At 61.3% G+C, this 115,343-nt stretch carries 97 protein-coding genes and 1 pseudogene (1 of these 98 running past the window's edge); 47 read left to right on the top strand and 51 right to left on the bottom strand.

Annotation, left to right across the window (positions count from 1 at the left end):
* The 4 genes from F3089_RS12060 to F3089_RS12045 all read right to left on the bottom strand — a co-directional run.
* A protein-coding gene (locus F3089_RS12060; protein WP_151441045.1) for a TRAP transporter large permease subunit crosses the window boundary here: on the bottom strand, positions 1-742 show its beginning. The gene continues 1,304 nt to the left of window position 1, outside the view; the window shows 742 of its 2,046 coding nt (coding positions 1-742); the start codon lies at positions 740-742; the stop codon falls past the left edge of the window.
* Positions 743-772: 30 nt separating this feature from the next.
* A complete protein-coding gene (locus F3089_RS12055; RefSeq protein WP_225741746.1) occupies positions 773-1,801 on the bottom strand; it encodes a putative solute-binding protein in 1,029 nt (342 codons plus the stop codon).
* A gap of 51 nt (positions 1,802-1,852) precedes the next feature.
* Positions 1,853-2,899 (bottom strand): hypothetical protein, encoded by a 1,047-nt coding sequence (locus tag F3089_RS12050; RefSeq protein WP_151441043.1) that lies wholly within the window; start codon positions 2,897-2,899, stop codon positions 1,853-1,855.
* A 253-nt stretch (positions 2,900-3,152) separates the two neighbouring features.
* Positions 3,153-3,779 carry a TetR/AcrR family transcriptional regulator gene (locus F3089_RS12045; RefSeq protein WP_151441042.1) on the bottom strand — a complete coding sequence of 209 codons (627 nt, stop codon included), beginning with the start codon at positions 3,777-3,779 and terminating at the stop codon, positions 3,153-3,155.
* Between the two features lie 112 nt (positions 3,780-3,891).
* Between F3089_RS12045 and F3089_RS12040 the strand changes: the two genes are divergently transcribed.
* The 6 genes from F3089_RS12040 (at position 3,892) to F3089_RS12015 (ending at position 12,974) form a co-directional block, all read left to right on the top strand.
* The gene (locus F3089_RS12040) at positions 3,892-5,685 is read left to right on the top strand and encodes an acyclic terpene utilization AtuA family protein (RefSeq protein WP_151441041.1); all 1,794 of its coding nucleotides are present in this window, start codon (positions 3,892-3,894) and stop codon (positions 5,683-5,685) included.
* Positions 5,686-6,050: 365 nt separating this feature from the next.
* Positions 6,051-6,923, top strand: a complete 873-nt coding sequence (locus tag F3089_RS12035; protein WP_151441040.1) for an SDR family oxidoreductase — start codon at positions 6,051-6,053, stop codon at positions 6,921-6,923.
* A gap of 5 nt (positions 6,924-6,928) precedes the next feature.
* Positions 6,929-8,545 (top strand): acyl-CoA carboxylase subunit beta, encoded by a 1,617-nt coding sequence (locus F3089_RS12030; protein ID WP_151441039.1) that lies wholly within the window; start codon positions 6,929-6,931, stop codon positions 8,543-8,545.
* A gap of 190 nt (positions 8,546-8,735) precedes the next feature.
* Complete coding sequence (gene atuD / locus F3089_RS12025; protein WP_151441038.1) at positions 8,736-9,902, top strand: citronellyl-CoA dehydrogenase; 1,167 nt, start codon at positions 8,736-8,738, stop codon at positions 9,900-9,902.
* A complete protein-coding gene (locus tag F3089_RS12020) occupies positions 9,902-10,714 on the top strand; it encodes an enoyl-CoA hydratase/isomerase family protein (protein WP_151441037.1) in 813 nt (270 codons plus the stop codon). The genes atuD and F3089_RS12020 overlap by 1 nt, the downstream gene beginning before the upstream one ends.
* A gap of 271 nt (positions 10,715-10,985) precedes the next feature.
* Positions 10,986-12,974: an acetyl/propionyl/methylcrotonyl-CoA carboxylase subunit alpha gene (locus F3089_RS12015; RefSeq protein WP_151441036.1), complete on the top strand. Its 1,989-nt coding sequence runs from the start codon at positions 10,986-10,988 to the stop codon at positions 12,972-12,974.
* 19 nt (positions 12,975-12,993) lie between these two features.
* Here the strand turns inward: F3089_RS12015 and F3089_RS12010 are convergent, their stop codons facing one another.
* The 4 genes from F3089_RS12010 to F3089_RS11995 are packed head-to-tail and all read right to left on the bottom strand — an operon-like array spanning position 12,994 to position 17,227.
* Positions 12,994-13,614 carry a tetratricopeptide repeat protein gene (locus F3089_RS12010; protein WP_151441035.1) on the bottom strand — a complete coding sequence of 207 codons (621 nt, stop codon included), beginning with the start codon at positions 13,612-13,614 and terminating at the stop codon, positions 12,994-12,996.
* The gene (locus tag F3089_RS12005) at positions 13,611-14,393 is read right to left on the bottom strand and encodes an SDR family oxidoreductase (RefSeq protein WP_151441034.1); all 783 of its coding nucleotides are present in this window, start codon (positions 14,391-14,393) and stop codon (positions 13,611-13,613) included. Before F3089_RS12005 ends, F3089_RS12010 begins: the two co-directional genes overlap by 4 nt.
* Complete coding sequence (locus tag F3089_RS12000; RefSeq protein ID WP_151441033.1) at positions 14,380-16,545, bottom strand: AMP-binding protein; 2,166 nt, start codon at positions 16,543-16,545, stop codon at positions 14,380-14,382. Before F3089_RS12000 ends, F3089_RS12005 begins: the two co-directional genes overlap by 14 nt.
* Positions 16,529-17,227 (bottom strand): thermostable hemolysin, encoded by a 699-nt coding sequence (locus F3089_RS11995; protein ID WP_192497366.1) that lies wholly within the window; start codon positions 17,225-17,227, stop codon positions 16,529-16,531. Before F3089_RS11995 ends, F3089_RS12000 begins: the two co-directional genes overlap by 17 nt.
* A 198-nt stretch (positions 17,228-17,425) precedes the next feature.
* Between F3089_RS11995 and F3089_RS11990 the strand changes: the two genes are divergently transcribed.
* The 8 genes from F3089_RS11990 to F3089_RS11955 all read left to right on the top strand — a co-directional run bounded on the left by F3089_RS11990 (position 17,426) and on the right by F3089_RS11955 (position 27,014).
* Positions 17,426-17,827, top strand: coding sequence for a GtrA family protein (locus F3089_RS11990; RefSeq protein ID WP_151441031.1), 402 nt, complete (start codon positions 17,426-17,428; stop codon positions 17,825-17,827).
* On the top strand, positions 17,811-18,833 hold the full coding sequence (locus tag F3089_RS11985) for a glycosyltransferase family 2 protein (protein ID WP_151441030.1): 1,023 nt from the start codon (positions 17,811-17,813) through the stop codon (positions 18,831-18,833). Before F3089_RS11990 ends, F3089_RS11985 begins: the two co-directional genes overlap by 17 nt.
* Complete coding sequence (locus F3089_RS11980) at positions 18,817-20,346, top strand: ArnT family glycosyltransferase (RefSeq protein ID WP_151441029.1); 1,530 nt, start codon at positions 18,817-18,819, stop codon at positions 20,344-20,346. The genes F3089_RS11985 and F3089_RS11980 overlap by 17 nt, the downstream gene beginning before the upstream one ends.
* Before the next feature lie 60 nt (positions 20,347-20,406).
* Positions 20,407-21,087, top strand: coding sequence for a response regulator transcription factor (locus F3089_RS11975; RefSeq protein ID WP_151441028.1), 681 nt, complete (start codon positions 20,407-20,409; stop codon positions 21,085-21,087).
* Positions 21,087-22,532 carry a sensor histidine kinase gene (locus F3089_RS11970; protein ID WP_151441027.1) on the top strand — a complete coding sequence of 482 codons (1,446 nt, stop codon included), beginning with the start codon at positions 21,087-21,089 and terminating at the stop codon, positions 22,530-22,532. The genes F3089_RS11975 and F3089_RS11970 overlap by 1 nt, the downstream gene beginning before the upstream one ends.
* Before the next feature lie 268 nt (positions 22,533-22,800).
* Positions 22,801-23,634, top strand: coding sequence for an SDR family oxidoreductase (locus F3089_RS11965; RefSeq protein ID WP_151441026.1), 834 nt, complete (start codon positions 22,801-22,803; stop codon positions 23,632-23,634).
* A gap of 152 nt (positions 23,635-23,786) precedes the next feature.
* Positions 23,787-25,610 (top strand): long-chain-acyl-CoA synthetase, encoded by a 1,824-nt coding sequence (locus tag F3089_RS11960; RefSeq protein ID WP_151441025.1) that lies wholly within the window; start codon positions 23,787-23,789, stop codon positions 25,608-25,610.
* A gap of 12 nt (positions 25,611-25,622) precedes the next feature.
* Complete coding sequence (locus F3089_RS11955; protein ID WP_151441024.1) at positions 25,623-27,014, top strand: amidase; 1,392 nt, start codon at positions 25,623-25,625, stop codon at positions 27,012-27,014.
* Here the strand turns inward: F3089_RS11955 and F3089_RS11950 are convergent.
* Positions 27,011-27,988, bottom strand: a complete 978-nt coding sequence (locus F3089_RS11950) for an NADPH:quinone oxidoreductase family protein (RefSeq protein WP_151441023.1) — start codon at positions 27,986-27,988, stop codon at positions 27,011-27,013. The genes F3089_RS11955 and F3089_RS11950 overlap by 4 nt on opposite strands.
* Positions 27,989-28,331: 343 nt before the next feature.
* Between F3089_RS11950 and F3089_RS11945 the strand changes: the two are divergent.
* The 8 genes and pseudogenes from F3089_RS11945 to F3089_RS11910 all read left to right on the top strand — a co-directional run bounded on the left by F3089_RS11945 (position 28,332) and on the right by F3089_RS11910 (position 36,628).
* Positions 28,332-29,438: pseudogene (locus F3089_RS11945) on the top strand (PQQ-dependent sugar dehydrogenase).
* Between the two features lie 63 nt (positions 29,439-29,501).
* Positions 29,502-30,161 (top strand): fumarylacetoacetate hydrolase family protein, encoded by a 660-nt coding sequence (locus F3089_RS11940; protein WP_192497368.1) that lies wholly within the window; start codon positions 29,502-29,504, stop codon positions 30,159-30,161.
* Between the two features lie 18 nt (positions 30,162-30,179).
* Entirely contained in the window at positions 30,180-31,499 is a 1,320-nt protein-coding gene (locus F3089_RS11935) for an ABC1 kinase family protein (RefSeq protein ID WP_151441021.1), read from the top strand.
* Positions 31,500-31,774: 275 nt separating this feature from the next.
* A complete protein-coding gene (locus F3089_RS11930; RefSeq protein WP_151441020.1) occupies positions 31,775-32,173 on the top strand; it encodes a GtrA family protein in 399 nt (132 codons plus the stop codon).
* A complete protein-coding gene (locus tag F3089_RS11925; protein WP_151441019.1) occupies positions 32,166-33,188 on the top strand; it encodes a glycosyltransferase family 2 protein in 1,023 nt (340 codons plus the stop codon). The genes F3089_RS11930 and F3089_RS11925 overlap by 8 nt, the downstream gene beginning before the upstream one ends.
* Positions 33,172-34,626 (top strand): ArnT family glycosyltransferase, encoded by a 1,455-nt coding sequence (locus F3089_RS11920; protein ID WP_151441018.1) that lies wholly within the window; start codon positions 33,172-33,174, stop codon positions 34,624-34,626. The genes F3089_RS11925 and F3089_RS11920 overlap by 17 nt, the downstream gene beginning before the upstream one ends.
* Positions 34,623-35,360: a response regulator transcription factor gene (locus tag F3089_RS11915; protein WP_151441017.1), complete on the top strand. Its 738-nt coding sequence runs from the start codon at positions 34,623-34,625 to the stop codon at positions 35,358-35,360. Before F3089_RS11920 ends, F3089_RS11915 begins: the two co-directional genes overlap by 4 nt.
* Positions 35,357-36,628 (top strand): sensor histidine kinase, encoded by a 1,272-nt coding sequence (locus tag F3089_RS11910; RefSeq protein ID WP_151441016.1) that lies wholly within the window; start codon positions 35,357-35,359, stop codon positions 36,626-36,628. The genes F3089_RS11915 and F3089_RS11910 overlap by 4 nt, the downstream gene beginning before the upstream one ends.
* Before the next feature lie 309 nt (positions 36,629-36,937).
* Here F3089_RS11910 and F3089_RS11905 read toward each other — a convergent pair whose 3' ends face one another.
* On the bottom strand, positions 36,938-38,347 hold the full coding sequence (locus tag F3089_RS11905) for a D-2-hydroxyglutarate dehydrogenase (RefSeq protein WP_151441015.1): 1,410 nt from the start codon (positions 38,345-38,347) through the stop codon (positions 36,938-36,940).
* A 162-nt stretch (positions 38,348-38,509) separates the two neighbouring features.
* Here F3089_RS11905 and serA point away from each other — a divergent pair, with 162 nt between their 5' ends.
* From serA to F3089_RS11890, 3 genes are all read left to right on the top strand, one after another.
* Positions 38,510-39,739: a phosphoglycerate dehydrogenase gene (gene serA / locus F3089_RS11900; protein ID WP_151441014.1), complete on the top strand. Its 1,230-nt coding sequence runs from the start codon at positions 38,510-38,512 to the stop codon at positions 39,737-39,739.
* A 20-nt stretch (positions 39,740-39,759) separates the two neighbouring features.
* The gene (locus tag F3089_RS11895; protein WP_151441013.1) at positions 39,760-40,041 is read left to right on the top strand and encodes a sll1863 family stress response protein; all 282 of its coding nucleotides are present in this window, start codon (positions 39,760-39,762) and stop codon (positions 40,039-40,041) included.
* A gap of 156 nt (positions 40,042-40,197) precedes the next feature.
* A complete protein-coding gene (locus F3089_RS11890; protein ID WP_151441012.1) occupies positions 40,198-41,976 on the top strand; it encodes an SLC13 family permease in 1,779 nt (592 codons plus the stop codon).
* 4 nt (positions 41,977-41,980) lie between these two features.
* Here the strand turns inward: F3089_RS11890 and F3089_RS11885 are convergent, their stop codons facing one another.
* Positions 41,981-42,637, bottom strand: coding sequence for a YiaD family glycine zipper/OmpA-like lipoprotein (locus F3089_RS11885; RefSeq protein ID WP_151441011.1), 657 nt, complete (start codon positions 42,635-42,637; stop codon positions 41,981-41,983).
* Positions 42,634-43,662 (bottom strand): alpha/beta hydrolase, encoded by a 1,029-nt coding sequence (locus F3089_RS11880; RefSeq protein WP_151441010.1) that lies wholly within the window; start codon positions 43,660-43,662, stop codon positions 42,634-42,636. The genes F3089_RS11885 and F3089_RS11880 overlap by 4 nt, the downstream gene beginning before the upstream one ends.
* A gap of 172 nt (positions 43,663-43,834) precedes the next feature.
* Here F3089_RS11880 and F3089_RS16175 point away from each other — a divergent pair, with 172 nt between their 5' ends.
* The 3 genes from F3089_RS16175 to F3089_RS11865 are packed head-to-tail and all read left to right on the top strand — an operon-like array spanning position 43,835 to position 47,120.
* Positions 43,835-45,049 (top strand): methyl-accepting chemotaxis protein, encoded by a 1,215-nt coding sequence (locus F3089_RS16175; RefSeq protein ID WP_151441009.1) that lies wholly within the window; start codon positions 43,835-43,837, stop codon positions 45,047-45,049.
* A gap of 22 nt (positions 45,050-45,071) precedes the next feature.
* Positions 45,072-45,386 (top strand): STAS domain-containing protein, encoded by a 315-nt coding sequence (locus tag F3089_RS11870; protein WP_151441008.1) that lies wholly within the window; start codon positions 45,072-45,074, stop codon positions 45,384-45,386.
* A 3-nt stretch (positions 45,387-45,389) separates the two neighbouring features.
* A complete protein-coding gene (locus F3089_RS11865; RefSeq protein ID WP_151441007.1) occupies positions 45,390-47,120 on the top strand; it encodes an ATP-binding SpoIIE family protein phosphatase in 1,731 nt (576 codons plus the stop codon).
* On the opposite strand, the gene F3089_RS11860 is transcribed toward F3089_RS11865, so the two are convergent.
* From F3089_RS11860 to F3089_RS11845, 4 genes are read right to left on the bottom strand one after another with little or no spacing between them, the layout of a single operon-like run.
* Positions 47,101-49,941, bottom strand: a complete 2,841-nt coding sequence (locus F3089_RS11860; RefSeq protein ID WP_151441006.1) for an ATP-binding protein — start codon at positions 49,939-49,941, stop codon at positions 47,101-47,103. The two genes, F3089_RS11865 and F3089_RS11860, sit on opposite strands and share 20 nt — an antisense overlap.
* Complete coding sequence (locus F3089_RS11855) at positions 49,938-50,846, bottom strand: alpha/beta hydrolase (protein WP_151441005.1); 909 nt, start codon at positions 50,844-50,846, stop codon at positions 49,938-49,940. The genes F3089_RS11860 and F3089_RS11855 overlap by 4 nt, the downstream gene beginning before the upstream one ends.
* Before the next feature lie 25 nt (positions 50,847-50,871).
* On the bottom strand, positions 50,872-52,167 hold the full coding sequence (locus F3089_RS11850) for a TRAP transporter large permease (protein ID WP_151441056.1): 1,296 nt from the start codon (positions 52,165-52,167) through the stop codon (positions 50,872-50,874).
* A gap of 28 nt (positions 52,168-52,195) precedes the next feature.
* Positions 52,196-53,113, bottom strand: coding sequence for a TRAP transporter small permease (locus F3089_RS11845; protein ID WP_151441004.1), 918 nt, complete (start codon positions 53,111-53,113; stop codon positions 52,196-52,198).
* Positions 53,114-53,279: 166 nt separating this feature from the next.
* Here F3089_RS11845 and F3089_RS11840 point away from each other — a divergent pair, with 166 nt between their 5' ends.
* From F3089_RS11840 to F3089_RS11825, 4 genes are all read left to right on the top strand, one after another.
* Entirely contained in the window at positions 53,280-54,407 is a 1,128-nt protein-coding gene (locus F3089_RS11840) for a TRAP transporter substrate-binding protein (RefSeq protein ID WP_151441003.1), read from the top strand.
* Between the two features lie 124 nt (positions 54,408-54,531).
* Positions 54,532-55,611, top strand: coding sequence for an FAD:protein FMN transferase (locus F3089_RS11835; protein ID WP_151441002.1), 1,080 nt, complete (start codon positions 54,532-54,534; stop codon positions 55,609-55,611).
* Positions 55,612-55,623: 12 nt separating this feature from the next.
* The gene (mgtE, locus tag F3089_RS11830) at positions 55,624-56,979 is read left to right on the top strand and encodes a magnesium transporter (protein WP_151441001.1); all 1,356 of its coding nucleotides are present in this window, start codon (positions 55,624-55,626) and stop codon (positions 56,977-56,979) included.
* Positions 56,980-56,989: 10 nt separating this feature from the next.
* Positions 56,990-58,153, top strand: a complete 1,164-nt coding sequence (locus F3089_RS11825) for a GNAT family N-acetyltransferase (RefSeq protein ID WP_151441000.1) — start codon at positions 56,990-56,992, stop codon at positions 58,151-58,153.
* A gap of 145 nt (positions 58,154-58,298) precedes the next feature.
* Here the strand turns inward: F3089_RS11825 and F3089_RS11820 are convergent, their stop codons facing one another.
* Positions 58,299-58,493: a YgaP family membrane protein gene (locus tag F3089_RS11820; protein WP_151440999.1), complete on the bottom strand. Its 195-nt coding sequence runs from the start codon at positions 58,491-58,493 to the stop codon at positions 58,299-58,301.
* Between the two features lie 211 nt (positions 58,494-58,704).
* Here F3089_RS11820 and F3089_RS11815 point away from each other — a divergent pair, with 211 nt between their 5' ends.
* Positions 58,705-59,571, top strand: coding sequence for an MBL fold metallo-hydrolase (locus tag F3089_RS11815; protein ID WP_151440998.1), 867 nt, complete (start codon positions 58,705-58,707; stop codon positions 59,569-59,571).
* Between the two features lie 132 nt (positions 59,572-59,703).
* On the opposite strand, the gene cydC is transcribed toward F3089_RS11815, so the two are convergent.
* The 9 genes from cydC to F3089_RS11770 form a co-directional block, all read right to left on the bottom strand.
* Positions 59,704-61,371: a thiol reductant ABC exporter subunit CydC gene (cydC, locus tag F3089_RS11810; RefSeq protein ID WP_151440997.1), complete on the bottom strand. Its 1,668-nt coding sequence runs from the start codon at positions 61,369-61,371 to the stop codon at positions 59,704-59,706.
* Entirely contained in the window at positions 61,364-63,037 is a 1,674-nt protein-coding gene (gene cydD / locus F3089_RS11805; protein ID WP_151440996.1) for a thiol reductant ABC exporter subunit CydD, read from the bottom strand. Before cydD ends, cydC begins: the two co-directional genes overlap by 8 nt.
* Positions 63,021-64,022: a cytochrome d ubiquinol oxidase subunit II gene (cydB, locus tag F3089_RS11800; RefSeq protein WP_151440995.1), complete on the bottom strand. Its 1,002-nt coding sequence runs from the start codon at positions 64,020-64,022 to the stop codon at positions 63,021-63,023. The genes cydD and cydB overlap by 17 nt, the downstream gene beginning before the upstream one ends.
* Positions 64,022-65,434: a cytochrome ubiquinol oxidase subunit I gene (locus F3089_RS11795; RefSeq protein ID WP_151440994.1), complete on the bottom strand. Its 1,413-nt coding sequence runs from the start codon at positions 65,432-65,434 to the stop codon at positions 64,022-64,024. Before F3089_RS11795 ends, cydB begins: the two co-directional genes overlap by 1 nt.
* A 74-nt stretch (positions 65,435-65,508) precedes the next feature.
* Positions 65,509-67,239 (bottom strand): SulP family inorganic anion transporter, encoded by a 1,731-nt coding sequence (locus F3089_RS11790; protein ID WP_151440993.1) that lies wholly within the window; start codon positions 67,237-67,239, stop codon positions 65,509-65,511.
* The gene (locus F3089_RS11785) at positions 67,236-68,525 is read right to left on the bottom strand and encodes an NAD(P)/FAD-dependent oxidoreductase (RefSeq protein ID WP_151440992.1); all 1,290 of its coding nucleotides are present in this window, start codon (positions 68,523-68,525) and stop codon (positions 67,236-67,238) included. The genes F3089_RS11790 and F3089_RS11785 overlap by 4 nt, the downstream gene beginning before the upstream one ends.
* A gap of 23 nt (positions 68,526-68,548) precedes the next feature.
* Positions 68,549-68,989 (bottom strand): protein tyrosine phosphatase family protein, encoded by a 441-nt coding sequence (locus tag F3089_RS11780; protein ID WP_151440991.1) that lies wholly within the window; start codon positions 68,987-68,989, stop codon positions 68,549-68,551.
* Positions 68,990-69,004: 15 nt separating this feature from the next.
* Positions 69,005-69,916, bottom strand: a complete 912-nt coding sequence (locus F3089_RS11775) for an MBL fold metallo-hydrolase (protein ID WP_151440990.1) — start codon at positions 69,914-69,916, stop codon at positions 69,005-69,007.
* A gap of 147 nt (positions 69,917-70,063) precedes the next feature.
* Positions 70,064-70,690 carry a peroxiredoxin gene (locus F3089_RS11770; protein ID WP_151440989.1) on the bottom strand — a complete coding sequence of 209 codons (627 nt, stop codon included), beginning with the start codon at positions 70,688-70,690 and terminating at the stop codon, positions 70,064-70,066.
* A 208-nt stretch (positions 70,691-70,898) separates the two neighbouring features.
* On the opposite strand from F3089_RS11770, the gene F3089_RS11765 reads away from it, so the two are divergent.
* Entirely contained in the window at positions 70,899-71,945 is a 1,047-nt protein-coding gene (locus tag F3089_RS11765) for a PA0069 family radical SAM protein (RefSeq protein ID WP_151440988.1), read from the top strand.
* Here the strand turns inward: F3089_RS11765 and F3089_RS11760 are convergent.
* Together F3089_RS11760 and F3089_RS11755 are read right to left on the bottom strand one after the other, a co-directional pair.
* The gene (locus F3089_RS11760) at positions 71,942-73,252 is read right to left on the bottom strand and encodes an ATP-grasp domain-containing protein (protein ID WP_151440987.1); all 1,311 of its coding nucleotides are present in this window, start codon (positions 73,250-73,252) and stop codon (positions 71,942-71,944) included. The genes F3089_RS11765 and F3089_RS11760 overlap by 4 nt on opposite strands.
* A gap of 84 nt (positions 73,253-73,336) precedes the next feature.
* Positions 73,337-75,268 carry a hypothetical protein gene (locus F3089_RS11755; RefSeq protein ID WP_225741745.1) on the bottom strand — a complete coding sequence of 644 codons (1,932 nt, stop codon included), beginning with the start codon at positions 75,266-75,268 and terminating at the stop codon, positions 73,337-73,339.
* A 164-nt stretch (positions 75,269-75,432) separates the two neighbouring features.
* Here F3089_RS11755 and F3089_RS11750 point away from each other — a divergent pair, with 164 nt between their 5' ends.
* From F3089_RS11750 to F3089_RS11740, 3 genes are all read left to right on the top strand, one after another.
* A complete protein-coding gene (locus tag F3089_RS11750; protein ID WP_151440985.1) occupies positions 75,433-77,772 on the top strand; it encodes a helicase-related protein in 2,340 nt (779 codons plus the stop codon).
* Positions 77,773-77,833: 61 nt separating this feature from the next.
* Positions 77,834-78,790: a D-alanyl-D-alanine endopeptidase gene (gene pbpG / locus F3089_RS11745; RefSeq protein WP_225741744.1), complete on the top strand. Its 957-nt coding sequence runs from the start codon at positions 77,834-77,836 to the stop codon at positions 78,788-78,790.
* Positions 78,787-79,242: a CopD family protein gene (locus F3089_RS11740; RefSeq protein ID WP_151440984.1), complete on the top strand. Its 456-nt coding sequence runs from the start codon at positions 78,787-78,789 to the stop codon at positions 79,240-79,242. The genes pbpG and F3089_RS11740 overlap by 4 nt, the downstream gene beginning before the upstream one ends.
* Here F3089_RS11740 and F3089_RS11735 read toward each other — a convergent pair.
* The 11 genes from F3089_RS11735 to F3089_RS11685 form a co-directional block, all read right to left on the bottom strand.
* Complete coding sequence (locus F3089_RS11735; protein ID WP_151440983.1) at positions 79,233-79,766, bottom strand: class I SAM-dependent methyltransferase; 534 nt, start codon at positions 79,764-79,766, stop codon at positions 79,233-79,235. The genes F3089_RS11740 and F3089_RS11735 overlap by 10 nt on opposite strands.
* A 37-nt stretch (positions 79,767-79,803) precedes the next feature.
* A complete protein-coding gene (locus tag F3089_RS11730; protein WP_151440982.1) occupies positions 79,804-81,141 on the bottom strand; it encodes an MFS transporter in 1,338 nt (445 codons plus the stop codon).
* Between the two features lie 90 nt (positions 81,142-81,231).
* Positions 81,232-82,764 (bottom strand): GTPase family protein, encoded by a 1,533-nt coding sequence (locus F3089_RS11725; protein WP_151440981.1) that lies wholly within the window; start codon positions 82,762-82,764, stop codon positions 81,232-81,234.
* Positions 82,761-83,978 carry a GTPase family protein gene (locus F3089_RS11720; protein WP_151440980.1) on the bottom strand — a complete coding sequence of 406 codons (1,218 nt, stop codon included), beginning with the start codon at positions 83,976-83,978 and terminating at the stop codon, positions 82,761-82,763. Before F3089_RS11720 ends, F3089_RS11725 begins: the two co-directional genes overlap by 4 nt.
* Before the next feature lie 43 nt (positions 83,979-84,021).
* A complete protein-coding gene (mnhG, locus tag F3089_RS11715) occupies positions 84,022-84,402 on the bottom strand; it encodes a monovalent cation/H(+) antiporter subunit G (RefSeq protein ID WP_151440979.1) in 381 nt (126 codons plus the stop codon).
* Positions 84,399-84,668, bottom strand: a complete 270-nt coding sequence (locus F3089_RS11710; protein ID WP_095618394.1) for a monovalent cation/H+ antiporter complex subunit F — start codon at positions 84,666-84,668, stop codon at positions 84,399-84,401. The genes mnhG and F3089_RS11710 overlap by 4 nt, the downstream gene beginning before the upstream one ends.
* A gap of 27 nt (positions 84,669-84,695) precedes the next feature.
* A complete protein-coding gene (locus F3089_RS11705; RefSeq protein WP_095618395.1) occupies positions 84,696-85,169 on the bottom strand; it encodes a Na+/H+ antiporter subunit E in 474 nt (157 codons plus the stop codon).
* Entirely contained in the window at positions 85,166-86,668 is a 1,503-nt protein-coding gene (locus tag F3089_RS11700) for a Na+/H+ antiporter subunit D (protein ID WP_151440978.1), read from the bottom strand. The genes F3089_RS11705 and F3089_RS11700 overlap by 4 nt, the downstream gene beginning before the upstream one ends.
* Positions 86,668-87,015: a Na+/H+ antiporter subunit C gene (locus F3089_RS11695; protein ID WP_077530485.1), complete on the bottom strand. Its 348-nt coding sequence runs from the start codon at positions 87,013-87,015 to the stop codon at positions 86,668-86,670. The genes F3089_RS11700 and F3089_RS11695 overlap by 1 nt, the downstream gene beginning before the upstream one ends.
* A gap of 15 nt (positions 87,016-87,030) precedes the next feature.
* Positions 87,031-87,468, bottom strand: a complete 438-nt coding sequence (locus F3089_RS11690; RefSeq protein ID WP_151440977.1) for a Na+/H+ antiporter subunit B — start codon at positions 87,466-87,468, stop codon at positions 87,031-87,033.
* The gene (locus F3089_RS11685) at positions 87,465-89,765 is read right to left on the bottom strand and encodes a putative monovalent cation/H+ antiporter subunit A (protein WP_192497365.1); all 2,301 of its coding nucleotides are present in this window, start codon (positions 89,763-89,765) and stop codon (positions 87,465-87,467) included. Before F3089_RS11685 ends, F3089_RS11690 begins: the two co-directional genes overlap by 4 nt.
* 162 nt (positions 89,766-89,927) lie before the next feature.
* On the opposite strand from F3089_RS11685, the gene F3089_RS11680 reads away from it, so the two are divergent.
* Positions 89,928-90,587: a hypothetical protein gene (locus tag F3089_RS11680; protein ID WP_151440976.1), complete on the top strand. Its 660-nt coding sequence runs from the start codon at positions 89,928-89,930 to the stop codon at positions 90,585-90,587.
* Between the two features lie 4 nt (positions 90,588-90,591).
* On the opposite strand, the gene F3089_RS11675 is transcribed toward F3089_RS11680, so the two are convergent.
* On the bottom strand, positions 90,592-91,212 hold the full coding sequence (locus F3089_RS11675) for a YigZ family protein (protein ID WP_151440975.1): 621 nt from the start codon (positions 91,210-91,212) through the stop codon (positions 90,592-90,594).
* 48 nt (positions 91,213-91,260) lie between these two features.
* On the opposite strand from F3089_RS11675, the gene F3089_RS11670 reads away from it, so the two are divergent.
* Positions 91,261-92,319 (top strand): AI-2E family transporter, encoded by a 1,059-nt coding sequence (locus F3089_RS11670; protein ID WP_151440974.1) that lies wholly within the window; start codon positions 91,261-91,263, stop codon positions 92,317-92,319.
* Here F3089_RS11670 and F3089_RS11665 read toward each other — a convergent pair.
* The 5 genes from F3089_RS11665 to tkt all read right to left on the bottom strand — a co-directional run bounded on the left by F3089_RS11665 (position 92,307) and on the right by tkt (position 99,557).
* A complete protein-coding gene (locus tag F3089_RS11665; RefSeq protein WP_151440973.1) occupies positions 92,307-94,130 on the bottom strand; it encodes a sensor domain-containing diguanylate cyclase in 1,824 nt (607 codons plus the stop codon). The genes F3089_RS11670 and F3089_RS11665 overlap by 13 nt on opposite strands.
* Positions 94,131-94,194: 64 nt before the next feature.
* Positions 94,195-95,259, bottom strand: coding sequence for a class II fructose-bisphosphate aldolase (gene fba / locus F3089_RS11660; RefSeq protein ID WP_151440972.1), 1,065 nt, complete (start codon positions 95,257-95,259; stop codon positions 94,195-94,197).
* Between the two features lie 37 nt (positions 95,260-95,296).
* Complete coding sequence (locus F3089_RS11655; protein WP_151440971.1) at positions 95,297-96,457, bottom strand: phosphoglycerate kinase; 1,161 nt, start codon at positions 96,455-96,457, stop codon at positions 95,297-95,299.
* 56 nt (positions 96,458-96,513) lie between these two features.
* Positions 96,514-97,536, bottom strand: a complete 1,023-nt coding sequence (locus tag F3089_RS11650) for a type I glyceraldehyde-3-phosphate dehydrogenase (RefSeq protein WP_151440970.1) — start codon at positions 97,534-97,536, stop codon at positions 96,514-96,516.
* A gap of 14 nt (positions 97,537-97,550) precedes the next feature.
* Positions 97,551-99,557 carry a transketolase gene (gene tkt / locus F3089_RS11645; RefSeq protein WP_151440969.1) on the bottom strand — a complete coding sequence of 669 codons (2,007 nt, stop codon included), beginning with the start codon at positions 99,555-99,557 and terminating at the stop codon, positions 97,551-97,553.
* Positions 99,558-99,740: 183 nt separating this feature from the next.
* Between tkt and F3089_RS11640 the strand changes: the two genes are divergently transcribed.
* The 7 genes from F3089_RS11640 (at position 99,741) to F3089_RS11610 (ending at position 107,921) form a co-directional block, all read left to right on the top strand.
* Positions 99,741-100,733, top strand: coding sequence for a metalloregulator ArsR/SmtB family transcription factor (locus tag F3089_RS11640; RefSeq protein ID WP_151440968.1), 993 nt, complete (start codon positions 99,741-99,743; stop codon positions 100,731-100,733).
* Positions 100,734-100,787: 54 nt separating this feature from the next.
* Positions 100,788-101,975, top strand: coding sequence for a methionine adenosyltransferase (gene metK, locus F3089_RS11635; RefSeq protein WP_151440967.1), 1,188 nt, complete (start codon positions 100,788-100,790; stop codon positions 101,973-101,975).
* 78 nt (positions 101,976-102,053) lie between these two features.
* Positions 102,054-103,436, top strand: coding sequence for an adenosylhomocysteinase (ahcY, locus tag F3089_RS11630; protein ID WP_151440966.1), 1,383 nt, complete (start codon positions 102,054-102,056; stop codon positions 103,434-103,436).
* 104 nt (positions 103,437-103,540) lie between these two features.
* On the top strand, positions 103,541-104,422 hold the full coding sequence (gene metF / locus F3089_RS11625; protein WP_151440965.1) for a methylenetetrahydrofolate reductase [NAD(P)H]: 882 nt from the start codon (positions 103,541-103,543) through the stop codon (positions 104,420-104,422).
* Between the two features lie 163 nt (positions 104,423-104,585).
* Positions 104,586-105,938 (top strand): adenosylmethionine--8-amino-7-oxononanoate transaminase, encoded by a 1,353-nt coding sequence (locus F3089_RS11620; protein ID WP_286202763.1) that lies wholly within the window; start codon positions 104,586-104,588, stop codon positions 105,936-105,938.
* 7 nt (positions 105,939-105,945) lie between these two features.
* The gene (locus F3089_RS11615) at positions 105,946-106,695 is read left to right on the top strand and encodes a 16S rRNA (uracil(1498)-N(3))-methyltransferase (RefSeq protein ID WP_151440964.1); all 750 of its coding nucleotides are present in this window, start codon (positions 105,946-105,948) and stop codon (positions 106,693-106,695) included.
* Positions 106,692-107,921, top strand: a complete 1,230-nt coding sequence (locus tag F3089_RS11610; protein ID WP_151440963.1) for a DUF445 domain-containing protein — start codon at positions 106,692-106,694, stop codon at positions 107,919-107,921. The genes F3089_RS11615 and F3089_RS11610 overlap by 4 nt, the downstream gene beginning before the upstream one ends.
* 17 nt (positions 107,922-107,938) lie before the next feature.
* Here the strand turns inward: F3089_RS11610 and F3089_RS11605 are convergent, their stop codons facing one another.
* The 5 genes from F3089_RS11605 to F3089_RS11590 form a co-directional block, all read right to left on the bottom strand.
* Positions 107,939-110,695, bottom strand: coding sequence for an insulinase family protein (locus tag F3089_RS11605; protein ID WP_151440962.1), 2,757 nt, complete (start codon positions 110,693-110,695; stop codon positions 107,939-107,941).
* Positions 110,696-110,753: 58 nt separating this feature from the next.
* Positions 110,754-111,113 (bottom strand): hypothetical protein, encoded by a 360-nt coding sequence (locus F3089_RS11600; protein ID WP_151440961.1) that lies wholly within the window; start codon positions 111,111-111,113, stop codon positions 110,754-110,756.
* The gene (locus F3089_RS11595; RefSeq protein WP_151440960.1) at positions 111,076-113,145 is read right to left on the bottom strand and encodes an alpha/beta hydrolase family protein; all 2,070 of its coding nucleotides are present in this window, start codon (positions 113,143-113,145) and stop codon (positions 111,076-111,078) included. The genes F3089_RS11600 and F3089_RS11595 overlap by 38 nt, the downstream gene beginning before the upstream one ends.
* A 147-nt stretch (positions 113,146-113,292) precedes the next feature.
* Positions 113,293-113,442: a hypothetical protein gene (locus F3089_RS15900; protein ID WP_192497364.1), complete on the bottom strand. Its 150-nt coding sequence runs from the start codon at positions 113,440-113,442 to the stop codon at positions 113,293-113,295.
* A gap of 122 nt (positions 113,443-113,564) precedes the next feature.
* Complete coding sequence (locus F3089_RS11590) at positions 113,565-114,314, bottom strand: response regulator transcription factor (RefSeq protein WP_151440959.1); 750 nt, start codon at positions 114,312-114,314, stop codon at positions 113,565-113,567.
* A 92-nt stretch (positions 114,315-114,406) separates the two neighbouring features.
* On the opposite strand from F3089_RS11590, the gene F3089_RS15895 reads away from it, so the two are divergent.
* Positions 114,407-114,583, top strand: coding sequence for a hypothetical protein (locus F3089_RS15895; protein WP_192497363.1), 177 nt, complete (start codon positions 114,407-114,409; stop codon positions 114,581-114,583).
* A gap of 79 nt (positions 114,584-114,662) precedes the next feature.
* On the opposite strand, the gene F3089_RS11580 is transcribed toward F3089_RS15895, so the two are convergent.
* On the bottom strand, positions 114,663-115,343 hold a 681-nt coding region (locus F3089_RS11580; protein ID WP_225741743.1), incomplete at its 5' end, for an ATP-grasp domain-containing protein.

The following is a 115,343-nucleotide window of genomic DNA, read 5'->3' as shown; positions in this document are numbered from 1 at the left end:
GATCCGCCGGCATGCTGAACAGACGCACCAGGTTGATCGCCGCCAGGACGCTGAACATCGTCATCCAGGCCTTCTGGAGCATCTGGAGGCTTCCGGTGTCCGGCGTATCGACAAGATCGCCGAAGTAGTTGTAAAGGGAGTAGACCATCAGCAGGTTGACCACCAGCTGGCCGGCTTCCGCCAGCACCCAGTCCACCCGGCTGATCGGGGGGCGGATACTGATGTGATGGTTCGCAAAGGCAGCCGTCGCAGCACCGAAGCCGAGGAGCATGATGAACAGATAGGTGGAGAGGGAGCGATTGTCCGTCAACCACCTGGACATGCCCCGCTCAACCGTCTTGTAGGCCACCAGCACCGGCGTGATCCGCTCCTGCATGGCCTCGTACTGTTCATGCCGATTCTCACAGCGCTCAATGTTGCTCTTGATCGAACGCCGCAACTGCTCCTCGCTGGGGCCGCCACCACCCAGACCGAAGGGGTCGTCCTCCTTGGCCGACAACTCTTCCTGAACCCGCTTATCGATGTCGACATCCGTCTCGCAGCTGGGCGCCTCGGCGCCCGGGTCAAGCGAGTAGTACCCCGGCCAGATCTGCTCGCCCATGGCCAGCATGCGGGAGTGCATATTGCTGCCCAACCCCATGAGGAGCAGGGCGACCAGCAGCAGGAGAACGATCGCGCCGTGGAGACGGCGCGCATGGCTGGGGGCGCGGGCGCTGCCCCAGGAGGAGGACGGTTCCGACATGACTACCTCAATACGTCAGGAATAAAGGTGTTACTCACGATCCGATGCTGTGCACTCCGATGCTTCCGGATTGATCCGGCAACGCACCTTGCGCAGCAGTGTCAGCATCTCGCCGTTGTACACCTCCGGCACCTCATTACCGTCCCCGTCCACGCCGTCACGCAGCTCGATGCGGTTCTGCCGGAACATTTCCTGATAGTCCGCGATGTCGGCATCCGGAATCTCAATCCAGGTCTCGTCCGGGATGTCCTTTTCATATTCCTTGACGGACTTGAGGGCGGTGTTGAAGTGGTCAAACGCCACTTCGCGTGAGGTCTGAGCCTCTTCGTCCGTCAGTACGCCGTCACGCACCACGATCTGCATGGTCAGCTGACCCAGCGGGTAATCAATCACGCCGCCCTTATCGCCGATCCCCCGATACAGCTCCAGTGACTCATAGGCCCAGCCCGGCGCATAAGCTGCGTCCACGGAGCGGTTGTTGAATTTGCCACCGAAGTCAGTGATCGAGGATGGCTCCACGCTGGCATTCACATAATTCACCATGTGAACCGCGTCCGGGTGATGGTTGAGCGTGGCGATGCGCTTGCCCGCCAGATCCTCGACAGTGTTCATGTCACGATCGGTCACGAACAGGTAAGCGGCACCCAGCGGAAAAATCCCCGCAACCTCGTAGCCACCCTGTTTCATGTACTCACTGGCTGACGGCTTGTTGATGGCGGAAAGGACGGTCTCGAGGTGCTTATAGGACGGAATCGCGCCCACCGCACTCAGGGTGCCGGTGAAATCGTTGTACCGGCGGATCCGGATGTCGGTCGCCGCCAGCGCATCGCAATCACCCGCGGAAAACGAGGACATGGCCACACCCTCGTCGGTGTACGGCTCCAGATTGAACTTGATGCCTTTCTCGCGCATATCCAGCGCATAATCCTCGATCAGGGCGTACTGGTCGCCACTGGAACCGATCAGGTCGAACACGCACATGTTGATTTCTTTTTCCTGGGCCTGCGCGAAAGTTGCCAGGCCAAGACAGACGGCTGCCGTCAGACTGCGGAGTCGCATGGATATCTCCTGTTGGATGTTGTTGTCAGTTGAGTCCCACTGCGGGCCTGCTCAGAGCAGGCCCTCGGTATCAATGTTGCTGTCCTCGTCCGGTTCGTTACCGGTTTCTCCGAAACGATTGACCGGGGTGCGATAGCCGTGTTCCCGGGTCCAGAGACGATCGGACACCGCCCATGCAATCTGCATGGCCACACGGTCCGTCAGCTGATACCGCTCCCAAACTTCGAAGTCCTCGGAGGTTTCATCAAGATAGCCCAATGTTTCGGCAATGGTCTTATCCCGACCGACGTTCTCGGCAATCTGAAGCTCAAACGCAGCAGGAATCCGGAGCCCTTTCTCGACACCGAGCTTGCGGTTGCGCTCAAGAACTTCCCAGGCACTGGCACTGACCTCGTCCGGCTTCAAATCCGGGAGCAGTACCCAGATCGTCGCCCTCAGGCCTTCCGGAATACCGGCCCACTTCTCGTTGTCGACGCAGTAGGTGGAACGCTCAACCTGAGCGGCCAGACGGCGGGACACATCGGCACGACCGCCCGCCTTGCCGTCGTTCAGGACCGCCTGGGCGCCGGAGACGAGGCCGAGCAGGAAGGTGATTTCGTCCTGGTCGGTATAGAGGTTCGGGCATTCAGCATCCGGCTTGGGCTCGTAACTGAACCCCGTCAGCATCCGCTTGAAAGCACGCTCGCGGCGCTCCGCCGTAATACCGTACTTGCGCTGCATCGCTTCGCGGGCGTCACGCAGCTCGTTCAGGTTGCCCTCATAGTCGGCCCGCAGGTAACGCAGCTCTTCTTCCTGTGCGTCCTGCTCCATGCAGATGCCCGCCAGAACAGACAGCAGGGTACCGGTCTTGGCCGGCTCCATGGTTACCCGGGAAAAGGAGTAGAGAAGCGGGTCTACCGACTCGCCGAGCGCACAGGCTTTGCCAACGTCGGTCATGGCCAGCACGTAAGGCGTGTTCTCGGCTTCGGCATAACCGGTCATCACGTCACCGGTTATCTTGTGGAGGGGGTTAACGGAACACCCGGCCAGCATTACCAGAGCGACAAGCACACCAGTGATACGAGCCAGGGAGATGCCGTTATTGGTTTTGTTCGGCATGATCACTCTCCATCTGTTACGCAGCAGCCCGGAAGCGGGCACCGACTTGTTGGACAATCCACTCAAGCGCCCGCCACAGCGCGGGTTAAAGCTTGATGATCGTCAAGGCCGTCATGAAACGGCAGTCTCGGGGAGGATGCAACGGCCGAAATGGCAGGCCTGTGATGTCGTTACAGCGAGTAACCGCCGGTAACAACGGTCTGGCCTGAGTCCACAAGGCTACGGACAGCGCAGAATTTTGGGAAAAGAGGCTTCAGGCAGGAGGGATTTTCAGCATGCTCATCACATGATCCGCCAGATTCTCAATGGTCATATCCCCCTCGGGCCGGTACCAGGTAATGGTCCAGCTGAGTGCGCCAGTGAGGAACCGGCGCAGTATGAACGGCTCCGCCTCGATCAGCCCATCGCTTTTGGCACGGGTCAGCGTGTCCAGCCAGATGCCCTCGTAGACCTCCCGGAGTTCCAGGATCTCCGCCTGACTGGCTTCGGACAGGCTCCGCCACTCATAGACCAGCACCGCCATGGCCTCGCCCGTCTCGCCATTGATCGACTCCAGCTCACACTGCACCAGCGTCCGCACCGCCTCGCCCGTATCGGCTACCGCCTCAAGCCGTGAACGCATCCGACCCGTGTTGACCAGAATCGCCTCCCTCATGACCGCCTTCAGGATCTCCTCCTTGGTACGGAAATGATGAAAGATGCTCCCGGACTGGATACCGACCGCGGAGGCCAGATCCCGCACCGTGGTGCGTTCATACCCCTTGTCCCGGAACAGGTGGGCAGCCTGGCGGAGGAGGCGGCCTCTTGGGGACTCCGGGTCGGTGAAGCTCGGGGGATCGGACGGGGCGGCCATTTCCTGGGACAAAGCAGAAGTCTCCATGTGGATAGTGCGACTGATTCTAGCAGGAACACAGTCTACCACAGTTTACAAACCAAGCGCTTGCTAGGTATATTCATTCGAACCAATGGCAAGCACACAGAGGACCATCACCATGAGCGCCCCCCAGTCACTGCGCATCGGCTGCGCCGCCGCCTTCTGGGGCGACACCCAGACCGCCGCGCGCCAGCTCGTGGAAAAGGGCAACCTGGACTACCTGGTCTTCGACTACCTGGCCGAAATCACCATGTCCATCATGGCCGGCCAGAAAATGAAGGACCCCAGCCAGGGCTATGCCCGGGACTTTGTCGATACCGTCATGGGGCCGCTTCTTGGGGAGGTCAGCAACCAGGGCCTTAAAGTCATCAGCAATGCTGGTGGCGTGAACCCCACCGCCTGCCGCGATGCCCTCCAGGCCCTGGTGGATGAACAGGGCCTGGACCTGAAGATCGCGCTGGTGCTGGGCGACGACCTGATGCCACAGAAAAGCGAACTCTCGAAGGCCGGCATTACCGAAATCGACACCGGCACCCCCCTGCCCGGCATGATGGTCAGCCTCAACGCCTACCTCGGTGCCCCGGGCATTGTGCAGGCGCTGGAACAGGGCGCGGACATCGTCATCACCGGCCGCGTCGCCGACAGCGCCGTCGTCCTGGCGCCCCTGATGCACGAATTCGGCTGGAGCTTCGACGATTACGACCGTCTCGCCCAGGGCAGCCTCGCCGGCCACCTCATCGAATGCGGCGTCCACGCCACCGGCGGCAACTTCACCGACTGGGAACGCGTCGCCGAGGGCTTCGACAACATGGGCTTCCCCATCGCCGAGGTGGGTCCGGACGGCAGCTTCACCCTGACCAAGCCCCCGGAAACCGGCGGCGAAGTCAGTTTCGGCACCGCGGCGGAACAACTCGTCTACGAAATCGACGACCCGCGTGCCTACTACCTGCCGGACGTCATCTGCGACTTCACCAACGTCACCATCGAGGAAATCGGCCCTGACCATGTCCGCATCAGCGGCGCCCGCGGCCTGCCCCCGACCCACACCTACAAGGTCGCCGGCACCTGGCCCGACGGCCACAAGTGCACCGTCACCTTCCTGCTCGCCGGAATGGATGCCGCCAGCAAAGCCGAAGCGGTTGCCAGCGCGATACTGCGCAAGTCCGAACGCCTGATCCAGGAACAGGGCTACGCCCCCTACAGCGACACCAGCGTGGAACTGCTCGGCACCGAAACCACCTACGGCCCCCAGGGCCGACACGGCGACACCCGCGAAGTGGTCATCAAGATCAGCGCCACCCACCCGGACAAGAAAGCCCTGGTCATCTTCTCCCGCGAAATCGCCCAGGCCGGCACCGGCATGACCCCGGGCCTGACCGGCATCGTCGGCGGCCGCCCCACGGTATGGCCCAAGATCCGGCTGTACTCCTGCCTGGTGCCGAAGGACATGGTTTCTGTTTCCGCGGATCTGGGCGGGGAAACAACCGACGTGACCGCTCCAACGGAGGGCGGCTACGCCAATGCCCATAAACCGGAAGAGGCGCCGATTCCCAAAACCTCAGGGCAGGCGGATACTGAAGTACGTCTGGTTGATCTGGCCTGGGGTCGAAGTGGCGACAAGGGCGATCACTGCAACATCGGCGTGGTCGCCCGCCGCGAAGACTACCTCCCATGGATCGCCGCTGCCCTGACGCCGGAGCGCGTGGCCGAGTGGATGGGGCATACACTGGATCCGGAGAAAGGCGAAGTGCTCCGTTGGCATATGCCGGGGATCCATGGACTGAATTTTCTGCTGAAGCACAGCCTTGGGGGCGGTGGCGTTGCCAGCCTGCGGATTGATCCGCAGGGGAAAGCGTTTGCCCAGCAGTTACTGGAGATTCCTGTGGCTGTGCCTTCGGGCTTGCTGCCTTGATCCGTTGAGGCGTGTGGGCTGTGCGTGGGCGCCACAGTGAGGAGTGCTTTCCGGGGCCGCTGTGAACCCATCCATGGGCGCTGGCGCGATGGCATCCCTGCCATCGAGCCTCCCGGAAAGCACTCCCCACTGCGGCGCTGAGAGATTAGCGGTAACGCAACCGAGGTAAACAGGATTATTTTTCAGAGTAGCGTTACCCAAACAACTTGAAGCACCGATGCGGGGGGACCCTTTCGGGGAGGCTCGGCGGCAGGACGCCGACGCGCCAGCGCCCATGGATGGGTTCACAGCGGTCCCTGAAAGGGTTCCCCCGTAGCGGTGCTACGAAAGAACCAACATGCTGGTGACAAGGAATAAAACACCCCATGAGCTATCAGTCGGTATTCAAAGAAAGCCTGTTCAAAAACCAGACCATCATCGTCACCGGCGGCGGCTCCGGCATCGGCCGTTGCACCGCCCACGAACTGGCCTCACTGGGCGCCAACGTCATCCTCATCGGCCGCAAGCTCGAAAAGGTCCAGACCGTCGCCGATGAAATCAGGGAGGACGGCGGCACCGCCCACCCCTACTCCTGCGACATCCGCGACGAGGATGCCGTCAAACCGGTAATCGAAAGCATCCTCCAGGATCACGGCCCCATCCACGGCCTGGTCAACAACGCCGGCGGCCAGTTCCCCTCGCCGCTGGCCGGCATCAACCAGAAAGGCTGGGAAACCGTCGTGCGCACCAACCTCACCGGCGGCTTCCTCGTCTCCCGCGAAGTCTACAACCAGAGCATGACGAAGACCGGCGGCGCCATCGTCAACATCGTCGCCGACATGTGGGGCGGCATGCCGGGCATGGGCCACTCCGGGGCCGCCCGCGCCGGCATGGTGAACTTCACCCAGACCGCCGCCGTGGAATGGGGTGCCTCCGGGGTACGCGTGAACGCCGTGGCCCCGGGCTGGATCGCCTCCAGCGGCATGGACAGCTACCCGGACAGCATGAAGTCCTGGATCCGTGGCCTGCGCGAGGCCGTGCCCTGCAAGCGCATCGGCACCGAAGCCGAAGTCAGCAGCGCCATCTGCTTCCTGCTCTCCCCCGGCTCCCGCTTCATCTCAGGCGACACGCTGCGCATCGACGGCGGCGCCTCCCAGGGCGGAAGTGTCTGGCCCCTGCCCAAAGCGAAGAACAACGAAGCCTTCAACGGCTTCCACCGGGCCGTTACGCCCCGGGTACTCCAGGACGACGAGGACTGAACGCCATGCAGGTGATTGAATCCACCATCGATCCCAACAGCCCGGAGTTCGCCGAAAACGCCGAGGCCATGCAGACAGAGATCGAGACCTTCCGTGCTGTCGAGCGGCTGGTGCGCGACAAGGCGGAAGAAGCCAGGGAGAAGTTCAACCAGAAGAACAAGCTCCTGCCCCGGGACCGCATCAACCTGCTTCTGGATCGCGGCAGCCCCTTCCTCGAAATCTGCCCGCTGGCCGGCTACAAGATGCACGATGACAAGGACGGCTCCATGGCCGGCGGCGGCATGATCTGCGGCATCGGGTACGTGGGCGGCGCCCGCGTGATGGTTTCCGCCAGCAACAGCGCCATCAAGGGCGGCACCATCACGCCGGCAGGCCTCGATAAGACCCTGCGGGCCCAGGAAATCGCCATGGAGAACAACCTGCCGGTGATTTCGCTGTCGGAAAGCGGCGGCGCCAACCTCAACTACGCCACGGACATCTTCGTGCCCGGCGCCCGGGGCTTCGCCAACCAGGCCCGCATGTCCGCCGCCGGCATACCGCAGATCACCGTGGTCCACGGCAACGCCACCGCCGGCGGCGCCTACCAACCGGGGCTGTCCGACTACGTCATCGTCGTGCGCAACCAGTCCAAGATGTTCCTGGCCGGCCCGCCCCTGCTCAAGGCCGCCACCGGTGAGATCGCCACGGACGAAGAGCTTGGCGGTGCCGAAATGCACAGCGAGGTCGCCGGAACCGCCGAATACCTGGCCGAAAACGACGGCGACGGCGTGCGCCAGGCCCGCGAAATCATGGCCACCCTCGACTGGAACAAGACCCTGCCGGCACGGGCGCCACAGACCTGGGAAGAGCCGCTTTACAGCCCGGATGAACTACCCGGCGTCATCCCGGCGGACAGCCGCAGGCCCTACGACGTACGCGAAATCCTCGCCCGCATCGCCGACGGCTCACGCTTCCTCGACTTCAAGAACGATTTCGACAGCCAGACCGTCTGCGGCTGGATCGAGGTCTACGGCCGCTCCGTGGGCATCATCGGCAACAACGGCCCCATCACCCCACGCGGCGCCGCCAAGGCCGCCCAGTTCATCCAGCTCTGCGACCAGTCGCAGACGCCGCTCCTGTTCCTGCACAACACCACCGGTTTCATGGTCGGCACCGACTCCGAGCAGAACGGCATCATCAAACACGGCTCCAAGATGATCCAGGCCGTCACCAACGCCCGCGTTCCCCGCATCGCCGTGGTCGTCGGCGGCTCCTACGGCGCCGGCAACTATGCGATGTGCGGCCGCGGCCTCGACCCGAGATTCATCTTCGCCTGGCCCAACAGCCGCACCGCCGTCATGGGCGGCGCCCAGGCCGGCAAGGTCATGCGCATCGTGGCCGAAGAAAAACAGCGCAAGAACGGTGTCGAACCCGACCCACAGCAACTGGATGTACTCGAACAGTCCACGGCGAAAAAGCTCAACGACGGCTCCCATTCGCTCTTCGGCACCGCCCGGCTCTGGGACGACGGGCTGATTGATCCGCGAGATACACGCAGAGTCGTGGGCGAAGCCCTGGCAATATGCCAGGAAGGTGATGAGCGGAAGCCCCAATCGAATAGTTTTGGCGTGGCGCGCCTGTAGGAGTCATGGCGGCGTCACCCACGAAACTGGATGGCTCTGGAGTGGGGGAGTCTTTCCGGGAGGCTCGATGACAGGGATGTCATCGCGCCAGCGCCCATGGATGGGTTCACAGCGGTCCCGGAAAGACTCCCCCACTTCAGAGCCCGGTACACAACAACCAGTCTAGAGACAAGACAGAGGCCAGAACCCAATGCAATTCACCGAAGAACACCAGGCCCTCAGAAAAACCGTCCGCGATTTCGTCGAAAACGAAATCAACCCCAACTGCGACGAATGGGAACGCGACGGCCGCTACCCCATCCACGAGATCTTCAAGAAACTCGGCGACCTGGGTCTCCTCGGCATCCAGAAACCCGAGGAATACGGCGGCATGGGCCTCGACTACAGCTACAACCTCGTCGCCGCCGAAGAATTCGGCATCGCCGCCGCTGGTGGTGTGCCCCTGTCCATCGGCGTCCAGACCGACATGTGTACTCCGGCACTGGCCCGTTTCGGTTCTGCCGAGCAGAAAGAGGAATTCCTGCGGCCATCCATAACCGGGGAAAAGGTCGGCTGCATCGGCGTCAGCGAAGTCGGCGCGGGCTCGGACGTCGCGGGCCTGAAGACCAATGCGAAATCCGACGGCGACGACTACATCATCAACGGCCACAAGATGTGGATCACCAACTCGCCCAGCGCCGACTTCATCTGCCTGCTGGCCAACACCAGCGACGACAAGCCCCACAAGAACAAGAGCCTGATCATCGTCCCCATGGACACCCCCGGCATCAGCGTCGCGCCGCACCTGGACAAGCTCGGCATGCGCTCCTCCGAGACCGCCCAGGTCTTTTTCGACGATGTGCGCGTGCCCAAGCGCAACCGCATCGGCGCCGAAGGCACCGGCTTCATGATGCAGATGCTGCAGTTCCAGGAGGAACGCCTCTGGGGCGCTGCCAACGTCATCAAGGCACTGGAAGGCTGCGTGGATAAAACCATCGACTACTGCCGCGAGCGCGAGACCTTCGGCCAGCCGCTGATCAACAACCAGGCCATCCACTTCCGCATGGCCGAGCTGCAGACGGAGATCGAGGCGCTGCGTGCCCTCACCTACCAGGCCTGCGAACTGCACGTGGCCCAGAAGGACGTCACCCAGCTCGCCTCCATGGCCAAGCTCAAGGCCGGGCGTCTGGGCCGCGAGGTGACCGATGCCTGCCTGCAGTACTGGGGCGGCAATGGCTACATGTGGGACAACCCGGTCTCGCGGGCCTATCGCGACGTTCGCCTGGTCTCGGTGGGCGGCGGTGCCGACGAGATCATGCTCGGCATCATCTGCAAACTCATGGGCACGCTGCCCGGCAAGCAGAAAGGAGACTCGTGATGGCCACGCTCCCCGAGTGCGAGACGCTGAAACTGGAACGGTCCGGCAGCATCCTGCATCTCACCCTCAACCGGCCGGACAGCCGCAATGCCATGAGCCTGGCCATGGTCCACGAGCTGCGCTCGGTGTTTGCCGCCATTCGCGACGACACAGGGGTGCGGGCCGTGGTCCTGCGCGGCACCGGCGGGCACTTCTGTGCCGGGGGTGATGTGAAGGACATGGCCTCGGCGCGTGGGCAGAAGGCGGAGGATGGCAGTGATCCGATCTTTGAGCTGAACCGGGCCTTTGGGCATCTGTTAAGCGAAACGGAGTCGGCGCCGCAGACGACGGTCGCGGTACTGGAGGGCGCCGTCATGGGCGGCGGTTTCGGGCTGGCCTGTGTGTCGGATGTTGCGCTGTGCCTGGAGAGTGCGAAGTTCGGGCTGCCGGAGACGACCCTGGGGATTACGCCGGCGCAGATCGCGCCTTTTGTGGTGCGGCGGATCGGGCTGACGCGGGCTCGGCGGCTGGCTTTGACGGGGCACCGGTTTGATGGGAGTGAGGCGTTCTGGCTGGGCGTGGTGCATGACTTTGCCAAGTCCGGTGAGGAGCTGGAGCAGAAGCTGGGGCAGGTGCTGGAGCGGATCCGGAATTGTGCGCCCGGGGCTTCGCGGATGACGAAAGAGCTGTTGCTGTCGGTGGAGAGTGAGCCGCTTGATGGGCTTCTGGATAAGGCGGCGAAGGATTTTGCGGCGGCTGTTCGTGGGGACGAGGGGCAGGAAGGGACCATGGCGTTTATGCAGAAGCGGAAGCCTTCGTGGGCTGAGGAATAGCGTCGTCTCCAGATGGTTGAGTTGGTTGCAGGTGTCGGCACGGGGGAGGTCTTTCAGGGACCGCTGTGAACCCATCCATGGGCGCTGGCGCGATGACATCCTGTCATCGAGCCTCCCTGAAAGACCTCCCCCGCACCGACACCCCGAAAACCATTGGAAAACGCTACGAGAAATACTGTAGGAGCGAGCTTGCTCGCGATTGTTTCCAGGATCGCGAGCAAGCTCGCTCCTACAGAACAACAATTAGATCACCTTTATGGGTGCAGGTCGGATGTTCAACAAACTATTGATAGCAAACCGCGGCGAGATCGCGGTGCGGGTGAACCGGACGGCCCAGGCGCTGGGGTATCGGACGGTCGCGGTGTTCAGTGATGCGGACCGGGACGCGCCGCATGTGCGGATGGCGGATGAAGCGGTTCGCGTGGGGCCGGCACCGGCGGGGGAATCGTACCTGAACATTGAAGCCATCCTGGAGGCGGCACGCCTGACCGGGGCGGATGCGGTGCACCCGGGGTATGGATTTCTCTCGGAGAACGCGGCGTTCGTTTCGGCCTGCGCGGAACACGGGATCACCTTCATCGGACCGCCAGCGCATGCCATGGAGTTGATGGGCAGCAAACGGCGATCCAAGGAGGCGATGGCCGAGGCGGGCGTACCGACGGTGCCGGGCTTCCAGAGCGCGGAGACGGATCCGTCGCCCTGGCAGAAGGCTGCCGATGGGATCGGGTACCCGGTGATGATCAAGGCATCCGCCGGTGGTGGCGGACGGGGCATGCGGTTGGTGCATGAGCCCGACAAACTGGCGGATGAGCTGGCCAGGGCGCGCTCGGAAGCGGAGTCGGCCTTCGGCGACGGGGAGCTGATACTGGAGAAGGCGATCGTTCGGCCGCGGCACATTGAGATCCAGGTGTTTGCGGACCGGCAGGGCAATGCGATTCATCTGGGGGAGCGCGACTGTTCGGTGCAGCGCCGACATCAGAAGGTGGTGGAGGAGGCGCCCTCGCCTTTTGTTGACGAGGCCATGCGGCAGGCCATGGGGGATGCGGCGGTTAAGGCGGCGCAGGCCTGTGGTTATGTCGGGGCCGGGACGGTGGAGTTCATTGTTGATGAGTCCGGGGCCTTTTACTTTCTGGAGATGAACACGCGCCTGCAGGTGGAGCACCCCGTTACCGAGATGGTGACGGGGCTGGATCTGGTGGCGTTGCAGCTTCGTGTCGCGGCCGGGGAGCCGTTGCCGCTCACTCAGGATGAGGTGCGGATCTGCGGGCATGCGATTGAGGTGCGGCTTTACGCGGAGGATCCCGCGCAGAACTACATGCCGCAGACGGGGCCGGTTCATTGCTGGATTCCCCCTGCGGGCGACGGCATCCGGGTGGATCACGGGATTTCAGCGGGGATGCGCGTGACGCCCCATTACGACCCCATGCTCGCCAAGGTGGTTGCCAGTGGCGCGGATCGTGGCACGGCACGCCGGAGGCTGATTCGGGCGCTGGAAGACACGGTGCTTCTGGGGGTCACTCATAACGCCTGGTTCCTGTCCCGGGTTCTGGCCCACGAAACCTTCGCCGCCGGCGAGGCCACCACGGCCTTCCTGGACAAGGAGTTCAAGGACGACCACAGCCTGCAGCCAATCCAGGCAAACTCAATGGAGCTGGCTGTTGCCGCGCTGGTGCTTTACCGGAACGAGATCAGGTCCGAGTACGCGGACCGGGGCGGCTGGAGCAACAGCCTGCCGAGTGCCTGCCCAATGCTGCTCAATGACGGCCACACCGGAACCTGGGTTCGGCTCAGGGACTCTGGATCGGAAGCTCGCATCACGGTGGGCGATCAGGAGCACAGCCTGGTCGCCGAAGATCACCGGGATGGAGAGTTGATCCTCAGTGCGGATGGCGTGCGCCGGGCCTGCCAGTATCAGCTCGTGGATCACACCCTGTACTGCCATCTATCGGGGCGCACGCTGGCACTGCAGGACGAGACTCATGCGCCGGTACGCCGCGCAGACGAACAGGGCAGCGGCGAAGTCCGCGCCACCATGGATGGCGCGGTCATTGAGGTCGCGGTGGCCGAGGGGGACACCGTCCGGGCGGGTCAGACCCTGGCGGTGCTCGAAGCCATGAAAATGGAGCACCCCCTGAAGGCGGACCGTGACGGAAGCGTCTCAGACATCCGTGTCAGTGCGGGTGACCAGGTTCGCAACCGACAGGTCCTGATGGCCGTCTCCGCCGGGGACTCGCCCCATCCAGGAGCAGATTCACCATGACAGGCACGGCCACCATCGGTCAGAGCGTCTCCAGCAGTGCCCTGATTTCCTGGCGGCGCCCCTTATCGGCCAGCGGGCGGGTGGGGCGATCAGGCGCGTCGAGGGCCCGTTCCAGATAGGTTCTGGCCCGCTTCTCCTTGCCCTGCTCAACCAGGAAGTCGCCAAAGAAATAGTTGGGGTCGATGCCATTCGGGTTGATCGACAGTGCCTCGCGAAGGTGCTCGCGAGCCAGCTCATCATCCCCGAAACTCAGCGGCCAGCCCGGCACCTGATAGTAGAGACTCCCCAGAGAGGTATGGGCAGAGCCCTCCAGGGCCTTCGGATCAATCTCAAGTGCTTTCTCAAGCACTTCCCGTGCGTCACTGACCAGCCCCAGCGCACTGAATCCACCGGAGGCACCGGCCCAGGTACTCAACACAATGCCCCGCCAGACGAGAGGTTCGGCGCGATCCGGATAGCCTTCAACAAGCGAATCTGTCTCAGCTGCGAGCCCTTCAAAGGCATCCGCACGCTTATTTTCATCCAGGCCATACTGGATCGCTGCCCAGCGATGCTGAATATCCAGCAATTGATCCGACATGGACGCGGCCGAAGCCGGCAGTGTCAGAAGTGCCATAAGCACAGCAAAGCAAACCCTCATGATGAGACCCCCGTTCCCATATACCGCCGGATCACTGGCAACTGCTTTTTCAGTGCCCGGTCCACGACTTTCGGAAGCACGCCATTGATCACGGCGAACAGTTTTTCCGGCCAGCCCAGCAGACGCCTTGACCGGTCCTGGCGCATGGCTGCAAGAATCTGGTCGGCGACGGTCGCTGGCTGGTCCATGGTGTTGCCAAGCGCCTGGTTCATTGCATTGACCGACTCCGGATTCATCGCGGTGATGGTCGCCCGGGGCGCCACATGGAGAACCTGCACGGGCGTGTCCGCCAGCTCCCGACGCAGGGCCTCGGTGAAACCACGCAGACCGAATTTGGTGGCGCAGTAGGCCGTATAGCCGGGATAACCGATACTGCCGAAGGTGGAACCGACAAACACCAGATCCCCCTTGCCCGCCGAGACGAAGCGTTCAGCAAAGTGGCGACCGACGAGCATCGCGGACCGCAGATTGACCGCGATCTGGGCATCCAGATCCTCGACGGACAGCGACGCCAGTGCGGCAAACTGGTTCTGTCCCGCACAATGGATCACGCCATCAATATCCGGCCGCTCCTGACTCAGCGACTCGAGCTGGGCGTCGAGGTCATCGGCTGCAAGATCCAGCCGAGCCGTTGTTACGCCCTGGGACAGTGACAGCTGCTCCGGGCGGCGGGAGGCAACGATGACCTGTGCGCCGGCCGCCGTCAGGGGAGCGATCAGTGCCTGACCAATCCCCCCGGAGCCACCAAGCAGCAGGAAGACACGATCATGCAGCTTCATGGCTGGAACCTCCCTGGGACCGACCCGGCATCACCGGGATGCTGTGAAGCATATCGCCGTAAAGCCGGTAGACCATCCGGGCGGATTCGATGATGGCCTGCTGGTCGGCCTCATCGGTGATCCGATCCATCAGGTTCCGGTAGAATTCGAAGTGATCCTGATCCAGCTCGCCGTGGGAATACAGGTAACTGAATGCCTCGTCCGGCAGGTCCAGTTGCTGCTGGATGGCCTTGCCCATCGGGGTTGCCAGCTCGATGGACGTTCCTTCCAGCACCTGGACCATGCCGAAGAACGCCATGGGATTGCCCCGCTGAACCCGGTCGTAAAGATAGGCGACCATCAACTCAACCGGGGTATCCGGCTGGCCGTGGCGCACCTTTTCCTTATCCACGCCACAGGCCGCCAGATCATTCAGTATCCACTCCTGGTGGCCGTATTCCTCCTCGATATACTCCACGAGCGCCTCCCGGACGAATTCCAGCCGCTCTGGAAGACGGGCGCCACAGGCCATCATCAGGGGCACTGTATGTTTGACGTGGTGGTAGGCCTGGGTCAGGAACCAGGTGTAACCCGCCAGGCCAAGCCGCCCCTCCTTGATGGCCTGCAGTGCCGGCGCCTGGTGAAGATGGGCACGAGCCGCTTCAGTCTCTGATTGCAATTGGTTGAAAAAGGCCATGGTGTTTTCTCCTGCTGTTTCGCTTTGGTTGGGTTCGATGTCGAAGGAACGGGCTGTCGCCCGCAGATGCGGCAGATCGGACTCAATGCGGTCACGGATCAGCCGCCCGTTTGCTGTGAGATAACCCGAGGCAGCCGACAGGGGGCTGGCCAGCCGATAAGCCCGGGCAATACGCGCGTAATCCGGCAGCGTCCTGTTCAGCCTCGCGATTGCGCACCGGAGCTGTTCGTCCGTTCTTTCCGTTGATGCGACCACCAGGGCACTGAGGTGTGCTTCGCCATCACCGAAGACAAACGCCTGGCCCATGCCAGCCCCCTGAATCAGCTCACTCTCGATCCATTCCGGGCTGACGTTGCGGCCAAAGCTGGTGATCAGACGATTGCGGGCCCGCCCGCGGACATAGAGAAAGCCGGTCTCGTCCAGTGCCCCGATGTCACCCGTGTCGAGCCACTCATCGAGCGGTTCCGCGCTGCCGAGATAACCGAGAAATCCGTTACCGCGCACCCGGATGTGGCCATCGCTGTCGACCCTTACGGCGACATGGGACAGGGGGCGCCCCACGGCGCCCGCGCGGTTCTGTCCCGGCGAGTTCAATGCCACCACCGAACCGCACTCAGAAAGCCCGTAGCCCTCATAGAGCGGGAGACCGATGCGATACGCACGCGTGAGCAGCTCCGGCGCCACCCGTGCGCCACCAACCGCCAGAAACCGGAATGACGATGGCGAGAGATCTCCACGCTCGACCGCCGAAACCAGTGCCTGGGCCAGCTCCGGAACGAGGATCAGCGAATGGGGACGGCTCTGCTGCAATGCCTCGACCAGCGTCGCCAAATCCAACCCGCTACTACCCGACAGGCCCAGTTCCGCGAGTGGCTTTACTTCTACACAGCCTCCCAAAAGCAGGGGCACATAGACGCCAGCGATGTTCTCCAGCAGTGTTGCCAGCGGCAACACGCAGACGTGATGCTCAAGGCCAACACCCTCAAGCCGGTCCCGCAGGGCGACCGCCGTCGCCGTCATCTGCTCCAGGGACAGGCAGACCCCCTTGGGCGTGCCCGTGCTACCGGAGGTATAGGTGATCTTGCGTGTGCCTTCCGGCATCGGTTGGGCTTCGGCGTTGGGCGGCAGTGACTGGAACGAGACACCATGGCCGATGGGCGTTCCCGCCCGGCCCAGCAGCCCGTCCAGACCCGATTGCGCCATCAGGTGTGTCGCCTGGCTGTCGGAGAAAAACGGGGGCACGGGCACACAGGCAATACCGGCCAGAAGACACGCCAGATCGGCGAGGACCCAGGCAACCGTGTTGTCCCCGCACAGCCCGACCCGGCGCACCCCGAGGTCCACCAGTTCATTGGCAAGCCCGGTCGCGGCCTCGAGCAGTTCCCCGTACCGCCAGCGTTCGTCCGGCCCAACCAGCGCCAACCGGTCGGAGTGACGGAGCGCCTGCTGTCTAAGCAGCTCAGGCAATAACGCCATAGTTCCCTCCCCCGCTGCCGCTTTCCGGCGCCGCATCCGCAATCGTCCTCATCAGGCCAACACGTTCCATGGCCTGATGGCCCTGCTCCACGCTCAGGGCCATCACCTCGGGATTGTGATCGTAGTACTGTCCCCAGCATTTGCCCTGATCCGCCAGGCGCGAGGGGTCGGCCGCGCCCATGGGGTGCACTTCAATACCCAGTCGCTCGAAGCCGTTACGCAGGTGGGGCGTCCCCGTGCAGACCACCCATTCGCTGCCGAGGCCAAGCAGGTATTTCGACAGCGCCGGAAACAGGTAGCGGCCGGCACCGGCTTCGGCACCCGCCAGATGGGCGATCTCCGTCAGGTGGCGACGATCCGGCCGGGTTCCGGGAATAAGCTGTTCAACCGGCTGGTCCAGGTAATCCTCAAGGAAGAGTCGCTCGCCCTCTGCGCACCGGATACCCACAGCGGCAATCAGCTCGCCCCGGCCTGACACCAGTGCCAACAGGTCGGGAATCCGCAACTTCGGCTGTGCCTGATAGGCCAGCCAGAAACGCTGGCGGATGAAATCGATGGTCCGGGTCGCAGCCTCCGACCCCGCGGCCACACTGCACAGTGTCCAACCATTACCAGCCACTACCGGGGTCAGGCTCGACCGCTCAGTACTCAGGCTGACAGGCATCATCAAAGGACGTTTCATGGTCACTCCCCTACCGCTAATGGGCTCATCGCTCTGCTGGGACGATTTCCACATTAGGCGGCGGGGCTTAAAGGAAACTTAAGGCGGGGACAGGGAAACCTTAAGACCCACTTAAGATTTCTCAAAAGGCCTCTTAAGTCTCCCTTAATCCGTCAATGGGAGCATGCAGAGCATTGATCAACGGTTAAGGAGAGTTGAGTGGGTCAGGCCGGTCCGAAACGGAAGCTCAGTACAGATCTGTCCCGCTTCCTGGCAGTCGGAGCGATTGCGACAGCAACTCACTGGCTGGTTATGGCAGTCATGGTCAGCCAGGGGAGAAACCCGACAGTGTCGACGGCGGTGGGGGCAGCCATTGGCCTCCATATCAATTATATCGGCCAGCACCGGTTCGCGTTCCGTTCAACCGTTCGTCATGGCACTGCCTTCCCACGCTACCTGGCCAGCGCCGTGCTTGGATGGATCGTCAACCTGACGGTCTTCATGGCCGCAGCCGAGCTGGTGGGGCAGGTGGCGGTCGCGCAGCTCATGGCGACATCGGCTGCCACCATTATTAACTTCATCGTTGCGAGGGGAATGGTTTTCAATGCAGGACCGATATAAGCACATCACCAGACCCGTGTTTAGCATCGTGATTCCAGTCCATAACGAATCCGAGGTTATTCCGGAGCTGCTCGGACGGCTGGCCGAGACCTGCCGACAGCTGGGGGAACCGGTAGAGTGGCTGTTCATCGATGATGGTAGCCGGGACGACTCGTCATCCATGTTAAGAAGCGCCCGCATAACCTATCCAATGATCCGTGTGATCGAGCTCTCCCGCAATTTCGGGAAGGAAGCCGCTGCGTCCGCGGGCCTGGCCCGGGCATTGGGCGAGGCGGTCATCCTTATGGATGCCGATCTGCAGGATCCGCCAGAGTTGATCCCGCGGATGGTGGAGCAGTGGCGTGCCGGTTATGACATGGTCCTGATGAAACGTGATTCGCGTGCCGGCGAAAGCTGGCTGAAACGCCTGTCCGCCTCCTGCTTCTACCGGTTACTGAATCGCATCAGTGATGCTGAACTGCCCGTCGATACCGGCGATTTCCGACTGATGAGCCGACGGGTGGTCGATGCGTTCAATGAACTGCCCGAGCGCAACCGTTACCTGAAGGGAATGATTGCCTGGGTCGGGATGCCGACCACCACTCTGACGTTTAACCGGGATGCTCGCGCCGCTGGAAACACAAAATGGAATTACCTGAAGCTGGCGCAACTCGCTATGGAAGGGATCACTTCATTTTCGGTAAAACCGCTGCGACTGGCGCTGATACTCGGCTTGTTGGCGGCGGCCACGGGCGGCGCCTTCGGGGCCTGGGTCGTCCTGAAGGCCCTGCTGTTCGGCGTCGCCACGCCGGGGTACGCCTCAATCATCACTGTCATTACTTTCCTGTCCGGCATCCAATTACTGTGCGTTGGCCTGCTCGGCGAATATGTGGGGCGAATCTACATCGAGACCAAACAGCGCCCCGTGTACCTGGTTGCCCATGATTCGGCCGAACAGGACCAGGCCACCAGTGCGCGGCCTGAAAGCCAGCCGAGGAGAACCGTTAATCATGCAGTTTCATCTTAAGTTCCTGCTGTCGCTGCTCGGACTGGTTCTGTTGTCACGGCTCGGCCTGTCCGCCCTGGTCCCGTTCATGGACACAACGGAACCACGGTATGCGGAAATCGCTCGCCTGATGGCCGTTTCCGGGGATTGGATCACACCCTGGTTTCGGGAAGGGGTTCCTTTCTGGGGCAAGCCTCCGCTCTCCTTCTGGGCTCAGGCACTGTCTTTCCGGTGGCTGGGTATCAGTGAATTCGCCGGTCGGCTCCCCTCCTGGCTTGCGAATCTTGCCATTGTGATTCTTGTCATGCGAACCCGCGCCGCCTTCCTGCCGGACTCGGGATCTGCGCTGTTTTCACACGAGACGGTGTGGGCAGCCCTCATTTACTCAACCATGCTGCTTGGGTTTCTCAGTGCCGGCACCGTCATGACAGACTCATTTCTGGCGCTGGGCACAACACTGGCCCTCGGCAGCGTGCTCATCCGGTTGCAGGGTGGAAATGCGACCTGGGGATGGCTCCTCTTTGTGGGGCTCGCCATCGGGCTACTTGCCAAAGGTCCGCTGACGCTGGTGCTAACCGGCCTGCCCGTCGCCGCGTGGGTGATCGTCCATCAACAGTGGCGGGCACTGCGCCAGAATTTTCCCTGGATCCGCGGAACCGGCCTGATGCTGGCGCTCACGGTTCCCTGGTACGTGCTTGCCGAGATCAAGACACCCGGTTTTCTTGATTACTTCATCGTCGGCGAGCACTTCAAGCGGTTCCTGATCAGTGACTGGAATGGGGACCTCTATGGCAATGCCCACGAGTTCCCCCGCGGCACCATCTGGCTCCATCTGATACTGGCGAGCTTTCCGTGGGGATTGATCGGGGCCGTGGCCTGCATCCGCCGTTATCACCGCGGTTCGCGGTTGCTGCACCACTGGCAGGGTACACATAAGGGCATCACCGGGCTGGTTCTCATGAGCGCTTTGACGCCGGCCGTATTCTTCTCCCTTTCCGGGAACATTCTGTGGACCTATGTGCTGCCGGGGCTCCCCTTTCTTGGCATCATACTGTCCGCACTGATTCCACTGAATCGGATATCTGATCACAGAAGGGCAAGCCTCGCTCCCGCGTTGATGGTTCCATTGCTCGGTATCGGTCTTGGTCTCTGGTCCACAGCCAACCCTGAGCATCTGGAAACCGAAAAGACGCTTGTCCGCGAGATACGAAACCATCCCCAATGGGAACTAGAGGATCTGGTGTATACAGGCGAGATCCCTTTCTCTGCGCGGTTTTACAGCAGCGCCAGGGTTCACAGTATGCCGCGTTCCACGCTTCTTTCCAGGCTGGATTCAGTCGCGCAGCCCACCCCCCAATTGGTCTCTGTTGAGCGTGATGACGAGGCATTGATCAAAAAGCTGGAATCAATGGCAGAACCCGTTACACAGTCAAAAGAGTACATTGTATTCCCGGTGGGTAGGGCCAGCGGCGAAACCCGGCAGGCTGGCGACCCCGTGGGATGCAGGTCATGGTCAGAATCAAGCTGTTCATGATCCAAGCGCTTGGTAGAATCAAAAACAATTCCCGCAGACCTGTGATCCTATAGGACGCCTATGCGAATCCTTCTGGTTGAGGACGATCATCCACTGGCCACCACGATGGTCGACATGCTGCGCGAAGACCAGCACACCGTTGACTGGCTCGACGATGGACGCCAAGCCTGCCAGGCACTGCTCGATGAGCATTTTGACCTGACAATACTGGACCTGACGCTACCGCGCATGGATGGGCTGGATATCGTTCAGAAGGTCCGTTCCAGTGGTATCAACACCCCGATCATCATTCTGACGGCCCGGAGCCAGCTGGATGACAAGCTTCAGGGGTTGGATACCGGGGCCGACGACTACCTGACGAAACCCTTCGCCATGGCTGAGCTGAAGGCCCGTATCAGGGCCATTCAGCGGCGCGGTTCGGGTGCGGCGCCCTCCAGGAACCTCCAGGTAGGCGCCCTGGTGCTGGATACGGAGGACGCCACGCTGAGTACCGACTCGCACCAGAGCCGTCTGCCTCGCAGTGAATACCAGATCCTGCTGTATCTCATGAAGAACCCCGGACGCGTCGCATCCCGTCAGCGGCTGGAGGAACAACTGTACGGATGGGACCAGGGGGTGGAGAGCAACACACTGGAGGTTCACATCTACCACCTAAGACGGCGGATCGGTAAAGAGGCAATAAAGACCGTTCGCGGCGTTGGCTACCTGCTCAATCCAGAGGCTCTGGAGCTCCCTTCCTGATGTCACTGACCCGAACGCTGACAATGGCCATTTCCGCCGTTGTGCTGTTGCTTGCCACCAGCGCAACGCTCTGGGCCTACCTGGAAAGCAACCACGAGCTCAATGAGATCTTCGACGCCGAGCTCGCCCAGAGCACCCGCATCGTCCAGGGCCTTCTGCGTCATCTTTCTGAAACCCAATCGCCCGAACAGCTCTCACACACCCTGGAACAGACCCTTCAACTTCCCACCTCAACAATGCTGGGAATCGAAATGGAGGGGGATTATGACGAGATACTCCCGGGGGGACTCGGTCACAAGTACGAGAAAAAGATTGCTTTCGAGGTCTGGAACGCCAAAGGCGACCCCATGCTCGACACACTGCACGCCGAGCGCCAGGAGGAGCTGGAAGCCGGCTATGACTGGGTCGATTCCGGGGGTTACCAGTGGCGAACCTTCACACTGAAAGACCCCGCAACGGGCCACTGGATCAGAACGGCCCAGAGGGCGGATGTGCGATCCGAACTGAGCGGCGAACTGGCCTGGGGTAACGTCGTCCCCATCATCGCGGCGCTGCCGTTATTGCTCCTGACATCGCTCGTCGTCATCCACCTGAGCTTCCGGCCACTGCGCAACATCGAGCGCCCAATACGCCATATGGCCCCTGAACACCTGCATGTGCTGGATGAGCGCCATGCGCCCAGGGAAGTGCAGGGGCTCGTGGAGGCGGTGAACACGCTTCTCAATCGTCTCGACAAGGCATTCGAGCGGGAGCGGCAGTTCTCCTCCGATGCCGCCCATGAACTCCGGACACCGCTCGCCGCACTGAGGCTGAACCTTGAACGGCTGGAATCCCGTCACCCCGGGGAAGGCGCCGGGCTGATGTCGTCCGTCGACCGGATGAGTCATCTCGTGGACCAGATACTGCTGCTGAGTCGGCTTGATGCGGACGCCACAAGCCACAGCACCATGGAGTCCACTGAGCTTCCCTCTCTCATTCGCAACACAGTCGCCGAGATCATGCCAATCGCCCTGGACAATGCCATCGACCTCAGCTTCGAAACCAGCACTGAGTCCCTGAACATCGACTGCCACCCCTCACTCATCACGACGATGCTCCGCTCGCTGCTCGCCAACGCCATCCAGTACAGTCCAGCCAATACCGAGGTCATCCTGACCCTTGAGGCCAGCACTGATAAAGCGACCGTTATGGTGACCGACCAGGGACCGGGCATTCCTCCCGGGGAGCGCGAGAGAGCCGTCAGCCGATTCACGCGACTGGATCAGCGACAGGGAACCGGCGCCGGGCTGGGTCTTGCCATTGCCAAGCGGATCGCTGAACTGCATCAGGGAACGCTCTCCCTGAACTCCCCCAACGCAGACACCGCTGGGTGTCATGTGATTGTGACGCTGCCATTGAAGCCAAGCGATAACGCCTCCAGCGAGGCTCCGTTCCAGGTCACCTGACAGAACCCCCTCGAATTCTGCGATATGCCTGGACCTGGGATCGGCACGGGAGGGGATTGGTCATCACCCTCACCGGGTTGTGTCACTGGGGCCAATATCAGCTTGGCTTATCAGCCTTATGTTGTGAGCGAACAGCTTCAGACACCGGCTCCAGAATGGACGATCTCGGCATTGAAGTCACCGAGGCTGAAGGAGACACTGTCCGTAACCGACAGGCTCTCAAGTCTGTCTCTGCCCAGGGGTCGCCCAATCCAGGAGAAGAATTACAATGACGAGCACGCTTTACGGAAAAACCGTCTTCATCACCGGCGGCAGCCGCGGCATCGGCCGCGCCATTGCCCTGGCCTGCGCCCGCCAGGGCGCCAATATCGTCATCGCGGCGAAGTCCGATGAACCGCACCCCAAGCTGCCCGGCACCATCCACACGGTGGCCCAGGAAGTGGAAGAGACAGGCAGCAAGGCACTGGCATTGAAGCTGGACGTGCAGGACGAGAACCAGGTCAAAGAGGTCATGCAGAAAGCCGCCGACCATTTCGGCGGCATCGACTGCCTGGTCAACAACGCCGGCGCTATCCGCCTCCAGGGCGTGGCCGACCTGCCGGTCAAACGCTACGACCTGATGCAGTCGATCAACGCCCGCGCGGTCTTCGTCTGCTCCCAGGCCGCCCTGCCCTGGCTGCGCGAATCCGACCACGGGCACATCCTGAACCTGGCGCCCCCCATCAGCCTGAACCCGAAGTGGTTCGCCAGTAACGCGCCCTACACGGTGAGCAAGTACGGCATGTCCATGCTTACCATCGGCATGGCGGAAGAGTTCCGCAAGATGCCCATCGCGGTGAACGCGCTCTGGCCACGGACCCTGATCGCCACCGCCGCGATCGAGTTCGAGGTGGGCGGCCCGGACCTGATGGCGAAGGGCCGCAAGCCCGAGATCATGGGCGACGCGGCCGCCGCCATCCTCCAGCGCCCGCCCTCGCACACCACCGGGCAGTGCCTGATCGATGACGATGTGCTGGCGGAAGAGGGTGTAAGCGATCTGGAGCACTATCGCTATGACCCGAACGGGCCGGAGCTGATGAAGGACTTTTTCCTCGACGATTGAGACTTCGTACTAAGAGGGGGAGCGGGGAGTCCTTCACGGGAAACGCTGTAAATACATCCCTGTACGCTGCTCTTCCGCCATCCATGGCTCCAGAGCTTCCCGTGAAGGACTCCCCGCTCCCCCTCCTCCAAACGCCTCGATATAGGATCACCATGACCACGGATCAGATCAAAGCAACTGACGTCATCCGCAAAGTCCCCGGCCTCATCCGCAAGGCTCCCTACATGGCCCGGGGCCTCTACTACTATTCAATGAGCGACGACGAAAAGGCCCAGAGCATCGGCACCTTCGTCGAACGCAACGCACGCCGCCACAGCGAAAACGCTGCCATCCACTACGGCGAGCAGACCCTCACCTGGCACCAGTTCAACCAATGGGCCAACCAGTACGCCCACTGGTTCCGCAGCCAGGGCCTGAAACGCGGTGACACCATTGGCGTTCTGCTTGAGAACCGCCCGGAACTCCTGGCGGTCGTCACCGGCGCGGGCAAGATGGGCATTGCCTGTGCCATGCTCAATACCTCGCAGAAAGGTGACGTCCTCGTACACAGCATTGGTCTGGTCGAGCCGGAAAAGGTTGTGGTGGGCGAGGAACTCCTGGACACGTTTGAAGCCATACGGGACCGCGTCACGCCGGAGGGTGACAACACCCTGCTGTACCTTGCCGACCGGGATACCCGCAGCGACTTCGGCGACGCCCCAGAGGGCTATACCAATCTCGCCGAGGCCATCAGTACCGTCGATACACTGGATCCCGCGCCCAAGGACCCACCCCGGCTCGGCGACACCGCCGTCTACATCTACACCTCCGGCACCACCGGCCTGCCCAAGGCAGCCCCGAGCAGCCACCGCAAGTTCTTCAAGGCCAGCGGCAGCTTCGGGCTCATGGCCCTGAACATGACGCCGGACGACGTGCTCTACTGCAGCCTGCCCTTCTACCACGGCACGGCACTGCTGGTATGCTGGGGCTCCGTGCTCTCCGGGGCCTCATCACTGGTCATGAAACGCCGGTTCAGTGCCAGCCGCTTCTGGGATGACGTGCGCTACTACGGCGCCACCACTTTCGGTTACGTGGGCGAACTCTGCCGCTACCTGCTGAACCAGCCAGCCACCTCCCAGGATCGCAACCATCCACTGCGTAAGATGATCGGTAATGGGCTCCGTCCCTCCATCTGGAACGAGTTCAAGGAGCGCTTCGGTATCGAACAGGTGGCGGAGTTCTACGCCTCCAGCGAAGGCAACATCGGGTTCACCAACGTCTTCAACCTCGACTGCACCGTGGGCATGTCCACGGCACCCTACAAGCTCGTGAAGGTGAAGGAAGGCACCAAGGAACCCATCCGGGACAACCAGAGCAAGCTGCAGGAAGTCGCAAAAGGCGAGCCCGGCCTGCTGATCGGCGAGATCAACCAGAAGTGGAACTTCGAGGGCTACACCCGCAGGGAGGATACCGAGAAGTCCATCATTCGGGACGCCTTCAAAAAGGGCGATGCCTGGTTCAACACCGGCGATATGATGCGCGACATCGGCTGGCGCCATCTCCAGTTCGTCGACCGCATGGGCGACACCTTCCGCTGGAAGGGCGAAAACGTCTCCACTAACGAAGTGGAGAACATCATCGACGGCTTCGGGGGCTTTGAGGACATTGTCGTCTACGGCGTGGCCATCCCGGGCCATGACGGCAAGGCGGGCATGGCCACCCTGGTGCCGCGCGACCAGGCGCCGGATCTGGATGCCCTGCACCGCTATCTGAAAGACAACCTTCCGCCCTACGCGGTGCCTGTCTTCCTGCGGCTGACCGAAGCCATCGAGACCACCGGCACTTTCAAGTACAAGAAAAACGACCTCCAGAAGCAGGCCTGGCACCCGGGCGACGAAGGCGATCAGGTGTTCGCGCTACTGCCGGGCGGCAACGGTTACCAGGAACTGGACAAGGCCACCGTGGCAGCCATCGACCGCGGCGAGATCGCCTTCTGAGGGAGAGTATCGATGACAGATCCAACGCCGAAGATCCATGCCTTCCAGGACGATGCCCTGGGCAACGATGATGCGGTAGCGCTGAAGGAACGACTCAAACGAGGCACGGTTTCCAAGCAGGACGTGACCCGGGCCGCCATCGAACGCCTGCGCCAGCTGGATCCACAGCTTAACGCTCTGGTGGCGGAATGCTTCCACGAGCCACGGCAAAGTACCCCGGGTCGAAACGGCAGCCTGTCCGGCATCCCGTCACTGCTCAAGGACAACACCGACCTCAAGGGGATTCCCAGCCGCCATGGCTCCGCCGCCATCCAGCCGCACCCGGCCAGGCACGACGGCGCCTACGCAAAGGAATTCCTGGCTGCGGGCCTGACTCTGCTTGGCAAGACGGCTCTCCCCGAGTTCGGTTTCAACGCCACCACCGAACCGGCCCACGACGAGCCGACCCGCAACCCCTGGAACCCGGCATTCTCAACCGGCGGTTCCTCAGGTGGTTCCGCGGCCATGGTCGCGGCTGGCGCCGTCCCCATGGCCCATGCCAACGATGGCGGTGGTTCCATCCGCATTCCCGCTGCCTGCTGCGGCCTGGTCGGGCTCAAGCCCACACGCGGGCGCCATGCTGTCAGTGAAACCGCCCGCCCACTACCGATCAATGTGGTCAGCGAAGGCGTGGTCACCCGCACGGTCCGTGACACTGCTCTATTTCATGCCGAAATGGAACGCGTGCACCGCAACCGCAAACTACCGCCCATCGGCCATGTCCAGGGGCCGGGCCAGAAGCGGTGCCGCGTGGGCCTGATGCCGGACTCCATCAACGGCACCCCGACCGACGAGGCCACCCGGCGCGCCGTGGAGGACACCGCCCACCAGCTGGAGCTCAACGGCCACCGGATCGAGCCCGTGGCCCCACCGGTGGATCCCTCGTTCCCGGAGGACTTCAAGCACTACTGGGGCATGCTCTCATTCCTGGCTACCAGCGGGGGGCGATTCGCCTTCGGCAAGGGCTTCGACGCAGACCAGGTGGACGGGCTGAGCCGTGGGCTCTACCAGCGCTTCCGCCGCAACATGCACCGCCTTCCGGCCATCATCACGCGGCTCAAGCGCACCCGGAGTCAGTACGCCCGCTTCTTCGAGGACTACGACATCCTGCTCTCACCGGTGCTCGGCCACACCACGCCAGAGCTCGGCTGGCTGCACCCGGACGTGCCCTACGACACCCTGATGGAGCGCCTTTCCGCCTACGTAAGCTTCACGCCCTACTGCAACACCGCCGGCGGGCCGGCCCTGTCCATGCCCATGGGCTGGACCGAAGCCGGCCTGCCCATCGGCGTCCACCTGGCCGCCGGGCACGGGCAGGAGCGGTTGCTGCTGGAGCTGGGGTATGAACTGGAGATGGCGGGTTAATCCGCCACCTTCAACACAATCTTCCCGGTAGCACGGCGCTCACTAAGGCCGTTCAGGGCGTTAACGTAATCCTCAAAGGGATGCACCTCACTGACACGCGGCCGGATCCTGCCCTGACCATAGAGCTTCAGCAGTTCCATGATGTTCTGCATGTTGGTCTCGGGCTCTTTCATGGTGAAGTTGCCCCAGAACACGCCCACCACGGAACAGCCCTTGAGCAGGGGCAGGTTGGCCGGGATCTGCGGAATATCACCAGCGGCAAAGCCCACGATCAGGTGGCGACCGTTCCAGGCCATGCAGCGCAGTGCCTGCTCGGTGAAGTCGCCGCCGACAGGATCATAGACCACGTCCACGCCCTGGCGCGCACGGCTCTTCACGGCATCCTTGAGGTTCTCCTCGGTGTAGTTGATCAGCTCATCCGCACCGGCCTCCTTCGCCACATCCAGCTTGGCCTGGCTCGAAGCCGCTGCAATCACGTGCGCGCCCATGGCCTTGCCCAGTTCCACCGTGGCCAGACCAACACCGCCACTGGCGCCCAGCACCAGCAGCTTTTCGCCCTCCTGAATGTTCGCGCGCTGCTTCAGGGCGTGGTAGGAGGTGCCGTAGACCATGGAGAAAGACGCCGCCTCCTCATCACTCATACCCTCGGGAATCGGGATCAACTGCCCTTCCGGCGCCACAATCTCCTCCGCGAAGGCGCCGTAACCGGTCAGCCCCATAACCCGGTCTCCGGGCTTGAAGCGGGTCACTTTCTCACCCACCTCCAGCACCTCGCCGGCCATCTCACCGCCCGGCGCAAACGGCATCTGCGGCTTGAGCTGGTACTTGCCCTCGATGATCAGTGTATCCGGAAAGTTCAGCCCGGCCGCCTTGACCCGGACCTTGACCCCACTACCCTTAACCTCGGGTGAATCCAGTTCGCCGATCTGGAGTTTATCGGCGGGGCCGTATTCGTGGCACAGAATGGCACGCATTACTCAATCTCCGTGTAGTCGTTCAATCTTGTAATCTGGAAGCCACGTGACGCTTGAAGGGCGGGAGCGGGGAACGCTTCACGGGAAGCTCTGGAGCCATGGATGGCGGAAGAGCAGCCTACAGGGATGTACTCGTGGCGATTCCCGTGAAGCGTTCCCCGCTCCCGCCCATGCAACCAGCTGACAATCAACGTAATCCCCTGGGTGACATCAATCAAATAAATATCGATCATCCACAAGCATCAACAACCCTTATAAATGACCACTCCCCCTGCCCCAAATCCGCCCAAGTCACGTACAGTCAGTACGGAGCCAGTCAAAGACTGACCCATACGGAGGCCCCATGAACCCCAGCAAGCTGCTTATCCTGGCCCTCGCCCTCACGTCGGCCCCATGCACCGCCCAGAGCTTCGAATCCGAGCACCACGACTTCCAGGTCGAGACCGTTGCCGAAGGGCTGGAACACCCCTGGAGCATCGCCTTCCTGCCCAACGGTGACGCCCTGGTCACCGAGCGCGCCGGGCGCCTGCGCCTGATCGAAGACGGTACCCTCCGGGAGGACGCCATCGGCAACGTACCCGAGGTTGCCGCCCGGGGCCAGGGTGGCCTTCTGGATGTGGTACTCCACCCGGACTTCGAGGAGAACAAGGAACTGGTCATCAGCTACGCCCACCGCAACAATGAGGGCATGACCACCCGCGTGATGCATGCCACCCTCAGGGATCACCGCCTGACAGACCGCGATGTGATTTTCACCGCCGAGCCCCGGTCCGGCACCTCACGCCACTTCGCTGGCCGCATGGTCTTCGACGACCATAACAACCTGTACATCGCCGTGGGTGATCGCGGGCAGAAGCAGCGGGCACAGAAGACCGATGACGATGCCGGCGGCGTCCACCGCATCACCCTTGAAGGCGACCCCGCGCCGGACAACCCCTTCCTGGACGACCCGGATGTGAACGACACTTTCTATACCTATGGCAACCGCAACATCCAGGGCATGACACGCCATCCGGACACCGGCGCCATCTGGAGCCACGAACACGGCCCCAAGGGCGGTGATGAGATCAACATCATTGAAGCCGGCACCAATTACGGCTAGCCCGAGATCACCTACGGCATTGATTACGACGGCAGCATCATTTCCGAGAAAACCCACAAGGAAGACATGGCCCAGCCCCTGCACTACTGGGATCCCTCCATCGCGCCCTCGGGCATGGCCTTCTACACCGGCGAGCTGTTCCCCGAATGGCAGGGAGACCTCTTTATAGGGGCACTGGTCATGGAGAAGCTGGTGCGTGTGAGGCTGGATGGTGAAGGGATTGTCCAGGAAGAAGACCTGCTGACCGACTGGGGCGAGCGGATCCGCGCCGTGGCCCAGGGCCCGGATGGCGCGCTGTGGCTGCTGACCGACGCACCGGATGGCCGTGTGGTACGCCTTACTCCATGAAGCGACCATAGAAGGTGCTATAGTCCGCGGTCAGTCGAACCAGGATTGGAGATAGCGATTATGATGCCTCGGGCGCGCTTTCAGGACGGCAACTGCAATGACACCCCCATCACCAAGGTGGTTTGCGTGGGCCGCAACTACGCCGAGCATGCGGCGGAACTCGACAACCCCGTGCCCACGCAGCCGCTGCTGTTCATCAAGCCGCCCTCGGCGGTAACGGAACTGGAAGCCGGTATACCGCTTGCCGCGGTGGACGAGCCGGTACACTATGAGGCCGAGCTCGCGCTTCTGCTCGGCTCACGCCTGAGCCACGCCACCGAGGAAGACGTTGAAGGCGCCATCTCCGGGCTCGGCCTCGCCCTGGACCTGACCCTCCGCGAAACCCAGAGCCAACTCAAAAAGAACGGCCACCCCTGGGAAATCGCCAAGGCCTTTGACGGCGCCTGCCCGCTCTCAGCATTTGTGCCGAGGGAGCAGTTTCCCGCCACCCGGCGCTTCCACTTCAGCCTGCACATCAATGGCGAGGCCCGCCAGCATGGGGACACGGCCGACATGCTGAAACCCATTCCGGCCCTGGTGTCGTATATGAGTAAGCACTTTACGCTGGAACCCGGGGATGTTGTGCTGACGGGAACACCAGCCGGCGTGGGGAAACTCGCGCCCGGTGATGCGCTGTCCCTCACCCTGGAAGACCGGCTGAGCATTGAAACCACTGTATCCTGAGCGGAGTCACGCCACTTCATGAGCCGCAAACCGGTAACAACCCGTACCGGGCGCTTCTTCCGACTGGCCGGAATGACCGGCTCCGTCGCTTCCAGCTACGCCGCCCGCAAGGCCCGTGGCTTGTTCAGCGAAGAGAGCGAGGAGAGCCGCCGCGACTACTACTCCCGCATGGCGGAAGAGATCGTCGATACCCTGGGCGAACTCAAGGGCGCCGTTATGAAGGTCGGCCAGATCGCCTCCCAGACCCAGGATTTCCTCCCCCGGGAACTCACCGACGCCCTGCAGCGCCTCCAGAAAGAAGCGCCAACCATGGAGTTCGCAATCATTCGCGACCAGATCGAGCAGGAACTCGGCGAAACGCTGGAGAGTCTGTTTGCCTGCGTGGACGAAACCCCCTACGCTGCTGCCTCCATAGGCCAGGTCCATGCCGGGAAGCTGCACGACGGTCGCGAGGTGGTCATCAAGGTCCAGTACCCCGGCGTCGACCGTTCCTGCGACTCAGACCTGCGCCAGCTGCGCACCGCCCTGCGCCTGGGCGGTCTGCTGAAAATGCCCAAGGAAAGCGTCGACGACCTCTTCAACGAAATCCGCGACCGACTGCACGAGGAACTCGACTACGAGCACGAAGCCCGCAACATCCAGTGTTTCGCGGACCAACACCGGGGCGACGACGGCATCCTGATCCCCGAGGTCATTCCCGAGCGCAGCTCACGCCGCGTGCTTACCATGGAGAAGGTCGAAGGCGATCACATCAGCGAGGTCACGCGCGAACGCTACGACCAGGACACCATCAACCGCATCGGCCACCGCATCTTCCGCACCATGGCCGACGGCCTGTTCCGCCACCGCTGCATCCACGGCGACCCCCATGCCGGCAACTTCGCCTACCGGCCCGACGGCACCGTGGTGCTCTACGACTTCGGCTGCGTCAAAAGCCTGCGGCCCTCAACAGTCGCGGCCTACCGCAACTGCATTATCGACGCCCTGAATGAAGACTACGCCGCGCTGGACCAGCACCTCATCCACCTCGGCGCCCGCGTGGAAGACCACCCGCCGGTGGATCCCGAGTACTACGCCATGTGGCGCAACATCTTCCACCAGCCCCTGGACCCGGCCAACCAGCCCTACGACTACGGCCAGTCCGACATCCACCAACAGGTCGCCGCCAACACTCGCACCGTCTTCCAGTACCTGGACGCCTTCAAGCCCCCGGTCGAAAGCATCCTCATCGACCGCATGATCGCCGGCCACTACTGGATGATGAAACGCCTGGGCGTGAAGACCGATTTCAGGCCGCTGCTGGACGAGTACCTTAATAGCGGTGAGGAACAGGGATAGACGTCAGCCTCCAGATAGTTGACCAATTTCCCATGAAATATATCCAGGCGGTCCCTTTATCCACCGGTCCGTGCGGTAAGAGATGCTGCACGCACACACATTTGACGTACAACCGTTGATGCTGCCCGAACCGATTGATCGCCTGTACTGCACACGACGGTGTCGCTACTTACCGGTTAATGACATCCTCTGAATTCAGATACTTACGCAGTCTTTATTTTTCCCTGACTTTTTCTGAACACCCATTTTATACCTCCCCCAGTAAGCTTGTGGTTATGAAAACACAAGCGCTTTCTCTGGCCACAATCTGTCTTCGCGTAACGCGTTTTCTCCTTTGCGGGGGGCTGTCAACGCTTGTGCATTGGGCGTTTATGGGGTTGCTGATCCAGCAAGGGGCCAACGCGTTGTGGGCTACCGCTGTCGGCGGCGGAGCTGGCGCTCTGGTCAACTATGGCCTGCAGCGGCGAATCACCTTCCGTTATACCGGCCCCCATGGCCGGGCGTTTCAGCTGTACCTGATCTCCTGTCCGGCAAGCTGGTTTGCCAATCTATGCATTTTTGCCTGGCTCCATCAGTCACTGGCGCTTGACGTCATGTCATCACAAATCCTGACAACCGCGGTGGTTGCTGGCCTGAATTACCTCATGTTCGAGAGGGTCGTTTTCAATGATTAGAGTCCATCCCGCGCAAACCCATTCCTCAGCGTTGCTATCCATCATCATTCCTTTCTGTAATGAGCGCGAGATGCTGCCGCTGCTGCTTGAACGCCTCCACCCTGTTGCCGCTCAACTGGCTATGAACTGTGAACTGGTATTCGTCGATGATGGCAGTACCGATGGCAGTGCGGAGTTTCTGCTTGAGCGTGTCCATCAGGATGAACGCGTCCGTCTGGTCCGTTTAAGCCGGAACTTCGGCAAAGAAGCGGCCCTTACTGCGGGTATAGACCATGCTGATGGCAACGCCGTGGTGATCATTGATGCTGACCTTCAGGACCCGCCTGAGTTGATCCCGACAATGGTTGAGCACTGGCGGGATGGTGTTGATGTTGTCCTGATGCAGCGCCGCTCACGTGAGGGAGAAGGCTGGTTCAAGCGGTTCAGCGCCTACATGTTCTACCGGTTTCTGAGTCGAGTCTGTCGCCAATCCATTCCCGTGGATACAGGTGACTTCCGGCTCATGAGCCGCCGCGCGGTTAGCGCACTGCGCAGGCTGGGCGAGCGGAACCGGTACATGAAGGGACTGTTTGCCTGGGTTGGCATGCCGACTGTCGTTCTTCCCTACGACCGCGATCCCAGGGCGGCTGGCACGACCAAGTGGAACTATTTCGGGCTGCTGAGTCTGGCGCTCGAAGGCGTGACTTCGTTCTCAACAGCGCCCCTTCGCTGGGCAACCGGTGCCGGCGTTATTGCCGCAACACTGGGGGCGCTTTTCGGCGTCTGGATCGTTGCCAAAGCTGCGCTTTTCGGTGAGACCACCAGTGGCTACCCATCGCTGGTTGCAATCATCACCTTCCTGGGCGGCATCCAGTTGTTAGCGATCGGTATTGTGGGTGAGTACGTGGGGAAAACCTATATGGAATCAAAGCAGAGGCCTGTGTACCTCGAACAAGAGGTGGTCGAGAGCACTCCCGAGCCACAGCGTGCAAGCCAACCGACTCAGGAGCGTCGCGAGTATGCTCAACTGGGCTAAGAGCGCGGGGTTCTGGTTTGGACTTCTGACCGTGATTCTGGTGAGTCGCTGGTTGAGCATGGTCGTGTTTCCCTTTGCTGATACAACCGAGCCGCGCTATGCGGAAATTGCTCGCCTCATGGCTGAGACAGGTGACTGGATCACGCCGTGGTTCAAGGCAGGCGTACCCTTCTGGGGTAAGCCGCCTCTATCCTTCTGGGCTCAAGCCGGCGCAATCAAACTGCTTGGTCTTAACGAGTTTGCGGTCCGGTTTCCGTCGTGGCTGAGTATCGCCGCCGTGGTCTGGTTGACATGGCATTATGCCCTGACCGCGCATGGCGCAATAGTGAGCCGGTGGTCGGCACTCATTCTGTCCACCATGGCGCTTACCTATATCAGTGCGGGCGCGGTGATGACAGACCCGTTCCTCACACTGGGAACCACGTTGAGCCTGGTCAGTTTTGGCATGGTTATCGCACATCAGGCCGCCGTCTGGCGCTGGCTGTTTTTCGTTGGGCTCGTGATCGGGCTGCTGTCCAAGGGGCCGCTGGCTCTGGTCCTGGTCGCGGTGCCAGTGTCGCTAACGATCATCACTCATCGGCCCTGGTATTCGTACCTGCCTGATCTCCCATGGGTCAGGGGAACGATAATCACGCTCGGACTGAGCTTACCCTGGTACATTGCCGCAGAGATCAAGACACCAGGTTTCCTCGACTATTTCATCATTGGCGAGCACATCAAGCGATTTCTTGATCCAGGCTGGACGGGCGATTTGTACGGCAATGCCCATGTCCACCCGAAAGGCATGATCTGGGTATTCTGGACGTGGGCCTCATTTCCATGGGGCATACTTGCAGTTGGGGGACTGCTGGTTGGCGTTATTCGGGGCTACCATCGCAGGCTTTTAAGCCACCTGAAGCATGAGCACCATACGTGGTTCATTACACTGGCGGCGCTGACTCCCATGCTGTTCTTCTCGCTCGCCAGTAATACTCTCTGGACGTATGCTTTGCCCTCGCTTCCCTTTTCTGCAATTCTCATCGCCAGAGGCGTCGCGGACTGGGTAAAGGAGCGCAGCCACTTCCACAAGGTTGCCCTATCATTAGGCGCCGTCGCGCCCCTGATCCTCACTGCATTTGCGATCAGCATGGCGATGAACGAAACGGCGTTGAAAACAGAGCGCCCAATCGTTGATCACTATGAGACAGTCCAAAAGCCAGGGGACAGCCACCTTTTTTACCTTGAGGAACCGCCATTTTCGGCTCGGTTCTACTCCCAAGGAGAGGTGCGTGAAATCACACCTGATGACCTACTACGCCTATACCGTCATGACCACTTTCAGCGTTACTTTGTTACTGCTCCCAAGGACAGACAAAAAGCGGTTATGGAGAGACTGCCCGACGCCACGAAAGTGGTGGACGAAGACCGGCGATACGTACTAATACGGCTAACCCAATGACGCTCAAATCCAACGGTTTTTCAGAAACGAGACGCCGCTTGCGAGTCCTTTTTGTCGAGGATCAGGTCGATCTGGTCGAGAACCTGTTCGAGTTCCTGGGAGAAACGGACTACGCGCTCGACTTTGCACCCGACGGTCTGACCGCTCTCCACCTTCTGGCCACTAACGACTATGACGTGATCGTGCTGGATCTTATGTTGCCAGGAGTTTCAGGCTTCGACGTCTGCCAGCGAATCCGCCAGGACCTGCAATGCGCCACCCCGATCATTCTGATGACCGCGAGGGGTGGGATAGCCGACAAGGAGCAGGGGTTTTCCTCGGGTGCTGACGACTACCTGGTCAAGCCCTTCGACCTGCGCGAGCTTCAGCTTCGCATTGACGCGCTGTACCGCCGATATCAGCCGAGAAGGCCCGGCACCACCGCAGGCAATGTCCATTTCGATCCCGGCACGCTGCAGGTGGAAATGAATGGCCACAAGGCAGAGTTATCCGGCATATCGGCTCAACTGTTTGAATTACTCATCCGTGCCTACCCAAATTTTCTCTCCCATGAGGAGCTCACCGAATCCATCTGGGGCGACAGCGACGGCGATGAAGGGCAAACGCTTCGCACCCACATTTATTCATTGCGGCGCATCCTGGAAAAGTCTCTTGGTTATGGCCTGGTGAAAACCATTTATGGCCGCGGTTACCGGCTTGATCCTCCGGATGATGAGGAGGCATTCCAGAAGTGAAACCTTCCCTCTCAAGACGCCTCTTCTTTTATCTGTTTGGCGTCAGTCTGGTGACGACACTTCTTTCAGGCCTTTTCATCGAGCTTTTCTATAACAATATGGAAAATGCGATTCTGAGTAATGAATTGGCCAAAGAGCAGGCGTTTTTTCTGGACCAGATTGAAGGGGCCACACCCCAGAGCTGGTCAACCGCGAGACTTCGCGCCTTTTATCTGCCAGATGGACACAGTGACAAAGCTCTGCCCGAGTATCTGCGGGACAAACCAGCCCCCTACTCCGGAGAGATTGGACTTACCCATGCTACTTACCTGGTACGCGTGCAGAGCGTTGAAGATCCCCCAGGCCGTCTTTTCCTTTCTCAGGACATCTCCATCATGGAGAGTCACGAACGCCTGACCCAACTGGTTCTGATCGGCATCCTCCTGGTTATGGTTGCGGTCGGGTTCTTGCTTTCGCGCCTCAGTGCCAGGCACTTGGTCAACCCACTGCGCAACCTTACTGCCGAAATTCAGGCCACTGAGCCCGCAAAAGCCATGCGGCGGCTGAACACCCACTATAGTGACCGGGAATTCGCCGATATTGCCAATGCCTTCAACCGGTTCCTGGACGCCATTGAGCATTACGTCGAGCGTGAGAAATCGTTTGTAAAACTCGCCAGCCATGAGTTCCGCACCCCCCTTGCCGTAATGACCGGAGCGCTGGATATCCTTGAGCAACGCAAAACACTGTCGGATGCCGACCGCCGAACCCTGGCCAGGATCCGGGGTGCCACTGACGACATGCACTCGGATGTGGACATCCTGCTCAAGCTCTCCCGAGGGCATGTGGATGCCGACGAACCCTGCAGACTCAACCTTCAGCACAGCATTGAAGAGGCCCTGGAAGAGCTGGAGAGCAGCCAGAATGACTATCACGCGCGGCTTCGGTTCGTTCCGGATGATCGGGCTCAGACGGTAACGGCCGACCCATCCCTCGTGCGGATGCTGTTGCGTAACCTGTTGCTGAATGCCTTGAAACACACCCGCGACGTTGTGGAAGTGAAACCTTTCGCAGGCGGGGTGAGTATCCGAGATTACGGTGAGGGCTTACCTGAGCGTGTTGCTACTCAACTAAGCCAGCGGGCCACGCCCTCGTCAGGTAGTTTTCAGGAAACGAGCTTCGGATTGTTGATCGTTCAATTGATCTGCGAGCGGCTTGGCTGGATACCCAACGTTGTCCAGAGTGGACAAAGTGGGACAGAGATTGAGGTTTGGTTTGACGGCCATTAACTGTTGATAGTGCGGATCAACCAGCCCGCTCGATAGCGATAGAGCAATGCCCCCATCCGGGCTAGCGAAACAACAGACCAAGCTGTTTGTTATGGGTCAGGTGCCGGATAAATCCTTCCTGACCCCATAATGCGGGACTAGTCCGGGAGACCCCACGTAACAGCGCAACACTGATGAAGTGAGCCGGAGTAGGTTTCCTGCGCCCGGAAACGCAGCTAAGATGGAGGAAAGCGGGCGCTGAAAGCAGCCCCCTGTTCGTTATCCGCAACAAACCAGAAGCCACCTTCAGCGCCCCGCGGACAAACTGAGTCAGTCCGCGTCGATCAGCTTACCCGGGTTCATGATGCCGTTGGGGTCAAACACCTTCTTGATCCCCTTCATAACAGCAATCTCCTCGGCACTCTTTGTAAACCCGAGGTACTTCTTCTTCACCATCCCCACACCATGCTCCGCGGAAACACTGCCCTCATAACGGTGAACGATATCAAACACCAGATCGTTCACCGTCTCACAGCGCTTGAAGAACTCCTGCTTCTCCATATCCGCCGGCTTGAGGATGTTCAGGTGCAGGTTGCCGTCACCAATGTGGCCGTACCAGATGATCTCGAAATCCGGGTACTCCTTGCTCACCACCGAATGGATCTCGTTCAGGAACTCCGGCACCTTCGAAATCCGCACTGACAGATCATTCTTGTAGGGCGTATGCGGCGCAATGGACTCCGAGATCCGCTCCCGCAGCTGCCACAGCTTCTGTGCCTGGCTCTCGCTCTGGCTGATGACGCCATCAACCACCCACTCCTGCTCCACACAGTGCTCGAACAGCGCCATGGCCTCCTCCATCACACCCTCGGAGGTCGCCTCGAACTCCAACAGCGCGTAGTAGGGGCACTCGGTCTCGAACGGCCGCGGCACCTCCGCGTGCGCCTGGACGTGGGCGATCGCCTCATTGGAGAAGAACTCATAGGCGGTCAGATCCAACTTGGAGCGGAAGCTCTGGAGCACATCCATGGTATTGCTCAGGTCATTCAGCCCCAGCACCATCACCGTCAGGTTGGATGGCTGGCGGGCCAGCTTCATGGTCGCCTCGGTAATGAAGCCCAGGGTGCCCTCGCCGCCGATGAACAACTGGCGCAGGTCATAGCCGGTGTTGTTCTTCTCGAGCCCGTTGTTAAGCTCAAGGATCTCGCCGGCGCCGGTGACCACCTTCAGGCCCAGTACCCAGTCACGGGTCATGCCATAGCGGATCACCTTGATGCCGCCCGCGTTGGTGGCGATGTTGCCGCCCAGCTCACTGGAGCCCGCCGAGGCGAAGTCCACCGGATAGTACAGACCCTGCTCGTCCGCGTACTGCTGCAGCTGCTCGGTCACCACGCCCGCCTCGCACTGCACCAGACGGTCATTGGCATTGAAATCGAGGATCCGGTTCATGCGATCCATGGCCACCACCAGTTCACCGTTGGCGGCGACAGCGCCTGCGCTCAGGCCGGTGCGGCCACCGGAGGGCACCAGCGCCATGTGCTGCTCATTGGCGTACCGGACGATGGCCTGAACCTCCTCCGTTGATTTCGGCAGCACCACAGCCAGTGGCGCCGGGTCGTAGATGCGGGTCCAGTCGCAGCCATAGGCGGCCAGATCGTCAGGGGCGGTCAGGACCTTACCACCGTCGGTAAGAAGTCCTTCAAGTGTCTGCGGATCGAACGCCGTTGCCGTTGTACTCATAGCGTCAGGATTCCTCCAGGAGCTGTTCAAAATCCGACCAAAAGTCGGGAAAAGATCGTAAGCTATGCTACCATAGCTTCTCCAGCAATGCGGCGAAGACCGCAACTTTCTGATTTCACTTTATTTTTTCGAAAACTCTGACTCAGACGGGAATTTTCTGTCATGGCTAAGACATCACTCGACAAGAGTAAGATTCGCTTTCTGCTTCTTGAGGGCGTTCACCAGTCGGCCGTGGATGCACTGAACGCAGCCGGCTACACCAACATCGAACACATCAGCCACTCCCTGCCGGAGGACGAGCTGCTGGAGAAGATCAAGGATGCCCATTTCATCGGCATCCGCTCCCGCACCCAGCTCACTGAGAAGGTGTTCCAGCACGCCAACAAGCTGGTGGCCGTGGGCTGCTTCTGCATCGGCACCAACCAGGTCGATCTGGAAGCCGCCAAGAAGCGCGGTATTGCCGTTTTCAACGCGCCGCATTCCAACACGCGCAGCGTGGCGGAGCTGGTGATCGCACAGACCATCCTGCTGCTGCGCGGCACTCCCGAGAAAAACGCCGCCGCCCACCGCGGTGTCTGGACCAAGTCCGCCAGCAACAGCTACGAAACCCGGGGCAAGAACCTGGGCATCATCGGTTACGGCAACATCGGCTCACAGCTGAGCGTGCTGGCCGAATCCCTGGGCATGCATGTCTACTTCTACGACGTCATCGCCAAGCTGTCACTGGGCAACGCCACCCAGGTGAGCTCCATGAAGGAGCTGCTGGCGATATCCGACGTGGTGACCCTGCACGTCCCGGAGACCGAATCCACACGCAACATGTTCGGCGCCGAGGAGCTGGCCCAGATGAAGCAGGGCTCCATCCTGATCAATGCCTCGCGCGGTACCGTGCTGGACATTGATGCCCTCGCCGACGCCCTGCGCTCCGGTAAGCTGCTTGGCGCGGCCGTGGATGTTTTCCCGACCGAACCGAAGTCCAACAACGAGGAGTTCGTCTCCCCGCTGCGTGAGTTCGACAACGTCATACTGACCCCCCACGTGGGTGGCTCCACCGTGGAGGCGCAGGAGAACATCGGCTCCGAAGTGGCCGAGAAGCTGTCCACCTACAGCGACAACGGTACCTCCGTGGGCTCGGTGAACTTCCCGGAAGTGGCCCTGCCGGAGCACCCGAACCAGCACCGGCTGCTGCACATCCACGAGAACATCCCGGGCGTCATGTCCGAGATCAACCAGATCTTCTCCGAAAATGACGTCAATGTGTGTGGACAGTACCTGCGCACCAATGATCAGATTGGTTATGTCGTGGTGGACGTCGACAAGGCGTACAGCGATGTGGCCCTGAAGAAACTCCGTGAAGTGAAGGGCACCATCAAGGCACGGGTACTGTTCTGACACACTCTGGGAGGTGTGACATGTCACTGAAGGATACGCTGATCCAGAAACTGGAAACGCAGGTTGAGAGCTGGGAAAGCCGGCTCGAGACTCTTCGGGCGCAGTTCAATGAGTACAAGGCCAAGGCGGAGAACCATCAGGCCACGGAAGAACTCAAGGAAAAGACCGCCAAGCGTATTGCGGACCTCAAGGAGGATATTGATACGGCCCGCACACGACTCGAGGAACTTCGCGCCAGTGGCGAGTCACGCCTCAGTGAGCTCAGGAGCAAGGTTGAGGACTTCCTGAACCGTCGTTCCTGAACCTACCCCCGGGACACCCGCCCAGCCGGGTGTCCGCCTTCTCCTCCCCCTTTTATTAATTCCGTAAGCGAATATCAAAATGAACAATAAGGCTTTCTGGTAATATGGGCCAGTGGTAGCCTCTCCCGGTATTTCACAGATGACCCGAGAGGCGTAATGGACTGGAACGGCTGGATAAGCCTTATGACCGTGGCCGGTGTGCTCATCACTTTGATGACCACACGCCTTGGGACCGACCTGGTCATGCTCACGGCCCTGATCTTCCTGACCGTCTCCGGCATTCTGACCCACCAGGAGGCACTGGCCGGCTTCAGCAACAGCGGCCTGATCACCGTTGCCTTCATGTACGTGATCGCGGCCGGCATCCATAACACCGGTGGGCTGGACTGGATCATCAAGCACCTGCTCGGACACCCGCAAACGATACGGTACGCACAGGCCAGGGTCATCGCCCCGGTCGCCGGCCTCAGTGGCTTCCTGAACAATACCCCGGTGGTTGCCACCTTCATCCCGGCCATTGCTCGCTGGGCCCGCCACCACGGCATTCCCGTGGCGCCGCTGCTCATGACCCTGAGCTACGCCGCCATCCTGGGCGGCACACTGACGCTGATCGGCACCAGCACCAACCTCATCGTCAATGGCCTCTATATGGATCTGGCGGATACCGAAGGGTTCCACCTCTTCGATATCACCCGGATCAGTGTGCCGGTGGTGCTGGCCGGCCTTATCTTCATCGTGCTCTGGCTGCCATTCGTGCTCCGTGGCCGCCGGAATAATGGCAGGCAGATGTTCGGCGATTTCCGTGAATACACGGTGGAGATGGCCGTGGCCAATGACGGTCCGCTGGTCGGCCAGACTGTGGAAGAAGCCGGGCTGCGCCACCTTCAGGGCCTGTACCTGGTGGAAATCGAGCGCGAAGGCGGTGTGGTCACCGCCGTGCCGTCCGAAGAACGGCTGCGCAGCGGCGACCGCCTGGTGTTCGCCGGTGACGTCCAGTCGATCATTGAACTGCGCCAGATCCGGGGGCTGGTGCCCTCCACCGAGGAACAGCCCCTGCTTGCCAAGGAGGCACCAGAGCGGCGCATTGTCGAGGCCGTGGTATCCCCCGAGTGCCTGGCGGTGGGCAGTACCATCCGCGAGAGCCGCTTCCGGGAGAAATACGGCGCAGTGGTACTGGCCATTGCCCGCAACGGCAAGCGTATTGAAGGCAACCTCGGCAATATCCGCCTGGAATCGGCGGACACGCTGCTGCTGGAGGCGCGGCCCGTGTTCGTGACCCGACAGCGCTACTCGCGGGACTTCCTGCTGGTCAACGACACGGAAGAGGAAAGCCCGGACCACCGCAAGTCCTGGCGGGCCTGGACCATTCTGCTGGCGGTGGTGCTGCTGGCCGCCACCAACACCCTGTCGATGCTGCACGCCGCCATGGTCGGCGCACTGGCGATGATGGCCACCAAGTGCCTGAACCTGAACCTGGCCCGGCGCAGCCTGGATGGCCATGTGTTGCTGACCATCGCGTGCTCATTCGCGCTCGGTAATGCCATGGACAAGACGGGGGCAGCCGCCTGGCTGGCTCACGGTGTGCTCAGCCTGACAGCGGGGGACTACCTGCTGATGCTGGTGGCCACCTATGCGCTGGTCAACGTCATGACCGAGATGATCACCAACAACGCGGCGGCACTGCTGACGCTTCCGATTGTGCTGGCGATCACCCAGAGCACCGGCATGCCGGCGGAGCCCTTTGTGCTCACCCTGATGATGGCAGCCTCCGCCAGCTTCACTACGCCTCTGGGCTACCAGACCAATCTGATGGTCTTCGGCCCTGGCGGGTTCCGGTTCATCGATTTCATGCGCGCCGGCCTGCCCCTGAATATTCTATGCGGGATCATGACGGTACTGACCGTCAGCACCGTCTATCCCGGCGGGGCGGGCTGAGGCCTCACTCCATGGGCATCAGGTCGATCTCGACACGGCGGTTCTGCTGCCGTCCCTGCTCAGTATCATTGCTGGCGATGGGGAAGCGCGGGCCATAGCCGGTGGTATGAACACGCCCCTGCGCCACGCCCTTGTTGAGCAGGTACTGGGCCACGGACTGGGCGCGCCTCTCACTGAGCTGCTGGTTGTACTCAAAACTGCCGGTACTGTCGGTATGCCCGCCCACTGCGATGGCGGTCTGGTCGAACTCCTTCACCACCAGCACCACGGAGTCCAGCACATTGTAGAAAGACGAACGGATGTTCGACTGATCCACGTCAAAGGTGATATTGCCGGGCATGATCAGCTCAATCTTGTTGCCATCACGCTTGACCCGGACGCCGGTACCTTCGAGCCGCTGGCGCAGCTGTGCTTCCTGGCGGTCCATGTACTGGCCGATACCGGCACCGACCAGTCCGCCCGAGGCGGCGCCGATCATGATGCCCTTCTCACGGTCACCCTTGCTCGACGTCGCGGCACCAGTGGCCGCACCGGCAACAGCACCGATCACGCTGCCGATAACGGTCTTCGAGGTCTGCTGTTCACCGGTATAGGCGTCCTGGGTGGCACAGCCACTGACCATGGTCGTGCTCAGCGCAACAGCCATCAGCGTTTTTTTCATTCCTCATTCCCCTTTCTATGGACACCGGGCATGACGGCTTCCGCCAGCACCCGCTCAATCTCAGCGCCAACCGCGTCCTGAACCTGGCCCAGGATGGGATCCGCTTCGTTCACCAGATGATGCCTGCCCTCCGGGATCTGGTAAAGCCGCAGGCGCCGAAACTTACGCCGCAGCACGCGCAGGTTGTGCCGCCAGTCCACCGTCATGTCCTGCTCGCCCTGGACCACAGCGAGATCATAGTCCACCGGCAGTGCCGCCTCGATACGCGGGATCCAGCGTTTCAGGGCGGTCACCCAGTTCATGGCCATGAACCGGGACTGCAGCGGATCATGCTCCTTGAGAAAGCGCACGAACTCATTGTCATTACTGTTGGCGGTAAACACCCGCTTCCAGGTCTCCCGGAATGGATTCATCAGCATGTGCAGCCATTTGCCACTGCTGAAGCCCGCCGGCCGCACCAGTGGCGCCAGCAGCACCACACCGCTGAACGCAATGGCGTCCGGTGCCTCACGACAGGAAAGAAGGTAGTCAATCAGAACGGCGCCACCGGTGCTCTGCCCGACGCCAATCCAGGGCCCGGGCACACGATCCCGGGAAAGGCCCAGAACCGTTAGAAGAACCCGCTGGTACTCACGGAAACTCCCGATGGCGGTCGGCCGCCCGCTCGACAGACCATGCCCCGGCAGGTCATAGATCAGCACATTCAGCCCCAGACCGAGACAGTAACGGATCATGCGGGTATAGAGGCCAGCATGGTCAAAGTAGCCGTGGAAAATAAATACGGTCCCATGGGCACCGGGCTGCTCGTAATAATGCGTGGCGATACGATACCCCGCTGCCCGTATCCAACCCAGATGGTGGCGCACCGAAGGGAATTCCGAACCCGGTTCGAGACGGTAGAATGCCTGGTAGGCGGCAACCGTGGTATCCGGCTCCGGGGTCTGCGAGAAACTGAAGGGGGGAAGCGAGGCAACAACCGCGTCGCGGTCCCAACCGGGACGGGTGGCACTGTCGTGCTGCGGCATCCAGACTGATCCTGAACGTAGATTGAACAATACGCGCAGTCCCCGGCAGGCGTCATTCGCGGGATTCCCGTTTGACCCAGCGGCAGGACCGCATAAGCTTGTCTCAGACAACTGTGAAAAAGCCTGTCAATAATGACATCCAGACTGATCCAATGCACGGAACGGTGGCGTAATGCCCGAGATGCGTAGTAGTCGAGCCAACATTACCTCCCCTCCGATCCTGATGTCCGTGGGTCTTGCCATCGTCGTTCCCTGGCTGCACTGGCTCTTTCTGGGCGTGCCCACCACGGCTGCGGTCAGTCTCAGTGTGCTGGGTGTGGCGGGCGTGGGTGTACTCGGTATCTGGACGCTGAATCAGGGGCGTGAAAGCCAGGCGGAGCAGGCCCATGCGGCCGTGAACGACCAGTTCAGCGGCTTCCGGGAGCGGCTTAACGACATCCTCTCCACCTATCAGGACAACCTTGACCGCGTGCGCACCGATACCGGCCAGCTCAAGGGGCTTCTGGACGATTCCGTTCCGGACATGATGAACCTGTTTTTCCAGCTGCAGTCCCACCTGGAAACCCAGGATGACGTGATCCGGCGCATGCTCTCCGCAAGTGAATCCGTGACCGGCAACGATGATGATGGCGACGTCAGCTTCGAACGCATGGTCCAGGATGTCACCGCCGTGCTGGAGAACTTCGTCAACACCATCGTCGAGACCAGCCGGATCTCAGTGGAGCTGGTGGATACCATGGGCCAGATCACGGGCGAAGTGCAGAAGATCGACGGCAACCTGGGCGAAATGGACAGCATCGCCGGCCAGACCAACCTGCTGGCCATCAATGCCGCGATCGAGGCCGCTCGGGCCGGCGAGGCGGGCCGCGGCTTCGCGGTGGTGGCTCAGGAAGTCCAGAACCTGTCCAGCCGTTCCCAGCAGTTCAGTGAGGACATCCGCCGCAACGTCTCCACGGTCCAGGACCTGGTAACCCACGTCGAGCAGTCCATCAACGAGGTGGCCTCTCAGGACATGAACTTTGCCCTGCAGTCAAAGAAATCCGTTGAGTCACTGATGGAGGAAATCCGCACGTTGGACGCCTCGCGCAATGAGGCGGCCAACGAGCTGGCCGGCATCGCCGAGACGGTCAACGAGGATGTGAACACCGGCGTCCGCAAGATGCAGTTCCAGGACATGGTCGACCAGATCCTGCAGCGCGTGAACGACCGGCTGGCGCTGGTGGACGATTCGGTCATCCGCATCCGTGGGCAGACGGACCTGGAGCCGGAAACCTGGCTGCGCGAGCTGGCGGATGAAGTGGAGCGCGCACGCGATGAGCAGACGCGCATCCGAGACAACACGCTGACCCAGGACTCCATGTCCGAGGGCAGCGTAGACCTGTTCTGACCCCAACGAAGGACACTGACCCATGTTCAGCATTGATAAGCACGACGACGGGGAAGGCACTGTCACCCTTAACCTTTCCGGACAGTTCGACTTCAACGCCTACAGCGAATTCAAGCCCAAACAGACGGAAGCGCTGGACACCCCCGGCGCGCAATTCATTGTGCTCGACCTCAGCAAGCTGGATTACCTGGACAGTGCTGCTCTCGGAACCCTGCTCCTGCTGCGCGAGAAAGCCCAGGACCGCAGCATTGAAATCGTGATCCGAGGCGCCACCGGCGTTGTACAGGAGATCCTGGAGATCGCGCATTTCCAGCGCATGTTCCGTTTCATCGACTGATCCATGGAAGCGCCGTCGGAACTGACCATTCTGGTTGCGGAAGACGACCTTCTCAGCCGTCAGCTCCTGCAGTCCTACCTTGATGAGGAAGGTCACCGGGTGCTGGTCGCCGAAAACGGGCGTGAAGCGGTTGAAACCTTTTCCAGGGAATCCCCGGATCTGGTCATCCTGGACGTCAAGATGCCGGTCATGGATGGGTTGGAGGCCTGCCGCCATATCAAGGGGATGATGGAGCAGCGCTGGGTGCCCGTCATGATGATCTCCTCCAACAACGAGGAGCAGGATCAGGCGGCGGGCCTGAACACAGGTGCGGACTACTACCTGACCAAGCCCATCAGTTTCCCGATCCTGGCCGCGAAAGTGCGCGGCTCCCAGCGCATCGCCAACCTCCAGCGCGAACTCGAGCGCCGTAATACCGAACTCTCAAGCTATTATCGGCACAGCCGCGCCGAGAACGACCTGGCGCAGCAGATGATTGACCGGATCATACAGAACTACACCACGTCGGATACCCGGATCCATCAATCCGTACGTTCCCTGGAGCAGTTCAGCGGCGACGTCATATCAACCGTCAACTCGCATTCCGGCAACACCTATGCCCTCATGGCCGATGCCACCGGCCACGGTCTACCGGCCGCCATTACCCTCATGCCGGCCATGGAGATCTTCTACCAGATGAGCCGGCGCGGCTATGGCGTGGCCTCCATCGTGCGCCAGATCAACCAGCGCCTGCGGGCACGCCTGCCACCGAATCACTTCCTCGCGGCCACCGTGGTGCTGATCAACCCCCAGCGCCACGCCCTGATCGCCTGGAACGGGGCCTGCCCACAGGCCTATGTGCTGTGCCCGGAAGGCGCCATCCGCCACCGTATTCCATCGGCCCACCCACCGCTGGGCGTGCTGGATGACCAGGATTTTGACGACACCGCCCAGCTCTGCACGGTTAACGTCGACGACCGTTTCTTCGCCTGTACAGACGGGCTGGTGGAGGCGCGCAACGCGGATAACGAGATGTTCGGCAGCACCCGCCTGGAAGCCGTTCTGACCGGTTGCAGCACAAACCACAGCCTGGTGGAGTCGGTTACCGACGCAATCTCCCGGTTCCGGGGCACCAGGCTGCCGGATGATGACCAGTCCATGCTGGCGCTGGCCGTTGACACCCCAATGGAGGTGCCTTTCAGCAATGAAGACGGCATCGACCAGCCGCCGGAAAGCAGCGGCGATGACAACAGCATGGCGGGCTGGGACTTCCGGCTTGAGCTCCGCGGTTCCGATATCAGCCGAACGGAGATCGTGCCAACCGTCAACCAGGTCCTGGAAAACCTGCGCCTGGACAGGCGTCTGCGCCAGAAAGCGTTCGTGGTTTTGACGGAACTGCTCAACAATGCGGTGGACCATGGCCTTCTCGGCATGGAGTCCAGCAGTAAGACGGAGCAGGGGTTTGACCACTATGTGCAGGAGCGCCAGCAGCGCCTGGCCGCACTGAACGAAGGCTTCATCAAGATCCTGGCCACCCGCAGCCAGTACCATAACCGCAATGCCCTGAGGCTGATGGTCATGGACAGCGGTTCAGGATTCGATACCACCAGCTTCTCGTCAATGGATTCGGCGGATGAGGTGGCAACCCACGCCTACGGGCGTGGCATCCGAGTCGTGGCGAGCCTGGCCGACCGCCTCCGTTTTCTGGACAACGGCGCCAGCGTGGAGGTTGAGTTCACGATTGATCCGGACTGAGGTTGCGGATCTCCCGCGCCATCTCACGCACGGCCTGATCGAGTTCGGAGAGAGCGGCTTTTTCCGGCAGGCTGCCATCGCGGGCCGTTTTCTCCATATCCGACACAGCCTGCCAGAGCCGGCCGGCGGTGAAGTACCCCACCGCCCCCTTCAACCCGTGCGCCGCCTCGGCCAGGGCCGCCGCGTCATCGTCAGCGTGGGCTCTGGCGATCGCCTCCAGGTACTGCTCATGCTGCTGCTCAAACAGATCCTTGAGCGTGCCCATGAGTCGCGGGTTGCCGCCCAGGTTCCTCAGGACCAGATCCCGGTCCACCATGGGTTCCTGCGCCAGAGTGGTTCCCGAGGCCGGTTTGTCGCCGGCAGCACCTTCCTCAACCGTGGCCCCCGTGGTCGGATGCTCACCCTGTGCCAGCCACCGGCTCAACATGCGGTACAGCCCCTGGAACGTCAGGGGTTTGGTCAGGTAGCCATCCATGAAACCGGCCTGCCGGCTGTCGAGATCCGGCGCGCTGTGCGCCGTTACCGCCACCAGCGGGGTGTGGCGCTGATGGCTGGCATCCAGATCCCGCATCCGGATCGCCACATCATAGCCGTTCATATCCGGCATCTGGATATCCAGAAGAACCAGGTCAAAGACCCCCCCTGAAAACGCCTCCAGCGCCCCGGCGCCATCTTCGCGGCTGGTTACCCGCATGCCCAGTTCCCCCAGCATGGCTTCCCCGACATGGCGGTTGACCGGGTTGTCATCCACCAGCAGCACACTCGGTTCGCCGGCAAAGGACTCCACGCGCATGTCATCCTGATCGTCCTCCAGGCGGTGCACCTCTGTTTCGGACGCTGCCAGCAGCGGCAGTACGAACGAGAAGGTGGCGCCCTGGCCCTCCTCGCTCTCCACCTGGATGCTGCCCCCCATCAGCTCCACCAGACGCTGGCAGATGGTCAGACCCAGCCCGGTCCCACCATAACGTCTTGCCAGGGACGCATCCGCCTGGCCAAAGGGTTCAAAGATCCTGTCGCGTGCGGACGGTTCAATCCCGGGCCCGGAGTCCGTAATCCGGAACGCCAGGTTGCAGGTATCACCGAAGGAGGCACGGGAGTCGATGGCAAGGGTTACCGTCCCCTGCTGGGTGAACTTGAGCGCGTTGCCCAACAGGTTCATCAGAACCTGGCGCAGGCGCTGCTCGTCGCCGTGCAGGTGCCGGGGGACCTGCTCCTCTATATCGAAATGGAGCGTGACGCCCTTACCCTCCGCCTGCGGGCGGAAAAGGTTGTCCAGATTGCGCAGCATACGGTCCAGATCAAAAGGCCGGAGTTCCAGCTCAAGGCTGCGGGCCTCGATCTTGGACAGATCCAGCAGATCGTTGATGATCTCCAGAAGGCCGTTGGCCGAATCCTTGAGGGTCGACAGCTGCTCCTCGGCATCCGGTCGCTTCTGATCCCGCTGGAGCAGCTCGCTGATTCCGATAATACCGTTCAGGGGGGTCCTCAGTTCATGGCTGATGTTGGCCAGAAACTGGGATTTGGCCTGGTTGGAGCGATCCGCGTCCTCCTTGGCCTGGCGCAGCCGGTGTTCCAGCTCCTTGCGCCTTGTGATGTCGGTCTGGACGGCCACGAAATTCACCAGCCGCCCCCCATCATCATGCACCGGCTGGATATCCAGATCGAGCCAGTAGGTATGGCCCTGGCGACTGTAATTGAGAATCTCCTGGCGTACCGGTTCACCGTTGGCAATGGCAATGGCGAGCCGTCGCCGGGCCTGCTCATCCGTGTCCGGACCCTGCAGGAAATCCCCTGGCCGCAGTCCACGCACCTCATCCAGCGGGTAGCCGGTCAGTGACTCAAAGCTCGGATTCACCCACTCGATATGATCCTCAGCGTCGGTAATGATGACCGGGTTATCAGTCTTACGGGCCACCAGGGCCAGACGCCGCACCTCACTGGCTGCCTGCTCCTCGCGTTTGCGACTGCTGAGAAGTGCCTCCATGTCCTCGGCCACCAGCAGGAGCACCGGCCGATCCCGGACCCGGGAGGGGGTGATCCTGAGGCTCACCACACGTTCCTGGTCCGCCCCCCTGAGCGTCTCCGAGAAAAGATCCACGGATCCCTGATCCGGGGTGAGAGCCGCCCATTCGCTCAGCCGCTGCGGTGTCAGCGAGGGGAAAATGCCGCTGATGGCCAGCTGTTTGAGCGACTGACGATCGCTTGCTGTCCCTACAAGATCGGCCAGACCGTCATTGACGTAGAGCACCGTGAACGTTGTGGCATCCACCATGGCCACAAAATCATCGCTCTGCTGGATCAGCTCACTCACACGCCAGCCGAAGGTCTCGGCGCGGCGGGTCTCAATGTGTTTCATGACCACGCGCGCCAGCGACTTAAGCGATTCCTTCTGACGCTCATCCAGATGGCGTGGATGACGGTCCAGCACGCAGATGGTCCCGAGTGCATAGCCATCCGCGTTGACCAGGGGCACACCGGCATAGAACCGGACACCATGGTCCAGCGTCCAGGGGTTGTCATGGAAACGCTCATCCTCGCGGGCATCGGGGATCTCGAACACATCGGACTGGACAATGGCGTGACCACAGAACGAGGAGGAACGCTCCGGAATGAAATGCTCCCGGTTCACACCCACCGCAGCCTTGAACAGCTGCTGATCCCAGTCGAGCAGATTAACCATGGCCATTTCACTGCTGCAGACCTCGGCTGCGACGGCAACGATGTCGTCGAACCACTCTTCCGGGCTCCCGCTGAGCAGTTCGTACTCATCCAGAGCCGCCTGCCGCTCCGGTTCGTTATCCGGGATCGGGGCTTCTTTCATGACAGAAGATGGCGTTGGAAGAAATCAATCTGATCCGCGCATGAGCGCTCGAATCCATCCCCCACGTAGATATCGAAATGCCCCAGGTCCTCGTAACGCTTCAGTTCCGCCCGGCCTCCGGCTCTGCTCACGGCTTTCTCCGCTGCCTCCGGCGGCGCTACGGAATCACGGCCACAGACCTGGATCAATGCCGGACACGGCAGTCGACGCGCATGGCGCAGCGGACGGTAAAGCGGCAGCTGCAGTGCCAGTCTCGCCGCCAGCTCATTACGCCAGTCTGGAGGCGCAATAGCCCGGTACCCGTCATAGGCATCCTCGGTGGCCATGGCCGCCGTTTCACCCGGGCGGCCAACGATGGGCGCGTACAGGGGGGCGCCGCCCACCAGGGCGCGAAGCTGGTCCCTCAGTGCCAGGGTGCTCAGGCGCAGGATGCCACCGATGCCGGCATAGCTGACCACATTCAGTACAGCAGCCAGGCCGTCCATCATCGGGCCCTGAGCGGAAACCGCTGCAACACCGCCGTCACGGGCTGCTGCCACCAGCACATGCCCCCCCGAAAACGACGATCCCCAAAGCGCGATGCGCTCTGGGTCAATGCCCTGCTGCTGGCGTGCGAAATCAATGGCGCCCTGCCAGTCCGCCAGCTGGCGCTGCACGGACACCAGCTGCCGTGGCTCACCCGCGCTCGCCCCGAAATGCCGGTAATCAAAAAGCAGTACCGCAAATCCAGCCTCTGCAAAGGCCCGGGCATAGGGGACAAGCCCCGCATCCCGGGTACCCCCTAGACCATGGGCCATCACAATACAGGGGCACGGGCTGCGCGCGGGCGTTGCCGGCTGGAACCACCAGCCGGCCAGCGCCTCGCCCTCAACATGGAAACGGACCTCGGCGGGTTCGTGACTCATCAGGACCCTCCCGTCAGGATTGGTATCACCGCATCAGATTGGGCAGGAAGAGTGCGATCTGCGGGAACATGATCAGCATTGCAGTTGCGAACAGCAGGATCATGACAAAGGGCGGTGTTCCGCGGATCACCTCAAGATAGGGCCGCCGGAATATGGCCACGGCCGTGAAGATGTCACACCCGAAGGGTGGTGTTGCCGAACCAATGGCCGCCTGGAGCACCACCAGCGTCCCCACATGCACGGGATCCAGGCCCGCGGAGGCAATGGCCGGTGAGAAGATCGGCGTGAGCACCAGGATCACCACGATCGGGTCCACGAACATACAGCCCACGAAGTACGCCGCCGCAATCAGGATCAGCAGCTGATAGGGATGCTGGGAGGCCTCGGCCAGCATGTCTCCCAGCAACAGACTCGGAATCTGGGCAAAGGAGATCATCCAGGAGAACGCCATGCCGGCGGCTACCAGAATGAAAACCACGGCGGTGATCATGCCGGTGGAGAGCGCGATTTCGGGCAACTGGGAAGGCCGCACCTGCCGGTACAGAATCATCTCCAGGAACAGTGCATAGGCCACCGACATCGAGGCCGCCTCGGTGGGGCTGAAAGTCCCGGTGTAGATGCCGCCAATGATGATCACTGGAAAACCGGTGGCCAGACTGGCCCGCTTCAGGGCCACCATCCGCTCTTGCCAGCTGGCCTTTGGCAGCACCGGAATGCCTTTCCACACAGAGATGCCGTAACAGTAGATCGCAAACAGAGCCAGGATCAGAAGACCCGGGCCGATACCGGCAATGAACAGCGCCCCAACGGATGTGCCGGAAACAACACCATAGATGATCATGCCGATGGAGGGCGGAATCAGCAGGGCGATGTCGCTGGCGTTGATGATCAGCGCCATCGCGAATCGATCCGAGTACCCAGCCTCGATAAGCCTGGGCCTCAGTGGTCGCCCCATCGCCACCACTGTGGCCTGGGTGGAGCCGGAGACCGCCCCGAACAGCGTACACGAAACCGCCGTGGTCACCGGCAGCCCACCGCGGATGTGGCCCACAAACTTGCTGACCAGATCCAGTAATCGATTGGCCGTGTGGCCCTTGATCATGATGTCCGCCGCCAGTATGAACATCGGCACGGCCACCAGCACTGTCTGCTCCACACCCCCGATCATCTGCTGGATCAGGGTGGACTGATTGAGCCCCGAGAACTTCGCGGCCATCAGAAGAAGGGCGCCGGCCGTCAGCGGCACCATCATGGGGTAGCCCATCAGAAGAAGCACGATCATCACAGCGCCGACCACCAGCGCGACATCCGGCGTGGCCATGGAAGCCAGGTTGAGCCATTCAATCAGTTCAGCCACGGTCACGCTCCTCAGCCGCGTCCTCTTCGGGGTCAAACCCACCGGTCATTCCAGGATCCACACCCTCTTCCTCGTACTCATCCTTCTGGTACCAGGACAGGTAGTTCTCGGGAGAGATCAGGTTGCGGACCCCCGCGAGGAAAAACTGGATACCACCAAACAGAAAGCCCAGTGGCACGACCATGTAGTTGAGATAGACAGGGAAACCAGTGGATGATGTCACCCGGCACTGACCGCTGCGCGCCTCCACCATGCCGATGAACACGGCGAAGGTCCCCCAGGCCAGCAGTGCCAGAACCACCACTGCCACCAGCACCATCAGATGGCGCTGGATCCCGTCGAAACGGGTCAGCATCCGGGCCCCGCCCTCGCTGATCAGACGGATCAGGTGCCCGGCCAGCGCAATACCGACCAGCGTAACGAGAATGCCCGCCGCCAGCGGCATGCCGCCAACGGGCAGCGAAAACAGCCCCAGATCAACTGCCTCCGGCAGAACCCGGCAGGTGCGCTGCACGGCGCCGGCATAGTTCCACGCGAAATCCGCCAGCGAGAACAGCAGCCAGGCGGTGGTGAAACTGACAAACACAAGCAGGATTTTCTGTCCGAGGTGGGGAAGCAGATCGTGCAGCGCCGAAACCCGGATGTGACGGGCATGACGTGCCCCGATACCGATCCCCAGGAAGGTCACCATCACCAGAAGCATCTGCGCCACGTCGTTGGCGAACTGCAAACTGAAACCCAGCAGGTTGCGCGCGATGACATTGGCCACGGTCACCGTCGCCATACCGGCCACACAGAGAATCAGCGCGCTGCGCTCAAACCAGTCGAGACCCGAGTCGATCCAGTCAAAGGGCGCCTTAAGGGTGTTTCGCCAGCCACCGCTGTGGCCGACTTGAGGTTGGTCCGTCATGGGACTCTCCGCAGGTCGCTCATACGTAACAATAGTCTGACGATCCGGGGTTCGGCAACATTCCGGTACGCTTTGCCTGAAATTCACGTTCACTGCTTTTGCTGCTGTAAAGATGTGTTATGTTTAATGCGGATCAACAAGAAAATCCAACAGAGGGAGACAGGGTATGAACCAACCTCGCCAATGGCTTACGGGCCTGATCATGCTGCTTGCCATGGCATTTCTCTATGGCTGCTCTGATGGCGGTGACACCTCCAGCGACAGCTCCAGCAGCGGGCAGTCTTCGCAGGAGGAGATGGATCGCGATGAAGAGCTGGCGAAACAGCGCGAGTCCGACACGTGGCGCTTTGCGCTGGAAGAAGTCGAAGGCAGCGTCCAGGACGCCTACGCCCAGGAATTCAAGAGCCGCATTGAGGAGCGTACTGACGGTGAGGTGAAGGTTGAGGTGTACCCCTACGGGACACTCGGTACCTCCTCCCAGCTGACCGAACTGCTCCAGAACGGTGCCATTGAGATCGCCTTCGCTTCCCCGGGCCACCTGGCGGACGCCATCCCGGAAGTCGGCATCTTCACGCTGCACTTCGTGCTGTCCGAGGATCCCGACGTGAACCGCGCGGTTCTCTCCGACCCGGAGGTCTACGGTCTCTTCCAGCCGATGTACAACGAACAGGATCTGCAGCTGCTCGACATCATTCCGGAAGGCTGGATGGTCTGGAGTGGCGACAAGGCTCTGCGCAGCCCGAAAGACTTCAAGGGCTTCAAGATCCGTACCATGACCTCACCGATCCTGGTCGAATCCTATAAGGCCTATGGCGCCAACCCGACCCCGACCCCCTACTCCGAGGTCTACAGCGGCCTCCAGCTGGGCCAGATCGATGGTCAGGTGAACCCGATCTTCGCCATCGAAGAGATGAGCTTCTACGAGGAGCAGGACGTGCTCACTTCCGCACGCCACGCCCAGTTCATCACCACCCTGGCGACCGGCAACAACTGGTTCAACAACCTCTCCGAGGAGCGCCAGGAGCTGATTCTGGATGTGCGTGACAACATGGTGTCCTGGATCGACGAGAAGCAGCGCGAGTACAATAAGGACCGGCTGCAGACCATTCTCGACGAAGGCGGCACTGAATGGGTTGAGCTGACCGAGGAAGAGCGCGAGGTCTTCCGCGCAGCCAGCAAGGACGTGCGCCAGATCTATCTGGAACAGGCCGGCGAAAAAGGCCAGAAAGTCCTCGACACCATTCTGGAAAAAGTCGAGACAGCGGAAGAGGACATGGCGGACAGCGACAGCTGATCGCAGCCGTCCTCACGCCATACAAGCCCGGCTCCGGTCGGGCTTTTTTGTGTCCGCGCCACGGATGTTAAGCCAGCCCGGAGAGAGTATAATGCCGCCAGTCACTGACCGGCCCGGAGCCATCATGCCACGCCGTACCGCGCTTCCGCCTGCCCTGATCCTCTGTCTTCTGATCCCACTGATGCTTCTGGGCGGCTGCAGTGATCCCGGCGAGCCGCAAAACCGGGAAGTTCCCGTCACCCGGGTTGAAGGGCGGATCTTCGGTACTTTCTACCAGGTCAGCGTTGCCGGCGAGCTCCCCGAAGAGCGTCGTGAATCCCTGCATGAAGCCGTGCGCGGGGTTCTCGCCAAAGTCGACCAGGGCATGTCCACCTACCGCGATGACTCCGACCTCATGCGGCTCAACAGCAGCACGCCGGGCGACTGGGTCAATCTGCCGGAAGGAGTGATCGATGTGCTGCAGGCGGCCGATGACCTCTCGGAACGCACCGAAGGCGCCTTCGATACCACCATCGGCGGCCTGGTTAACCTGTGGAGCTTTGGCCCCGAGGCCCGCCCTACAGAGGTACCAGCGGACGCCACCATTGAGGCGCGCCTGGAACAGGTTGGTCACGGGAATCTCGAGATCAACCCGGAAGCCAACCGGGCCCGGCGCATGACAGACCTGTTCGTGGATCTATCGGCCATTGCCAAGGGCGAGGCGGTGGACCGGGTTTCGGCCCTGCTGGAGGAACAAGGCCATGAAAACCACCTGGTGAACATCGGAGGCGAGCTGCTGACCAGCGGGCGCAAGGCGCAGAACACACCATGGCGCATCGGCATTGAAGTCCCCCGGGACGGGCCACAGAGCCCTCGCCATATACTGCCGCTGGAAGATATGTCGCTGGCCACTTCAGGCGATTACCGCAACTACTTTGAAGTGGACGGACAGCGTTATTCCCACACCATTGACCCACGCAACGGGCGTCCGGTCACGCATTCGCTGGCATCGGTCAGTGTCTTCCACCCCAGTAACCGGAGGGCGGACGCACTGGCCACGGCCTTCATGGTGATGGGCGGGGACGAAACCCTGAATTATGCCCGCACCCATGACGTTGCCGTGCTCGTTATCGAGCACCAAGACGACCGCTTCCAGACCCGGGTATCCCCGGCTCTTGAACAGATGCTCTCCGAGGAGGATCTGGCAGCGCTGAACACCGACTGACCGGAGACGGCTATGACCGAAACCGCCGAACTCGAATCCGAAGTCCGGACGCTGCTCGAACAGGGCGACCTTGATGCCGCCATTGAGTTCCTCAATAACCGCCACCCCGCGGAAGTCGGTGGGGTTATTGACGAGCTCGACGGTGAAACCGCCTACGCCCTGTTCGACCAGCTCGACCGCCGTACCCAGGCGCGAATACTGCCCTACATGCAGCCGTCCCATCAGCTGAGCATGGTCCAGCACCTGGGTCGCCACGCCCAGGCCAGGCTGCTGACGGACATGAACGCCGACGAACGGGCCGACCTCTACCAGGAACTGCCCGAGGACGTTCAGGAAGCGCTGATGCCCGCCCTGGCCAAGGCGGAACGCGAGGATCTGCTGCGGCTTACCAGCTACCCCGAGGGGACCGTTGGCTCGGTGATGACCAGCGAGTACGCCACGGTCCCGGCCCACATCAGCGCCCGCCAGGCCATCGAGCGCCTACGCCTGCAGGCGCTGAACAAGGAAACAATCTACGTCGCCTACGTGCTCGATACCGAGCGTCACCTGCTGGGGATCGTGACCCTGAGTGGGCTGGTGGTGGCCTCCCCCGGGGAGTCGGTCGAGGACCTGATGCAGACCGAGGTGGTCAACGTTCATACGGACGCACCCAGCGCCGAGGCGGCACGCCTGATCGCCGACTACGACCTGCTGGCGGTCCCGGTGGTGGACGATGAAGACCGCATGGTCGGCATCGTCACCCACGACGATGCCATGGACGTTCAGGAGGCCGAGGCCACCGAGGACATCCACAAGGGCGCCAGCGTCGGCGACCTGCCGGGCAGCCTCAAGGAAACCGCGCTCACAACCCTCTACCAGAAGCGCATCATGTGGCTGGTACTGCTGGTCTTCGCCAACGTTTTCTCAGGGGCAAGCATCTCGCTCTACGAGGACACCATCCAGGCCCACGTGGGGCTGGTGTTCTTCCTGCCACTGTTGATCGCCAGTGCCGGTAACGCCGGCTCCCAGTCCGCCACCCTCATGGTGCGCGCCATCGCCACCGGCGACGTCATCAGCGGCGACTGGTTCCGCATGCTGCTGCGCGAAATCGGCCTGGGGCTGATGCTCGGGCTGACCATGGCAGCCGCCGTCGCGGCTATCGGGCTCTACCGGGGCGGCGCCGAGTTGGCCCACGTGGTATCGCTGACCATGGTGATCGTGGTGCTCAGCGGCAGCCTCATCGGCATGTCACTGCCGTTCGTGCTCAACAAGCTGAACATGGACCCGGCCACAGCCAGCGCCCCGGTGGTTTCGTTCATCGCCGACGTCGCCGGTATCCTGGTCTATTTCGGGCTCGCCTCCGCGCTGCTGTCCATACCGGCCCAATAGGGAGCGCAACATGGCGTTCATCGACAGCCTCGCTGCTATCGAGCCGAGCGAATGGAACCGCCTGCAGGGAACCCATTCCCCCTTTCTGCGCCATGAGTTCCTGTACGGGCTGGAAACCACGGGCTGCACCACAACAGCAACCGGCTGGACGCCCCACCACTGGATTGAACGGGATGACCAGAGCCAACTGATGGCGGCCCTTCCCTGCTACCGCAAGCACCACTCATTCGGCGAGTACGTGTTCGACTGGGCCTGGGCAGAGGCCTGGGCCCATTACGGGCGCGATTACTACCCCAAGCTGCTCAGCGCGGTGCCCTTCACGCCCTGCGAGGGCCCCCGCCTCCTGCTGCACCCTGAGGCGGACGGCACCAGTGCCGGGTTCCGCGGCACGGAGGCGATTCTGGCGGAAATGGTCGACGGCTCGGCCTCCAGCTGGCACCTGCTGTTCCCGGATGCGGAATCACAGCACCACCTGGATCGCGACCAGTGGCTGCGCCGCCTGAGCTGCGAATTCCACTGGCACAACCCGGGCTTCCCGAACTTCGAGGGGTTCCTGGCTACCCTGAAATCGCGCAAACGCAAGCAGATCCGGCGCGAACGGCGCCTGGTCGCGGACCAGGGCATTGAATTCCGCCACTACTCCGGCCGCAACGGCATTCCGGAGAACGCACTGGAAGCTTTCCATGTCTTCTACCAGGCCACCTATCTCAAGCGCGGCCAGCGCCCCTACCTCAACCGGGATTTCTTCCAGTACCTGGCGGACCGCATGCCGGAACAGCTCACCCTGGTCATGGCTGTCCACCAGGGCCACTACGTGGCCGCTGCTCTCTTCCTGCACGATGAGCAGCGCCTCTACGGCCGGTACTGGGGCTGTCTCGAGGAGTACGATCAACTCCACTTCGAGGCCTGCTACTACCAGGGCATCGACCTCTGCATCGAACGGGCGCTGAGCCGCTTCGACGCCGGCGCCCAGGGCGAGCACAAGCTCAAGCGCGGCTTCCAGCCGGAGCTGTTCGAATCCTTCCACTGGGTGGGCGATGAGCAGCTGAGGCCAGCGGTCGCGGATTTCTGCCGACGCGAGGCGCAAGCCATCAGGGCCTATACTGAAAAGGCAGCTCAGGAGCTGCCTTTTGTATCGTCTTCGACCTCTCCCGGGGCCGGGAGTTCGAACTGATCAGCTAGTCAGAAGCACCCAGGCCAAGTCGCTCACGCACGCCCGGCTCAAGGCTGTCCAGCCCTACGGCCCTGCCTTCCTCCAGGGCGATTTCTGCCGGAACGCCGACTTGATGCCGGTACAGGGCCCACATCGCCCCGCGCCTTTAGCGGTTGCCGGCCTTGCAGGTGCTGATCCCGATCAAGCTGTAAGCCGGGCAATTGCCCATAGCAGCCGTCGCTAGAGGAATCAGACCGATCAGGCCCCATGCACTTTCAGGTCCGATAAAAACCAGGGCGACCAGAACCACCCCGACTATGGCACGAATGCTGCGATCCAAAGCACCGATATTGACTGTCATGACTCAATCTCCCGAATTTGTAATCCTTAAAGGAATATTGTTATTCCTTAACACACTATGCTGCGCCTTCATGCTGCGGAATTCAATCCGACTTTCATTGAGCCAAGCTATCAAAGGCAGAGGCTTAATATTTCGATTAAGTCTATAGTTATAATTATTAGAATGTTCTAATTGTGAAATAGGTGACCAACCGTGCAGAGGTGACGACGCTATGAATAGCCCACAGGTACAACACTTTTTCGACGAACCCACAAACACATTCAGCTACGTGGTTCAGGACCCTGACAGCAGGGCCTGCGCCATCATCGATTCGGTATTGGATTTTGACTACGCGGCGGGACGCACGGACGTGCGGTCGGCTGACGAGATCATCCGTTTCATCAGAGACAATCAGCTAGAAGTTGAATGGATCCTCGAAACCCACGTCCATGCTGACCACCTCTCTGCCGCCCCCTACCTGCATGAGCAGCTGGGTGGCCAGACAGGCATCGGCCATAAGATCATGGAAGTTCAGGATATTTTTGGAAAAGCCTTCAATGCGGGAACTGAGTTCGCCCGTGATGGCAGTCAGTTCGACCGGCTTTTCAGTGAAGGGGACACCTTTACCATCGGCAATCTCGAGGCGAGCGTTCTGCACACCCCGGGGCATACCCCCGCGTGCCTGACATACGTCATTGGCGATGCCGCCTTCGTTGGCGACACCCTCTTTGCCCCTGACGCCGGTACCGCGCGCTGTGATTTCCCGGGGGGAGACGCGCATACCATGTACCACTCAGTCCAGAAGGTGTTGGCTCTGCCACCAGAAACACGCATCTTCCTCTGCCATGACTATAAAGCTCCGGGTCGTGATGAATTTGTCCACGAGACAACCGTTGCCGAACAGCGTGAACGCAACATCCATGTCCGCGAAGGCATCAACGAGGATGAGTTCGTGAAGATGAGAACCGAGCGTGACGCCACGCTGAACATGCCACGCCTGATCCTGCCCTCGGTCCAGGTCAACATGAGAGCCGGGGAGATGCCGCCCGCTGAGGACAATGGTCAGGTGTACCTCAAGGTCCCCATCAATCGCTTCTGATTCATAGCCAGTGGCCAACCGCCCAGATAGTAACCGAGAGATCAGAGTAGAAAGCGATATAGGACACTTCGACTTGGCGACACAGCGCCGGACTTTTCCGCCGTCTGACCGTCCCTGTCCCCGTTGCGGCGGTTACCCTGAGGGGGCCGCCGCCAGCGAAATGACCCTGTCCGCCTCAATAAAGGGCAATGAGTCGTGCAGCATAAGCACAACGCTGCAACCGCTGAGCCAGGGCTGAATGCCTTTCCAGACCCGCTTCGCTGTCGCCTCATCAAGCCCCGTGAAAGGCTCATCAAGAATGACGATCGGCGCCGACCGCAGCAGCACGCGCGCCAGCGCAAGACGTCGCCCCTCACCGCCGGAGAGCTGCCCTCCCCCTTCACCAACAGGCGTCTCAAGACCACGATCCAGTGACGCCACCAGCGGCGCCAGGTCTACCGCTTCAAGAACCCGCCAAAGCCGGCTTTCACTCGCATCGGCATCTCCCACCCGGAGGTTAGCGGCTACCGATTCATTGAAAAGATGAGCATCCTGGGTCAGCAAGCTGATGCGCTCACGCCACTCGCTGAGCGAAAACAGGGCGCCGTCATTACCATTAACCATCACCTGCCCATCGTCTGGTGCTGTCAGGCGGGCCGCCAATGAAGCCAAAGTGGACTTACCACTGCCTGACGCTCCCGTTATAACCAGCCGCTCTCCCGGTGAGACCGAGAGACTGAAATCCTCGAAAACGACCGGCGCACCGCGGGCAACACGGATATGGGACCAGGTCAGCGTGGGATTTTCAGGCAAACCAACCTCCGACGGTTGGCCTGATGAGTCTGGCTGGGAACCGTCCTGAGTGTTGAGGCGTTCGGCAGCCGCTTCCGTCGCTCCCCAGCGCATGAACGCCCTGGGCAGCGGCAGGAACCCTTCAGACAATGCCATGATAACCAGAGGAATTAGGACCATCACGGCACCCGAGATCTGGCCCGCCTGCCAGGCCTGGGACGCGAACAGCAGCAGGGCCGCCACCAGCAGGTGGATCACCAGCGTATTCAGCGCCTGCCCACTGATGGCCGAGGTCTCCTGCTGCATCTGACGGTATCGCTGGGCGTTGTCCTCACCCAGCAGATCATTCTGGTCGCGTGACAGCAGTCCCGCTGCGGACAACTCTGCCATCCCTTCAAGTTCGGTCAGGGCGTGACTGCGCAGCCGCTCTGCGGCTTCCATTTCCGCTGCACCATGCCGCCGCGTCCACCAGGCCATGCCCAGCGTCACCACGCCAAGCCAGGGCACGAGCACAGCCAGCACCACCAGTGACAGCGCCGGGGCAAACACAGCAATCAGCCCGGCTGCCCCCAGGCTTGCTGCAAGCGCTACCAATGGCGGCGCGATCTGACGCAGGTAGAGATTGTCGAGCGTGTCCACGTCGCTGACCAGCCTGTTCAGAAAGGCCGCCGATCCCAAACGCTTAGCGCTGTATGCCTCGGCCCTGAGCAGTTTGCGGAAAAGCTCCACCCGGATATCCGCCAGCAGCCGGAGTACCACATCATGATTGACCAGACGCTCAAAATAGCGGCTGGCCGTGCGCGCCAGCGCAAAGAACCGGATTCCCCCTCCCGGCGCATAGAGGTTCAGGCTGGCATTGAGCCCGGCGGCCCAGGCCAGTGCGGTAATGGCGGTGGCGGTAATGAACCAGCCAGAGAGAGCGAGAAGTCCCAGACCCGCCATCAACGTTGCGGCCATCAACACAAGGCCCACTGCCAACTGCCGGCGATGACGCTGGAGCAGGCGCAGCCAGGGTCGGAGTTCACGCATGATGAGTGCTCCCCAATGCCAGATGCTGGTCTCCCAGCGCGCGCAGCGCCGGCTGATGGGAGGCAATCACACAAAGGCGCCGCCCCCCTATGATCCCTCTCACCCCTTCAATCACCTCAGCCTCGGTTGCCTCATCGAGCCCAGCTGTCGGCTCATCCAGCAGCATCACGGTGGACGAGGTGAGGAAAAGACGAGCCAGAGCCAGACGCCGCGCCTGACCGCCTGAAAGCCCCAGCCCCCCCTCGCCGATCCGGGTTGAAAGCCCCTCAGGAAGCCCATCCAGGACAGACCTGAGCCCTACCCGGTCGATCGCCTCCTGCATCGCCCCTTCGCTCGCCTCTGGCGCGGTCAGCCTCAGGTTCTGACGCCAGCTCCCGGGCACCAGCCAGGGCCTCTGCCCCATCCAGCCCACCGGCATCGATCCCGGCGATTGCCCGCGGATTCTGGCCTCTCCCTGTGAGGGCGCCATGAATCCCGCCAGAACCGCCAGCAGCGTGGACTTCCCGCAGCCTGAGGGCCCCGTCACAATAAGCGCCTGCCCGGATGGAAGCTCGAAATCCAGATCACTCAGCACCTCACGCCCATTCGGATAGCGCACGCCCAGTCCAGACACCCGGATGCCTGAGCTGTCAGGCTCCTGGCGTTGTGCTTGCGCCGCCTGCGGGACCAGACTGTCGCTGGCAACCAATCTCGCACTCAGGTGAGCCGCTGCCCCCAATGCGGCGGCCCTGTCGTGGTAGTACTGTGACAGCAGCCTGAGCGGCTGAAAGAACTCTGGAGCCAGGAGAAGCACAAAGAGCCCGCTGAACAGGCTCATTTCGTCTGCCGGTCCGAAAGAAATCATCCCCAGCAGCGCGAAGCCGACATAGATCGCAACCGCGGCAATTGCCACGGACGCAAAAAACTCCAGGACCGCGGAGGAAAGGAAAGCGACCCGTAAGGTCGCCATGTTCAATCGCCGGTAATGATCAGTCGCAGCCGCAACATCCTCCACCGCATCCGCGCTGCGACCGAATAGCTGCAGGGTCGTCATGCCACGGATACGATCCAGGAAGTGACCGGAGAGACGCGCAAGGGATTCGTAGTGGCGCTGGTTCACACGCTCCGCACCCATCCCGATCAAGGCCATGAACAGTGGGATCAGCGGCGCTGCCGCCAGCAGGAACAGCGCCGCCAACCAGTCCTGAACCGCGACCACGCTGAGAATAATGAGGGGAACGATAACCGCCAGGATCATCTGGGGAAGGAAGCGGGCGTAGTAGCCATCGAGCGAGTCAACCTGCTCAGTCCACTCACTGGACAGCCTGCCGGAATCGCAGCTACTGAGGCCAACTGGCCCCGCACTGGCCCAGGCATTCAGAAGTGCCCGGCGCACCTGACGCCGCACCCGGTGACTGGCCTGCAGACCGGCCATCTCCTGACCCCACTGCCCAATGCTGCGCACGACCACTGCCAGCGCCAGTGCGGCACCAGTGGCGACAAGGGTTACCGGCTGGTCGTGGACGATAAGACGATCCACGAACCAGGCCATCAAACCGAGCTGAACCACCATGGCCAGCGCCTGTACAACGCCCGCGATGACCCCCAGCGCAAGATACCCTCTGGCATCCCGCGCCCATTGGCTCAGCCATCGCGCGCCGGCGCGTGGATCAGTGGTAGCCGTCACCGGCCCTCACCTTGCCCCGGAAAACCCAGTACGTCCATGCGGTGTAGGTGAGCACAATCGGAATCACGAACAGCAGTCCCAGAAGCAGGAACAGCTGTGACTCCCAGGCTGATGCCGCGTCATAGAGCGTGATTTCAGGGGGGACAACATAAGGCCACTTGCTGACCAGAAGCCCGAGATAGGTGAAGACGAATAATCCCATGGTCGCGACAAACGGCGAGCCCTCGCGCTTGTGCGTAACCCCGTGCCAGATCCGCCAGGCGAAGAACAGTGCCAGCGCCGGAAGCACCCAGATCAGGTGCAGGTTTGAGAACCAGCGTTCATAGACAGCTTCATCCACGAACGGAGTCCAGAGGCTGATAACGCCAAACACGGCCAGCACGATCATAAGCAGAGGCCGGGCCATACGCCGGGCCCAGGCCTGCGTCGTGCCTTCGGTCTTCATAATGGTCCAGGTGCTGCCGAGCAGCGCGCATCCGGCTACCAGGCCCAGACCTGTCAGCAAGGTAAAGGGTGTAACGAAGTCCAGAGGCCCACCGACGTAGACACCGTTGGCCGTATTGATCCCTTCAATGTACTTGCCAACCACCATGCCCTGGGCAAAGGCCGCCAGAGTTGAGCCGCCCGCGAAGGCAATATTCCACAGATAACGCGAGCGGTTGGCCTTGAACCGGAACTCAAAGGCAATGCCCCGGAAGATAAGCCCTGACAGCATCAGGAAAACGCCCAGGTAAAGCGCCGGCAGCATGATCGAGTAGACCATCGGGAACGCCGCCAGAAGACCGGCCCCTCCCAGCACCAGCCAGGTTTCGTTGCCGTCCCATACCGGCGCAACCGAGTTCATCATCAGGTCACGGGACTCTTCATCCGGTGCCAGCGGAAACAGGATGCCAACCCCAAGGTCAAAGCCATCCATCAGGACATACATGATCACGCCAAACGCGATGATTCCGGCCCAGATCAGTGTCAGGTCAAACGGTTCCATCAGGCGCGCCCTCCTTCGTGTTCAAGCGGCACATGGGCAGCGGAAAACGGTCGTTTCGCCCGTTCCACTTCTTCTTGATCAAGATCGCTGTCGTGACCGGCATCCTCGACACCGCTTTCAAACAGCCGTCCGAGGTAGTAGAGCCCGGAGGTGAAGACCAGGGCGTAGACAACGATGTAACCGATAAGCGTGAACAGTGCCATGCCACCGGTCAGGGAGGGCGTTACCCCCTCTGCCTGTGTCATCTGACCATAAACCAACCAGGGTGCGCGGCCGATTTCGGTGACAAACCAGCCCGCGAGCACAGCCACAAAGGGTGCTACGCCCATCGGAACAAGCCCTTTGAGGAACCAGCGACTGCGCCAGTAGCGGCCTCCGGGACGCAACAGGAGACCAGCGATTGCGAACGCGATCATCAGCATGCCAAGACCAACCATGACACGGAACGACCAGAAGACGATCGCGACCGGCGGCTGCTCCTCTCTAGGCACCGCAGAAACACCGGGGACAACGCCGTCAGTGTCGTGCTTCAGGATCAGGCTCGCGAGGCCGGGGATTCCGACCTCCCAGTGGTTGGTCTGTGCCTGCTGGTCCGGCCAGGCGAACAGAAGCAGCGGGACGTTGGACGAGGTCTCCCAGTTGCCTTCCATCGCCGCCACCTTGGTGGGCTGGTGCTTGAGGGTGTTGAGACCATGAAGGTCTCCGACCCACAGCTGAGCGGGCGCGATCACCAGAAGAAGCCAGAGACACATGGACAATGCACGCCGGTTGGCTTCAACCTCGCGCCCTTTCAGGAGGAACCAGGCACTGAGGGACGCCACCACAAACCCGCCCGTCAGGAATGACGCCAGCCCCATATGGGTAAACCGGTACCAGAATGACGGATTGAATATTGCCTCACTCCAGGAAACGACCTGGTGCATGCCGTTTTCCATCACGGTTCCCGCCGGGGTATGCATCCAACTGTTCGCGGAAAGAATCCAGAATGATGAGATGAAGGTGCCGATGGCCACCATGAACGAGGCAAACAGATAGATACCGGCCGGCACCCGGTCACGCCCGAAAAGAAGGATCCCGAGGAACGCAGCCTCAAGGAAAAATGCCGTCACCACCTCATAACTCAGAACGGGTCCGAGAAAGTTGGCCGTAGCCTGGGAGAAGTTGCTCCAGTTCGTCCCGAACTGGAACGACATGACAATCCCCGAGACCACCCCCATACCGAAGACCACGGCGAAGACCTTGATCCAGAACTTTGACAGGCGCGTGTACAGCGGATTGCCCGATGCGTAGGCACATGTCTCAAGAAATGCGATGAACGAAGCCAACCCGATCGTGAACACCGGGAATATGGCGTGGAATGACACCACGAAAGCAAACTGTATGCGTGACAGAAGAACGGGATCGAGATCCATAAAGCCTCCGCAAGGACGGGATCACAGTGGTTATCGATTTCAATGTTGGCGATCGTGCAGCCAGGAAACAAAGGTCAAACAGACTTTCCAGCTCCGCCATCACCCCCAAGGGCCTGCCATGCCTCATAGGTGCTCAGGAAAATGCGTCCGCTGAGCTCATGGGGGAGATCGGAGTTCTTGAGCCTGTCCATGACCGGCCCCTTGACTTCCGCCAGATGCAGGCGCACGCCGGCATCGCTGAGCCGGCTGTTGATCGCCTCCAGGCTCTCCAGCGCGGAGGCGTCAATGATGTTGACTGCCTGGCAGGTCAACACCAGGTCACGCAGTTCCGGGCGCCGGGCAACCAGTTCCAGAACAGTGTCCTCAAGGTAGCGGGCATTGGCGAAATACAGGCTCTCATCGACCCGCAGCAGCGCCAGATGGCGGTCCGTCTCCACATTATGGCGCTCAACGTTGCGAAAATGCTCGGTTCCGGGAACGCGCCCCACCACGGCACTATGGGGTTGGCTCGTGCGGTACAGATGCAGCCCCAGCGAGAGCGCCACACCGGTCAGAATGCCGCTCTCGACACCGTGGAACAGTGTCAGCGCCAGCGTCGCCACCATCGCTACGCCATCCACTCGGGAATAGGCCCATGTGCGGCGGATGGCAGGCAGATCGATCAGGGTACCTACCGCGACGATAATGGTCGCCGCCAGCGTTGCCTTGGGCAGGAAAGCCAGTGGTGTGGTTAGCAGCAGCGTGGACAGCGCAATACCCAGCGCGGTGAGGGCACCGGCCAGAGGCGTGACAGCCCCAGCGTCAAAATTCACTACCGAGCGGGAGAAGCCTCCCGAAACGGGTGAACCACCGCTGACCCCAGCACCGATATTGGCAACACCCAGGGCGATCAGTTCCTGATTCGGATCGATCCGCTGACGCCGTTTGGCTGCCAGGGTCTGCGCTACTGATACCGACTCGACGAACCCGACCAGGCTGATCAGTACCGCGGCCGGAAGCAGCGTGGACCAGAGCTCACCATCGAGACTCGGCATCGCCAGAGAAGGCAGGCCGCTGGGGACCTTTCCGACCAGCTCCACGCCCTGAGCCTTGAGATTGAACCCCCAGGCAAGGAGCGTCGTCACGATTACCGCCGAGACCGGAGCAGCTTTGGCCATCAGATCCGGGGCCTGACCTGGCAGACCCAGCTTCTGCAGGCCAGTTCGCAGGTGACGCCGGCACAGCACCAGATAGAGCCAGGCACCGCCACCAATCAACAGAGTCAGACCGCTGATATTGTCCATCCCCTGCCACAGGGCCGGCACGAGTTGAGCCAGGTTATGTCCGGAGGCCTCGACACCAAAAATATGGCGCAGCTGGCTTGCCGCTATAAGGATTCCAGAGGCGGTTACGAATCCCGAAATCACCGGGTGGCTGAGAAAGTTGGCAAGAAACCCAAGCCGCAGAATCCCCATACCGACCAGAATCAGGCCGGAAAGAGCCGCGAGCACCAGGGCGCCAGCCACATACTCCGGTGTCCCAGCCTCGGCGATGCTGCCAAGCGCCGCGGCAGTCATCAGTGAAGCCACCGCCACCGGTCCGACCGCCAGCGTCGCGGATGTGCCGAGCAGCGCGTAAAGCACCAGCGGCAGCATACTGGCGTACAACCCCACCTCCGGTGGCAGCCCCGCCAGCATGGCGTATGCCAGTGCCTGAGGCACCAGCATCAGGGTGACGATTACAGCTGCTATGGCATCACGCAGGAAGGTATCGCGCCCGTAGCCGCGCAGCCAGCCCGCCAGCGGCAGCCATCGTTCCAGATTCATGCCTTATCAGCTCCCAGTGAGGTTGGGGTCGTGTCCCGCCGTTCCGGACGTGCCAGCCACTCGTGACCTTTGAGTGACAACTGCCAGTAAATCCAGGGCAGCTGCCCAGCCTTCAGCCACCAGGCGAGGCGGGTGGGTTTCGTACCGTCATTGATCCATTTCGGAAAAGTCGGCTGAAGCTCACCGCCATAGCCAAACTCCGCCAGCACAATGCGCCCGCGCTCGACCGTCAACGGACAGGACCCATAGCCCAGATAGGCTGCCGGCAGTGGATCCCCGCTGAAGGTAGCCAGAAGGTTCTCGGCGACAACCGGTGCCTGCTTGCGCACCGCCGCGGCTGTCTTGGCGTTGGGCGTGCCGCTGGCATCTCCCAGACCGAAGATGGCCGGGTAGTGGCGATGCTGGAGGGTCTCCGAATCAAGATCCAGCCATCCCCCGTCATTGCCCAGGCCCGACTCGGCGATGAATCGGGGCGCTTTCTGGGGCGGCACGGTGTGCAGCATGTCAAAACGCCGCTCCACCATGTGCTCTCCATCATCGCCAGCCACCGCGAATTGCGCGGTCCGGGACGGACCATCTACGGCCACAAGGCGATTCTGGAACTGGGTATGGATGCCGTAGCGCTCCACATAGCGCTCCAGCGCGGGAACATAATCCTGAACGCCAAACAGCTTATCGCCGGCGTTGCAGAAGTGCACATCAATGTCACCCAACCGACCCTGGCGCTGCCAGTAATGGCAGGACAGGTACATGGCCTTCTGCGGTGCACCGGCGCACTTGATCGGCATCGGAGGCTGTGAGAACAGGGCCGTCCCCTTTTTCAGCGACTGCACCAGTGACCAGGTGTAGGGCGCCAGGTCATAGCGGTAGTTGGAGGTGACCCCATTGCAGCCAAGCGTGCCACTGAGCCCCTCGATCGCATCCCAGTCCAGATCCAGCCCGGGCGCGACAATCAGCCGCCGCCAACCGAGGACACGACCATCTCCCAGCGTCACCTGACGATGCTGCGGCTCAACGCGGCTGGCGCTGGTGCGGTACCAGCTGACATCCCGCGGCATCACGCTCGCCATCGGCCTACGAGTGGACTCGGGAGAGAAGACGCCTCCTCCGACCATCGTCCATCCCGGCTGGTAGCTGTGTACCTCCGAAGGTTCAACAATGGCGATATCCAGACTGCGCTGGCGCTTGAGCAGACTGGCGGCAACGGAGATTCCCGCTGCCCCGCCACCGATGATCACGATCTGGTGGGTCGTTGTAGGCGCCGGCGTTGCGGTGTGATCACTCATGGGATGTCTCCAGTTGGTTCACGTCATTCCGGATCGGGGCTACCCCCGGCCGGCTCCAGCAGTGGACGCAGGGTCTCGGGGTCATGCCCCAGAGCCCGCATGCGCTCCAGTACCGTCTCGGGCTGCTCGCCGTCATGGCGGATTCGGGCAAGTGCCCAGAGATGGATGGAACGCCGCCCACTGCGACAGAAAATGAGAAGCGGGCGCGGCAGGGTTTCAAGTGCCTCGTGAAAGGCGGCCACGTCGGCATCCGAGTACTCACCGGTGGCCACCGGGATGCAGGTCCACGAAAGCCCCAGACTCTGCGCTTTCTGCGCAAGGGCCTGCTCATCATGATCGGCAGACTCAGCAGGCCGCCGGTTGCAGATCAGCGCCTGAAACCCCTGCTGTTGCGCATTCTCCAGGTCTTCAGCAGTCATGGCGCCGGAAAGTCCGACACCATCCTCAACCTGTTGGATCGTCATTGCTGCAACCTCCGTTCAATTACCCCAGGCCGCGCCAGAGAGGGTGTCCAGGGGAATCTTGATGTAGCGCCGACCATTGTCTTCCGGCTCCGGGAGACGACCACCGCGGGTATTGACCTGAAGCGCGTGCAGGATCAGCTTCGGCATTGGCAGCTGGCTATCGCGCTCGTTGCGCATGGCCACATAGGCTTCCCGATTCTGATCCACCAGGTGCTTGTTGCTGCGACGCTGCTCGCCCACCGTGCTTTCCCACTCAGGTTCACGGCCATCAGGCATGTAATCATGGCCCGTGAAGACCCTTGTCTCTTCCGGCAGTGCCAGGATGGCCTGGATGGACTCCCAGAGCTGTTCGGCGCTGCCGCCAGGGAAATCCGCCCGCGCTGTACCAAAGTCAGGCTGGAACAGGGTGTCGTGAACAAAGGCGGCATCGCCGATCACATAGGTGATGGATGCCAGCGTATGGCCTGGCGAGAACATCACCTCCGCTTCCATCTCACCCACGGTGAAACGGTCACCTTCACTGAACAGGCGGTCCCACTGACTGCCATCAGTCGCCAGGTCCGGGAAGTTGTAGATGTCTTTCCACAGCGCCTGCACGGCGGTTACCTCGCTGCCAATCGCCGTTGGCGCGCCGGTTTTGCCCTTCAGGTACTGAGCGGCGGAGAAATGGTCGGCGTGCGGATGGGTATCCAGAATCCATTCAACCGTCAGACCCTGGTCCGCCACGTATTCCAGGATCTCATCCGCGTGATGGGTCCCCGTCGCGCCCGATTTCTCGTCGTAATCGAGCACCGGATCAATGATCGCGCACTGGCTGGTTGCGGGATCGGAAACCACGTACTGAATGCTGAAAGTCCGCGGGTCGTAGAACCCGGCCACATCCGGCTTGCCGGCGCCTGTGCTGCTGGAACGCTCGAACGTTTTCATATCGGCCTCCAAAGGCATTAATGAGCTTCAATGAATGATGATCTATTTGGTTATAACGTTAATACCAAACGACATATAAAGCAATGGGGCGTGATTATCGGGACCATCCCCGGACGCTATCGCAGCACCAGGGATGGCCTACCGCCCTCAGAGTTTCGCCATACGCAGATAGGGCCGCAGCTCCTCCCACCCGTTCGGGAAGAGCTCACTGGCGCGCTCGTTTGGAATCGACGGCGGGATGATCACGTCATCACCCTGATTCCAGTCAGCGGGAAGCGCGCAGGTGCGGTTATCGCTGGTCTGCAGCGCATCGATGGCACGCAGAATCTCATCGAAATTGCGACCCACGGTCATCGGATAGGTCATCGTCAGACGGATCCGCTTGTCCGGATCGATGATAAAAACACTGCGCACCGCGGCCGTCTCACTCTCGCCCGGATGGATCATGTCGTAGAGCCGCGCGATATTGAAATCCGCATCCGCCAGGATCGGAAAATCAAGCGTGGTGCTCTGCGTGTCATTAACGTCCTCGATCCACTTCAGGTGCTCTTCCGCGGTATCAGTGGAAAGCCCGATGGGTTTCACGCCCCGGCGCTCGAACTGATTGGCCAGCTGCGCGGTCCGCCCCATTTCAGTGGTACATACCGGCGTGAAATCCGCAGGGTGGCTGAAGAGGAAGGCCCAGGAATCGCCAATCCAGTCATGGAAGTGGATGGTTCCCTTTGTACTCTCTGCCGTGAAATCCGGCGCTGTATCGCCAAGTCGAAGTGTCATGGTGTTTCCCCTGTGCACTGTGATTACTGATGGTTTCTGGAGAGTCGACGCCGGCTGTCGCTGTCTCCAGTACGCGAATCATAGGGGGAAACTTTTTAATATGCTATGTGAGTCTAACGATAGAACTATTAGGCTTTATAAATCGCTCGGAAGTCCCAACCACACCGTTTTCTTGACCTCAAAACTGTCTATTTATACAGTTTTGAGGATGAAGGGACGGGCCAGCCAGACCAATATCCCGCATCGGTTCGAGGCCCGCGTCAGCGAGCCATGGGCCGATGAGGGATCGTCTCCCGAAGCAGAGGGAGCGCCCCCTACCACCATCCAACCGGTGGCAGCGCGCTCGATCATCAGCCGGAATGAATCGCCGGATGTACCCTTCAGCCAGTCCGTGAACCCTTACCAGGGCTGCGAGCACGGGTGTATTTACTGCTTTGCCAGGCCTTCCCACGCCTACCAGGATCTGTCACCGGGGCTGGACTTTGAGACCCGGATCCAGGTCAAAACCAACGCGCCTGACAAGCTTAAAGCGGCTCTGGACCACCCCCGCTATAAGCCCACGCCGATTGCTCTGGGCGTCAACACGGACGCCTACCAGCCAGCAGAGAAGAATCACCGGATCACCCGCCAACTGCTGGAGATACTGCTCGAATACCGTCATCCGGTGTCCATCATTACCAAGAGCGGACTGATCCTGCGGGACACAGACCTGCTGTCGGAGATGGCGGCAATGGGGCTGTGCTCCGTGCGGATCTCGCTGACGACCCTCGACAACCGACTCAAGGGCCAGCTGGAGCCCAGGGCCACAGCAGCGGCCACGCGGTTACGGGTGCTGCGTGAACTCAGTGCTGCTGGTATCCCCACCGGGGTTCTGACCGCCCCCATCATCCCGTTCATCAATGACCACGAAATGGAATCCATGCTCACCGCAGCGGCGGAAAACGGCGCACAGCGCGCCAGCTGGGTGCTGCTGCGCCTACCCTACGAGGTGACGCCGCTGTTCGAGGACTGGCTGCAGCGTCATTACCCGGACCGGGCAACACACGTCATGAACCGTATCCGCGATCTCAGGGGTGGCAATACCAACAGCAGTGAGTGGGGACAACGGATGACGGGCACGGGCGTTCTGGCAGGACTCTATCGGCAGCGGTTCGAGCGTCAGTGCCGTGCGGTGGGGTTGAACGTGCACGAAGAGGAACCGCTGGACACCGGATTGTTCCGGCGCCCAGGCGGTGAGCAGATGGGGCTGTTCTAGACGTAGAAGTGCAGGTCTTCCTGCGCCTTGAGCAGATCCCGCATCGTGATGGGGTCGTCCCCGAAGAAGAAGACCAGCCCCCAGTGTGTGCCGAAGGCTGACCGGTCCGGTACCGTTTCCTCTTTTGGTTCGACCAGTTCGTGAGACTCGAAGTACGGATGTTCCGTGGTCTCTTTGGGCATTTCCAGCCTGCTGACGACACGATGGCGCGGGTAAACACCAAAGCACCCGGCGTAGCCCCTGGCACCTTCCACTTCTTTCGGGAAGAAGTTTTCCACCTCTTCCCTGGTGCTCTTGGGATCGAACACCAGCATGGACGCCTGATAGGCGCTGAACCCGTAAGCCCGCTCAATCAGTTCGAACGCCTTGAACCCGGGTGGACGATAGGCGATCTCACCAAAGTACATTTCGCCATCGGCGGTCACAAAGTACTCCGGGTGGATCAGGCCGAACTGGATATCGAAGGTCTTGATCAGCTTCTCGATCTGCTTGGTGATCGCGTTGCGCCAGCTTTCCAGCTCCTTGGTGGCGGGCACAAAGACCGAATACCCCAGCGTCACGTACTCAGAGATGTTGAGGAACTGGATCTTACCATCGTGGATCCAGGCCTCGACCGCGAACTCCCAGCCATCCAGGTGGCTTTCCATGAGCAGCGGATACTCTTCGTCCGGTATGTGCTCGATCTCTTCAAGCGTGCGGATCATGCGGTGCCCGAGGCAGCCGGCCTTGTCGAAGGCTTTGACGTGAATCGGGTCATCCGGGTCACCGTCAAGCTTGAGCAGCGTCTGGTTAACGCGCTTCATAAAGCGGACGATGTCGTCCTTTTCGTGGGCTTCCTCGAAAATCCCCACGCGTATACCACCCAGCTGGGCGCGGCGCTTCATCAGGGCCTTGTCCCGGAACAGGATGGACTGACCGTACATGCGCGGGTTGTCCATGAGCACTGAGTTGATCGCACCCGACCACTCAACGGTTTCCTCAAACAGGGGGATGGCGACATCAACCCCTTCTTCTTTCAGCCGCTCGGCAATTTCCAGCGAACGATCATTCAGGCGCTCAAAATCCCAGGAAATGAATGGAATCTTGTTGGCTTCGCAGAAATCAGCGGCCCACTCGGGGGCGACCACGATGTAGCGCCGATCAAACTTCTGGGCGGCTTTAATGGCGTTGACGCTCCAGCCCAGCAGTGCGATGTAGCCCTTATTCGGGTCTTTGGGTGTTTCCGTTCCGCGTACCGAGTCCAGTGTCGGATCAGTCCAGCCGGAAACATCCCGGGTTGTTGTTGGAACTTGTGATTCGCTTGGCATACATTATTCTCCTTTTGCTTTGCGCAAGAAGCTGACGCCAGGATTGGCAGCGCCAGCATTCGACAAGCAGGCTTATGGGGTCAGCTAACGCCCTTGGGCCCAACTCGTTTGGGCCAATTGCATGGCCCGATTGACTTCATCGGTTGGAATATCGTTCGGTTCGCCCTTCTCAAGAGGGTCGTAGTGAAACACGTACAGTCGTGACGCGAACTCGGCCACCGGCAGCGAGGCTTCACCATAGAGCTCGCCGTGGCCCTGGGTCGAGGTCACAATAGCCTGGCCCCAGTTCTGCCCGCTGTCGTTATTCGGGTTGAAAAAATAGACGCGCATGGTCTTATCTGTATCCAGCGCAAGCCGCTGGATGGTGATCGCGTGCCAGCCGAGAAAGCGCGTGGCACTGTCGGTGACCGCAATACCGGCAGGTTGTGGATTGATGACCGGAATATTGCCGTTGTAGAAGGGGTGGTAAGCCGCGTAAAAGTCGCGGATAAACCCTTCAAAGTCCTTCAGGCCGCCGGTGAACACATCCACCGCTATACGGAACCCGTGACCCACACGATCACCGTGGAATTCGGCGTTGACCCATTTATGCGGGTCCTCTCCGCGCCCGGCGCTGCGACGCCCCATCTCGAAGTAGATGCGATCCAGGTGGGGCACGGTCAGAAGCGACACGGCATCCACATCCACCGGGGGCTCGGCGGCCAGGCCGGCGCCCAGCTCCCGCGACGAAACACTGTTGCCTTCAAAGCGCATCACCACCTCGTCGTCGCGAGCCGCCCAGGCCAGGATCCGAAGCAGTTCCTCCGGCATGCTGTACGCCCACATGGACAGGGCGCGGGTCGACTGGCAGGTGGGATAGTTCCCCTGCCCTACGCCCAGCGGACGTCCAAGCACATTGAGCACGTCGGCAAGCAGAAAACACGCCGGTGAGCGGGCGCTGCCAAAAACCGCCACCATCTTCCGGGCGGCCGTGTCACAGAGGGACAGCCGTATCTGGCGCCACAGGGAGGGGGCTACCGGAGGCGCATAGAGAATACCCCGCTCAAGCATCATGGCCAGGCCATAGGCACACTGGCTGGTCTCGGGAAACACAGCCTCATCAATCAGGGTGTGGATCAATGCCGGGTAGCAGTGAAACGCGTCGGCACCCGTGTAACTCAGGCCCAAAGCTGTCGGAATCAGGGCGTTCCAGCGGCCTCGCAGGTAGCGTATGAACACCGGCATGTAGGCCGAAACCAGCCCAGTGCTGTGCATGGCCTGGGCAAAGGCGATGGCCTCCTGCAACAGGGCGGCGTCGTCCATGTCCGCCAGCCGTTCCGAATAGACCTCGAAACCGGGATCTTCACGGCACGCTTCGGTGGGGCTGAACACGGCGTTGATCAGCTGCAGCGCGTCGTCGCCAACCTCACTGCCCAGTGCATCCGGTTTCTGCACGCAAACCGCGATCTGCGTCACCATCTGTTTGACGCCCTCCACCTGGACCGGGCGCTGTTCCAGAATCCGCCAGACTTCAGCCACCAGATGTTCCAGAAGATTCTCGTAGCCCAGGTGCCGGAGCAGGTAGTGATAGAGATTCTGAACCGCGTAACCCAGCTCATTGGGCCGCAGCCGGTCGCTTTCCTGCAGATCGCTGACCACCAGATCCAGATTCATGGCCAGGACCTGAGCGAGAAAGTGGTGGGCGTGTTCCGCCGAAATCGACGGATGGATGTAATCGCCTTTCGCTACCGCCAGAAGCCGAATCTGGCTCAGACTCTCCACCAGCGTTGCGGTGGGTTCGCCGTAACGCACCGTGCGCACGGCCAGTGAGGGCACCAGCGTCTGGGGATAGTCCCAATCACTGCCGCCAAAAAACCCCGCGCTCTCAATGGCGGGCACGCGCTCGTAGAGCGTCTCCAGGCCTCCGGGACTGACCATCAGGGGCTGTGCGGCCTCAATCACCTCGAAAACCGGCGAGACGCCTTCAACGGCATTGACCTCAGCAAGGCGGCTGATGGCCGCGTCGAGTGTCGTCACCAGCGCCTCTGGGGCGCCGTCATACTGCCTTTCGGGTTCATGTTCAGCTCCGTGCACTCCAGGCGCCCCCCTTTTGCCGCCACATTAGGCCAGCCACTGTTAGAATGGGAGTCGCATTACTACCTAGCCCATTGAACCTGCATACAGCGCTCGACTGCAACCGAATGCATCCACTACCCATTGACTCCCACCGTACACGCTTCATGGAGGCCCTGCAGCAGGGCCACGCCGTTGTGACCGCGGACACCGGCTCCGGCAAGTCCACCCGCCTGCCCGTGTGGGCCTGCGAACAGGGAGCCACCCTGGTGATCGAACCCCGGCGGGTAGCCTGCACCGCACTGGCTGGCTTCCTCGCCCGGCAACAGGGGACGGCCCTCGGTGAGGGCATTGGCTACGCCGTTCGGTTTGATGTGCGCTGCAACAGCGACACGCCACTGGTTTTCGCCACCCCCGGCATGGCGCTGCGATGGCTGGGCGAAGGCGGACTGCGGCGATTCCGGACCGTTGTACTGGACGAATTCCACGAACGGCGCTGGGACACCGACCTGCTGCTTGCTCTGCTTCAACACCAGGGCGAGCATCATCTCGTTGTCACGTCAGCGACCTTCGCGGCGGAGGCCGTAGCCCGCCATCTACAGGCGCCATTGATCGAGGCGGAAGGGCGGCGGTTCCCGGTGACCCTCCAGCATGAGGCAAAGGATGAACGCCAGATGCCCGAAAGCCGACATCTGGCGGATCGGATGGCCCGGGCCATCAAGCGGGCGCTCAGTGAGACCCACGGGCCAGTGCTGGCGTTCCTTCCGGGCCGGGGCGAGATCCGTGATACGGAGCAGGCCCTGGGCGATCCCGGCGTCCCGGTACTCACTCTGCACGCCACTGTGGACGCCGAGTCCCAGAAAGCGGCACTGGCCGAGGACGGTGGCCAGCGCGTGATCCTGGCCACCAACGTGGCCGAAACCTCCCTGACCATCCCCGGCGTGACCGCCGTGGTGGACTCCGGCCTGGAGAGGCGCACCCACCAGCGCAACGGCCGCACTGTGCTCAGCCTGGCCGCCATCAGCCAGGCCTCAGCGGACCAGCGCAGTGGCCGGGCTGGACGCACCGAAGCAGGTACGGCCATCCGCCTCTGGGGCCGCGGCGCACCGCTGGAGGCCACCACCGCACCGGAAATCCAGCGTGAGGAGCTGACCGAGCTGGTGCTGGCCGCCGGCTGCGCCAACGCCCCCGCTCACTGCCTGAGCTTCCCTGACCCACTGCCGCAGAAAGCCCACAGCAAGGCGCTCGAGCAGCTCCAGCGCATGGGTGCCGTGGATGAAGACGGCGTTGCGACCGACTACGGTCAGCGCCTGTTCCAGCTCCCCATCGACAGTTTCTTCGCGCACCTGATCTCGGCCATGCCGGATGCCGACACCCAGGGCGCCATGGCGGATGTCACGGCCGCACTGAGCACCCGCCCACGCCTGTTCCGCTTCCCGGACAGGGAAGACCAGCGCCGCGCCCTGGGCGACTGGCTGCCCGACCCCTGCGACGCCACCACACTGATCGCTCTGTTGCGGAACCGCCCACCGGCGCCACTGAGCGTGAACAACCAGGCCCGCCAGGAAGCCCGCCAGCTTGCCGGGCGCATCCGGGACGCCCTGGCCCTTCCGGGCATCCCCGATGATCCGGTCAGCAACCCGGACCACCTGCGCCGGGCCATTGCCCGTGCGGCTCCGGAGCTGGTTTTTGTCCGCCGCGAGAAGCGCCGCCAGGCCATGGGCAACGACGCCCGCGAGGTTCTCCCGGATGAGGCCTCCAGGCTGCCGGAAGACGCCGAGGCCGCACTGGTGCTGGACGAGCACAGCACCCCCGGCAAGCGCGGCCACCGCCAGACGATCACCATCGCCACCTGTCTGGCCCCGGTGCCACTGGCCATTCTGGACGAGCTGGACCTGGGCGAGGTCCGCTTCGGGGAGATGCGCCTCGAGGATGGCGAGCCCCGGGTTCGCCGCGAACGCCTTTACGCCAACCGGGTGGTCAGCTCGGAGGATACGACCCCCGCTGGCTCGGAGCTGCGCAACGCCCTCGCCGAACTGATCCTCCAGGGCCAGCTGCTCACCCCTGTTGGCGACAGGGTCCAGGCGGATATCCAGCAGTGGGCACTGTACGTGGCGCTGGGTCATGGGGAAGGCGAGGTTCCGGAATCCGCCCAGCAGTGGCTCTGTCAGCGTCTGCAGGCGCTGGGCGTGGAGGAGCCCGGGGATGAGAGCCTGCTTGAGCCCGGGGACCTCGCCTTTGAGGGAATTCCGGAATGGGAACGCGAAACCTTCGACCGGCGTTACCCCCGCCGGATTTCGCTCGGGGATCTGGTCATGGATGTAACCTATGAACCCACCGCCCGGCGCATCACCCTGGACTACCGCCACGGCCCACGGAAAACGCCCCCGAAGCGCTGGGAACTGCCCAGCTGGAAGGGCTGGAAGATCCGTTACCGCCGCGCCAGCAAGGTGGTTACGGTACAGTGAACCCGGTTCCACGCGGACGCCCAGTGTGGAACAATGACGTCTTTCACGAGGAGGGGATCCGATGGTAAGACACTGGCTGATGGGGCTGTTCTGCCTGCTCATCCTGCTTCCGGCAGGATCGGGTGCATCACCGCTGACCGAAGGACTCGACACCCGGAACCTGGAACTCGCCTCCGTTCACTCAGCCGTGGTTGACCTTGAAACCGGCTCCCAGATCCATGGCAAACACGCCCAGACCCCGGTTCCCATCGCCTCGATCACCAAGGTGATGACCGCGCTGGTGGTCCTGGAATCCGACGAGCCACTGGATGAATACCTCACCATCCTGGAGCGGGACCGCCCGGCCCCGGTCAACGCCTACTCCCGCATCCGCATCAATTCCGAAGCCACGCGCCGGGATCTGTTGCGCATCGCGCTGATGTCTTCCGAAAACCTGGCGGCCCATCAGCTGGCGCGCCATCACCCCGGCGGCTACGATGCCTTCATCGAGGCAATGAATCGCAAAGCCACTCTGCTCGGCATGAACAACAGCCGGTTCGTGGACCCGGCCGGGCTGTCGTCGAAGAACCAGTCCACGGCCGCGGACCTGACACGACTGATGCGTGCGGCCTGGAAAAATGAGACCCTGCGCGAGCTGTCGACCACGCGTTACCATACCGTGCATTTCCGCAGCCCGCGCTACCAGCTGCGCTACGGCAACACCAACGTTCTGGTGCACCGCCGGGGCTGGCCGGTGCGCCTGACCAAGACCGGTTACCTGAACGACGCCGGGCGCTGCCTGATGATGGTGACCCGGGTGGATGACCGCCCGGTGGGCATGGTGTTCCTGAATTCCTTTGGGAAACACACCCCGCTGGGCGACGCCGGGCGCGTGCGGCGCTGGATCCGGACGGGCAACAGCGGCGCCATTGCCGGTGCCGCCAAACGCTATGAACGCAGACAGGTCCAGGCCCTCAGGGCCCGCGAGACCCAGACCGCCGAAAACACCCACAAGAACTCAATGGAGACCGCGCAATGACCGGACTGTCTCTCTCTCTGCATGCCCTCGCCGCCGTGATCTGGGTGGGTGGCATGTTCTTCGCCTATATGGCCATGCGCCCGGCCGTGGTGCGGGTGGTGGATCCCTCCCAGCGCCCGCTGCTGTGGTGCCACGCCCTGTCGCTGTTCTTCCGCTGGGTCTGGGCCGCGGTGGGCATCCTGCTGGTCACCGGTTACGGCCTGATCCACGCCTACGGCGGCATGGGCAGCGTCAACTGGCACATCCACATGATGCACGGGCTCGGCCTGCTGATGATGCTGCTGTTCCTGCACATCTTCTTCGCTCCCTATAAGCGCCTCAAGCAGGCCGTGGACAGTGGCGACATCGAGGAAGGCAAGCGCCGGGTCGGCCAGATCCGCATGTTCGTGGCCATCAACCTGGTCATCGGCCTGATCGTAGTGGTCATCGCCACCGGCGGGCGCTACTGGTAACGATAGCGGTAGACCCGCGTGGCGTAGAGATCCGGGAGCTCGCTGACCGTCTCGGGCTCACGTCCACGCAGGGCAAAGCAGTGGCTGATCACCCAGCGCACCGACCCCGGATCGCGCTCCAGCCGCTGCTGTACCGCCTGCATGCCCTCTGGCATCAGATAGCACAGAAGCACCTCGACGCCCTCAAGATCCGCCTGCCGGAAATCCCGCCTGTAAAACACAAGATTATCCAGCCGCATCAGCCGCGCCAGTAATACGGACACCAGCCAGGGAAAGAACGACACCTCGTAGCCGACCACCGGGGTCCGCGGGAAGCGCCGTGCAAAGCGGATGGCAAGCGTGCCCCAGCCCGACCCCATGTCCACGATGGCGCCGTCTGGCTGCCCAGGGACCAGTTCCAGCATCGCTTTCGGTGCCCGGCCCAGACTGGGCATCGGCGGCATGCCCGTGCGAAGGGTCGACCACAGGATGGACGCCCCCACCACCAGCACCACGGCAAGCACCACCAGGGCCACTACCTCCACGGAACGGCTCCTATCGGCTTCCGGTTCGCCTCAGCACTCATCCGGATTCCGACTCCCGCCAGTTTTCGGCCACATCCTGCCCCCGACCCTCATTCACCGGCAGCACTGTCACCATGGCCAGCACGAACAGCACCAGGCAGAACAGAATGGCATCCGCCAGTCCCAGCGCCCACTGGATCAGCCCCAGACCCAGGATACCGACAATGGCCGCCAGCTTGGAGGCGGTACCCCAGAAACCGAAGAACTCCGCCGCCTTGCCCGTGGGCGTGAGCACGCCCACCAGCGCCCTGCCGGCGGACTGGGCCGAGCCCAGGCTGAGCCCGGCCAGAACTCCGGCCACCAGGAACACCTCCTGGGCCTCGAAGCTCAGTCCGGCCAGCCGCTCAAGCAGCAGGGTCATGTTGGGGGTCTGCCAGATGGCCAGTATGGCGACCACCCAGAGCCAGAGCGTGATGAGGTAGGTGCGGCGGGCACCCCAGTGCCCCTGGAGCCAGCCGAACAGCAGCGCGCCAATGGCGGCGGTGATCTGGACGGTGATGAACATCAGCGTGCGCGTGGCCTCGTCCCAGCCGATCACCTGGGAGCCGTAGATGAACGAGAAGCTGACGATGATGTAGATCCCGGCCATGGAGAAGAAGATCGAGACCAGCAGCCAGCGCAGGTCCCCGAACTGGTTCACCACCCGCGCTGTGGCCAGAAGGCGGTTGATGCCCAGCCGGGTCAGCGACCAGCCCTCGGGCACCACACGGGCGTCGCCCCGCTCGCGCACCCAGAGAAAGGTGGGAATCGCCGCGATCAGGAAGAACACCGCCGCAAAGGGCCCGACCCAGCGGATGGTGTCGTAGTTTTCCGCCGTAACCTCCCCCAGAAAGGCGAGAGTAAAGGCCGTCGCCACCAGCCCGCCGATGTAGCCCAGACTCCACCCCAGCCCCGAGATCCAGCCCAGTGCCTCGCGCGGGCCCAGATCCGGCAGGAAACTCGAGATGAAGCCCTCGCCGATGGCGTAGGCGAAATTGGAGATGATGATCAGCACCATGGCGATGGTGATCCAGCCCGGTTCCACGAAGTACAGCAGGCCGGTCGCCACCACGGTCACAAGGTAGCTGGCAAACAGGAAGCGCTTGCGTGAACGGGTGTAATCCATGACGGCGCCGCAGACCGGATTGGCTACCACCACCAGCCCATAGCTGACTGCCAGCGCCAGGCTCCAGAGGAAGTTCCCCAACCGGTAGTCAGGGCCGTCGCCGACGATCACACGGGTGAACAGGTCCCCGAACACCACTGTGATGATCAGCAGCGTGTAGGCCTGGTTGGCGAAGTCGAACATCGCCCAGCCGAAGATCTCACGGCGCGGGGCGCGGGTCTGTGCGTCCATCAGGGTGCCTGGAAGGTCAGCGAAACACTGGCGTGAATGGTACGTCCCGGGGCGGGTTCATAGAAAGCGCCTCGATTCGCATGATCCCGTTCAGTGACGTTCACGGGCCTTTGCAAGCGCCGTCTGCCCGGCATTACGAACCTGCCGCCAGAGATAACGCCAGGTCTCGTCCCGCCGGCGCTCGCGCAGGCACCTCAGAAGCCGGATCCGCCGGGCCTCGTCCAGCTGGCCCTCCATGAGCCCCACCAGCCCCGGGGTCACGTTGAACGGCGCGTCACCGCTGAGACTGACGCCCACCCGGTGCCGGGCGTCGAACTCAAGCTCGCCACCCACCGCCTCCACGGCGGCGACAATGTTGCGGGCCTTGGGCGTCGCCGGTTCGGCCAGCGTATAGGGCGGCGCCCATTCACGGGCAGGACGGACCGCGTCCACCCCTGTCACCACGCCGATCAGCGGCGGTGGGCGCCGGGAGGGATCCTCACGGAACCAGTCGCGTATGCGCTCCAGTACCGCCCGCTCACCCTCACGGTCGGCGCGCAGTGCCGGCGTCACCCACAACACCAGATCCGCCCCCAGTACCTCGCGGCGCAGGGTTGCGGTATCAAGGGCCTCGCCTTCCACTCCCGGGGTGTCAATCAGCAGCACCTCATCGCCGTCACTGCTGCCCCAGCTGTAGGCCTCAATAGCGCCGGTGGTTCCAGCAGCGCTGTCCACCGCCGCCACCGGTTCGCCCTCCAGCGCGTTGACCAGGCTGGAGCGGCCACTATTGGCGCGACCCAGCAGCAGGATCCTCAGCGGTTCCGACGATTCCGGGCGGCCTTCACTCTCCCGCTGCTGCAGCTGAGAGGCCCGTGTCACCGATTCCACGGGTGTTTCCGATGCCAGCAGCAAACGGCCGCTGTAGAGCTCGATGGCGTAATAGCCCACCTTGCGGATATATTCACGCAACAGCCAGGTCTGGACCTGCTCCGAACCGTAACCCAGTACCCGGTTGCCCAGATCACGACGCAGTTCGCGGAACACGACACTGGTCGGGTCCACCGCCGCATGCCCCAGCCGATACAGTCCCTCCAGGCGCACCGCCGTATCCCGCCAGCGTCGCAGCCGGGCCATGCTGCCCAGGGTCAGCCGATGGCTGAGCGGCACGTGATCGACAATGTCCGCCCGCAGCTCGCGGCTGGCCCGCTCAATGATCAGCAGCATGTGCGGAACGGTCAGCTCCAACAGGGGGCGTTCGCGGTGCGGATGGTAATGGCGGGCCACATCCTCCACGGTATCTCGGCCCAGTCGGAAAAGTCCGGTGGCGTCGCTGAGCGGGTACTGTTCCGGTGTAGCCTCGCTGGCGCGCGCCTCAACGTGCTGCCAGGCCTCATGGGAGTCCGGAGGCCAGTGGGCTTCGGGGCCCGTGGCGGGCGGCAGCTGGCTGCGGCTGTACAGCCTCGAGAGCCAGTGCAGTCCATACCCGAGGAGGCCACAGCCCGCCGTAACCAGGAACCAGACCAGAAGCTGGCCGGAATGCCATAGCCAGACCACGCCCAGGGCGGGCAGCACAAAAAATGGCAGGAAGGCGATCAGTACGGCCAACAGCCGCAGGTAACCGAACTCACGCAGCAGGGCCCTCATTCGCTACCCCTGTCATGGCCCAGATGAAGGCCCTGTTCGAACGCTTCACGGTACAGACGCCGGATGGCTTCCGCCTCGACCGGCATGCCATCCGCCGTGCGGGCCAGATAGAAATCCGCCGCCTTGCCCAGCGCATAGGTGACCGCAGCGGCACTGGAGGCGCCCCAGGCAGCCCCCAGTGTCTGGCCCCAGCCCGGCACCACCTTGACCAGGCTGCGCCCGGCCCAGCGCAACCCATAGCCGGCGAGCACTCCTACCCCCAGCAGACCGAAGAACTCGGAGCTGCGCCGCATGTCCCAGGGCTGCTGATAGATCCGGCCAAGGGCGTGCAGCATCCGCACCTGCAGCGCCGGCAGCAGCGCCGCATCGATCAACGGCAGGGCACCGGCGCCGGCAGCCGCCAGACTGTAGCCGGTGATCTGCGGGTGGGCAGCCCGACTGAACAGATCCCGCAGACCCGGATCCTGCTGCAGCCTTGCCCGAAGCTCAAAAGTGGCGGTCTCCTCAATCGACCGCCACAGGCCTTCCAGCCCGTAATCCGCCACGGCGAAGCCATCTTCCTCCAGGGTGAGATCCACAGCCACCGACACCACCGGGGCATGCCCGGGAAGCGCTTCAGCCAGCTCCCGGCGCTCGGCCAGCGCCCGACGAAGATCCGAGGGCACTGTCTCCGGCAGTGGCTCAGCCTCAAAGGGCCACGGCATGACATGGTCCGAGCCAGGCGGGTACAGCTCGTGGAGGGACGTGTGCACCAGCACCACAGGCCACTCCGGGTGGCGCCTGCGCACGGTCTCCAGAGCATCCAGAACCGCCCCCTGATCCGGATCGGCGATTTTCATCACCGCCATCACCAGATGGGACTGGGATTCGCAGAAGGCCAGGTCCTCGCCCGCATCATAGGTCACCTCGCCCAGCCCACGGGTGTCCAGAAAGCGCACCACAGGCGCCTGCTCCGGAAAATCGTAGAAGGAAGCGGTGCGGGTACAGGCCTGGAAGCCGTTGCCGATGGTGGCCCGCGGACTGCCGGTCAGCGCCCGGATGACAGAGGTCTTGCCGGACTGCGCCTTACCCAGAAGCCAGACCACGGGAGGGGGCTGCTGCTCCCGTGCCTGGGCCAGGGCAGCGGTCAGCCGTTCATCATCCACCCCCGGACGCAGCAGGGCTTCCCGCAGAGCGCCCAGTGACGGCAGGGACCAGGGAGTTGAACGTCTCATGTAAACCACCTTACCGGCTCAGCGCCGGCAAGTCAGCAGGGGATCAGAGGCGTGGCTCGTCCTGGTCTGCCGCATCACTGCGCAGGCCATGGGTGCGGGTATCGTAGTTCTCGCGCAGCTCATCCTTGATGGTGCCGTCCCAGAGGGGCACGCCAATGATATAGCCCGCGCGCCCGATGGCGTGGGCGGCAATGGGCGTCGTTGCCATGATGAACAGGACAATCGCCAGCCCCCTCGCGAGCGCCAGCCATTCGGCGAAACCAATCACCACGCCCACCATGATCAGCATGGCTCCCATGGCGCCGGCCTTGGTGGAGGAGTGCATGCGCGTGGGCAGGTCCGGCAGCCGCAGGATACCGAGTGCCGCCAGCAGCATGAAAGCAGCGCCGCTGATCAGGAATACGGCTATGATCAGGTCCGTCATTCGCGTGGTCCTCCCCGCTCAATGAAGCGTGCAAAACCGATGGACGCCAGAAAGGCCACCAGCGCCACCACGATCGCCACATCCAGGAAACTGAGCACACCGGTGTCGAGCGCGTGTACGCCGATGATGCCGACGACCATGGAGCTGATCAGCTCGATCGCCACCACCCGGTCCGGCAGGGAGGGCCCCTTGCCCAGCCGGATGGCGGCCATCAGCATGGCCAGCGCCAGCATCGAGTAAACCAGTGTCAGCACAAAGCTGTTCATCGTATCGAGTCCCCGCAGCCGATCACGTTAGCGCAGCACACGCAGGATCCGACGCTCCAGCTCGTGCAGGCTGTCGCGCAGTTCCTGTTCGTCGGCCATGAACATGGCATGGATGTAGAGCACTTTACGGTCGTCCGAAACGTCCAGACTCAGCGTGCCCGGTGTCAGCGAGATCAGGTTCGCCACAAGCGTGATCTCGATGTCGCTCTCCGCCTCCAGCCGCATCGCGATAACGCCCGGTTTCATGTACCACACCGGGGTGATGACGTCATAGGCCACCCGCACATTGGCCACAAACAGCTCCTTCAGGAAGAACAAGGCAAAGGCCATGAATCGGGGCACCCTCTGGGAGTAGCCATGGAGCACCGGTATGTGGCGCTGCATGACGGCAAGCGCGAGATAACCGAAAACAAAGCCCGCCAGCAGATTGCCCCCGGAAAAACTGCCGGTCAGAGCCACCCACAGCAGTGCCAGGATCACATTCCAGAAAAAGGCAATCATGGGCGCGCCTCCAGTACCGCCCGGATATAGCGATCCGGGTTCAGAAGCTGCTCTGCCGCTGTCTCCGCCAGCGCATAGATGGGTTCACCGTTAAGGCCGATGAACACGGTACAGGCGGCCAGCCCGGCAATGGCGGTATACATCCAGCCCAGTCCGACGGTACTGCCCTGCCCGGCCGGCTCCCCGGATTCCGTATCCGGAGCCGCCTTCCAGAAAACCTCCGCCCAGATCTTGGTCATCGAATACAGTGTCAGGAGCCCCACCAGCAGGGCCACGGCGGTCACGCCCCAGGCCTCCGCCTCGACGCCGGCGCGGATGACGATGAACTTGGCGAAGAATCCGGAAAGCGGCGGCATCCCCGCCAGGGAAAAGGCCGGGATCAGGAACAGCACCGACAGCATCGGCCGGCTGCGGAAAAACCCGCCCAGGTCCTTCAGCTCATGGGTGCCTGCGATCCGGTAGGTCACACCACTGACCAGGAAGAGCGTGGTCTTAACAATGATGTGGTGCATGATGTAGAAGACCCCGCCGATGATCGCCAGCGGCGTATACAGCGCCAGCCCCAGGATCATGTACCCGATCTGGCTGACGATGTGGAACGAAAGGATCCGCCGGAACTCGTACTGGGCCGCCGCGCCCAGTACGCCGGACAGCATGGTCAGCCCCGCCACCCAGACCAGGATCTCATGGGTGTAGGCCACGTCATGGTCGAAGACAATGGTGAACATCCGGAACAGCGCATAGACCCCGACCTTGGTCAGCAGCCCGGCGAAGAGCGCGGATACCCCTACCAGTGGCGTGTGATAGGACGCCGGCAGCCAGAAGAACAGCGGGAAGGCTGAGGCCTTGATGCCGAAGGCCACCATGAACATCACCGCCACCACATTGATCAGGGCGGTGTTCTCGACCTGGTCGATCTTCTGGGCGATGTCCGCCATGTTCAGGGTGCCGAGCAGCCCGTAGAGGATGCCCACCGCCGAGAGGAAGATCGCCGAGGAGAACAGGTTCAGGGTCACATACTTGATCGCCCCCTCCATCTGCGCCCGCTCACCCCCGAGGGTCAGAAGCGCGAAGGAGGCGATCAGCATCACCTCGAACCAGACGTAGAGGTTGAATATGTCACCGGTTACAAAGGAGCCGGCCACGCCTGCCAGCAGCAGGTGCATCAGCGGGTAGTAGCCGAAATGCTCATGGCGCTCGGGGGTGTCGCCCATGGAAAACAGTGCGATCGCCAGGCCCGTTATGCCGGTGAGCACCACCATGATGGCTCCCAGCATATCCACGGCGAGGGTGATCCCCAGGGGCGCGGCCCAGCCGCCCATATGGAGCACCACCATGCCCTCCGCATGCACCACCTGGAACAGGCGTATGGAAACGGCCAGCAGCGTCAGGGTACCCACCAGCCCCAGCACGCGCTGGGCGATACGATAGCGCCAAAGCGCCACCGACAGGGCCCCGAAAAGAAGCGGAACCAGAATGGGAGCAACAGCCAGAGACATCAGGTATCGGTATCCTTCATCCGGTCCAGGTCATCCGTACCGACTACCTCATAGGCGCGATGGATCAGCACGACAGAGAATGCCAGCACACCGAAAGCGATCACGATCGCGGTCAGGATCAGCGCCTGTGGCAGCGGATCGGCAACGGCCGAGGCCGGCACCTCCGCCCCCTCTGGAACCAGAGGCGGTGCCCCCTGGCGCATCCCGGCCACGGTGAAGATCAGCAGGTTGGCGGCATTACTCAACAGCATCAGGCCGATCACCAGCTTGACGATGGAGCGGCGCAGCATCATGTACACTGCGGCAGCGAACATCGCGCCCACGATATAGGCCATCAATGTTTCCATCAGCAGCCTCCACACTCAGGCATCGGATTCCTCCGATTCGGAAAGGCCCACCACCATGGTGAGAATGGAACCGATTACGGTCAGATAGACGCCGACATCGAAAATCAGCGGCGTCGAGAACTTGTAGTAGTCGCCTCCGGGCAGCGGAATCTGCCACCACTGCGCGGTCATGGCCGGCTGGCCCAGAATCAGCGAGGGCAGTATCGAGGCCAGGCCGATGAGCAGCCCGACGCCCAGAAAATCACGCGGATCCACCCGCAGCAGCTCGCGTGTGGCGCTGACGCCATAAGAGAAGAGGAACAGCACCACGGCCCCGGAAGCCACCAGCCCGGCAATGAACCCACCACCGGGCTCGTCGTGGCCACGGAGAAGCAGAAAAACCGAGAACAGCAACTGCATAGGCACCAGCAACAGCGCCGCTGTTCGAAGAATCAGTGTATTGGCTTCCCTCATGCTGTCTGATCCTCCGCCTTGAGCCGGATCATGGAGTAGACACCAACGGCCGCCAGGGCCAGCACAAACATTTCACCCAGGGTATCCAGGGCCCGGAAGTCCACCAGGATCACATTGACAATGTTGCGGCCGTGGCCATCCGAGACACTGCGGGCCACATGCTCGGCCGAGATGGGTTCAAAGAACTGGACTTCGGTAGCCGCCAGGATCAGTACCGTCATGAGCGCGCCCACCATCACGGCCACGATGATGTCGCGCCAGCGCTCCAGGGGCGAGGACATGCGCGTGAAACCGGGCAGCCGGAACAGCACCAGCACCAGCAGGATCACTGTCAGGGTCTCAACCAGAATCTGGGTGATGCCCAGATCCGGAGCGCTGAAAAGGATGAAAATGAGCGCCACCGCAAAGCCGACGATGCTCATGGCGGCCACGGACCCGAGCCGCGATACCGTCCCCGTGGCGAAAAAGGCCGACACAATCATCAGCAGGGCGATGCCCGCGGCAAAGCCGGAATCCGGAACCGGCAGCCGCAGCGGCACCCCGTACTGGGTGATGAGCGTGAAGCCGGTGATGCCGACTGTGGTCAGCGCCAGCGTGATCATGTAGTTGCCCATGGTGCCGTTCTGCAGCACCCGCGTCTGCCAGGTCGCGATGCGGGTCAGCCATTCCATGATCCGGAAGTAGCCCGCCTCGGGGCCAAAGCGCCCCAGCCCCTCACGCAGAACATCCAGCTGTGGCTGAAGGCGGGACCAGAAGCGCAGTATCAACCCGGCCACCACCAGACAGCCCAGCGAGAGGATCAGCGGCATGTTGATGCCGTGCCAGAGGGCCAGATGCACTTTCTCCGCTGCCCCGCCCAGGGAGGCAACCACTGGCGCCACCAGGGTCTGCTCCGGAATGAACAGGGCCACACCGAACAGCAGCGACAGCCCCGCCAGCACCACCGGCCCCGCCAGCATGGAAACCGGCGCTTCATGGGGGTGTTTCGGGGTTTCCAGGCGCTTCCCGTAGAAGGGTTTGATGGCGATGATGCCTGCCGCCACCATCACACCGATTCCGGCCCCGAAGGCCAGCACCGGCAGCAGCATCTGCCAGGCAGGCGCATCCAGCACCGCCTCGAACATCAGCTCCTTGCCTACGAACCCAAGCAGTGGCGGCAGCCCGGCCAGCGACAGCGCCGCCACCGCCGCCGCCACCGCAGTCACCGGCATCAGCGACGCCAGGCCGCCCATTTCCGCCACATCCTTGGTGCCGGTCTCGTGGTCGAGAATGCCGGCGATCATGAAGAGTGCGCCCTTGTACAGCGAATGCGCCACCAGGAAGGTTGCGAACGCAACCAAGGCATAGTGGGTGCCGATGCCGATCAGCATCACCAGAGTACCCAGCGCCATGATGGTGGAATAGGCCAGAACCTTCTTCGCCCCGGTATGGGTGATGGCCATGAAGGCACCGGTGAACATGGTCAGGCCCCCGAAGAAACTGAGCAGCAGTGTCCACAGCTCCGCCTCACCCAGCGCCGGGTTCAGCCGCGCCAGCAGATAGACGCCGGCCTTGACCATGGTCGCCGAGTGCAGGAAGGCCGATACCGGAGTGGGGGCGGCCATGGCGTTGGGCAGCCAGAAATGGAACGGCACCTGGGCCGACTTGGTGAAGGCCCCGGCCAGGATGCACAGCAACATGGGCACGGCCCATTCGTGCCCGAGCAGGTCCGCATCCGAGGCGAGCACGTCGTTCAGTGAGTAGGACCCGGCCATGGTGCCCAGCATGATGAGACCGGCCATCAACGCCAGCCCCCCCGCCACCGTCACGAACAGGCCCTGGAGGGCGCTGGCCCTGGCCTTGACGTCCTCGTGCTCAAAACCGATGAGCAGGTAGGAGGTGATGCTGGTCAGCTCCCAGAACACGAAAAGCGTCACCAGGTTATCCGAAAGCACCACCCCGAGCATCGAGGCCATGAAACTGAGCATGACCACGTAGAAGCGGCCCAGATAGGGATGGCCTTTCAGGTAACCGCCGGCATAGATGAGGATGAAGGTACCGATGCCGCTGATCAGCAGTGCGAACATCAGTGACAGGCCATCGATCAGGAAATCCAGGTTGATCTCCATGGCCGGAAACCACGGATAGCGCACCACCTGCGCCCCGTTGGCCATGACCTCCGGAAGCAGCCCGGCAAACCACACGAAAAGCGTCGCCGGCAGCAGTGCGAACACCCACCCACACCGGTCACCCGCTACCCTGCAGATCAGGGGGGCAAACAGAGCCAGGATGAATCCGGAGAGAACGGCAAGCAGCATCAGCGCGGGGTGCTCCAAGGGCTGGACATTGCGAAGGAGGATACCGGAGCGCGTTGATCGATAGCAAGAAACGCCGGTTCGGTGCAGCCCATCACATCATCGTGGAATGTACTGCGCCACAATGCGGCGTTCACCTGAAGTCCGAACTGACCCGGAGGTTCCATGGTCACACCCAAACGCCTGCTGATGGCAGTCACTGTGCTGACGGCGGTAGCCACAGCGCCGCCTCTCGGTGCCCAGGAGAAACCGGACTGGCAGGCCCTGGACCGGGTCATGGCGGACGGTCTGGACAGCGCCCAGACATGGCGCCAGCGCTGGAGCCTGTTCTTTGCCGGTTCCGCTGTGTTCAGCGCTCTCTCCAGTGCCGGCGCCGACACGGACGCGGATGAGTACGACGGACGTGTCCGCGCCATCACCTCAACCCTTGGGCTGCTGGATACCATCATCAAGGCACCGCCCCACCTGTCGGCCTACCGCAGGCACCATGCCATTGACCGCGATGCCCCCGGCGCACTGGCTGACGCCCGCCGTAATGCCAGGGCACTGGCCCAGGCCGAGCAGAGCCGCACGGGCTGGCGCGGGCGCCTGGGTTCGCTGATCGTCAATGGCGGCGCCTATCACGCCATTGCCGAGGAGGATGGCCGCCATGATGACGCGCTGCAGGTGGCTCTGACCGGGATGCTGGTCAACGAAATCAAGCTCTGGACCTTCCCACGGACCATGAGCGAATCCAGTGTGATCGGTATCGGGCAGGCTGCGGTGGAAGTGGAAACGGATGTCTACCTGACGGCCAACGGCATCGGCGCCCATCTGCGCTTCTAGGAAGTTAGAGCTCCGTTACCCCAAGGCCGCGCCCGGCGGCCCATGAGCCGATGGCCTCCCGGGCTGTCGCCGGCACCGACACCCGCACTGAAACGCCCTGCCCATATTCAATGGCCGCCAGCTCGCCGCCCAGCCGCTCCAGTTCCAGCCGCAAAGGCTGCTCATCCGCAAAGCCAATCTCCAGCTGAAGGCTCACCCGCGGCTCCCGATGGTCGACTTCCAGCGACGACAGCACCGCCTCGGCCGCGCCTGCGTAAGCACGCACCAGGCCACCCGCACCCAGCTTCACGCCCCCGAAATAACGGATGACGACCACTGCCACATCCCCGATCCCCTTGTGCTCAATGACATTGAGAATGGGCCGACCCGCCGTGCCCGACGGCTCCCCATCGTCATTCATGGCGGCACTGGTGGCCCTCCCGGGCGCGCCGGTCACATAGGCCCAGCAGTGGTGGCGGGCCTCGGGATGGTCCTGACGCGCCCGTTCGACCAGCGCCAGCGCCTCTTCCCGGCTGGCGGCCGGGGCCGCCCTTGCGATGAAGCGGCTCTTGCGGACCTGCGTTTCCGCCTCGGCTTCGCGGGCCGGAACCGGCCAGGTAACACCGCTGGTTTGTGCATCGGTCATGGGGCGCAGTATCCTCTGCCTTTCATCAATCGGGGAAGGGTCCACACCATGCAGGCACGCCTCGAACAGCGCAGCTTCCTGTTCCTGCTGCTCATTGTCACCGCGCTTTTCCTGTACCTGATGCAGCCGTTCTTCGGCGCCATCTTCTGGGCCTGCGCCATTGCCATCATCTTCTTCCCGGCGCAGCGGTATTTTACACGGCTGTGGGGAGAACGGCCGAATCTGACGGCACTGGCCACGCTCGCGTTCTGCCTGACCATCGTGATCCTGCCGACACTCTTTGTGGCCGCCTCCTTTGTGTTCGAGGGGGTCAACCTGTACCAGCAGATCCAGGCCGGGGAAATCGACCCGCGGGCCTTCATCGACCGCATTGGCGAGACGGTCCCCTTCGTGGGCACGGCCCTTGAATCCTTCGGCGTGGATATCGAATCGCTGCGCGAGCGCGCAGTCAACGCGGTCATGCAGGGCGGACAGTTCTTTGCCCAGTCGGCACTGAACATCGGGCAGAACACCGCCCGCTTTTTCATCCACTTCGGGGTGATGCTCTATCTGGCCTTCTTCCTGCTGCGCGATGGCAGCTACCTGCGCAACCTCATTGGCCAGGCGGTGCCGCTGAGCCGGGAGCGCGAGCAGTTGCTGCTTGGCAAGTTCGCGGAGGTGACCCGCGCCACCATCAAGGGCAACGTGGTCATCGCCGCGATCCAGGGCCTGCTCGGCGGCTTCATCTTCTGGGCTCTGGCGCTGCCGGCAGCGGTGCTTTGGGGCGTGGTCATGGGTGTTCTGTCGCTGATTCCGGCAGTGGGTGCCGGCCTGATCTGGGTACCGGCGGCCATCTACCTGTTCGCCATCGGCAACTGGATCCAATCGGTTGTGCTGGTGCTGTTCGGAACCGTGGTCATCGGGTTGATCGACAACCTGCTGCGGCCCGTCCTGGTCGGGCGCGACACCAAGCTTCCGGACTATATGGTGCTGCTCTCAACCCTCGGCGGGCTGATCCTCTTCGGGATCAACGGCTTCGTGATCGGCCCCCTCATCGCGGCCCTGTTCACCGCCTTCTGGGGTATTTTCATCCGTGATTTCAAACATACCGACAATCAGGAGGCATGAGGCCTGTACACACACACCTGATCCCGCCCTCCGGACTTGGCGCGATACAGCGCCCCGTCCGCCTCGGCCAGAAGCTGCTCAGGCGTGACGGCCTCGGCATCGCGCTGGATGGTGACGCCACCACTGAGCGTCATCCGCAGTGTGACCCCGTCGCAGGAAACCGACGCTGCGGCCACCTCCTGACGGATCCGCTCCAGAACCCGCATCGCGCCCTCCTCATCCGTCTCGGGCAGGATCATGGCGAACTCCTCGCCGCCATACCGGGCCGCCGTGTCCTGGGGTGAGCGCAGATTGGCGTGAATGATCTCGCCCACCATCTTCAGGCACTCATCCCCGGTCTGGTGGCCGTAGGTATCGTTAACCGGCTTGAAGTGATCGATGTCCAGCATGGCCACGGCCATGGACCGCCCGGTGCGCCGTGCCCGTTCCACCTCCTGGCGCAGCTGAGCATCCAGAAAACGGCGGTTGCGCAGCCCTGTCAGCCCATCGGTGACACTCAGCTCGTTCAGCCTCTGGTTGAGTTCCTCCAGCTCCTGGGTGCGTTCCCTGACCCGATCCTCCAACTCCCGGTTGAGTCGCCGCGCCGTCTCCAGAGTTTCGGACTGGGCCTGATAGCGGAGCTGACGCTCAACGTTGATCCGCTGGGCCAGTGCGAACGAAAGCAGTACCACCTCGATGATGGAGCCCAGCTGGGCGGCGTGATCGGTGAAGAAGTTCGACGGCAGTACTCCGCCCTTGGAAAGGGCCAGGATAGCGCCTCCGGCCAGCACGAAAGACCAGGCCATGACGTAATACTTGGCAGTGATCTGGCCCCGATACCAGGCATAGACACCCCCTGCGAAAGCCATAATACAGCCGAGCACCACCAGGGGAATCAGAACCGAAATCAGCACGAAATAGCTGAGAAAGAACGACAGGACCGCACAGATACTACTGGCTGCGATAACCAGCAGGGCGAAGCCATTCAGCCAGCTAGACAGGCGATTCAGCTCCAGAAAACGCCGCGTGAACAGGCCGGCAAAGCCGAGAACCCCGCAAATGAAAATCAGGATCGCCTGATCATTCCACTCCGTCGCCCCCGGCCAGAGATAGCGGAAGCCATAGCCGGTCAGCGACGCCATCAGAAGCGCGATGCTGAACACGAAACCGACGTAGTACAGGTAGTTGCGTTCACCCAGAGCGAAGAACAGAAGAAGGTTGTAGACGCCGATCACCAGAAAGGCGCCAAAGTAGATGCCCTGGAGAGTGTTGGCACTGATGTCATGACTGCGGAAGGTTTCGCGGTCCCAGAGCGTCACGGGCACCTGGACGGAACTGTCGGTACGAACGCGAACGTAGACATCCAGCGTTTCCTTCGGCGCCCACTCAAGGGGCACTACGAAAAAACGGTGATCCACGGGACGCTGGCTGTAGGGGTAATCATGCCCCAGCTGCCAGGAATTGCGCAGTTGGCCCTCGGCCAGCGCATACACCCTCACATCGCCCAGCACCGGGTAGCCAATGGAGAGAAACCGCTCCAGGTCCGTCGTGCCGTCATTGGCAAGACGGACCCGAAGCCACCAGGCGGAATCCGAATAGCCGCGATTGAAGGTGTGGCCGTCGAGGTGTCGCCAGTCATTGCGCCCGCGCACGTCCTTCAGGTCCTGACTGCCCCCCGGATCCTCCAGAAACTGGAGTTCATTCTCGAGCGGCAGCCGGTGATGCTCGCGGATATCCGGGCTCCCGCTGGCGGGAGCAGCCATGAGGGCGCACACCGCCAAGACAAGCAGCGCCACAATGTTGGTCAGACGGATTCCATGCACGGTCAGCATGCATAAAGCCTAAACCAGATTGTGGCGCGATTCACACCCGGCTTTGTGGCATTAACGTCACTGATCAGTTGACCTTCGGGTCAAGCTCACCACTGTCGTAACGGCTGACCATATCCTCAAGCTTGATCGGTGTGATCTTGCTGGCGTTGCCCGCCGTGCCGAAGGCTTCATAGCGCTTCACGCAGACGTCATACATGCCGGCCAGCGCTTCCTTCATGAACTTACGCGGATCAAACTCCGCCGGGTTCTGGGCCAGGAAGCGGCGTACGGAACCGGTTGCGGCCAGGCGCAGGTCGGTGTCGACGTTCACCTTGCGCACACCGTGGCGGATGCCCTCGGCAATCTCCTCCACCGGCACGCCATAGGTCTCCGGGATCTCCCCCCCGTACTCGTTGATGATATCGAGCCACTCCTGGGGTACGGAGGAGGAACCGTGCATCACCAGATGGGTATCCGGAATGCGGGCGTGGATCTCCTTGATCCGGTCGATGGCGAGGATGTCGCCCGTCGGCGGACGGGTGAACTTGTAGGCCCCGTGACTGGTGCCGATGGCGATGGCCAGGGCATCACAGTGGGTATCCTTGACGAACTGTGCCGCCTCTTCCGGGTCCGTCAGCATCTGGTCATGGCTGAGCTTACCGGCCGCGCCCACACCGTCTTCCTCGCCGGCTTCACCGGATTCCAGTGACCCCAGGCAGCCCAGCTCACCTTCCACGGACACGCCGCAGGCATGGGCCATCTCGACGGTCTTACGGGTTACGCCCATGTTGTAGTCGTAATCCATGGGCGTCTTGCCGTCCTCGCCCAGAGAGCCGTCCATCATCACGGACGTGAAACCAAGCTGGATGGCACGCTGGCACACCGCCGGACTGGAACCGTGGTCCTGGTGCACCGCGATCGGGATATGCGGCCATTCCTCGGCCGCCGCTTCCATCAGCCGGCGCAGGAAAGGGGCGCCCGCGTACTTGCGCGCACCGGCGGAGGCCTGAACGATCACCGGGCTGTCCGTCTTGTTCGCCGCCATCATGATGGCGCGCATCTGCTCAAGGTTGTTCACGTTGAACGCTGGAACGCCATAGCCGTGCTCGGCGGCATGGTCGAGCAGCTGTCGCATGGAAATCAGTGCCATGTCGGCCTCTCCTTAATATCAGGTCTGGTAGCGGCGCTCAGGCGCCGCGCTCCTCGAGTACGGCAACGGCCGGCAGCGTCTTGCCCTCTACGAACTCCAGGAAGGCGCCACCGCCGGTCGAAATATAGGAAATCCGGTCGCTGAGACCGAATTCGTCGATTGCGGATACGGTATCACCCCCACCCGCCAGAGAAAACGCATCGCTGCTGGCGATGGCATCGCCGAGCTTGCGGGTGCCATGGGAGAACGCCTCAATCTCGAACACACCCACCGGGCCGTTCCAGATGATGGTCTTCGCCCCCTTGAGCTCCTCGGCCAGGGCCGCGGACGTTTCCGGGCCAATGTCGAGGATCATGTCATCATCGGACACATCCTCCACCTTCTTGGTGGTGGCCTGCGCGCTCTCGGAGACCTCACTGGCCACGACCACGTCGGTGGGCTGGGCAATCTCGACCTTCTCCATCAGCGCCCGGGCCTCATCCAGCATGTCATGCTCACACAGCGACTTACCCACCGGCTTACCACTGGCCGCCAGGAAGGTATTGGTAATGCCACCGCCGACGATCAGTTTATCCACCACCTTCGACAGCTGCTCCAGCACCGTCAGCTTGGTGGACACCTTGGAACCACCCACGATCGCCACCACCGGCTTCTGCGGGTTATCCAGCGCCTTCGTCAGCGCATCCAGCTCCCCCGCCAGCAGTGGCCCGGCGCAGGCCTCCGGCGCAAACTTCGCCACGCCATGGGTTGAAGCCTGGGCCCGGTGCGCCGTGCCGAAAGCATCCATCACGAACACATCACACAGCGCCGCATACTTGCGGGCCAGCGTTTCATCATCCTTCTTCTCGCCCTTGTTGAAGCGCACGTTCTCACACAGGACGACTTCCCCCTCGGCAACCTCAACGCCATCGAGGTAGTCATCCAGAACACGCACATCCTGACCCAGAAGTTCCCCCAGCCGCTTCGCCACCGGCTTGAGGGAATCCTCCTCCGAATACACGCCCTCCTCCGGGCGCCCCAGATGCGACATGAGCATCACCCGCCCACCGGCATCCCGGGCTGCGCGAATCGTCTCCAGCGACGCCCGCAGACGGGCATCCCCTGTCACCTCACCATCCTTGATGGGCACGTTCAGATCCTCCCGGATCAGAACCCGCTTGCCCTTCAGATCCATGTCGGTCATGCGTTTAATGCTCATTGGTGCGATTCCTCAAAAGCGCGATTAACGATGAATTTTCAATACTTTAACCAAAGTCAGTCTTCCCGGAGCAGACCCCAGTACCGAGCCACATCCAGCATCCGATTCGCATACCCCCACTCATTATCAAACCAGCAAAGCACCTTAACCATCCGCCCCCCACTGACCCGGGTCTGCCCCGCATCCACAACCCCGGAGCGCGCATCATGGTTAAAATCCGTACTCGCCAGAAGCTCCTCCGTGTACCCGATGATCCCATCGAGCGACGACGCCGCCGTCTCCGCCAGCACCGCGTTCACCGAATCCGTATCCGTCTGCGAACGCACCGCCACCGTCATATCAATAGCCGACACATTGATGGTCGGCACCCGCACCGCCACGGAACTGAACCGCCCCGCCATGGACGGCAGCAGCCGCTCAATGCCCCGAGCCAGCCCCGTATCAACAGGCACCATGTTATGAAAGGCACTGCGGGTGCGCCGCAGGTCCTGGTGATGGTAGGCATCAATCACCGGCTGATCGTTCATGGCCGAATGGATGGTCGTCGTGGAGCCCTGCTCGATCCCGTAGGCCGCGTCCAGAGTCTGGATGATGGGCACGATGCAGTTGGTGGTGCAGGACGCGTTGGAGACGATGCGATCCCCGGCGCTCAGGGTCTCATGGTTCACCCCGTAGACCAGGGTTGCATCCAGATCCGGATCCCCCGGCTGGGAGAACAGCACCCGGCCAGCACCGGCATCCAGATGCTTCCGACCCTGCTCGCGGGTGGCACCAAGGCCGGTGCAGTCGAGCACCAGATCAACGCCAATCTCACCCCAGGGCAGGTTCTGTGCCTCCGACTCCCGCACGATGCGGATGGGATCACCATCGACCACCAGCCCCTGGCCACTGACATCCACCTGACCGGCAAAACGGCCATGGGTGGTGTCAAAACGGGTCAGGTGCGCGATGGTCTCCGGGTCGGAAAGCTCATTGATAGCAACGACCTGAAGCTGGTCGCGGTAGCCATTCTCATAGAGCGCGCGCAGCAGGCACTGACCGATGCGCCCGTAACCATTGATCGCTACCCGAGCCGGCATCGGTCGCCCTCCGTTCACGCCATGTCGTCCAGCAGGGTCTCGCTGATGGCGAGCAGGTTATCCACGGTGAAGCCGAACGCCTCAAACAGCGGACCGGCCGGCGCCGACTCACCAAAGGTGGTCATACCAAGCACGCGCCCCTCCATGCCCACGTACTTGTACCAGTAGTCGGTAATGCCCGCTTCCACCGCGACACGGCAGGTGACCTCGGCCGGCAGCACCTTCTGACGGTACTCGGCGGGCTGGGCCTCGAACCGGTCCGTGCTGGGCATGGACACCACCCGCACCTGGCGGCCCTGGTCACGCAACTGTATCGCCGCCTCCTGGGCCAGCGCCACTTCCGAGCCGGTGGCAATCAGGATGATCTCCGGGAAGCCGTCGGAATCCGACAGGATGTAGCCCCCGCGCTCGATGTCGGCAAGCTGCTGCTCATCCCGATCCTGATGTGCCAGGGCCTGACGGGTGAACACCAGGGCCGTGGGGCCATCGGTGCGCTCAATGGCAGCCTTCCAGGCCACGGCCGTTTCAACCGTGTCACAGGGGCGCCACAGGCTCATGTTCGGGGTCTGGCGCAGAGTCGCCAGCTGCTCGACCGGCTGATGGGTGGGGCCATCCTCACCCAGACCGATGGAGTCATGGGTATAGACCAGCACGTTACGCTGCTTCATCAGCGCGGCCATGCGTGTGGCATTGCGGGCGTATTCCATGAAGATCAGGAAGGTGGCCACATAGGGCACCACACCACCGTGCAGGGCCATGCCACTGCCAATGGCGGTCATGGCGAACTCGCGCACGCCGTAGTACACGTAGTTGCCACTGGCATCGCCCGCAGTAATCGCCTGACAGTCACTCCAGAGCGTGTTGTTGGAACCGGCAAGGTCCGCCGAGCCCCCCACCAGTTCCGGCAGAACCGGACCGTACGCGTTGAGCGTCTTCTGGGAGGCTTTACGGGTGGCCATGTTCTCGCCCCCCTCCTGGCACTGGCGGATGTAGTCCTGGGCCTTCTGTGAGAAATCAGACGGCAGCTCGCCGGCCAGACGGCGCTTGAGCTCAGCGGCCAGCTCCGGATACGCCTTCTCATAGGCTGCGAAGCGTTCATTCCAGTCCTTCTCAGCCGCCGCGCCGGCCTCGCGGGCATCCCAGGCCTGATACAGGTCATCCGGCACCTCAAAGGCCCCGTGGTTCCAGCCCAGATTCTGGCGGGTCGCCTCAATCTCATCATCGCCCAGCGGCGCCCCGTGACTGCTTTCAGAGCCCGCCTTGCCGGGTGACCCAAAGCCGATCACGGTGCGGCAGCAGATGAGCGTGGGCTGCTCGGTGTTGCCCCGCGCTTTCTCAATCGCGTTTTTCACCGCCTCGGGGTCATGCCCGTCAACGCCCGCAATCACCTGCCAGTTGTAGGCCTCGAAACGCTTGGCCGTGTCATCGGTGAACCAGCCACTGACGTCGCCATCAATGGAAATGCCGTTGTCGTCATAGAACACAACCAGCTTACCCAGCCCCTGTGTTCCCGCCAGCGAGGATGCCTCGTGGGAAATGCCCTCCATCAGGCAACCGTCACCAACCACGCAGTACGTGTGATGGTCGATGACCTCATGGCCGTCGCGATTGAACTGCGCTGCCAGGTTCTTCTCCGCCAGTGCCATGCCCACCGCATTGGCCAGGCCCTGACCGAGCGGCCCGGTGGTGGTCTCAACCCCCGGCGTGTAGCCGTATTCCGGATGCCCCGGGGTACGGGAATGGAGCTGGCGGAACTGCTTCAGATCCTCGATGCCCAGATCGTAGCCGGTGAGATGCAGCAGGCTGTACTGGAGCATGGAACCATGGCCGTTGGAGAGCACGAAGCGATCGCGATCGGGCCAGGACGGGTTGGCCGGGTTGTGCCTGAGGTAATCGTTCCACAGCACCTCGGCAACGTCGGCAAGCCCCATGGGCGCGCCGGGATGGCCGGACTGCGCCTTCTGCACGGCGTCCATACTGAGCGCGCGTACCGCGTTGGCAAGGTCTTTACGCGACGGCATCGGAATTGTCTCCCACTGGCTGATTGGATACAGCCCCACAACGGGGCCGTTTCAAGAGGCGCGTATTTTCACCGATCGCCACCCGATTGAGCAAATGTCATCCGACCTTTGACGCAACGCTATATCAATTTTTTTTGATATAGCTGTTGACCCCGGTTCAGACCCGACCGTAAAGTAGGGGCAATGAATTCAACGGCACACGTCAAATCCGCAGATACCGAAACAGCGCTGCACACGCTGGGGAGCCTCTACAAGGCCGCCGGCGACCCGCTGAGACTCGATATCCTCCGGGTCCTGCAGCGAGACACCTTCGGAGTCATGGAACTGTGCCGGCTCTTTAACATGCGCCAGTCCGGCATGAGCCATCACCTCAAGGTGCTGACCCAGGCCGGACTGCTTGAACCCCAGCGGGAAGGCAACGCCACCTTCTACCGGCGTCCACTGCTTCGGGTCGGAGACGAACCCCGCTACACCGCGGTTCGCTCGGTCTTCGAGGCCGTGGACCAGATCCAGCTCACCGAGGAACTGCTGGACCGGATCCGCACGATACGGCGTCAACGCTCGGAACAGTCCCAGGTCTTTTTCGCGCGTTACGCCCGTCACTTCCGGGAGCAGCAGGAGCTGATCGCCAATCACCAGCGCTATGCGCAGCCAGTGGCGGAACTCGTCCACCGGCGTTACGCCTGCGACGGCAGCGGTAACGCGCTGGAGATCGGGCCGGGTGAAGGCCCCTTCCTGCCGGTTCTGGCGAACTGCTTCGGCGAGGTGGTGGCGGTGGACAACGTCCAGGCCATGCTCGACCGCGCCGGGCAGTTCTGCGAACAGCAGGCACTCACCAACGTGCGCCTGGTGCACGGGGAGTGTCCTGATGTGATTGAACGCGGGGAAACGTTCAATCTTGTGGTGGCCAACATGGTGCTGCACCACGTCGCCAGCCCCGCGAACATCTTCCGCGACAGCGCCCAGCTGCTGAAACCCGGCGGCCGAATGATTGTCAGTGAACTCTGCCGGCACGAACAGAGCTGGGTCAGGGATAACTGCGGCGATATCTGGCAGGGCTTTGAGCCGGAAGAGCTCACGGGATGGGCAGAAGACGCTGGCCTGAAACAGGGCGAAACCCTGTTCATCGGCCTGCGCAATGGTTTTCAGATCCAGGTCAGGGAATTTACGGGCTAGCGAACCGGCTTCCCAATATGACCTTTAACCACCTTCAAAAGGAGGAAAGCAAGCATGAGTGACTACAGTCTCTTTACATCCGAGTCGGTAACAGCCGGCCACCCGGACAAGCTGTCCGACGCCGTATCCGATGCCATTCTTGACCGCATTCTCCAGGACGACCCCTATGCGCGTGTCGCCTGTGAGACTGTCGTCAAGACTGGCATGTGCCTGATCGCTGGCGAAATCACCACCAACACCAACGTTGAGTTCGAAGAAGTGGCGCGTAAAGCGATCACCGACATCGGCTACAACCACTCCGACGTTGGCTTCGACGGCAACACCTGTGCCTTCATCAACGTTGTCGGCAAGCAGTCCGTCGACATCGCCCAGGGCGTTGACCGCTCCAAGCCGGAAGACCAGGGCGCTGGCGACCAGGGCCTGATGTTCGGCTACGCCTGCAACGAGACCGACGTGCTGATGCCGGCTCCGATCTGCTACGCGCACCGTATGTGTGAGAAGCAGGCCGAGCTGCTGCAGAGCAACAAGCTTGACTGGCTGCGTCCGGACGCCAAGAGTCAGGTGAGCTGCCGTTATGAAGACGGCAAGGTAACCGGCATCGACGCCGTTGTCCTTTCCACACAGCACAGCCCGGATGTTTCCCTGGAGCAGCTGCGTGAAGCGGTCATGGAAGAGATCGTGAAGGACGTGATCCCGTCCGAACTGATCCACAACGACACCAAGTTCCACATCAACCCGACCGGCAACTTCGAAATCGGTGGCCCGGTAGGCGATGCTGGCCTGACAGGTCGTAAGATCATCGTTGACACCTACGGTGGCATGGCTCGCCACGGTGGCGGCGCCTTCTCCGGTAAGGATCCGTCCAAGGTCGACCGCTCCGCTGCCTACGCTGGCCGTTACGTAGCGAAGAACGTCGTAGCCGCTGGCCTGGCCGACAAGTGCGAGATCCAGATCTCCTACGCCATCGGCGTTGCCGAGCCGACATCGATCTCCATCAACACCTTCGGTACCGGCAAGATGGATGACCGCAAGATCGAGCAGCTGGTCCGCAAGACCTTTGATCTGCGTCCCTATGCACTGACCAAGCAACTGGATCTGCTGCATCCGATGTACCGCGACACAGCCGCGTACGGTCACTTCGGCCGCAAGCCGGAACAGAAGACCGTCAATGGCCAGACCTTCACTACCTTCCCCTGGGAAAAGACCGACAAGGCGGAAGAACTGAAGGCTGCAGCCAAGTAAACCTCTGCCACACAGGGCCGGCCGCCGGCTGGCCCTGTTGCACAACCGAATTACCCATATGAATCAGGAGTATTAACAATGCCTTTGGACAGTAATTTTACTGACTACAAAGTAGCCGACATCGACCTTGCCGGCTGGGGCCGCAAGGAAATCGCCATCGCCGAGAGCGAAATGCCCGCTCTGATCAAGCTGCGCGAAAAGTATCGCAACCAGCAGCCGCTGAAAGGCGCGAACGTAATGGGCTGCATCCACATGACCGTACAGACGGCCGTGCTGATCGAGACCCTGACCGCGCTGGGCGCCAACGTCCGCTGGTCCTCCTGCAACATCTTCTCCACCCAGGACCAGGCCGCTGCCGCCATCGCCGCTACCGGCGTTCCGGTATTCGCCTGGAAGGGTGAGACCGAAGAAGAGTACGAGTGGTGCATCGAGCGCACCATCGGTGCTGACGTTGACGGCTGGGAACCGAACATGATCCTGGACGACGGCGGTGACCTGACCGAGATGCTGCACGAGAAGTATCCGGAAATCCTCAAGAACTGCCACGGCATCTCCGAGGAAACCACCACGGGCGTTCACCGTCTCGAGCACATGATCGAAGAAGGCAGCCTCAAGGTGCCGGCGATCAACGTGAACGACTCGGTCACCAAGTCCAAGAACGACAACAAGTACGGCTGCCGTCACAGCCTGAACGACGCACTGAAGCGCTCACTTGACCACCTGATGTCCGGCAAGAAAGCCCTGGTCATCGGCTATGGCGACGTCGGCAAGGGCTCCGCGCAGTCACTGCGTCAGGAAGGCATGATCGTTCGCATCTCCGAGATCGACCCGATCTGTGCCATGCAGGCGTGCATGGACGGCTACGAAGTGGTTTCTCCCTACCTCAATGGCGAGAACACTGGCAAGGCCGACAGCATCAACAAGCAGCTGCTGCAGGACACTGACGTTCTGGTAACCACCACCGGTAACGTGGACGTGTGCGACAAGCACATGCTCGCCGCGGTCAAGTCCGGCGCCATCGTCTGCAACATCGGTCACTTCGACAACGAGATCGATACCGCGTTCATGCGCGAGAACTGGGAATGGGACGAGATCAAGCCGCAGGTTCACAAGATCTATCGTGACAAATCCAAGGACGATCACATCTTCCTGCTGGCTGAAGGCCGCCTGGTTAACCTGGGTAACGCGACAGGCCACCCGTCACGCATCATGGACGGCTCCTTCGCCAACCAGGTTGCAGCTCAGATGTACCTGTTCGAGCGCAAGTTCGCCGATCTGCCGGAAGACAAGAAGAAGGACAACCTCTACGTCCGCGTCCTGCCGAAGGAACTGGACGAAGAAGTTGCCCAGTACATGGTCGAAGGCTTTGGCGGCACCATTACCCGCATGACCAAGGAACAGTCCGACTACGTTGGCGTTCCGGTTCACGGGCCGTTCAAGGCGGAAGCCTACAAGTACTGATCCCACGCGGATTCATCAAGGCGACAGCCGGGGTCTTCGGGCCCCGGCTTTCCCGGTTCTGAATCAGTGATTGACCGGGCCAGGCGCCCGAAAGGAACAGATTCATGAAAAGTCAGAAGCAGTTCAAGCGACGTTTCAGCTTTGAGTTCTTCCCTCCGAAGAGCGACAAAGGCGCTGAGACTCTGCACCAGACGCGCGACAAGCTCGCGACGCTCAACCCTGAATTCTTCTCGGTCACCTTCGGTGCCGGCGGCTCCACCCGCGAAGGCACCAAGAACACGGTGATCGAGCTCAACCAGAAAGGCATCTCGACCGCACCGCACCTGTCGTGCGTCGGTTCCGACAAGGCCATCATCTCCGACCTTCTCGACGCCTATAAGGAAGGCGGCGTGGAACGGATCGTGGCCCTGCGCGGTGATATCCCCTCCGGCATGGGCAACACCGGCTATGGCGAGATGCGTTATGCCAACGAGTTGGTGGAATACATCCGCGAGCACAGTGGCGATCATTTCTCCCTGGAAGTGGCGGCCTACCCGGAGTTCCACCCGCAGGCGCAGAGCGCCGAGGCGGACCTGATGAACTTCAAGCGCAAGGTCGAGGCCGGCGCCAACAGTGCCATCACCCAGTACTTCTTCAACGTCGAGAGTTACTTCCACTTCATCGACCGGCTGGAGAAGATGGGCGTGGACATTCCGGTGGTTCCCGGCATCATGCCGATCGTGAACTTCCAGAAGGTGGTCCAGTTCAGCGAGATGTGCGGCGCAGATGTTCCCCGCTGGATCCGCAAGCAGATGGAAGCCTACGGTGACGACACCGACTCCATCAAGAAGTTCGGCGAGGAAGTGGTCACGCGCATGTGCGAGCAGCTGCTCGACGCCGGCGCACCGGGCCTGCACTTCTACACGCTGAACCAGGCGGATCCCAGCATGCGCATCTGGAAAAACCTCGGCCTCGACAACGAGGTACAGGAAAAGATCGCATTCTGAACACCGCCCTTCCATGTAGGAGCAGCCATGGCTGCGATCCGGTCGCGGCTATAGCCGCTCCTACATCCTCTCCCCGTCATTACAGCCCTTCCATGCCCGGCCCCCGGCCCGTATCATCACTCCCCCACTGATGATTCTGTAAACGATCCACCGGGAGGCAGTCGTGACATCCAACCGCGAGATGATCGAGCGTGACCTTAAGGCCGTCTGGCACCCCTGCACCCAGATGAAGGACCACGAGACGCTCCCACTCATTCCGTTCAAGCGCGGTGAAGGCGTCTGGCTCTACGACTTTGACGGCAACCGCTACATCGATGCGGTCAGCTCCTGGTGGGTGAACCTGTTCGGGCATGCCAACCCGCGCATCAACGAGGCCATCAACCAGCAGACCCAGCAGCTTGAGCACGCCATGCTTGCCGGCTTTACCCATGAACCGGTGATCGACCTGTCGGAACGCCTGATCGATGTGACGCCCGAAGGACTCAACCGCTGTTTCTATGCGGACAACGGCTCCTCGGCCATCGAGGTGGCGCTCAAGATGAGCTACCACTATTTCCGCAACACTGGAAAGCCCGAAAAGAAGAACTTCATCAACATCTCCAACAGCTACCACGGCGAGACCCTTGGCGCACTCGCCCTGAGCGATGTGGGCCTTTACCGCGAGACCTACGAACCGCTGCTGATGGAGATGCTCACCGCCCCGGCCCCGGACGCCTTCTACCGCGAGAAGGGCGAGAGCTGGGAGGATTACGCCCTGCGCCAGTTTGAGCACATGGAAAAGCTCATGGCCGAGAACGCGGACAACGTCTGCGCCGTCATCGTCGAGCCGCTGGTTCAGTGCGCCGGCCATATGCGCATGTACGACCCCATCTACCTGAAGAAGCTGCGCGAGGCCTGTGACCGCTACAACATCCACCTGATCGCGGACGAGATCGCCGTGGGCTTCGGCCGCACCGGCACCCTCTTCGCCTGCGAGCAGGCCGGCATCTCACCGGATTTCATGTGCCTGTCCAAGGGCCTGACCGCCGGCTACCTGCCACTGTCGATCACAATGACCACGGACGACGTCTTCGAGGCCTTCTACGATGACTTCGAAACCATGAAGGCGTTCCTTCACTCACACAGCTACACCGGCAACCCCATCGGCTGCGCCGTGGCACGGGCAACCCTGGACATCTTCCGGGATGACAACGTCATCGAGAGCAATCGTGAGAAAGCCCGGATCATGGGCGAGAGCGTGGAACACCTGCGCGAGCACCCGCACGTGGGCGATATCCGCCAGCACGGCATGATCCTCGCCATGGAGCTGGTCAAGGACAAAGCCACCATGGAGCCCTTCCCCTGGCAGGAACGCCGCGGGCTGCGCGTCTACCAGCACTCCATCACCCGCGAGGCACTGCTGCGGCCGCTGGGCAACGTCACCTATTTCATGCCGCCCTACGTGATCAATGAGGACCAGATCCGGCACCTGGCCACCGTGGCCACCGAAGGCATCGACAAGGCCACCAGGGACTGAGGCACTGATGCGGATACCGCGGATCCACACCCCGGAGACTCTGGCGTCGGGCGAGCACATCCTTGCCGGTAACGCCGCCCATCACGCCGGTACTGTCCTGCGCATGAATGCAGGCGACCGAGTGGTGCTGTTCAACGGTGACGGACTGGACTACCCGGCGGAAATCCTCGAGGTCGGCCGCAAGCGGCTCACCGTACACGTTGAGTCGCCCCATGACCCCGGCACCGAATCCCCGCTGGCCATCACCCTGGGTCAGGTCATGTCCCGGGGTGATCGCATGGATTACGCCATCCAGAAGGCCACCGAGATGGGTGTGACCGCCATCCAGCCTCTGGACAGCGCCCGCTGCGAGGTGCGGCTCAACCCGGAACGTGAGCGCAAGCGCCTGAAGAACTGGCAGCAGGTGGCAATCAGCGCCGCTGAACAGTGTGGCCGCGCCCGGATACCGACGATCCATTCCCCCATGAAACTGGCCGACTGGCTCACGCACTGTGACGACGCTATCCGGCTCGTCCTTCACCATGAAGGCCAGCCGGTCCGCAGCCAGGACACCGCGCCCACTTCGGTTGCCCTGCTCATTGGCCCGGAAGGCGGGCTGGATGATTCCGAGCTCGATGCCGCCGCGGCGGCGGGCTTCGCGCCCCTGGCCCTGGGCCCACGGGTACTGCGCACTGAAACCGCGCCGGTGGCTGCCATTGGCCTGTGCCAGTGGCTGTGGGGCGACTTCCATTCCTCCGGTAAGGAAACTGCTGAATGACGGACCTGCTCACCAACCCGGAATTCTGGAAATACCTGAGCATCCCGGTGATCGCCGCGCTCATCGGCTGGATCACCAACTGGATGGCGATCAAGCTCACCTTCTACCCCAAGGAATTCATCGGCATCCGCCCCTTCCTGGGCTGGCAGGGCATCATTCCCTCCAAGGCCGAAAAGATGGCCCGCATTGCCGTGGACTCCACCATCGCCAAGATCGGCACCGTCCAGGAGATCTTCGAGTACATCGACCCACGCGTTCTGACCCAGTACATCGTGGACCACACCGTGCCACGCACCGACGAATACGTGGACGAGATCATGCTCGCCGAACACCCCACTTTCTGGGAAAACCTGCCCCAGAAAGCACGGGAAATGATCTACCAGCGGGTCCGGGACCGTTCCCCCGAACTGGTGGACAACCTGGTTGATGACTTCTCCAACAACGCCGAGGATCTGCTCGACATCCAGAACATGGTGGTCACCCAGCTGGGCGAGGACCGCTCCCTGCTCAACCGTATCTTCCTCGAATGCGGCGAGAAGGAATTCCGCTTCATCATCAACTCCGGGCTCTACTTCGGCTTCGCCTTCGGCATCATCCAGATGATCGTCTGGTACTATTTCCAGGCCGGCTGGATCCTGCCCTTCTTCGGGCTTCTGGTGGGCTGGGCCACCAACTGGATCGCGCTCAATTTCATCTTCCGCCCGCTCTACCCCGTGAAGATCGGCCCCTTCCGACTGCAGGGCCAGTTCCTGCGCCGTCAGCCCGAGGTGGCCCAATCCTTCTGCCACATTGTCACCCACGAGATCCTGACCGTGGGCAACCTGGTGGATGCCATTCTCAATGGCCCGAAAGCCGACCGGGCCCGCAACCTGGTGCGCAAGCACATGAAAAAGCTGGTGGATGAGACCGCCGGCATGGGCAAGGCCTTCACCCAGATGGCTTTCGGCCCCACCTCCTTCGCCAACCTCAAGCAGCGCGTGGGCGATCTGTCCATCGAAATCGCGAGCGAAACCTTCGACGACCCCATGTTCGCCAACGACCGGGCCGCCGCCGTGGAGGACATCATGCGCCGGCGCATGGAGGAACTCTCACCCGCGGAATTCCAGGAGCTGCTGCGCCCCTGTTTCCAGGAGGACGAGATCAAGCTGATCGCCGCCGGCGCTGCCCTGGGCTTCCTCGCCGGCCTGGCGCAGCTGACCTTTATCTTCGGGGCGACGATGTTCTAGGCATCCCGTCCGCTCAATCAGGTTTCGGTGGTTCTTACGAGAACTGTGGCTTCATCGTCCAGCAGCAACTCACGGGCAAAACCGGCAAGGTCATCAGGTGTGAGTGCTTTAAGCTCAGCCTGCGCCTTGCCAAGCTCATCCACAGGTTTCCCGAAACGCCGAATATCCATCCACCAATACTGACTGTAGCTGCTCAACCGTTCTTTCGGAGTCTGCAGTTGACTGAGCACACCCTGCCGATAGGTTTCAAAATCCGACTCGGCCATCTCTTCAAGCTCCACGACAAACTTCTCCAGCTCTGACTCCAGACGCTTGCGGATTTTCCCGGGTGCAACGCCCGGAGCCTGGATACCAAACACTGGACCATGATTCAGGTAGTCCTCGTTGGAGCTCGCAAAAGCCACATAGCCCATGGGCTGCTTATCCCTGACAGCCGAAAAAAGATGTTCATTCAGCATTTGAGCAAGTATCGCCATTTCGGCTGAATTCTCTGCATCCAATGGCTGGCGGGCATAGTAAACAGCCGCACTGTTTTTCCCTGAAATGGACTCGGACTCTTCCGTGGTAACGTCCGCCTCTCCAACAGGCTCTGCCCTAACCCCCATGGTCCCAAAATCACTGCCAAGGCCCTGAGCCAGTAAATCCGTCATGGAGCGGGCACTGTCACGGTCGTAGTTGCCATGAAGCAGGACTTCTACCGAGGGCTGATCCCACAGTCGTTCATGAAACTCCTCGACCTGATTCACCGTTAACGATTCCGCCACCTCCAATTCCGCCTCAGGCATCGACTGCCTTGGATGTGTATCCGCCCTGAGCGATACCAGAAGTCTCCGGACAGGCTGGAAATTACGGTATTGATTGACCTGTTGCTCAAACCCCGCCAGCGCCTTGCTCAGTTGTGCTTCGGTCACCTCCAGGTTCCTGATCGTCTTCAGCACGTCCTTGACAAACGACTGCTGCTTGCCTGTAAACCCATAAATTCGAAGGCCGATACCATGATTGGTGCGCATGGCCGATACTGAGAGTCCCGCCTTTTCCCCTTTCTGTACCAGGGGGTTCAGGGCCTCATTGATCAACATGGAATAGATCCCGGTTTTTACAGCACCGTGTTCAGCCTCATAGGCGACCGGGTGATCCAGCGCAATAAACACCGCTCCCTTGGGACTCTGGAACAGCTGGTCCTGCAGAAACCAGACATCAAACCCTTCCCGGTCCTCAGTCATTGGAAGTAACCGCGGCCTATCCTGATCCAGGTTGCGATCAACAACAGAGTGGTCATCCTGGATGTAGGGGTTCTCCATGGACTCGATACGGAACTCTGGCGCCTCCTCAAGTGCCAGCCATTGCTGCAGCTTCTCCCTGCCCGGGGCCTGGGTCTCAAAAGTGGCGCTTGAGTAGGCATCCTCCTGAGACCAGGACTCGCCGGGGATGTACGCGGTAACAACCATGTTCGCCGGCCTGAGCTGATCCAGGGCTTCTCGTATTACACCCTCATCGTATTGCTGCATCAGGGCGGGGCCAGAAAGAGCCGATTCCGGCTCATAGCGTTGCAGAGCAGCTGCCAGGCTGGCCACATAATTCAGTGCCGGCGCCTTTTCCGAATTGTGGAACGCCTCGCGGGCCGAACGTTGTTGTTCCGCGTAAAGCGCCTCGCTTACCCCTTCCTTTCGAATCCGGCCAAGGTAATCATGAATCATCGCTGTAATAGCTTTCCGCTTCTCCAGCCCCTTATCCGTGAGTGAAAGGATTATATCGAAGGTCGCATACTGCTCCGCATTTACACGATGCGAAGCACCCAGATCACTGATCCAGCCGCGTTCCCGAAGACCCTCCCGCAAACGATTTTCCTGTTTGCTGGTAATCAGGTCAGCAATGTAGCCATAGGGCAGCACACGATGGGATTCATGGGGCGGCTCCACCGGGAACGACAGGACCATGCGAGGATCCGAACCTTCCCCGCTGACCCGGACCCACCGTGGGGTCTGCTGTGATGACAGTAAAGGTGGCAGATCCGTTTCAGGGGCACTTCCTTCCGGAATATCATCAAAAAGCGTTTCTATCCGATCGCGCAATGCGTCCACCGATGCCGCCCCCTGCACCACAAGCTTCATGTCGTCGGCACGGTAATGCATTTCAAACAGAGCGTTCAGTTCATCCATCAGCGTGCCCCGCTCCACCATCTCGAAGCTGGCACGGTTCCCCATATTGAACCCTGAAAAGGGGTGAGTGGGGTTCACCACCTTCCGGAACACAGACAGCTCCTCCCAGCGCTGCTGGCCCTTTTGCCCGTCATATTCGTGCTGAATGATCTGGATCTCCCGACCCACATCCTTCGGATCCAGTGTCGGGTTGGAGAGAAAATCGGAAAAGCGTTTCAGTGCCTCATCCAGAGCGGTAGACTGGACCTGGAAGAAGAAGGAACTGTGATCGGACGCTGTATAGCCGTTATAGCGCCCTCCCTGGCGACTGATGAATTCACTGAACCCACCTCTTTCGGGATACGCCTCCGAGCCTGAAAACACCATATGCTCAAGAAGGTGGGCCAAACCAGGCACTTTATCCGGGTCATCGTCACTGCCCACATCAACGGACATAGCGGCCCCAGCCGTCTCGGCCTCTGGATCGGAGACCACCATCACTCCCAGTCCATTATCCAGCTCAAAGCTGGCATGGGCGCGATCGTCCGAATCGGGGATTGTAACCTCGGCATGGCCCGGAAGTGCGAGGGTACATGCGAGGGACGCGATAGGAAAGATCTGTTTCAGATTCATCATGAACTCCCTTTATACAGATTGACTGAATTTCCATTTCCAGCAGGCATCGAAGCTGTGACTATTCTTCTTTCTCGAACCGGTCCGGAATCTCCAAGAGATGGGAATCCAGCAGTTTTTCCGTTCGCAAATGATCATCAATATGCTGGTTCGGGTGCCTTTTTGTAGGCCCTTGCGGTGTTTCTTCAGGACCAGCCCTGAGTTTGTGCCGCGCCCGCCCCAGTTCATCCGCTTCATCTGTCTGCTTCTCCTGCCCCCTCTTCTCCTCATTACCAATAACCGAGGGGGCGACTAAAAGCAGACAAATACTAAAGGCCGCTGTTGATACGTATGCGTGCATTCCAGCATCCTCTTTAACCTCTTTCTCGGAATACAAAAAGTCCTTAGCCAAAACCGGGACAGCCAGAAGAATCAAGATCATTCGGCTCTACAGTCAGTTCCTTAATGCGTTCAGCCGCGTAATCAGGCATATCCTTTTGGTAGCGACCGCCCAGATGATCGGCTAGAAAAGCTTCAATTCGTGTATAAAGGGCCACTTGATTCTCTTTGAGTTGAAATGTATGCCCCTCATCATTTGCCAATAGATACTCTACTATTTCTCCCTGTTCTTTGAGAACATGCGCCATCTGGGCAGACTCACACTTATTGACGCGAGAATCTTTTCCGCCGTGAGCAAGGAGTAACGGTGCTTCTATTTGGTCCGCATTCAGATAAGGGGAAACGGCTCGCAATGCTTTTCGTCCCCGCTTCGTAGAAACATCACCGACGCGTCTTCGGAGTTTGAAGCGGTAGACTCCTTCTTGCGAGCCAAGGTGCGTCACTAGATTTGAGGGGCCACTGACACTGATTCCACATTGGTATAAGTCAGGCATGAAGGCCAAACCCGCCATCGCCGCGTAGCCTCCATACGACTTTCCCATAATGCAGATTCGATCCGGATCAGCGATGTCCTGTTCAATCAGATACCGCACACCATCAGTAATGTCATCCTGCATCGCCCGCCCCCATTCCCGATTACCTGAATTTAGGAACTGTTTACCAAACCCCTTGGAACCCCTGAAATTAGGTTGAAAAACTGCATATCCGCGGTTCGCCAGAAACTGAACTTCAGCGTTGAACCCCCATGAATCACGAGCCCAGGGACCACCGTGGATTAACACAACTACGGGTAGGTTTTTCGGATGCTTTCCTTTAGGGAGGGTCATGTATGCAGGGATTTCCATTCCATCCCGGGCCTCAAACTCAATCTTTTTCATACTGGCCAGATGTTCGGATGGGAGGTCTGTCCGGTCTTCCAGGCGTTTAAGTGTCATGGAATTTCCATCGAGCAGATAGGTTTTGCCGGCGTTTACGTCCCCGCTTACTTCAACCAAAGTGAGCCATTTTCGGGAAGATTGGGGTGTCAGCCGAATGTTCCCTTTCGGAAACTTCTCTCTCAAGAACGCCAGCACTTCCTTCATCTCCGGTGTATGGCCGTACCATTGCATCCCAGCACCCCGATCATACGCGGTAGCCAGTAGTTGCCCGTTACGTTCACTGAAGACGGCATCCTTAAGGTCGACCCTATTCATAGGATCCTGATGTACCAACCTACTCCTTCCCGTTTCCATATCCACGCGAAAAAGTGCAGATAGATCCCTTTTGCCCCCTTTATTACTTTTTACATAAAGACCGCCTTCTCCATTCGCGAAGCTGAGAGGATCACAAATTTCCGCCCAATCACAGTGGTAGAAGCCATCACCCAGTTTATTGCCACCTTCAACGCGAACAAGATCAATACTGCCATCATGGTTCTGGCGGCGAGCCATCCTAACCGACCCTTCAGGACCCACACCCAAAAGGTCGACTTGTGCATTCGCTTCGACCTCAAGGGTACGATTCCCTGTCCTAAGATTGATGCTATACAAGTCAAAGTTTCCAACAGAACCGGTGTTTTCAATCGCGACAATCACCTCTTCCGGAGTATTTCGTGGCATTGCTATAACGGAGCTTTCAAGTCCAGCGGGCGTTAGGGCCCTAACCTTGGGTTTCTCGGAGTCTTCACCTACCTCCTGGGGCGCCTTAACAACGTGTACCCGGCGGCCACCGCCTTCCTTTCCATAAGTTTCAAAAATGACATACCGCCCCTCACGTGCCCAGCTATAGGTGGTTGCCGTCATACTATCCGGCGTTATCGCCTGCCAATCGGGCTGATGGAAAGGAAGTCCATCATTCTTGATTTGGCTTATAACGATTCGGCCAAACATATTTCCAAGCAGATAATGCCCATCGGGTGAAACCTTTCGCGTGTCTTCGGTTTCACCTTTAACACCATCGGAAAAACGATTGACAAAAAATACGCGGTCAATCAAAGGCACTTGCCTATTCGTTCCTTCCCTGAAATTTAGACTACGTCCAGGTATTGATTGGCATTGGGTCATTGCCAAAAACAGCATTACAATAACCAGCTGCATGGATATTCGAAACACTCTGCTACCTCATTAGCAGATTAAAACTTAATTCTTGAAATATCTGATGCGCCGGAACAACAATAGGAGCATTGTCGCACCGGCGCTTAAAAGCCAAATCATGGCTTCTTTCAGCCCGTCAACTATCTTTCATTAATCGACAGGAATAGGTTCATAGGTTCCGGGGATAGGATACAAATCATTCATATCCAGAGTATCCCCAATGTAAACATTACCTCCACCGATAGGCTCCAGAGCACCGCCTGATACAACTTCCACTTCCGCTTCACTCAATTTACGCATTGTTATGTCCTCTTTTATGTTTCATTTCAGATGGATGATGAGCGCTCATCGGGATCAACACTAGCAACCGCCCCAATGCCTGGGTACTGTCAAAATTACTTGTTTTGCAGCTCCCTGAGCACTCATTCGTCCATCAGAATATTCAACCTCTGTACCGCCACAATGGCTTCCTGACGACTACGCACCTCAAGCTTTCGGTAAATGTTATGCAGGTGCCAACTCACGGTACGCTCGGAAACACTCAGGGCGTGAGCAATTCTCGCGGTGCTTCTCCCTTCCACAAGAAGGCTCAGGATCGCCCGTTGACGGCGTGTCAGGGTGAATTCCTGAAGTCTAGACTCGTCGTGTTTTTCATCGCTCTGCCACCCTTCGACAAGAGCATTCAATACTGGAAGACTGCATTCAAAAAGGCGGACTCGCTCCGGTTCATCAAGAAGACCACTGGAATCAATCTGCGTTACTACTGCGGAATAACCACCCTGCTCATCAGGCTTGTAGCAAAAGCCCTTAAGGTTCCGGTTCCCTGAATAAACCCTGAAGGCGGGAGAGTCCGATCGTTCTCCGACTTCTTCTGAGAGGAAAGTTGAGTAAGCCCCAAACAGATAGTCTGTGTCGATCGCGTTCTGATCCGGATCCTGCACCGACTCAACCTGAATCCCTGACTTTTCATCAGGAATCACCAAAAAACAGTTAAGGTCCCGGCTATCAGTCAGTTCTCCCGGTATTACCTTCCACCACCACACCAAACACCGGTTGAAAGGCGTCAACTCATTGAAGTCCTGCAATATTCGGTGCGCATCCTGCTCCAGGACGCTGTCTGCGACGTCCGTTATCAGCTTCTGGGCTGCGGTCCAACCATCCCTGTCTGCCATACCCCCTCCTTCTGAAAGGATTCAAGATGAAGCTCAGTACGATGCAGAGCCTCACAAAACCGGATTGGAAAAGGCCGCTACATGACTGACTGATGAGCGACCTGTACGCTCAACGCTCCGGGGAACTTCCCTCTCCCCGGAACCGGAACGACTCAGAAGGAGCCGCCTTCCTCGCCCACGGCCATGGTGGTATACCGACCACCACCTCCTTCTTCTCCAACAGCGAGTGTCGTCGCTCGACCGTCTCCCCCTTCCTCGCCGAGGGCTAGGGTAGTCGGCTCGGGGTTTACCCCGTCTTGCAGCGAAAGGCCTCCACTGACCTGCTCTACTTCCTCCGAAGTCAGCTCCTTATCGATACCGAACACGTGTTTCATCGTTACCTCCTTGCAAAGGCGTTTCCGTGTGAATGTCGCATCCCTCCGGCCGCCCGGACTCGGCAACTACAAGCTCATCCGCAAGTAGCGCCGCAACGTCCAGATCGGTCGTTCTGGAAAGCCCCACAAACATGGGGCTCGGGTTCGCCTCCAGAAAGTAATGTTTCCCTTCGCTGTCTACGCGCCAGTCTATTGCTGTCCATCGCATGGCCAGTTCCCGGCAGATCTGTCTGGACCAGCGAGCCACCTGGTCAGGCGTCTCCCGTTGCCGGATCTGGTGAGTGGGATCCAGGCGAAAGTCGAGCGTCTTAGCCAGGATTTCCACCGAGAAGACTTTCTCCCCAACCACAAATGTCCTCAGATTTGTCCCTTCGATACAACGCTGAAGGGTAACGGGGCTGAACGAGAAGACCCGGTCAAGCCGTTCAGCATCCATCAAGTACGGCTCAATCACCTGGGCTTCGGAACCACCGAAAACGGGTTTGTGGATGCCATTCTCTATTCTCCGATGGAAGTGGAGAGCGCCCGCAACATCATTGGTCATCAAGGTTTCAGGAACCGGAACCCCCAGCCCAGCAACGGCCCGCATCTGCACCGGCTTCAGTTTATGCATGGCCCACGCGTGATATCCGTTGAACCATCGGGGCCCTTCTTT

Source organism: Halospina sp. K52047b (assembly GCF_008709855.1).
GTDB lineage: Bacteria > Pseudomonadota > Gammaproteobacteria > Pseudomonadales > Oleiphilaceae > Halospina > Halospina utahensis_B.
The sequence above is the reverse complement of the archived record's forward strand: the minus strand, read 5'-3'. Positions and strand labels throughout refer to the sequence as shown.

What these genes read in the sequence shown, in the direction of transcription:
- F3089_RS12055 (WP_225741746.1), bottom strand. Translation starts at nt 1,801, where the DNA reads ATGCGACTCCGCAGTCTGACGGCAGCCGTCTGTCTTGGCCTGGCAACT.
- F3089_RS12050 (WP_151441043.1), bottom strand. Translation starts at nt 2,899, where the DNA reads ATGCCGAACAAAACCAATAACGGCATCTCCCTGGCTCGTATCACTGGT.
- F3089_RS12045 (WP_151441042.1), bottom strand. Translation starts at nt 3,779, where the DNA reads ATGGAGACTTCTGCTTTGTCCCAGGAAATGGCCGCCCCGTCCGATCCC.
- F3089_RS12040 (WP_151441041.1), top strand. Translation starts at nt 3,892, where the DNA reads ATGAGCGCCCCCCAGTCACTGCGCATCGGCTGCGCCGCCGCCTTCTGG.
- F3089_RS12035 (WP_151441040.1), top strand. Translation starts at nt 6,051, where the DNA reads ATGAGCTATCAGTCGGTATTCAAAGAAAGCCTGTTCAAAAACCAGACC.
- F3089_RS12030 (WP_151441039.1), top strand. Translation starts at nt 6,929, where the DNA reads ATGCAGGTGATTGAATCCACCATCGATCCCAACAGCCCGGAGTTCGCC.
- atuD (WP_151441038.1), top strand. Translation starts at nt 8,736, where the DNA reads ATGCAATTCACCGAAGAACACCAGGCCCTCAGAAAAACCGTCCGCGAT.
- F3089_RS12020 (WP_151441037.1), top strand. Translation starts at nt 9,902, where the DNA reads ATGGCCACGCTCCCCGAGTGCGAGACGCTGAAACTGGAACGGTCCGGC.
- F3089_RS12015 (WP_151441036.1), top strand. Translation starts at nt 10,986, where the DNA reads ATGTTCAACAAACTATTGATAGCAAACCGCGGCGAGATCGCGGTGCGG.
- F3089_RS12010 (WP_151441035.1), bottom strand. Translation starts at nt 13,614, where the DNA reads ATGAGGGTTTGCTTTGCTGTGCTTATGGCACTTCTGACACTGCCGGCT.
- F3089_RS12005 (WP_151441034.1), bottom strand. Translation starts at nt 14,393, where the DNA reads ATGAAGCTGCATGATCGTGTCTTCCTGCTGCTTGGTGGCTCCGGGGGG.
- F3089_RS12000 (WP_151441033.1), bottom strand. Translation starts at nt 16,545, where the DNA reads ATGGCGTTATTGCCTGAGCTGCTTAGACAGCAGGCGCTCCGTCACTCC.
- F3089_RS11995 (WP_192497366.1), bottom strand. Translation starts at nt 17,227, where the DNA reads ATGAAACGTCCTTTGATGATGCCTGTCAGCCTGAGTACTGAGCGGTCG.
- F3089_RS11985 (WP_151441030.1), top strand. Translation starts at nt 17,811, where the DNA reads ATGCAGGACCGATATAAGCACATCACCAGACCCGTGTTTAGCATCGTG.
- F3089_RS11980 (WP_151441029.1), top strand. Translation starts at nt 18,817, where the DNA reads ATGCAGTTTCATCTTAAGTTCCTGCTGTCGCTGCTCGGACTGGTTCTG.
- F3089_RS11975 (WP_151441028.1), top strand. Translation starts at nt 20,407, where the DNA reads ATGCGAATCCTTCTGGTTGAGGACGATCATCCACTGGCCACCACGATG.
- F3089_RS11970 (WP_151441027.1), top strand. Translation starts at nt 21,087, where the DNA reads ATGTCACTGACCCGAACGCTGACAATGGCCATTTCCGCCGTTGTGCTG.
- F3089_RS11965 (WP_151441026.1), top strand. Translation starts at nt 22,801, where the DNA reads ATGACGAGCACGCTTTACGGAAAAACCGTCTTCATCACCGGCGGCAGC.
- F3089_RS11960 (WP_151441025.1), top strand. Translation starts at nt 23,787, where the DNA reads ATGACCACGGATCAGATCAAAGCAACTGACGTCATCCGCAAAGTCCCC.
- F3089_RS11955 (WP_151441024.1), top strand. Translation starts at nt 25,623, where the DNA reads ATGACAGATCCAACGCCGAAGATCCATGCCTTCCAGGACGATGCCCTG.
- F3089_RS11950 (WP_151441023.1), bottom strand. Translation starts at nt 27,988, where the DNA reads ATGCGTGCCATTCTGTGCCACGAATACGGCCCCGCCGATAAACTCCAG.
- F3089_RS11940 (WP_192497368.1), top strand. Translation starts at nt 29,502, where the DNA reads ATGCCTCGGGCGCGCTTTCAGGACGGCAACTGCAATGACACCCCCATC.
- F3089_RS11935 (WP_151441021.1), top strand. Translation starts at nt 30,180, where the DNA reads ATGAGCCGCAAACCGGTAACAACCCGTACCGGGCGCTTCTTCCGACTG.
- F3089_RS11930 (WP_151441020.1), top strand. Translation starts at nt 31,775, where the DNA reads ATGAAAACACAAGCGCTTTCTCTGGCCACAATCTGTCTTCGCGTAACG.
- F3089_RS11925 (WP_151441019.1), top strand. Translation starts at nt 32,166, where the DNA reads ATGATTAGAGTCCATCCCGCGCAAACCCATTCCTCAGCGTTGCTATCC.
- F3089_RS11920 (WP_151441018.1), top strand. Translation starts at nt 33,172, where the DNA reads ATGCTCAACTGGGCTAAGAGCGCGGGGTTCTGGTTTGGACTTCTGACC.
- F3089_RS11915 (WP_151441017.1), top strand. Translation starts at nt 34,623, where the DNA reads ATGACGCTCAAATCCAACGGTTTTTCAGAAACGAGACGCCGCTTGCGA.
- F3089_RS11905 (WP_151441015.1), bottom strand. Translation starts at nt 38,347, where the DNA reads ATGAGTACAACGGCAACGGCGTTCGATCCGCAGACACTTGAAGGACTT.
- serA (WP_151441014.1), top strand. Translation starts at nt 38,510, where the DNA reads ATGGCTAAGACATCACTCGACAAGAGTAAGATTCGCTTTCTGCTTCTT.
- F3089_RS11895 (WP_151441013.1), top strand. Translation starts at nt 39,760, where the DNA reads ATGTCACTGAAGGATACGCTGATCCAGAAACTGGAAACGCAGGTTGAG.
- F3089_RS11890 (WP_151441012.1), top strand. Translation starts at nt 40,198, where the DNA reads ATGGACTGGAACGGCTGGATAAGCCTTATGACCGTGGCCGGTGTGCTC.
- F3089_RS11885 (WP_151441011.1), bottom strand. Translation starts at nt 42,637, where the DNA reads ATGAAAAAAACGCTGATGGCTGTTGCGCTGAGCACGACCATGGTCAGT.
- F3089_RS11880 (WP_151441010.1), bottom strand. Translation starts at nt 43,662, where the DNA reads ATGCCGCAGCACGACAGTGCCACCCGTCCCGGTTGGGACCGCGACGCG.
- F3089_RS16175 (WP_151441009.1), top strand. Translation starts at nt 43,835, where the DNA reads ATGCCCGAGATGCGTAGTAGTCGAGCCAACATTACCTCCCCTCCGATC.
- F3089_RS11870 (WP_151441008.1), top strand. Translation starts at nt 45,072, where the DNA reads ATGTTCAGCATTGATAAGCACGACGACGGGGAAGGCACTGTCACCCTT.
- F3089_RS11865 (WP_151441007.1), top strand. Translation starts at nt 45,390, where the DNA reads ATGGAAGCGCCGTCGGAACTGACCATTCTGGTTGCGGAAGACGACCTT.
- F3089_RS11860 (WP_151441006.1), bottom strand. Translation starts at nt 49,941, where the DNA reads ATGAAAGAAGCCCCGATCCCGGATAACGAACCGGAGCGGCAGGCGGCT.
- F3089_RS11855 (WP_151441005.1), bottom strand. Translation starts at nt 50,846, where the DNA reads ATGAGTCACGAACCCGCCGAGGTCCGTTTCCATGTTGAGGGCGAGGCG.
- F3089_RS11850 (WP_151441056.1), bottom strand. Translation starts at nt 52,167, where the DNA reads ATGGCCACGCCGGATGTCGCGCTGGTGGTCGGCGCTGTGATGATCGTG.
- F3089_RS11845 (WP_151441004.1), bottom strand. Translation starts at nt 53,113, where the DNA reads ATGACGGACCAACCTCAAGTCGGCCACAGCGGTGGCTGGCGAAACACC.
- F3089_RS11840 (WP_151441003.1), top strand. Translation starts at nt 53,280, where the DNA reads ATGAACCAACCTCGCCAATGGCTTACGGGCCTGATCATGCTGCTTGCC.
- F3089_RS11835 (WP_151441002.1), top strand. Translation starts at nt 54,532, where the DNA reads ATGCCACGCCGTACCGCGCTTCCGCCTGCCCTGATCCTCTGTCTTCTG.
- mgtE (WP_151441001.1), top strand. Translation starts at nt 55,624, where the DNA reads ATGACCGAAACCGCCGAACTCGAATCCGAAGTCCGGACGCTGCTCGAA.
- F3089_RS11825 (WP_151441000.1), top strand. Translation starts at nt 56,990, where the DNA reads ATGGCGTTCATCGACAGCCTCGCTGCTATCGAGCCGAGCGAATGGAAC.
- F3089_RS11820 (WP_151440999.1), bottom strand. Translation starts at nt 58,493, where the DNA reads ATGACAGTCAATATCGGTGCTTTGGATCGCAGCATTCGTGCCATAGTC.
- F3089_RS11815 (WP_151440998.1), top strand. Translation starts at nt 58,705, where the DNA reads ATGAATAGCCCACAGGTACAACACTTTTTCGACGAACCCACAAACACA.
- cydC (WP_151440997.1), bottom strand. Translation starts at nt 61,371, where the DNA reads ATGCGTGAACTCCGACCCTGGCTGCGCCTGCTCCAGCGTCATCGCCGG.
- cydB (WP_151440995.1), bottom strand. Translation starts at nt 64,022, where the DNA reads ATGGAACCGTTTGACCTGACACTGATCTGGGCCGGAATCATCGCGTTT.
- F3089_RS11795 (WP_151440994.1), bottom strand. Translation starts at nt 65,434, where the DNA reads ATGGATCTCGATCCCGTTCTTCTGTCACGCATACAGTTTGCTTTCGTG.
- F3089_RS11790 (WP_151440993.1), bottom strand. Translation starts at nt 67,239, where the DNA reads ATGAATCTGGAACGATGGCTGCCGCTGGCGGGCTGGCTGCGCGGCTAC.
- F3089_RS11785 (WP_151440992.1), bottom strand. Translation starts at nt 68,525, where the DNA reads ATGAGTGATCACACCGCAACGCCGGCGCCTACAACGACCCACCAGATC.
- F3089_RS11780 (WP_151440991.1), bottom strand. Translation starts at nt 68,989, where the DNA reads ATGACGATCCAACAGGTTGAGGATGGTGTCGGACTTTCCGGCGCCATG.
- F3089_RS11775 (WP_151440990.1), bottom strand. Translation starts at nt 69,916, where the DNA reads ATGAAAACGTTCGAGCGTTCCAGCAGCACAGGCGCCGGCAAGCCGGAT.
- F3089_RS11770 (WP_151440989.1), bottom strand. Translation starts at nt 70,690, where the DNA reads ATGACACTTCGACTTGGCGATACAGCGCCGGATTTCACGGCAGAGAGT.
- F3089_RS11765 (WP_151440988.1), top strand. Translation starts at nt 70,899, where the DNA reads ATGAAGGGACGGGCCAGCCAGACCAATATCCCGCATCGGTTCGAGGCC.
- F3089_RS11760 (WP_151440987.1), bottom strand. Translation starts at nt 73,252, where the DNA reads ATGCCAAGCGAATCACAAGTTCCAACAACAACCCGGGATGTTTCCGGC.
- F3089_RS11750 (WP_151440985.1), top strand. Translation starts at nt 75,433, where the DNA reads ATGCATCCACTACCCATTGACTCCCACCGTACACGCTTCATGGAGGCC.
- pbpG (WP_225741744.1), top strand. Translation starts at nt 77,834, where the DNA reads ATGGTAAGACACTGGCTGATGGGGCTGTTCTGCCTGCTCATCCTGCTT.
- F3089_RS11740 (WP_151440984.1), top strand. Translation starts at nt 78,787, where the DNA reads ATGACCGGACTGTCTCTCTCTCTGCATGCCCTCGCCGCCGTGATCTGG.
- F3089_RS11730 (WP_151440982.1), bottom strand. Translation starts at nt 81,141, where the DNA reads ATGGACGCACAGACCCGCGCCCCGCGCCGTGAGATCTTCGGCTGGGCG.
- F3089_RS11725 (WP_151440981.1), bottom strand. Translation starts at nt 82,764, where the DNA reads ATGAGGGCCCTGCTGCGTGAGTTCGGTTACCTGCGGCTGTTGGCCGTA.
- F3089_RS11720 (WP_151440980.1), bottom strand. Translation starts at nt 83,978, where the DNA reads ATGAGACGTTCAACTCCCTGGTCCCTGCCGTCACTGGGCGCTCTGCGG.
- mnhG (WP_151440979.1), bottom strand. Translation starts at nt 84,402, where the DNA reads ATGACGGACCTGATCATAGCCGTATTCCTGATCAGCGGCGCTGCTTTC.
- F3089_RS11710 (WP_095618394.1), bottom strand. Translation starts at nt 84,668, where the DNA reads ATGAACAGCTTTGTGCTGACACTGGTTTACTCGATGCTGGCGCTGGCC.
- F3089_RS11705 (WP_095618395.1), bottom strand. Translation starts at nt 85,169, where the DNA reads ATGATTGCCTTTTTCTGGAATGTGATCCTGGCACTGCTGTGGGTGGCT.
- F3089_RS11700 (WP_151440978.1), bottom strand. Translation starts at nt 86,668, where the DNA reads ATGTCTCTGGCTGTTGCTCCCATTCTGGTTCCGCTTCTTTTCGGGGCC.
- F3089_RS11695 (WP_077530485.1), bottom strand. Translation starts at nt 87,015, where the DNA reads ATGGAAACATTGATGGCCTATATCGTGGGCGCGATGTTCGCTGCCGCA.
- F3089_RS11690 (WP_151440977.1), bottom strand. Translation starts at nt 87,468, where the DNA reads ATGAGGGAAGCCAATACACTGATTCTTCGAACAGCGGCGCTGTTGCTG.
- F3089_RS11685 (WP_192497365.1), bottom strand. Translation starts at nt 89,765, where the DNA reads ATGCTGCTTGCCGTTCTCTCCGGATTCATCCTGGCTCTGTTTGCCCCC.
- F3089_RS11680 (WP_151440976.1), top strand. Translation starts at nt 89,928, where the DNA reads ATGGTCACACCCAAACGCCTGCTGATGGCAGTCACTGTGCTGACGGCG.
- F3089_RS11675 (WP_151440975.1), bottom strand. Translation starts at nt 91,212, where the DNA reads ATGACCGATGCACAAACCAGCGGTGTTACCTGGCCGGTTCCGGCCCGC.
- F3089_RS11670 (WP_151440974.1), top strand. Translation starts at nt 91,261, where the DNA reads ATGCAGGCACGCCTCGAACAGCGCAGCTTCCTGTTCCTGCTGCTCATT.
- F3089_RS11665 (WP_151440973.1), bottom strand. Translation starts at nt 94,130, where the DNA reads ATGCTGACCGTGCATGGAATCCGTCTGACCAACATTGTGGCGCTGCTT.
- fba (WP_151440972.1), bottom strand. Translation starts at nt 95,259, where the DNA reads ATGGCACTGATTTCCATGCGACAGCTGCTCGACCATGCCGCCGAGCAC.
- F3089_RS11655 (WP_151440971.1), bottom strand. Translation starts at nt 96,457, where the DNA reads ATGAGCATTAAACGCATGACCGACATGGATCTGAAGGGCAAGCGGGTT.
- F3089_RS11650 (WP_151440970.1), bottom strand. Translation starts at nt 97,536, where the DNA reads ATGCCGGCTCGGGTAGCGATCAATGGTTACGGGCGCATCGGTCAGTGC.
- tkt (WP_151440969.1), bottom strand. Translation starts at nt 99,557, where the DNA reads ATGCCGTCGCGTAAAGACCTTGCCAACGCGGTACGCGCGCTCAGTATG.
- F3089_RS11640 (WP_151440968.1), top strand. Translation starts at nt 99,741, where the DNA reads ATGAATTCAACGGCACACGTCAAATCCGCAGATACCGAAACAGCGCTG.
- metK (WP_151440967.1), top strand. Translation starts at nt 100,788, where the DNA reads ATGAGTGACTACAGTCTCTTTACATCCGAGTCGGTAACAGCCGGCCAC.
- ahcY (WP_151440966.1), top strand. Translation starts at nt 102,054, where the DNA reads ATGCCTTTGGACAGTAATTTTACTGACTACAAAGTAGCCGACATCGAC.
- metF (WP_151440965.1), top strand. Translation starts at nt 103,541, where the DNA reads ATGAAAAGTCAGAAGCAGTTCAAGCGACGTTTCAGCTTTGAGTTCTTC.
- F3089_RS11615 (WP_151440964.1), top strand. Translation starts at nt 105,946, where the DNA reads ATGCGGATACCGCGGATCCACACCCCGGAGACTCTGGCGTCGGGCGAG.
- F3089_RS11610 (WP_151440963.1), top strand. Translation starts at nt 106,692, where the DNA reads ATGACGGACCTGCTCACCAACCCGGAATTCTGGAAATACCTGAGCATC.
- F3089_RS11605 (WP_151440962.1), bottom strand. Translation starts at nt 110,695, where the DNA reads ATGATGAATCTGAAACAGATCTTTCCTATCGCGTCCCTCGCATGTACC.
- F3089_RS11600 (WP_151440961.1), bottom strand. Translation starts at nt 111,113, where the DNA reads ATGATCTTGATTCTTCTGGCTGTCCCGGTTTTGGCTAAGGACTTTTTG.
- F3089_RS11595 (WP_151440960.1), bottom strand. Translation starts at nt 113,145, where the DNA reads ATGCAGCTGGTTATTGTAATGCTGTTTTTGGCAATGACCCAATGCCAA.
- F3089_RS15900 (WP_192497364.1), bottom strand. Translation starts at nt 113,442, where the DNA reads ATGCGTAAATTGAGTGAAGCGGAAGTGGAAGTTGTATCAGGCGGTGCT.
- F3089_RS11590 (WP_151440959.1), bottom strand. Translation starts at nt 114,314, where the DNA reads ATGGCAGACAGGGATGGTTGGACCGCAGCCCAGAAGCTGATAACGGAC.
- F3089_RS15895 (WP_192497363.1), top strand. Translation starts at nt 114,407, where the DNA reads ATGAGCGACCTGTACGCTCAACGCTCCGGGGAACTTCCCTCTCCCCGG.